This window comes from Streptomyces sp. SCPE 10, from assembly GCF_051980735.1.
Lineage (GTDB): Bacteria > Actinomycetota > Actinomycetes > Streptomycetales > Streptomycetaceae > Streptomyces > Streptomyces misionensis.
In genome coordinates this window covers 7,395,585-7,506,899 of record NZ_CP197069.1, presented here as the reverse complement: position 1 = coordinate 7,506,899, position 111,315 = coordinate 7,395,585, and the positions used below count along the sequence as shown (strand labels likewise).

Annotated in this window: 104 protein-coding genes, 4 pseudogenes and 1 riboswitch (2 of these 109 running past the window's edge); of the genes and pseudogenes, 61 read left to right on the top strand and 47 right to left on the bottom strand. The window is 73.2% G+C overall.

Translation table 11 applies throughout. The features are described 5' to 3' along the window. A protein-coding gene (locus ACSP97_RS34100; RefSeq protein WP_440555786.1) for an IclR family transcriptional regulator crosses the window boundary here: on the top strand, positions 1-477 show its 3' portion. Its footprint begins 312 nt before the window's first position; 477 of the gene's 789 nt are visible here — the last part of the coding sequence; the start codon falls outside the window, past its left edge; the stop codon is at positions 475-477. Positions 478-574: 97 nt separating this feature from the next. On the opposite strand, the gene ACSP97_RS34095 is transcribed toward ACSP97_RS34100, so the two are convergent. Both ACSP97_RS34095 and ACSP97_RS34090 read right to left on the bottom strand, forming a co-directional pair. Continuing rightward, positions 575-1,843 (bottom strand): glucarate dehydratase family protein, encoded by a 1,269-nt coding sequence (locus ACSP97_RS34095; RefSeq protein ID WP_391869258.1) that lies wholly within the window; start codon positions 1,841-1,843, stop codon positions 575-577. Beyond that, positions 1,840-2,760 carry a 5-dehydro-4-deoxyglucarate dehydratase gene (locus ACSP97_RS34090; protein WP_382015294.1) on the bottom strand — a complete coding sequence of 307 codons (921 nt, stop codon included), beginning with the start codon at positions 2,758-2,760 and terminating at the stop codon, positions 1,840-1,842. The genes ACSP97_RS34095 and ACSP97_RS34090 overlap by 4 nt, the downstream gene beginning before the upstream one ends. 129 nt (positions 2,761-2,889) lie before the next feature. Between ACSP97_RS34090 and ACSP97_RS34085 the strand changes: the two genes are divergently transcribed. Both ACSP97_RS34085 and ACSP97_RS34080 read left to right on the top strand, forming a co-directional pair. Beyond that, positions 2,890-3,690, top strand: a complete 801-nt coding sequence (locus ACSP97_RS34085; protein ID WP_355330991.1) for an NAD-dependent epimerase/dehydratase family protein — start codon at positions 2,890-2,892, stop codon at positions 3,688-3,690. A 76-nt stretch (positions 3,691-3,766) separates the two neighbouring features. Next, the gene (locus ACSP97_RS34080; protein ID WP_440555784.1) at positions 3,767-5,272 is read left to right on the top strand and encodes an aldehyde dehydrogenase (NADP(+)); all 1,506 of its coding nucleotides are present in this window, start codon (positions 3,767-3,769) and stop codon (positions 5,270-5,272) included. Between the two features lie 18 nt (positions 5,273-5,290). On the opposite strand, the gene ACSP97_RS34075 is transcribed toward ACSP97_RS34080, so the two are convergent. The 3 genes from ACSP97_RS34075 to ACSP97_RS34065 all read right to left on the bottom strand — a co-directional run bounded on the left by ACSP97_RS34075 (position 5,291) and on the right by ACSP97_RS34065 (position 8,784). Then, the gene (locus tag ACSP97_RS34075; protein ID WP_440555783.1) at positions 5,291-6,058 is read right to left on the bottom strand and encodes an ALF repeat-containing protein; all 768 of its coding nucleotides are present in this window, start codon (positions 6,056-6,058) and stop codon (positions 5,291-5,293) included. Positions 6,059-6,322: 264 nt separating this feature from the next. Continuing rightward, positions 6,323-7,177, bottom strand: coding sequence for a proteasome subunit beta (gene prcB / locus ACSP97_RS34070; protein ID WP_440558514.1), 855 nt, complete (start codon positions 7,175-7,177; stop codon positions 6,323-6,325). 80 nt (positions 7,178-7,257) lie between these two features. Continuing rightward, positions 7,258-8,784 carry a hypothetical protein gene (locus ACSP97_RS34065; RefSeq protein WP_440555782.1) on the bottom strand — a complete coding sequence of 509 codons (1,527 nt, stop codon included), beginning with the start codon at positions 8,782-8,784 and terminating at the stop codon, positions 7,258-7,260. A 156-nt stretch (positions 8,785-8,940) separates the two neighbouring features. Between ACSP97_RS34065 and ACSP97_RS34060 the strand changes: the two genes are divergently transcribed. Then, positions 8,941-9,312, top strand: coding sequence for a BlaI/MecI/CopY family transcriptional regulator (locus ACSP97_RS34060; RefSeq protein WP_355155502.1), 372 nt, complete (start codon positions 8,941-8,943; stop codon positions 9,310-9,312). Positions 9,313-9,363: 51 nt separating this feature from the next. Here ACSP97_RS34060 and ACSP97_RS34055 read toward each other — a convergent pair whose 3' ends face one another. Both ACSP97_RS34055 and ACSP97_RS34050 read right to left on the bottom strand, forming a co-directional pair. Then, entirely contained in the window at positions 9,364-11,718 is a 2,355-nt protein-coding gene (locus ACSP97_RS34055) for a glycoside hydrolase family 65 protein (RefSeq protein WP_355155500.1), read from the bottom strand. Continuing rightward, the gene (locus ACSP97_RS34050) at positions 11,715-12,455 is read right to left on the bottom strand and encodes an HAD family hydrolase (RefSeq protein ID WP_355155499.1); all 741 of its coding nucleotides are present in this window, start codon (positions 12,453-12,455) and stop codon (positions 11,715-11,717) included. The genes ACSP97_RS34055 and ACSP97_RS34050 overlap by 4 nt, the downstream gene beginning before the upstream one ends. A gap of 86 nt (positions 12,456-12,541) precedes the next feature. Between ACSP97_RS34050 and ACSP97_RS34045 the strand changes: the two genes are divergently transcribed. The 5 genes from ACSP97_RS34045 to ACSP97_RS34025 all read left to right on the top strand — a co-directional run bounded on the left by ACSP97_RS34045 (position 12,542) and on the right by ACSP97_RS34025 (position 18,454). Further along, a complete protein-coding gene (locus ACSP97_RS34045; RefSeq protein ID WP_355155497.1) occupies positions 12,542-13,204 on the top strand; it encodes a nucleoside/nucleotide kinase family protein in 663 nt (220 codons plus the stop codon). Between the two features lie 77 nt (positions 13,205-13,281). Beyond that, positions 13,282-14,199, top strand: coding sequence for a MurR/RpiR family transcriptional regulator (locus tag ACSP97_RS34040; RefSeq protein ID WP_355331005.1), 918 nt, complete (start codon positions 13,282-13,284; stop codon positions 14,197-14,199). 342 nt (positions 14,200-14,541) lie between these two features. After that, the gene (locus ACSP97_RS34035) at positions 14,542-14,919 is read left to right on the top strand and encodes a hypothetical protein (protein WP_382015271.1); all 378 of its coding nucleotides are present in this window, start codon (positions 14,542-14,544) and stop codon (positions 14,917-14,919) included. Positions 14,920-15,021: 102 nt separating this feature from the next. After that, on the top strand, positions 15,022-17,433 hold the full coding sequence (locus tag ACSP97_RS34030) for a SpoIIE family protein phosphatase (RefSeq protein WP_440558513.1): 2,412 nt from the start codon (positions 15,022-15,024) through the stop codon (positions 17,431-17,433). 280 nt (positions 17,434-17,713) lie between these two features. Next, on the top strand, positions 17,714-18,454 hold the full coding sequence (locus tag ACSP97_RS34025) for a class I SAM-dependent methyltransferase (RefSeq protein WP_440555779.1): 741 nt from the start codon (positions 17,714-17,716) through the stop codon (positions 18,452-18,454). Between the two features lie 25 nt (positions 18,455-18,479). Here the strand turns inward: ACSP97_RS34025 and ACSP97_RS34020 are convergent, their stop codons facing one another. Next, positions 18,480-18,962, bottom strand: a complete 483-nt coding sequence (locus tag ACSP97_RS34020) for a flavin reductase family protein (protein WP_355152318.1) — start codon at positions 18,960-18,962, stop codon at positions 18,480-18,482. A gap of 251 nt (positions 18,963-19,213) precedes the next feature. Here ACSP97_RS34020 and ACSP97_RS34015 point away from each other — a divergent pair, with 251 nt between their 5' ends. Then, positions 19,214-21,634 (top strand): polysaccharide lyase 8 family protein, encoded by a 2,421-nt coding sequence (locus tag ACSP97_RS34015; RefSeq protein WP_440555778.1) that lies wholly within the window; start codon positions 19,214-19,216, stop codon positions 21,632-21,634. Here the strand turns inward: ACSP97_RS34015 and ACSP97_RS34010 are convergent. Together ACSP97_RS34010 and ACSP97_RS34005 are read right to left on the bottom strand one after the other, a co-directional pair. Continuing rightward, complete coding sequence (locus ACSP97_RS34010) at positions 21,621-22,463, bottom strand: hypothetical protein (RefSeq protein WP_355152316.1); 843 nt, start codon at positions 22,461-22,463, stop codon at positions 21,621-21,623. The genes ACSP97_RS34015 and ACSP97_RS34010 overlap by 14 nt on opposite strands. A gap of 130 nt (positions 22,464-22,593) precedes the next feature. After that, the gene (locus ACSP97_RS34005; RefSeq protein WP_355152315.1) at positions 22,594-23,049 is read right to left on the bottom strand and encodes a MarR family winged helix-turn-helix transcriptional regulator; all 456 of its coding nucleotides are present in this window, start codon (positions 23,047-23,049) and stop codon (positions 22,594-22,596) included. A 219-nt stretch (positions 23,050-23,268) separates the two neighbouring features. On the opposite strand from ACSP97_RS34005, the gene ACSP97_RS34000 reads away from it, so the two are divergent. The 3 genes from ACSP97_RS34000 to ACSP97_RS33990 all read left to right on the top strand — a co-directional run bounded on the left by ACSP97_RS34000 (position 23,269) and on the right by ACSP97_RS33990 (position 26,523). Continuing rightward, positions 23,269-24,606: an MFS transporter gene (locus ACSP97_RS34000; protein WP_440555777.1), complete on the top strand. Its 1,338-nt coding sequence runs from the start codon at positions 23,269-23,271 to the stop codon at positions 24,604-24,606. Next, positions 24,603-25,178: a YbhB/YbcL family Raf kinase inhibitor-like protein gene (locus ACSP97_RS33995; protein WP_358676718.1), complete on the top strand. Its 576-nt coding sequence runs from the start codon at positions 24,603-24,605 to the stop codon at positions 25,176-25,178. The genes ACSP97_RS34000 and ACSP97_RS33995 overlap by 4 nt, the downstream gene beginning before the upstream one ends. Positions 25,179-25,449: 271 nt before the next feature. Next, entirely contained in the window at positions 25,450-26,523 is a 1,074-nt protein-coding gene (locus ACSP97_RS33990; protein WP_440558512.1) for a CaiB/BaiF CoA transferase family protein, read from the top strand. Positions 26,524-26,567: 44 nt separating this feature from the next. Here ACSP97_RS33990 and ACSP97_RS33985 read toward each other — a convergent pair whose 3' ends face one another. Continuing rightward, positions 26,568-27,683, bottom strand: coding sequence for a substrate-binding domain-containing protein (locus ACSP97_RS33985; protein ID WP_355330647.1), 1,116 nt, complete (start codon positions 27,681-27,683; stop codon positions 26,568-26,570). A 182-nt stretch (positions 27,684-27,865) separates the two neighbouring features. Between ACSP97_RS33985 and ACSP97_RS33980 the strand changes: the two genes are divergently transcribed. The 3 genes from ACSP97_RS33980 to ACSP97_RS33970 all read left to right on the top strand — a co-directional run bounded on the left by ACSP97_RS33980 (position 27,866) and on the right by ACSP97_RS33970 (position 32,167). Next, complete coding sequence (locus ACSP97_RS33980; RefSeq protein ID WP_355152309.1) at positions 27,866-28,618, top strand: TetR family transcriptional regulator; 753 nt, start codon at positions 27,866-27,868, stop codon at positions 28,616-28,618. Between the two features lie 168 nt (positions 28,619-28,786). Then, positions 28,787-29,203 carry a Zn-ribbon domain-containing OB-fold protein gene (locus tag ACSP97_RS33975; RefSeq protein WP_358302268.1) on the top strand — a complete coding sequence of 139 codons (417 nt, stop codon included), beginning with the start codon at positions 28,787-28,789 and terminating at the stop codon, positions 29,201-29,203. Between the two features lie 180 nt (positions 29,204-29,383). Then, a complete protein-coding gene (locus tag ACSP97_RS33970; RefSeq protein ID WP_440555776.1) occupies positions 29,384-32,167 on the top strand; it encodes a hypothetical protein in 2,784 nt (927 codons plus the stop codon). A 71-nt stretch (positions 32,168-32,238) separates the two neighbouring features. Here the strand turns inward: ACSP97_RS33970 and ACSP97_RS33965 are convergent, their stop codons facing one another. After that, complete coding sequence (locus ACSP97_RS33965) at positions 32,239-32,628, bottom strand: PPOX class F420-dependent oxidoreductase (RefSeq protein WP_355152306.1); 390 nt, start codon at positions 32,626-32,628, stop codon at positions 32,239-32,241. Between the two features lie 38 nt (positions 32,629-32,666). After that, positions 32,667-33,845: a MalY/PatB family protein gene (locus tag ACSP97_RS33960; RefSeq protein WP_440555775.1), complete on the bottom strand. Its 1,179-nt coding sequence runs from the start codon at positions 33,843-33,845 to the stop codon at positions 32,667-32,669. 178 nt (positions 33,846-34,023) lie between these two features. Here ACSP97_RS33960 and ACSP97_RS33955 point away from each other — a divergent pair, with 178 nt between their 5' ends. Then, positions 34,024-34,854: an SAM-dependent methyltransferase gene (locus ACSP97_RS33955; protein WP_355152304.1), complete on the top strand. Its 831-nt coding sequence runs from the start codon at positions 34,024-34,026 to the stop codon at positions 34,852-34,854. Positions 34,855-34,908: 54 nt separating this feature from the next. Here ACSP97_RS33955 and ACSP97_RS33950 read toward each other — a convergent pair whose 3' ends face one another. The 6 genes from ACSP97_RS33950 to ACSP97_RS33925 form a co-directional block, all read right to left on the bottom strand. Further along, entirely contained in the window at positions 34,909-35,094 is a 186-nt protein-coding gene (locus tag ACSP97_RS33950; RefSeq protein WP_180327955.1) for a hypothetical protein, read from the bottom strand. A gap of 198 nt (positions 35,095-35,292) precedes the next feature. Continuing rightward, positions 35,293-35,994, bottom strand: coding sequence for a L,D-transpeptidase family protein (locus tag ACSP97_RS33945; protein ID WP_355152303.1), 702 nt, complete (start codon positions 35,992-35,994; stop codon positions 35,293-35,295). 435 nt (positions 35,995-36,429) lie between these two features. Beyond that, positions 36,430-37,224, bottom strand: a complete 795-nt coding sequence (locus ACSP97_RS33940) for an SDR family NAD(P)-dependent oxidoreductase (RefSeq protein ID WP_440555774.1) — start codon at positions 37,222-37,224, stop codon at positions 36,430-36,432. Between the two features lie 66 nt (positions 37,225-37,290). Beyond that, a complete protein-coding gene (locus tag ACSP97_RS33935; RefSeq protein ID WP_440555773.1) occupies positions 37,291-38,205 on the bottom strand; it encodes an SDR family oxidoreductase in 915 nt (304 codons plus the stop codon). Positions 38,206-38,348: 143 nt separating this feature from the next. Further along, positions 38,349-38,978, bottom strand: a complete 630-nt coding sequence (locus ACSP97_RS33930; protein WP_355152301.1) for an MBL fold metallo-hydrolase — start codon at positions 38,976-38,978, stop codon at positions 38,349-38,351. Continuing rightward, the gene (locus ACSP97_RS33925) at positions 38,978-40,066 is read right to left on the bottom strand and encodes an S-(hydroxymethyl)mycothiol dehydrogenase (protein ID WP_355152300.1); all 1,089 of its coding nucleotides are present in this window, start codon (positions 40,064-40,066) and stop codon (positions 38,978-38,980) included. Before ACSP97_RS33925 ends, ACSP97_RS33930 begins: the two co-directional genes overlap by 1 nt. 231 nt (positions 40,067-40,297) lie before the next feature. Between ACSP97_RS33925 and ACSP97_RS33920 the strand changes: the two genes are divergently transcribed. Next, on the top strand, positions 40,298-41,071 hold the full coding sequence (locus tag ACSP97_RS33920) for an acyltransferase domain-containing protein (protein ID WP_440555772.1): 774 nt from the start codon (positions 40,298-40,300) through the stop codon (positions 41,069-41,071). Between the two features lie 23 nt (positions 41,072-41,094). Here the strand turns inward: ACSP97_RS33920 and ACSP97_RS33915 are convergent, their stop codons facing one another. Beyond that, entirely contained in the window at positions 41,095-41,397 is a 303-nt protein-coding gene (locus ACSP97_RS33915) for a hypothetical protein (RefSeq protein ID WP_355152298.1), read from the bottom strand. A gap of 173 nt (positions 41,398-41,570) precedes the next feature. On the opposite strand from ACSP97_RS33915, the gene ACSP97_RS33910 reads away from it, so the two are divergent. The 3 genes from ACSP97_RS33910 (at position 41,571) to ACSP97_RS33900 (ending at position 43,126) form a co-directional block, all read left to right on the top strand. Continuing rightward, on the top strand, positions 41,571-41,936 hold the full coding sequence (locus tag ACSP97_RS33910; RefSeq protein ID WP_355152297.1) for a nuclear transport factor 2 family protein: 366 nt from the start codon (positions 41,571-41,573) through the stop codon (positions 41,934-41,936). Then, positions 41,924-42,142 (top strand): hypothetical protein, encoded by a 219-nt coding sequence (locus ACSP97_RS33905; RefSeq protein ID WP_355152296.1) that lies wholly within the window; start codon positions 41,924-41,926, stop codon positions 42,140-42,142. Before ACSP97_RS33910 ends, ACSP97_RS33905 begins: the two co-directional genes overlap by 13 nt. A 17-nt stretch (positions 42,143-42,159) precedes the next feature. Next, a riboswitch (ZMP/ZTP riboswitch) is annotated at positions 42,160-42,240 on the top strand. Between the two features lie 25 nt (positions 42,241-42,265). Further along, positions 42,266-43,126 (top strand): bifunctional 5,10-methylenetetrahydrofolate dehydrogenase/5,10-methenyltetrahydrofolate cyclohydrolase, encoded by an 861-nt coding sequence (locus tag ACSP97_RS33900; protein WP_440555771.1) that lies wholly within the window; start codon positions 42,266-42,268, stop codon positions 43,124-43,126. Between the two features lie 99 nt (positions 43,127-43,225). On the opposite strand, the gene ACSP97_RS33895 is transcribed toward ACSP97_RS33900, so the two are convergent. Further along, positions 43,226-44,251 carry an alcohol dehydrogenase gene (locus ACSP97_RS33895; RefSeq protein ID WP_358273155.1) on the bottom strand — a complete coding sequence of 342 codons (1,026 nt, stop codon included), beginning with the start codon at positions 44,249-44,251 and terminating at the stop codon, positions 43,226-43,228. Positions 44,252-44,520: 269 nt separating this feature from the next. Between ACSP97_RS33895 and ACSP97_RS33890 the strand changes: the two genes are divergently transcribed. Genes ACSP97_RS33890 through ACSP97_RS33865 form a run of 6 tightly spaced genes read left to right on the top strand, consistent with a single transcriptional unit; the run spans position 44,521 to position 51,029 of the window. Continuing rightward, a complete protein-coding gene (locus ACSP97_RS33890; protein ID WP_355524714.1) occupies positions 44,521-45,051 on the top strand; it encodes a (2Fe-2S)-binding protein in 531 nt (176 codons plus the stop codon). Next, positions 45,048-47,423 carry a xanthine dehydrogenase family protein molybdopterin-binding subunit gene (locus ACSP97_RS33885; RefSeq protein WP_440555770.1) on the top strand — a complete coding sequence of 792 codons (2,376 nt, stop codon included), beginning with the start codon at positions 45,048-45,050 and terminating at the stop codon, positions 47,421-47,423. The genes ACSP97_RS33890 and ACSP97_RS33885 overlap by 4 nt, the downstream gene beginning before the upstream one ends. Beyond that, on the top strand, positions 47,420-48,274 hold the full coding sequence (locus ACSP97_RS33880; RefSeq protein ID WP_440555769.1) for an FAD binding domain-containing protein: 855 nt from the start codon (positions 47,420-47,422) through the stop codon (positions 48,272-48,274). The genes ACSP97_RS33885 and ACSP97_RS33880 overlap by 4 nt, the downstream gene beginning before the upstream one ends. A gap of 15 nt (positions 48,275-48,289) precedes the next feature. Beyond that, positions 48,290-49,165, top strand: a complete 876-nt coding sequence (locus ACSP97_RS33875) for an AAA family ATPase (protein WP_355152290.1) — start codon at positions 48,290-48,292, stop codon at positions 49,163-49,165. Between the two features lie 3 nt (positions 49,166-49,168). Beyond that, positions 49,169-50,353: a vWA domain-containing protein gene (locus tag ACSP97_RS33870; protein WP_440555768.1), complete on the top strand. Its 1,185-nt coding sequence runs from the start codon at positions 49,169-49,171 to the stop codon at positions 50,351-50,353. Positions 50,354-50,378: 25 nt separating this feature from the next. Next, entirely contained in the window at positions 50,379-51,029 is a 651-nt protein-coding gene (locus ACSP97_RS33865; protein ID WP_358273150.1) for an SRPBCC family protein, read from the top strand. Between the two features lie 25 nt (positions 51,030-51,054). Here ACSP97_RS33865 and ACSP97_RS33860 read toward each other — a convergent pair whose 3' ends face one another. The 3 genes from ACSP97_RS33860 to ACSP97_RS33850 form a co-directional block, all read right to left on the bottom strand. Then, entirely contained in the window at positions 51,055-51,645 is a 591-nt protein-coding gene (locus ACSP97_RS33860; protein ID WP_355330607.1) for a GNAT family N-acetyltransferase, read from the bottom strand. Positions 51,646-51,668: 23 nt separating this feature from the next. Beyond that, on the bottom strand, positions 51,669-52,169 hold the full coding sequence (locus tag ACSP97_RS33855) for a metallophosphoesterase family protein (RefSeq protein WP_180327974.1): 501 nt from the start codon (positions 52,167-52,169) through the stop codon (positions 51,669-51,671). A 90-nt stretch (positions 52,170-52,259) separates the two neighbouring features. Beyond that, entirely contained in the window at positions 52,260-52,604 is a 345-nt protein-coding gene (locus tag ACSP97_RS33850) for a GNAT family N-acetyltransferase (RefSeq protein ID WP_440555767.1), read from the bottom strand. 273 nt (positions 52,605-52,877) lie between these two features. On the opposite strand from ACSP97_RS33850, the gene ACSP97_RS33845 reads away from it, so the two are divergent. Together ACSP97_RS33845 and ACSP97_RS33840 are read left to right on the top strand one after the other, a co-directional pair. Beyond that, positions 52,878-53,390 (top strand): MarR family winged helix-turn-helix transcriptional regulator, encoded by a 513-nt coding sequence (locus tag ACSP97_RS33845; protein ID WP_440555766.1) that lies wholly within the window; start codon positions 52,878-52,880, stop codon positions 53,388-53,390. Positions 53,391-53,401: 11 nt separating this feature from the next. After that, positions 53,402-54,538: an SDR family NAD(P)-dependent oxidoreductase gene (locus tag ACSP97_RS33840; protein WP_440555765.1), complete on the top strand. Its 1,137-nt coding sequence runs from the start codon at positions 53,402-53,404 to the stop codon at positions 54,536-54,538. 39 nt (positions 54,539-54,577) lie between these two features. Here the strand turns inward: ACSP97_RS33840 and ACSP97_RS33835 are convergent, their stop codons facing one another. The 3 genes from ACSP97_RS33835 to ACSP97_RS33825 form a co-directional block, all read right to left on the bottom strand. Beyond that, positions 54,578-56,002 (bottom strand): aldehyde dehydrogenase (NADP(+)), encoded by a 1,425-nt coding sequence (locus tag ACSP97_RS33835; protein WP_435644381.1) that lies wholly within the window; start codon positions 56,000-56,002, stop codon positions 54,578-54,580. Between the two features lie 19 nt (positions 56,003-56,021). Further along, on the bottom strand, positions 56,022-56,720 hold the full coding sequence (locus tag ACSP97_RS33830) for a GntR family transcriptional regulator (protein WP_355152282.1): 699 nt from the start codon (positions 56,718-56,720) through the stop codon (positions 56,022-56,024). Between the two features lie 82 nt (positions 56,721-56,802). Further along, a complete protein-coding gene (locus tag ACSP97_RS33825) occupies positions 56,803-57,687 on the bottom strand; it encodes a dihydrodipicolinate synthase family protein (RefSeq protein ID WP_355152281.1) in 885 nt (294 codons plus the stop codon). Positions 57,688-57,860: 173 nt separating this feature from the next. On the opposite strand from ACSP97_RS33825, the gene ACSP97_RS33820 reads away from it, so the two are divergent. The 5 genes and pseudogenes from ACSP97_RS33820 (at position 57,861) to ACSP97_RS33800 (ending at position 63,255) form a co-directional block, all read left to right on the top strand. Then, positions 57,861-59,213: an MFS transporter gene (locus ACSP97_RS33820; protein WP_355152280.1), complete on the top strand. Its 1,353-nt coding sequence runs from the start codon at positions 57,861-57,863 to the stop codon at positions 59,211-59,213. Then, complete coding sequence (locus tag ACSP97_RS33815) at positions 59,210-60,217, top strand: dihydroxyacetone kinase subunit DhaK (RefSeq protein ID WP_355524741.1); 1,008 nt, start codon at positions 59,210-59,212, stop codon at positions 60,215-60,217. Before ACSP97_RS33820 ends, ACSP97_RS33815 begins: the two co-directional genes overlap by 4 nt. Continuing rightward, complete coding sequence (locus tag ACSP97_RS33810) at positions 60,214-60,858, top strand: DAK2 domain-containing protein (protein ID WP_355524744.1); 645 nt, start codon at positions 60,214-60,216, stop codon at positions 60,856-60,858. Before ACSP97_RS33815 ends, ACSP97_RS33810 begins: the two co-directional genes overlap by 4 nt. A 23-nt stretch (positions 60,859-60,881) precedes the next feature. Beyond that, positions 60,882-62,135, top strand: a pseudogene (locus ACSP97_RS33805) (ISL3 family transposase); the annotation flags it as partial. A 904-nt stretch (positions 62,136-63,039) separates the two neighbouring features. Next, positions 63,040-63,255 (top strand): hypothetical protein, encoded by a 216-nt coding sequence (locus ACSP97_RS33800; protein WP_440555764.1) that lies wholly within the window; start codon positions 63,040-63,042, stop codon positions 63,253-63,255. 285 nt (positions 63,256-63,540) lie between these two features. On the opposite strand, the gene ACSP97_RS33795 is transcribed toward ACSP97_RS33800, so the two are convergent. Further along, positions 63,541-64,395 carry a tetratricopeptide repeat protein gene (locus ACSP97_RS33795; RefSeq protein WP_440555763.1) on the bottom strand — a complete coding sequence of 285 codons (855 nt, stop codon included), beginning with the start codon at positions 64,393-64,395 and terminating at the stop codon, positions 63,541-63,543. 270 nt (positions 64,396-64,665) lie between these two features. Continuing rightward, the gene (locus tag ACSP97_RS33790) at positions 64,666-64,878 is read right to left on the bottom strand and encodes a hypothetical protein (RefSeq protein WP_440555762.1); all 213 of its coding nucleotides are present in this window, start codon (positions 64,876-64,878) and stop codon (positions 64,666-64,668) included. A gap of 433 nt (positions 64,879-65,311) precedes the next feature. Between ACSP97_RS33790 and ACSP97_RS33785 the strand changes: the two are divergent. Further along, positions 65,312-66,119: pseudogene (locus ACSP97_RS33785) on the top strand (IS5 family transposase). A gap of 18 nt (positions 66,120-66,137) precedes the next feature. On the opposite strand, the gene ACSP97_RS33780 reads toward ACSP97_RS33785, so the two are convergent. Together ACSP97_RS33780 and ACSP97_RS33775 are read right to left on the bottom strand one after the other, a co-directional pair. Then, entirely contained in the window at positions 66,138-66,362 is a 225-nt protein-coding gene (locus tag ACSP97_RS33780) for a hypothetical protein (protein ID WP_440555761.1), read from the bottom strand. A gap of 289 nt (positions 66,363-66,651) precedes the next feature. After that, positions 66,652-67,632: a pirin family protein gene (locus tag ACSP97_RS33775; RefSeq protein ID WP_440555760.1), complete on the bottom strand. Its 981-nt coding sequence runs from the start codon at positions 67,630-67,632 to the stop codon at positions 66,652-66,654. A gap of 115 nt (positions 67,633-67,747) precedes the next feature. Here ACSP97_RS33775 and ACSP97_RS33770 point away from each other — a divergent pair, with 115 nt between their 5' ends. Further along, positions 67,748-68,233, top strand: a complete 486-nt coding sequence (locus tag ACSP97_RS33770; protein WP_391871156.1) for a carboxymuconolactone decarboxylase family protein — start codon at positions 67,748-67,750, stop codon at positions 68,231-68,233. Positions 68,234-68,288: 55 nt separating this feature from the next. On the opposite strand, the gene ACSP97_RS33765 is transcribed toward ACSP97_RS33770, so the two are convergent. After that, on the bottom strand, positions 68,289-68,552 hold the full coding sequence (locus tag ACSP97_RS33765; RefSeq protein ID WP_440555759.1) for a hypothetical protein: 264 nt from the start codon (positions 68,550-68,552) through the stop codon (positions 68,289-68,291). An 89-nt stretch (positions 68,553-68,641) separates the two neighbouring features. Between ACSP97_RS33765 and wrbA the strand changes: the two genes are divergently transcribed. The 3 genes from wrbA (at position 68,642) to ACSP97_RS33750 (ending at position 71,695) form a co-directional block, all read left to right on the top strand. Next, entirely contained in the window at positions 68,642-69,301 is a 660-nt protein-coding gene (gene wrbA, locus ACSP97_RS33760) for an NAD(P)H:quinone oxidoreductase (RefSeq protein ID WP_382015200.1), read from the top strand. Between the two features lie 229 nt (positions 69,302-69,530). Next, entirely contained in the window at positions 69,531-71,114 is a 1,584-nt protein-coding gene (locus tag ACSP97_RS33755; protein ID WP_440555758.1) for an MFS transporter, read from the top strand. Continuing rightward, on the top strand, positions 71,111-71,695 hold the full coding sequence (locus tag ACSP97_RS33750; protein WP_355330268.1) for a TetR family transcriptional regulator: 585 nt from the start codon (positions 71,111-71,113) through the stop codon (positions 71,693-71,695). Before ACSP97_RS33755 ends, ACSP97_RS33750 begins: the two co-directional genes overlap by 4 nt. 38 nt (positions 71,696-71,733) lie before the next feature. Here the strand turns inward: ACSP97_RS33750 and ACSP97_RS33745 are convergent, their stop codons facing one another. Then, complete coding sequence (locus ACSP97_RS33745; RefSeq protein ID WP_355529229.1) at positions 71,734-72,744, bottom strand: SDR family oxidoreductase; 1,011 nt, start codon at positions 72,742-72,744, stop codon at positions 71,734-71,736. A gap of 104 nt (positions 72,745-72,848) precedes the next feature. Then, positions 72,849-75,881 (bottom strand): FAD-linked oxidase C-terminal domain-containing protein, encoded by a 3,033-nt coding sequence (locus ACSP97_RS33740; RefSeq protein ID WP_440555757.1) that lies wholly within the window; start codon positions 75,879-75,881, stop codon positions 72,849-72,851. 116 nt (positions 75,882-75,997) lie between these two features. Here ACSP97_RS33740 and ACSP97_RS33735 point away from each other — a divergent pair, with 116 nt between their 5' ends. Next, entirely contained in the window at positions 75,998-76,435 is a 438-nt protein-coding gene (locus tag ACSP97_RS33735; RefSeq protein WP_070023439.1) for a MarR family winged helix-turn-helix transcriptional regulator, read from the top strand. Positions 76,436-76,516: 81 nt separating this feature from the next. Continuing rightward, positions 76,517-77,101: a hydrolase gene (locus tag ACSP97_RS33730; protein WP_440555756.1), complete on the top strand. Its 585-nt coding sequence runs from the start codon at positions 76,517-76,519 to the stop codon at positions 77,099-77,101. A 64-nt stretch (positions 77,102-77,165) separates the two neighbouring features. On the opposite strand, the gene ACSP97_RS33725 is transcribed toward ACSP97_RS33730, so the two are convergent. The 3 genes from ACSP97_RS33725 to ACSP97_RS33715 form a co-directional block, all read right to left on the bottom strand. Next, positions 77,166-77,339, bottom strand: a complete 174-nt coding sequence (locus ACSP97_RS33725; protein WP_355147119.1) for a hypothetical protein — start codon at positions 77,337-77,339, stop codon at positions 77,166-77,168. 132 nt (positions 77,340-77,471) lie between these two features. After that, positions 77,472-77,840 (bottom strand): DUF6479 family protein, encoded by a 369-nt coding sequence (locus tag ACSP97_RS33720; RefSeq protein ID WP_257585002.1) that lies wholly within the window; start codon positions 77,838-77,840, stop codon positions 77,472-77,474. Between the two features lie 249 nt (positions 77,841-78,089). Next, positions 78,090-78,377, bottom strand: a complete 288-nt coding sequence (locus ACSP97_RS33715; RefSeq protein WP_355147117.1) for a hypothetical protein — start codon at positions 78,375-78,377, stop codon at positions 78,090-78,092. 195 nt (positions 78,378-78,572) lie between these two features. Between ACSP97_RS33715 and lanKC the strand changes: the two genes are divergently transcribed. From lanKC to ACSP97_RS33695, 4 genes are all read left to right on the top strand, one after another. Next, a complete protein-coding gene (gene lanKC / locus ACSP97_RS33710) occupies positions 78,573-81,200 on the top strand; it encodes a class III lanthionine synthetase LanKC (protein WP_440555755.1) in 2,628 nt (875 codons plus the stop codon). A gap of 39 nt (positions 81,201-81,239) precedes the next feature. After that, positions 81,240-81,356, top strand: coding sequence for a SapB/AmfS family lanthipeptide (locus tag ACSP97_RS33705; RefSeq protein WP_074995342.1), 117 nt, complete (start codon positions 81,240-81,242; stop codon positions 81,354-81,356). Between the two features lie 89 nt (positions 81,357-81,445). Next, entirely contained in the window at positions 81,446-83,239 is a 1,794-nt protein-coding gene (locus tag ACSP97_RS33700) for an ABC transporter transmembrane domain-containing protein (protein ID WP_440555754.1), read from the top strand. Further along, a complete protein-coding gene (locus ACSP97_RS33695) occupies positions 83,236-85,173 on the top strand; it encodes an ATP-binding cassette domain-containing protein (RefSeq protein ID WP_440555753.1) in 1,938 nt (645 codons plus the stop codon). The genes ACSP97_RS33700 and ACSP97_RS33695 overlap by 4 nt, the downstream gene beginning before the upstream one ends. Here ACSP97_RS33695 and ACSP97_RS33690 read toward each other — a convergent pair. Beyond that, a pseudogene (locus tag ACSP97_RS33690) lies at positions 85,099-85,287 on the bottom strand (LuxR C-terminal-related transcriptional regulator); the annotation flags it as partial. The gene ACSP97_RS33695 and the pseudogene ACSP97_RS33690 overlap by 75 nt on opposite strands. A 1,011-nt stretch (positions 85,288-86,298) precedes the next feature. Between ACSP97_RS33690 and ACSP97_RS33685 the strand changes: the two are divergent. The 4 genes from ACSP97_RS33685 to ACSP97_RS33670 all read left to right on the top strand — a co-directional run bounded on the left by ACSP97_RS33685 (position 86,299) and on the right by ACSP97_RS33670 (position 92,469). Next, on the top strand, positions 86,299-86,514 hold the full coding sequence (locus ACSP97_RS33685) for a hypothetical protein (RefSeq protein WP_070023312.1): 216 nt from the start codon (positions 86,299-86,301) through the stop codon (positions 86,512-86,514). A 102-nt stretch (positions 86,515-86,616) separates the two neighbouring features. Continuing rightward, a complete protein-coding gene (locus ACSP97_RS33680; protein WP_355147109.1) occupies positions 86,617-87,420 on the top strand; it encodes an HlyD family efflux transporter periplasmic adaptor subunit in 804 nt (267 codons plus the stop codon). A gap of 104 nt (positions 87,421-87,524) precedes the next feature. Further along, complete coding sequence (locus ACSP97_RS33675) at positions 87,525-89,642, top strand: NHLP family bacteriocin export ABC transporter peptidase/permease/ATPase subunit (protein WP_440558511.1); 2,118 nt, start codon at positions 87,525-87,527, stop codon at positions 89,640-89,642. A 1-nt stretch (position 89,643) separates the two neighbouring features. Then, complete coding sequence (locus tag ACSP97_RS33670; RefSeq protein ID WP_440555751.1) at positions 89,644-92,469, top strand: NHLP bacteriocin export ABC transporter permease/ATPase subunit; 2,826 nt, start codon at positions 89,644-89,646, stop codon at positions 92,467-92,469. A gap of 12 nt (positions 92,470-92,481) precedes the next feature. Here ACSP97_RS33670 and ACSP97_RS33665 read toward each other — a convergent pair whose 3' ends face one another. Beyond that, positions 92,482-93,285 carry a ribonuclease BN gene (locus ACSP97_RS33665; RefSeq protein ID WP_355529203.1) on the bottom strand — a complete coding sequence of 268 codons (804 nt, stop codon included), beginning with the start codon at positions 93,283-93,285 and terminating at the stop codon, positions 92,482-92,484. Positions 93,286-93,616: 331 nt separating this feature from the next. On the opposite strand from ACSP97_RS33665, the gene ACSP97_RS33660 reads away from it, so the two are divergent. After that, a complete protein-coding gene (locus ACSP97_RS33660) occupies positions 93,617-94,669 on the top strand; it encodes an MGDG synthase family glycosyltransferase (protein ID WP_440555750.1) in 1,053 nt (350 codons plus the stop codon). A 48-nt stretch (positions 94,670-94,717) separates the two neighbouring features. On the opposite strand, the gene ACSP97_RS33655 is transcribed toward ACSP97_RS33660, so the two are convergent. Genes ACSP97_RS33655 through ACSP97_RS33645 form a run of 3 tightly spaced genes read right to left on the bottom strand, consistent with a single transcriptional unit; the run spans position 94,718 to position 97,248 of the window. Then, on the bottom strand, positions 94,718-95,458 hold the full coding sequence (locus ACSP97_RS33655; RefSeq protein ID WP_440555749.1) for a polysaccharide deacetylase family protein: 741 nt from the start codon (positions 95,456-95,458) through the stop codon (positions 94,718-94,720). Positions 95,459-95,485: 27 nt separating this feature from the next. Further along, complete coding sequence (locus ACSP97_RS33650) at positions 95,486-96,403, bottom strand: DMT family transporter (protein WP_355147097.1); 918 nt, start codon at positions 96,401-96,403, stop codon at positions 95,486-95,488. A gap of 5 nt (positions 96,404-96,408) precedes the next feature. Beyond that, a complete protein-coding gene (locus ACSP97_RS33645) occupies positions 96,409-97,248 on the bottom strand; it encodes an SDR family NAD(P)-dependent oxidoreductase (protein WP_440555748.1) in 840 nt (279 codons plus the stop codon). 415 nt (positions 97,249-97,663) lie between these two features. Between ACSP97_RS33645 and ACSP97_RS33640 the strand changes: the two genes are divergently transcribed. The 4 genes from ACSP97_RS33640 to ACSP97_RS33625 are packed head-to-tail and all read left to right on the top strand — an operon-like array spanning position 97,664 to position 99,758. Then, on the top strand, positions 97,664-97,855 hold the full coding sequence (locus ACSP97_RS33640) for a hypothetical protein (RefSeq protein ID WP_355147093.1): 192 nt from the start codon (positions 97,664-97,666) through the stop codon (positions 97,853-97,855). A gap of 28 nt (positions 97,856-97,883) precedes the next feature. Next, entirely contained in the window at positions 97,884-98,891 is a 1,008-nt protein-coding gene (locus ACSP97_RS33635; RefSeq protein WP_358274986.1) for an iron-containing redox enzyme family protein, read from the top strand. Positions 98,892-98,905: 14 nt separating this feature from the next. Next, entirely contained in the window at positions 98,906-99,580 is a 675-nt protein-coding gene (locus ACSP97_RS33630; protein WP_355529194.1) for a HemK2/MTQ2 family protein methyltransferase, read from the top strand. After that, positions 99,561-99,758: a CDGSH iron-sulfur domain-containing protein gene (locus ACSP97_RS33625; protein ID WP_071828548.1), complete on the top strand. Its 198-nt coding sequence runs from the start codon at positions 99,561-99,563 to the stop codon at positions 99,756-99,758. The genes ACSP97_RS33630 and ACSP97_RS33625 overlap by 20 nt, the downstream gene beginning before the upstream one ends. A gap of 201 nt (positions 99,759-99,959) precedes the next feature. On the opposite strand, the gene ACSP97_RS33620 is transcribed toward ACSP97_RS33625, so the two are convergent. Beyond that, a complete protein-coding gene (locus tag ACSP97_RS33620) occupies positions 99,960-100,394 on the bottom strand; it encodes a subtilase-type protease inhibitor (protein ID WP_355147087.1) in 435 nt (144 codons plus the stop codon). Positions 100,395-100,803: 409 nt separating this feature from the next. Between ACSP97_RS33620 and ACSP97_RS33615 the strand changes: the two genes are divergently transcribed. After that, the gene (locus tag ACSP97_RS33615) at positions 100,804-101,973 is read left to right on the top strand and encodes a lactate 2-monooxygenase (RefSeq protein WP_440555747.1); all 1,170 of its coding nucleotides are present in this window, start codon (positions 100,804-100,806) and stop codon (positions 101,971-101,973) included. Positions 101,974-102,282: 309 nt separating this feature from the next. Here the strand turns inward: ACSP97_RS33615 and ACSP97_RS33610 are convergent, their stop codons facing one another. Both ACSP97_RS33610 and ACSP97_RS33605 read right to left on the bottom strand, forming a co-directional pair. Further along, positions 102,283-102,660 (bottom strand): toxin Doc, encoded by a 378-nt coding sequence (locus ACSP97_RS33610; RefSeq protein WP_355147083.1) that lies wholly within the window; start codon positions 102,658-102,660, stop codon positions 102,283-102,285. Between the two features lie 3 nt (positions 102,661-102,663). Then, the gene (locus tag ACSP97_RS33605; RefSeq protein WP_355147081.1) at positions 102,664-102,906 is read right to left on the bottom strand and encodes a hypothetical protein; all 243 of its coding nucleotides are present in this window, start codon (positions 102,904-102,906) and stop codon (positions 102,664-102,666) included. An 84-nt stretch (positions 102,907-102,990) separates the two neighbouring features. On the opposite strand from ACSP97_RS33605, the pseudogene ACSP97_RS33600 reads away from it, so the two are divergent. Together ACSP97_RS33600 and ACSP97_RS33595 are read left to right on the top strand one after the other, a co-directional pair. Continuing rightward, positions 102,991-103,155, top strand: a pseudogene (locus ACSP97_RS33600) (2OG-Fe(II) oxygenase); the annotation flags it as partial. Between the two features lie 259 nt (positions 103,156-103,414). Continuing rightward, complete coding sequence (locus ACSP97_RS33595; RefSeq protein WP_440555746.1) at positions 103,415-105,796, top strand: SpoIIE family protein phosphatase; 2,382 nt, start codon at positions 103,415-103,417, stop codon at positions 105,794-105,796. 12 nt (positions 105,797-105,808) lie between these two features. Here ACSP97_RS33595 and ACSP97_RS33590 read toward each other — a convergent pair whose 3' ends face one another. Next, positions 105,809-106,357 (bottom strand): RNA polymerase sigma factor, encoded by a 549-nt coding sequence (locus tag ACSP97_RS33590; protein ID WP_355147077.1) that lies wholly within the window; start codon positions 106,355-106,357, stop codon positions 105,809-105,811. A gap of 45 nt (positions 106,358-106,402) precedes the next feature. Between ACSP97_RS33590 and ACSP97_RS33585 the strand changes: the two genes are divergently transcribed. The 4 genes from ACSP97_RS33585 to ACSP97_RS33570 all read left to right on the top strand — a co-directional run bounded on the left by ACSP97_RS33585 (position 106,403) and on the right by ACSP97_RS33570 (position 110,505). Then, positions 106,403-107,788, top strand: coding sequence for a serine/threonine-protein kinase (locus ACSP97_RS33585; RefSeq protein ID WP_440555745.1), 1,386 nt, complete (start codon positions 106,403-106,405; stop codon positions 107,786-107,788). Positions 107,789-107,937: 149 nt separating this feature from the next. Next, positions 107,938-108,660 (top strand): DUF4232 domain-containing protein, encoded by a 723-nt coding sequence (locus tag ACSP97_RS33580; protein WP_382077185.1) that lies wholly within the window; start codon positions 107,938-107,940, stop codon positions 108,658-108,660. Positions 108,661-108,742: 82 nt separating this feature from the next. Further along, the gene (locus ACSP97_RS33575; protein WP_440558510.1) at positions 108,743-109,996 is read left to right on the top strand and encodes an SLC13 family permease; all 1,254 of its coding nucleotides are present in this window, start codon (positions 108,743-108,745) and stop codon (positions 109,994-109,996) included. Positions 109,997-110,010: 14 nt separating this feature from the next. Further along, positions 110,011-110,505: a universal stress protein gene (locus ACSP97_RS33570; protein WP_355147071.1), complete on the top strand. Its 495-nt coding sequence runs from the start codon at positions 110,011-110,013 to the stop codon at positions 110,503-110,505. 26 nt (positions 110,506-110,531) lie between these two features. On the opposite strand, the gene ACSP97_RS33565 is transcribed toward ACSP97_RS33570, so the two are convergent. Next, positions 110,532-111,315, bottom strand: partial view of an aldo/keto reductase gene (locus tag ACSP97_RS33565; RefSeq protein WP_355147069.1) — the 3' portion only. It continues 185 nt past the right edge of the window; the window shows 784 of its 969 coding nt (coding positions 186-969); the start codon falls outside the window, past its right edge; it ends in the stop codon at positions 110,532-110,534.

The window sequence follows — 111,315 nt, the reverse complement described above, 5'->3', positions numbered from 1 at the left end:
GACGTCGGCTACACCACCCACTACGCCCGGCTGGACGGCTCCAACGTCATCTACCTGGCCACCCGTGAGGCCACGGACTCCCGCCGGCTGACCTCCCGGGTGGGCCGGCAGCTCCCGGCGCACGCGACGGCCCTCGGCAAGGCGCTGCTCGCCGAGCTGACCGCGCGGGAGGTGGACGGGCTGCTGCCGGAGCGGCTGGACGCGCTCACCCCGCACACGGTCACCCGGCGCCCGGAGCTGCGGGAGGAACTGGAGCAGACGCGCACCCGTGGCTGGGCGCTGGAGAGCGAGCAGAACACCCCCGGGCTGTGCTGTGTCGCCGCGGCGGTGCCGTACCGCATCCCGGCGACCGACGCGATCAGCTGCTCGATCCCGCTGGACCACGCCACGGACCAGGAGGTCGAGCGGGTGGCCGAGGCGGTGAGCAGGCACGCCGCGGCGCTGGCCCAGACCCTGCGCCGCGACGGCATCCGCTGACGCGCGTCCGCCGGCCGGTGCCCCGCCGGCCGGCGGCGGGGCACCGTCGGTCCCACCGGCGGGGAGCCTTCGTCTCACCGGCCCGGGGCCGGGGCCCTCACCAGCGGGGGACCTTCTTCTCGTACGACGGGTCGATCCGCCGCATGTAACCGGTGTCGTCGCGGTTGCGCAGGCCGCAGGACACGTACTGCTCGTGCAGGCGGGCCAGCGCGTCCCGGTCGAGTTCGATGCCGAGGCCGGGCGCGGTGGGCACGGCGACGGAGCCGTCGCGAAACTCCAGCGCGCCGGGCGCGACGACCTCCTCGGTCTTCCAGGGCCAGTGGGTGTCGCAGGCGTACGTCAGATTCGGTGTGGCCGCCGCCAGGTGGGTCATCGCGGCGAGGCTGATGCCCAGGTGCGAGTTGGAGTGCATGGACAGGCCCAGGTCGAAGGTGTCGCAGATCCCGGCGAGCACCTTCGAGCGCTGCAGACCGCCCCAGTAGTGGTGGTCGGACAGCACCACCTGGACCGCGTCCAGGGCCACCGCGGGCTTGAGTTCGTCGAAGGCGACCACGCACATGTTCGTGGCGAGCGGCATCGGCGCCTCGCGCGCCACCCGGGCCATGCCCTCCTGCCCCGGCGTGGGGTCCTCCAGGTACTCCAGGACGCCGTCCAGTCCGCGGGCCACCCGCAGGGAGGTCTCCACCGTCCAGGCGGCGTTGGGGTCGAGCCGCAGCGGCCGGTCGGGGAAGGCCTCGCGCAGGGCGCGGACCGCCTCCATCTCCTCCTCGGGCCGGAAGACACCGCCCTTGAGCTTGAGGGCCGAGAAGCCGTACTCGTCGATCATGCGGCGGGCCTGCGCGACGATCCCCTCGGGGTCGAGCGCCTCGCCCCACGAGTCGGGCTCGTCACCGGGGTGCCCGGCCCACTTGTAGAACAGGTACGCGCTGAAGGGCACACGGTCCCGCACGGCGCCGCCGAGCAGGTCGGACACCGGTCGTCCGGCCGCCTTGCCCTGGATGTCCAGGCAGGCGACCTCGAAGGGGGAGAAGACCCGGTCCACCGTGCTGCTGGTGGTGATCATGCCGGTGAGGCCGTGCCCGTCGCTGCCCGTGTCCCCGCCGAGCGCGGCGGCGACCACGGCGTGCATCCGGCCGAGCCGGTGGACGTCCAGGCCCACCAGGGCGTCGGCGGCCTGCCGCAGCCGGCGCAGATGCCCCTCGTCGGCGTAGGTTTCGCCGAGTCCGGTGATCCCCTGGTCGGTGTGCACCTCCAGGACGGCGCGCAGCGCGTACGGCTCGTGCACGCCGACGGCGTTGAGCAGGGCGGGGTCGCGGAAGGCGACGGGGGTCACGGTGACGTCGGTGATGCGGATCGCGTCGCTCATCGGGCGATGTCCTCCACGAGGGCCAGGCCCGCGTCGGTGATCCGGCGCAGGGCGTCGAGGTGTTCGGGGGCCGGGTCGACCAGCGGGGCGCGCACCGGGCCTACCTCCAGGCCCCGTTGCCGCACGCCCGCCTTGACCAGCGAGACGGCGTAGCCAGGCACCAGGTCGCGCAGCGCCACGAGCGGGTGGAAGAACTCCCGCTGCAACCGCTCCACCGTGTGCCGGTCGCCCTTCTCGACCGCCTGGTAGAAGGCGTTGGAGATCTCCGGGGCGAAACAGAAGACGGCGGAGGAGTACAGGTCCACGCCGATGCCGCGGTACGCCGGGACGGTCACCTCGGCGGTGGGCATGCCGTTGAAGAACTGGAACGGCTTGCCGGTGCCCGCGAGTTCGTGCCGTACCGCGGTCACGATGCGCGAGAGCCGGTCCAGGTCCCCGACGCCGTCCTTCAGGCCGACCACCTTGTCGTGGCGGGCCAGTTCGGCGGCGGTGGCGGCGTCGAAGCGGGCGTTGGAGCGGTTGTAGACGATGACCGGCAGGTCGCTCGCGTCCGCGACCTGCCGCGCGTAGGCGGCGAGTCCGGCCGCCGGGGCCTCGACCAGGTAGGGCGGGAGCAGGAGCAGGCCGTCGGCGCCCGCGTCCTGGGCGACACGCGAGTACCGGCGGGCCAGCGGCAGCGGGCCGCCGGTGCCGGCGAACACCGGGACGCGGCCGGCCACCGTCTCGACCGCGGTGCGCACGGCCTCGCCGTGCTCCTCGGGGCTCAGGGCGTGGAACTCGCCCGTACCGCAGGCGACGAAGACCCCGCCGGGTCCGGCGGCCAGGCCGCGGCGCAGATGCTCGGCGAGCACCTCCCGGTCGACCTGCCCGGACGCCGTGAAGGGCGTCACCGGAAAGAACAGCACGCCGTCGAACATGGGCACTTGGCACTCCTCCGTCGTCTACATACGTAGACAGCCTCCACATTTGCGAACTTGCCTTCGAACTGTAAGACTCGGTCAGGAGCACGGTCAAGACGGCCCTGAGCCGCCGAAAGGAGATGGCGAGTGACCCAGCACATCGTGATCACCGGAGCCGCGGGAGGGGTCGGCACCCTGCTCCGCCCCCGGCTGGCCCGCAAGGGCCGGATACTGCGGCTGCTCGACGTGGCGCCGGTACCGGACGCGGCCGAGGGCGAGGACGTGGAGTGCGTCCAGGTGTCGGTCACGGACCTGCCGGGAATGCGCGAGGCCCTCACCGGGGCCGACGCGGTCATCCACCTCGGCGGCCTGAGCGTCGAGGGGCCGTGGGACCGCATCCTCGACGTCAACATCAACGGCACCCGCACGGTCCTCGAAGCGGCCCGCCGGGCCGGCGTGCCCCGCGTGATCATCGCGAGCAGCAGCCACGCGGTGGGCTTCCACCCTCGGGGCGAGGGCGAGGCACCGGACTACCTCTTCCCCCGCCCCGACACCTACTACGGCGTGAGCAAGGTGGCCGCCGAGGCCCTGGGCAGCCTCTACCACGACCGCTACGGCCTGGACGTGGTCTGCGTCCGCATCGGCGGCTGCTTCGAAACCCCCATCGCCACCCGCCAGTTGGCCACCTGGCTGTCCCCGGACGACTGCGCGCGCCTGATGGAGGCGCTCATCGCGGCGCCCTCGCCCGGCTTCCGCGTGGTGTGGGGCGTCTCGGACAACACCCGCCGCTGGTTCTCGCTGGACGAGGCACGCGCCCTGGGCTACGAACCCCGGGACGACGCCGAGCGCTTCGCCGGCGAACTCGAGGGCCGGCACGACCCGTTGGACGAGATCTACCTGGGCGGAGCCTTCTGCTCGCCGGAACTCGACGCCGACCCGGACGACTGACACCGCGCACACCACGGCCCGCCACCCCGCGCTTTCCCCGAATCCCGCCGTTCGACCCGGAGGTTCGACCGATCCGATGACCGACACCACGACCGCCCCGCTGCGGGGCATCAGCCCGCGTACCGGTGAGCCCGTCGGCGACCCGGTCCCCGTGTCCACCGCGCGGGACGTCGACGCCGCGGCCCGCGCCGCCGCCCGGGCCTTCCCCGTCTGGTCCGCGCTGCCCGCCGCCGACCGGGCCGCGGCCCTCGACGCCGCCGCCGACGCACTGGACGCGGCCCGCGAGGAACTCGTCGCCGTCGCCGACGCCGAGACCGCGCTCGGCGAGGTGCGGCTGACCGGCGAGGTGGGCCGCACCAGCGGCCAGCTGCGCCTGTTCGCCGAGGTGCTGCGCGACGGTGGTCATGTGCAGGCCGTCCTCACCCCGGCCGACCCGGCCGCCGGGCGTCCCGACGTCCGCCGGATGCGGCAGGCGATCGGGCCGGTGGCCGTGTTCAGCGCCTCCAACTTCCCGTTCGCCTTCTCCGTGGCGGGCGGCGACACCGCATCGGCCCTCGCGGCGGGCTGCCCGGTGGTGGTCAAGGCGCACGAGGGCCATCCGGCGACCTCGGTCGCGGTCGCACGTGTCGTCGCCGGGGCGCTGCGCGACGCCGGCGCCCCCGACGGCGTCCTCGGCCTGGTCGCGGGCTTCGAGGCGGGTGCCGCGCTGGTGCGCCACCCGGCCGTCAAGGCCGTCGGTTTCACCGGCTCGCAGTCCGGCGGCCGGGCCCTGTTCGACCTCGCCGCCGCCCGCCCCGAACCGATCCCCTTCTACGGTGAACTCGGCAGCGTCAACCCGGTGGTGGTCCTGCCGGACGCCGCCGCGCGACGCACCGCGGAGATCGCCGACGGGTACGCCCGGTCCCTCACCCTCGGCACCGGCCAGTTCTGCACCAACCCCGGTCTGCTGTTCGTCCCCGAGGACGGCCCGCTGGCGGACGCCGTCGCCGCCGCGGTCGGCGCCACCGCGACCGGAGCCATGCTGACGGCCGGTATGCGGGACGGCTACCGGGCCCGGGTCGCCGCACTGGACGAGGCCGCCGGCCTCGCCCCGCTGGCCTCCGGAGGCGCGAACGACGACTCCTTCGCGGTGGCGCCGCGCGTGTGGCGGTGTTCCCTGGCGTCCTTCGCCGACCGCCTGGACACCCTGGCCGAGGAATGCTTCGGCCCGGCCGGCCTGGTGGTGACCTACCCGGACCCGGATGCGCTGGCCGAGGTCCTGGCGGCCCTCCCGGGCAGCCTCACCGGCTCGGTGCACGCCACGGCCGGTGACACGGCGGCGGCCGCCCGGGTGGCCGCGGTGCTGCGGCACCGTGTGGGCCGGCTGGTCCACAACGGCTGGCCGACCGGCGTCGCCGTCTGCTGGGCCATGCACCACGGCGGTCCGTGGCCGTCGACGACGGCTCCGCTGCACACCTCGGTGGGTGCCACGGCGATCGACCGCTGGCTGGTCCCGGTCGCCTACCAGGACTGGCCGGACGAACTGCTCCCGCCGGAACTCCAGGACGCCAACCCGCTGGGCATTCCCCGCCGGGTGGGCTGACCTCGGAGCCCCGCTCCGCTACGCGTCCACCTCGTAGCGCCCGTGCTCCAGGAAGTAGCGCAGCGCCTCCGGCGTGCCGTCGTCCAGGGCCTTCTCCGCCGCCGCGCGGAGGGCCGGGCTGGTGGCCGGGTCGGCGAGGATGCGGGCGATCGCGACCCTGTCGTCCTCCGCCTGGGCCTGCCGGTAACCCGTCTCCAGGAACGCACGCAGCGCCTCCGGCGAACCGTCGTCCAACGCCGCGTTGGCCGCCCGGACGACCGCCTTGTCGTTGTTCTGCTGGGCGACGCCGAGGATACGGGCGATCGCGACCCTGTCGTCCTCCGCCTGGGCCTGCCGGTAACCCGTCTCCAGGAACGCACGCAGCGCCTCCGGCGAACCGTCGTCCAACGCCGCGTTGGCCGCCCGGACGACCGCCTTGTCGTTGTTCTGCTGGGCGACGCCGAGGATCCGGGCGATCGCGACCCTGTCGTCCTCCGCCTGGGCCTGCCGGTAACCCGTCTCCAGGAACGCACGCAGCGCCTCCGGCGAACCGTCGTCCAACGCCGCGTTGGCCGCCCGGACGACCGCCTTGTCGTTGTTCTGCTGGGCGACGCCGAGGATGCGGAGGACGGCGACCCGGAGGTCGTCGTCCGACATGTCGCCGACCGGGACGTCGGTCGCCGTCGTCACCGTCGTCGCCACGGCCGTGGTGGTGGCCGTGCCCTCGGCGAAAGCCGGCGCGCTGAGCAGGAGTGCCGGGGTCAGTGCGGTGGCCGCGACGGTCAGGGCGGCGCGGGTCAGTCTCATGCGGGAACGCTCCTTGCTGGCCTGGAAGTGCGGGCGGAGTTCGCACTCGAACATGGTGTCGGCGGACGAGGCGCCGGCTCGGCCCACACCGCCGTCGCCCCGTTGTCGCCAGGAGACGGTGGCATGCGACCCTCCCCCGAGCCGGTACCCCCGTGCCTCATCCGCCGTACGGCAATCTAGACGGCGGCGCCGCTCGCGTTCACTGCCCGGAGCAGGAAGTGTTCGGGGTTTGTTCGTTGCCGTGCGAAGGTCACATCGCTCGGGCTACGGCTCGACGTGCGGACCGTCCGGGCGGCCCGCGCGCTGGCGCACCATCTCCTGGCTCAGCTCCTCGGTCTGCGACTGCGGCAGCCGTTCGAAGCCGTCCTCGGTGATGAACGAAATGATCGGGAAGATACGGCGGTTGAGGTCGGGACCGCCGGTGGCCGAGTCGTCGTCGGCGGCGTCGTACAGCGCGTGGAGCGCGGCGAGGGCGGCCTCGCGGCGCGGCAGGCCCGGCCGGTAGAGCTTCTTCAACGCGCCGCGGGCGTACGGGGATCCGGAGCCCTCGGCGTGGAAGCCGCGCTTCTCGTACAGGCCGCCGACCGCGTCGTAGGCGAAGATGCGGCCGGCCTCCCCCGCGGGCGCGGTCAGGTCGTAGCCCGCGAGCAGCGGGACGACGACGAGGCCCTGCATGGCCTGGGCGAGGTTCTGCCGGATCATGGCCGCGAGACGCGTGGCCTTCGCGGCGAGCGTCATCGGCGTACCCTCGATCTTCTCGAAGTGGGTCAGCTCGACCTGGTAGAGCCGCACCATGTCCAGGGCGAGCCCGACGGTGCCGGCGAAGGCGACGGCGGTGTGCTCGTCGGTCGGGTGGACCTTCTCCAGGTCGCGCTGGGCGATCAGGTTGCCCATGGTGGCCCGGCGGTCCCCGGCGATCAGCACGCCGTCGCGGTAGGTGAGGGCGAGCACCGTGGTGCCGTGCGGGAACCGGCCGGGGGCCGCGCTCGTCCCGGCGGGCAGCGGGGACACGGTGGGCAGCAGGCCGGGCCGGTGCGCGGCCAGGAACTCGGTGAAGGACGAACCCCCCGGCGTGAAGAACGCCTCGTCCGGCAGCCCCGCGGTGTCGTTCCCCGTCATCTGCTTCCCCTCCGTCGGCACGCGATCTCCTCCGTGTCCTACCTCGCCGAACGCCCCGGAAACCCCGTGAGGCCACGCCGTCACACGCCGTTCCCCGGCAGCGTGTAGTACAGCCGCCGCCGGCCCTCGGCGGGGACCCACGCCCAGTCGCGGGCGTAGGCGGGCGGCCGGGCACCCTCGGGAACCAGCGTGGCCGCCGGGATGCGCCGGGCGGCGCGGGCGATGGCGTCGGTGGTCGAGTTGGCGTTGGGTCCGCTGGTCGCGGCCGAGGCGCAGCCGGCGTAGAAGGCGATCGGCAGTGCCTCGTCGCCGGTGACCAGGCAGGGGGCGCGGACGCCGACCCGGTGCAAGGTGGCGGCGGTGCGCGACCAGACGCGGTGGGCGGCGGTGGTGCCGCGCACCGTGTGGGTGAGCACGCTCAGTTGGGCGCCGAGGTGCAGAGCGAGAGCCAGGCCCAGCAGGGTGCGGACGACCGGGCGCCAGGGCCCGCGCGGGGCGGTCGCGAGCCGTGACAGCGCGGCGGCGACCGGGACGGCCAGCAGGGCGTAGGCGGGCAGCAGGAAACGGGGAGCCGCGTAGCCGATGAGGAAGAGGTAGGGGAAGGCGGCCGACGCCGCGCAGGCGAGCGGCAGCGCCGTGACCGCCGGGCGCCGGGCGCGGACCGCGAGAACCAGGGCGAGCAGCGCGAGCAGGGGCAGCGCGCACCACCAGGCGGTGACGAACGGGCTGGGCAGGGCGCCCGCGCACGGCCGGCACAGGGAACGGCCGCCGAGGCTGCGCAGTTGGTCGGTCACGGCGACGTGCCAGCCGAGCCCGCCCTGAATCGCCGAGCCCTCGTGCAGCCGGTGCAAGAGGCCGCCGTAGCTCACGTACGCCTCGACCACCCACTCGGCCACCCCGGCCGCGAGCCCCACGAGCAGCGCGGCCGACCGCTTCCAGGAGCGGCGCGCCGACGCGACGGCGAACAGGGGCAGTACGGTCCAGACCGCGTCCACGGGACGCATCCAGCCCATCAACGCGGTGCCGGCGGCGAGGCCCCACAGCGCGGCCCGGTCACGGCCCGTGGATGACGCGCTCGCGGGTGGCGCCGTCACGGACGGCACGCCCGCGCGCAGGAACAGCCCGGTCGTCGTCGACGCCCCGATGGCGACCCAGTAGTTGGGCATGGCTTGGGGGCCGTAGAAGAGGGTGATCCACAGGGAGGCGAAGAGCGCGCCCGCGAGGGCGAGGACGCGGTCCGGGAAGAGTCCGCGCCAGGCGCGCAGCGCCAGGTGGAGGGCGAGGCCGGACAGGACGGCGAGGTAGCAGCGCAGCAGGGCCGTCGAGGACGACCACGCGGTGACGGGCGCGACGAGCAGGGAGATGCCGCGGGCCCGGGGCGCGCTGAAGTAGGCTGCGGGGGCGTGCGCGCTGACCTGGCTGACGTACACCGTCTCGTCCCAGCCGAGTCCCATGCCGGGCCCCACCAGGAGCAGTTGGGCCAGGGTGAAGGCCGCGGCGACGGCCGCGAGCGGGACGGCGGCCCGTTTGCCGGGACCGTGCCCGGGCAGGTGCCGGGAGCGCTCGGCCCGCGTCCCGGCGAGTGCGGCATCAGCGCTGCCGGTCATCCTCACCCCTTCGCCCCGTGCGGGCAGAACCGGAAGGGCACCACCCCATCACAGAGCCGCCGCGGATCGGGGGCGGACCCGCCCGCTTCCGCCCGGTTGGTCCGGCAGGCGGGGACGGCCCGCGGGCCTGGCCCCTACGCGCTGTAAGGTTGGGGCATGGCTAGGGCGGAACGGCGCAGCGCCGGTGAGCTGGAGAGTGAGGTGCTGGCCGCCCTGTGGGCCACCGATCGGCCGCTCACGCCGGCGGAGATCCAGACCGAGATCGGCGGTCTCGCGTACAACACCGTGCACACCATCCTCAAGCGGCTGTACGACAAGGGGCTGGTGCTGCGGGACGCGGACGGGCGGCGCGGCGCGTACCGCCCGTCGAAGAACGCGGCCGAGCTGACCGCCGAGGCCATGCGCCGGGCCCTGGACCGGGGCCCCGACCCGATCGCCGCCCTCCAGCAGTTCGTGACCGGTCTGAGCCGCGACGAGGAGCGGGCCCTGCGCGAGCTGCTCGCGCGGGGCGGGGGCGAACCCGGCTGAGCGGTGTCACCCCGGGGCGATCAGCGGCCCGGGGTGACACCGCCGGTTCGCTCATCCCCCGTTCGGTGCCCGGTGCCGCGGCTGCCGGGGGGCGGGGCGGCGGATGGCCGGGGGGACGGCCCGGACCGCGGGCTCGCTGGTGGTCACGGTGAGCGGCTCGCCGTGGTGGTGGAGGGTCAGGGGCGGTCCGTCGAGGAGGGCGTACGTGGTCTTGTCGGCGTCGATCTCCACCCGCAGCCGGCGTCCGCGGAACTGCACGTGGAAGGCGAGCCGGGCCAGGCGTTCGGGCAGCCGGGGCGCGAACCGCAGCCGCTCGCCGTCGCGGCGCATGCCGCCGAAGCCCGCCACCAGGGCCATCCAGGTGCCGGCGAGCGAGGCGATGTGCAGCCCGTCGCGGGTGTTGTGCTCCAGGTCGTGCAGGTCCATCAGGGCCGCCTCGGCCGTGTAGTCGTAGGCGAGGTCGAGGTGGCCGGTGCGGGCGGCGACGACGGCCTGGCAGCAGGCGGACAGGGAGGAGTCGCGCACGGTCAGCGGCTCGTAGTAGGCGAAGTCGCGGGCGATCTGCTCCTCGTCGCAGTGTTCGGCGAAGTACCCGTCGCAGGTGTACAGCGCCAGCACCAGGTCGGCCTGTTTGACGACCTGCTTGCGGTAGAGGTCGAAGTACGGGAAGTGCAGCAGCAGCGGGTACTGGTCGGCGCGGGTGCCGTCGAAGTCCCAACGCTGGTAGCGGGTGAACCCGGCATGCTGTTCGTGGACGCCGAGTTCGGCGTTGTACGGGACGTGCATCGCCACGGCGGCGTCCCGCCAGGCCGCGCTCTCCTCCTCGTCCACCCCGAGCCGGGCGGCCTCGCGCGGATGGCGTTCGACGGCGTCGACGGCGGCCAGCAGGTTCTGCCGGGCCATCAGGTTGGTGTAGGTGTTGTCGTCGGCGACCGCGCTGTACTCGTCGGGGCCGGTGACCCCGTCGAGGTGGTAGACGCCGTGCACGTCGTGGTGGCCGAGCGAGCGCCACAACCGGGCGGTCTCCACGAGGAGTTCGACCCCGGCCTCGCGTTCGAAGTCGGTGTCGCCGGTGGCCTCGACGTAGCGGACGACGGCGTCGGCGATGTCGGCGTTCACGTGGAAGGCCGCGGTGCCGGCGGGCCAGTACGCCGAGCCCTCCGGTCCCGCGATGGTCCGCCAGGGGAACGCGGCCCCGGCCAGCCCCAGTTGGGCCGCGCGCTCGCGGGCCTCGTCCAGGGTGCTGTACCGCCAGCGCAGCGCCTCGGCGACGGCGTCGGGCGCGGTGTGGGTGAGCAGGGGCAGCACGAACATCTCGGTGTCCCAGAAGGCGTGCCCGTCGTAGCCGGAGCCCGTCAGCCCCTTCGCGGGGATGGCGCGCCGCTCGGCGCGGGCCCCCGCCTGGAGGACGTGGAACAGGGCGAACCGCACGGCCTGCTGGATCTCCTCGTCCCCGGTCACCTCGACGTCGGCGCGCGCCCAGAAGTCGTCCAGGCAGGCCCGCTGGTCGGCGAGCAGGCCGGGCCAGCCGTCGTGGGCGGCGGCCGCGAGCGCGGCGTCGACCTGGTCGGCCATGGCGGGCAGCGAGCGGGCGGCCGACCAGCCGTGGGCGACCAGCTTCTCCACCCGCAGCGTCTGCCCGGGCTCCAGCACCGAGGTCACGGTCAGCCGGGCCAGATCGGTGCCGCTCTCGCTGCGGGTGGTGGTGCGCTCGGGCCCGTCGACGGCGTGGTCGGCGGCCACCGCGACCCGCAGACCGCTGCGCCGGGTCCGGTGCACCAGGCGCAGCCGCTCGCCCGCGGCGAGGTGGTCCTCCTGTTCCAGGGGCGACTGGAGCGCCACCGCGGCGCGCGGATCGCCGTCGCCGCCGGGCAGGCTTTCGTTGGCGACCAGTTCGGACTGGATCACCACCCGGGTACGGCGGTCGACGGCCTCCACCTCGTAGGCGACGGCGGCCACCGCGCGCTGGGTGAGCGAGACCAGCCGGGTCGAGCGGACCCGGACCGTGGAACCGGCCGGGGAGGTCCACTCGCAGGTCCGCTCCAGCACCCCGCGGCGCAGGTCCAGCACCCGCTCGTGGGCGACGAGCCGGCCGTAGCGCAGATCGAACGGCTCGTCGTCGACCAACAGCCGCAGGATCTTGCCGTTGGTGACGTTGATGACGGTCTGCCCCGACTCCGGATAGCCGTACCCGGCCTCCGCGTAGGGCAGCGGGTGCACCTCGTGGACGCCGTTGAGGTAGGTGCCGGGCAGGCCGTGCGGTTCCCCCTCGTCGAGGTTGCCGCGCCAGCCGACATGGCCGTTGGAGAGTGCGAAGACGGACTCGCTCTGCGCGAGCACGTCGAGGTCGAGGGAGGTCTCCCGGACGGCCCACGGCTCGACGGCGTACGAACCCTGCGTGATCACCGCTCGTCCCCCAGTTCGGCGAGGTCGTCGACGACGACGCTCGCGCCGTGCGCGTAGAGCGCGTCGGTCTGGCCGACCCGGTCGACACCGACGACGTATCCGAAGCCGCCCGCGCGGCCCGCGTCCATCCCGGCCAGCGCGTCCTCGAACACGGCCGCCCGGGACGGTTCCACGCCGAGGTCGCGGGCGGCGGCGAGGAAGGTGTCGGGGTGCGGTTTGCCCGGCAGGTGCCGCTCGGCGGCCACCACGCCGTCGATCCGTACGTCGAAGTAGTGCTCGGCGCCCACCGACCGCAGTACGTCACGGCAGTTGGCGCTGGAGGAGACGATCGCGGTGCGCAGCCCCTCGGTGCGGACCGCCGCCAGATAGCGCAGGGTGCCCTCGTACGCCTCGACGCCGCCGGTGCGGATCTTCGCGAGGAGCAGCTCGTTCTTGCGGTTGCCGAGGCCGTGCACGGTCAGGGCGTCCGGCGGGTCGTCCGGGGTGCCCTCCGGCAGCCGGATGCCGCGGGAGTCGAGGAAGGCGCGCACCCCGTCGGCGCGCGGCCGGCCGTCCACGTACTCGTCGTAGTCGGCGACCGCGTCGAACGGCCGTGCCTGCTCGCCCCCCTGGGAACGCAGGAACGCGTCGAACGTCTCCTTCCACGCGGCCGCGTGCACGACGGCCGTCTTGGTGACGACCCCGTCGAGATCGAAGAGACAGGCCTGGATGTCGTCGGGCAGACCGAGCTGAGTCATACCGAGCACTGTTCCCCGTCAGCGGCCGTCCAGTGAGTGGCGCACGCCACATGTTCCCCCGGTCCGAAGTGACAGACTCTGCTGTTGTGCCACCGACCTTCGACGACCTCCTCGAACGCGCCCGCGCACTCCCCCGGGCGGGCCGGCGCGCCGTGCTCGGCATCGCGGGCGGCCCGGGCGCGGGCAAGTCCACACTGGCCGAGGGGCTGGTGCGCGCCCTGAACGCCGGCGGCCCCCCGTGGGTCGCCCACGTCCCCATGGACGGCTTCCACCTGGCCGACGCCGAACTCGACCGGCTGGGCCGCCGGGACCGCAAGGGCGCCCCGGACACCTTTGACGCGGCCGGGTACGCGGCGCTGCTGCGCCGGCTGCGCGAGGACGGCGACGAGGTGGTGTACGCGCCCGGGTTCGAGCGGGTCCTGGAGCAGCCGCTGGCGGGGGCGATCGCGGTGCCGCCGAGCGCCCGGCTGGTGGTGACCGAGGGCAACTACCTTCTGCTGGAGGAGGGTTCGTGGGCGCGGGTGCGACCGTGCCTGGACGAGGTGTGGTTCTGCGAGCTTCCCGAGCAGGAGCGGGTCCGCCGGCTGGTCGCCCGGCACGAGCGGTTCGGCAAGGACCACGCGGCGGCGCTCGCCTGGGTGCTGGGCACGGACCAGCGCAACGCCGACCTGGTGGCGACGACCCGCGGCCGGGCGGACCTGCTGGTCCCGGCCGGCGTCCTGCCCTCGCCCTCCCCGTCGCCGGGCTGAGACCGCTGGTCAACCCGCTGGTCACGGCCTTGGGTGAGCTATGTTGAGTGCTCGTGGCAGACAAAGGAGACGGACCGGTGCCCTCGCCGCAGCAGGCCCGCGCACAGGCGTCGGCGATCACCTCGGGCAAGACCGCACCACGCGCCGAGGCCGCCCCGACCTCCCAGCTCAGGGAGCTGTTCGACGGCCCCCGGCTGTCCCCCGGGCAGCGCCGGATCGCCCAGTACCTGATCGAGCACATCACCGAGGCCGCGTTCCTGTCCATCACCGAGCTGGCGGACCGGGTCGGGGTCAGCCAGCCGTCCGTCACCCGGTTCGCCGGTGCGGTCGGCTTCAGCGGCTACCCCGCGCTGCGCGAGCGGTTGCAGTCGATCGCGCTGAAGACCCTGGCCGGCGGGCCCGGCGACCCGAACCGCGCCAACGAGCTGCAGGCCGCCGTGGACGCCGAGATCCGGAACCTGGAGAACCTGCGGCGCGACTTCGCGGACCCGGACCGGGTGATCCACGTCGGCCGGGAGCTGTCCCGCTCCACCCCGCTGACCGTGCTGGGGCTGCGCATCTCGGAGTCGCTGGCCGAGTACTTCGGGTACGCGGCGCGCCGTATCCACCCGGATGTACGGCTGGTCACCCGGGGCGGCAGCGTGGCCTACGACGCGCTGCTCCAGTCCCGTGAGGCCGGCGGCAGCTGGGTGCTGGCGTTCGCGATGCCCCGGCACTCACACGAGACCCTCCAGGCCGTCCGGGTGGCGCACGACGCCGGTCTGAAGGTTGCCCTGATCACCGATCTCGCGCTCGGGCCGCTGGCCGACGAGGCCGACGTCACCTTCGCCACCGGCACCGGCTCCCGGCTGGTCTTCGACTCCTACGCCGCGCCCGGCGTGATGGCCGCCGCACTGCTGCAGGCCATGACCGACGCCGACCCGGAACGCACCCAGGCCCGCCTGGAGAAGTACGAGCAGATCTCCGAGCAGCACCAGTTCTTCGTCCGGGACTGAGTGCGCCGCTCCCCCCGGTGCCGCGCCGCCCTTCTCTTCGGCGGCGCGGCACCCATCCGTGAAGATCTTGCGGTCACCGCCCGCCCGCAGCGGGATCTTTCACCCCATATCGCGCATGAATGTTTTCATACGTCTTGCAAAGTGATCGGCATATATAAATACTCACCCGGGGCACCCGCGCGGACACCCCGGAGCCGGCCGTCACCTACCCAAGGCCGGCGAGCGGGATGTCCGGTGGTGCGGCGTCCCTGCGCCGCGCCCGGGGCGGCCCCGGTCATCCCCTGGACCGGGGCCGCCCGCCCTCGTCGGACCACCCTCACGACGCGCAGACCGGAAGTGACCATGACCCTCACCAGCACGCGCCTCAGCCCCGACTGGCCCTGCCAGGTCAAGACCCCGGGTTCGTACGACTGGGAGCGCTCGGCCGCCAGGTGGCTGCGCGAGCTGGTCCCCGCGCGCTACGCGAGCTACCCGGCCCTGATCCGCCACCCGGTGCTGCTCGCCCGGCACGCGCAGATCCAGGTGCAGCAGGAGATCCGGGTGGCCCGCACCGCCCTCCAGACGGCGCGGGCCGAACTCCCGGTGCTCGGGCTGCCCGAGTCGGTCATCGAGCACACGATCAAGCTGTACGCGGCCGAGGTGCTGCAGCTCCAGCACATCGCCCGCAGTGTCCGCGCGGTCACCGAGGCCCTGGCGCGCCGCGGCGGCCACCCTGCCTGAGGCACGAGGACGGGCGCCCCGCCGCCGCGGTCCGCCACACCGGTGATCGAAGGGGGCCGAATGTGCGATGCTCGTCGCGTGACGAGCGAGTCCGTTCCCCCGATGGGCGACCCCGGCACCGGCGGCGACAGTGCCGCGCTGGCCAGGGTCGTGGCCCGGCAGCGTGCGGAGCTGGAGCGGCTGCGTGACCGCGCCGCGACGGCGGCGGTGCTGGAGCGGGCCAAGGGCGCCCTGATGGCGCTCACCGGCTGTAGCCCGGACGCCGCCCACGACGAGCTGCGGCGCCGTGCCCGGGGCAGCGGGCGCACCCTCGTCGAAGAGTGCTGGCTCGCCCTGGGATCGCTCCCGCCGTCCACGCAGGAAGCGGACCCCGCGGCCGCGGCCCCGCCCCCTCGCGAGACCCCGCCCGCCGGTGCCCCCGACCTCGCCGAGGCGCTGGGCCGGATGGGCCGGGACCTGGTGCGCGTCGGTTCCCCGCAGGAACTGGCCGCGCGCCTCCTGGACCAGCTGGCGTCCGAGGTGCGGGCCGACGCCGTACTCCTCTACGAGCGGCAGGCGGAGGGCGGGATCGAACTGATCGGGCACGCGGGCGCCGACCCCCGGTTCGCCGCCCAGTGGCGGCATGTGCCCCCACTGGCCGGGGTGCCCGCCTTCGAGGTCCTGGCCACGGGCGAGCCCCTCTGGCTGGAGGACCTGCCCGCCGACCGCACCCGGTACCTGCTCAGCGGCAGCCAGCCGGAGCGGTGGCCGACCCGGGCCTGGCTGCCGGTGCCGGCCGGGGGCACCGGCCGGGTCGCCCTCGGGGTGCTGCGCCGGCACGACCAGCCCTTCGGACCACGCGAGCGCGAACTGCTGCGCGCCGCCACCCGGTTGTGCGCCGGCCGCCTGCGCGCCCTGGACGCCCCGCGGGAGGCCCCCGGCGAACCCGGTGTCACCCCGCCCGTGCAGGCGGTCCTCGACGCGCTGCCCGGTCCCGCGGTCCTGCTCACCCCGCTGCGCGGCCCCGCGGGCGAGGTGGAGGACTACCGCATCGACGCCGCCGCGCCGCATACCGTCGACGTGTTCGGCCGCACCGGACGCGACATGGTCGGCCGGCGCATCCTGGAGAGCTACCCGTCCGTCGCGGGCGAACCGCTGTGGCGGGGTTATCTGACGGCCCTGGAGACGGGGGTGCCGTTCGAGGGCGAGCCGTTCGCCTACCAGGACGTGTCCGACGGGGTGGCCGTGACCGCCACCTACTCGGTGCGGGCCGCCCCGCTGGGCGAGGGGCTGCTGGTGTCCTGGCTGCGGTACGACCCCACGGAGCGGCAGGAGCAGCGACTGGCCGACGTGCAGCGGCTCGGCAACCTCGGCTGGGCTAACTGGAACCTGGTCACCGGGGAGATCTCCTGGTCCGCGCAGGCCTACGCCGTCCTGCGTCGCGACCCCGCGCGCGGGCCGCTGGAACTGGCGGAACTGCCCGCTCTCGCCCTGCCCCAGGACGCGGACCAGCTGGCCGCCGCGATCACCGGGCTGGTCCGCCGCGGCCGGGCCTTCGACACACCGTTCCGGGTCGAGGCGCCCGAGGGCGTACGGCATCTGCGGCTGGTCGCCGAGGCCGTCACCGAGCCGGACGGCACCCCCGCCGAGGTGCACGGCTTCGTCCAGGACCTCACCGCACAGCGCAGCGCGGAACTCGCCCTGGTCAAGAGCGAGCGCACGATGCTGCTCCAGCGCGGGGTGCTCCAGGCCGAACGGGCGCTGGCCGCACGCCTCCAGCACGCCCTGCTGCCGCTGCCCAGCAAGCCGGTGCGGCTGGCCGGGCTGCGCGTCGAGGTCGCCTACCTGCCCGCACAGGCCGGTATCCACGTCGGCGGCGACTGGTTCAGCGCCATCGAACTGCCCGACAGCGACGCGCTGTTCGTGGTCGGCGACGTGGCGGGCCACGGCATCGACGCGGTGGCCACCATGGCCCAGCTGCGGTTCACCGCCAAGGGGATGGTCAGTACCGGTACCTCGCTCACCGTCGCCCTGGCCCGGCTCAACCAGCTGCTGCTGCACTCCCGGGACGGCCGGCGCACGGCCACCATGATCATGGCCCGCTACGACCCGGACCAGCAGGTGCTGACCTGGGCGCAGGCCGGGCACCCGCCGCCGCTGCTGGTGCGCCACGGCGAGGTGCGCTACCTCGACCGTCCCGTCGGCATGCTGCTCGGGGCCAGTGACCGTCCCGCGTACGAGTCGGCGCAGCTGCGCCTGGCCCCCGGGGACCGGCTGCTGCTGTACACCGACGGCCTCGTCGAGCGGCCCGGCGAGGGCCTGGACGTGGGGCTGGCCCGGCTGGCCGAGGCGGCGCGGGCCCACGGCGACGGCGGCTGGGACTCCCTGGACGCGCTGCTCGCCGCCATGGTCGCGGACGAGCGGCGCGACGACGTGTGCGTGCTGGACATCCGGATGCCGGCGCGCGCCGACGATCACACCGAGGAACCGGTCGACGCGGCGGACACGGGGGACTTGGAGGCCCAGAACGGCTAGGGTCTTTCATTTGGATCAGGCCGGATCAGGGAGCGGGGTCTGGCGCCGTGCGTCGCAAGGCGGAGGAGGGCGACATGGCGGAGCCATGGCAACCGACGACAACGCCGCGAGGCGCGGCGCCAGACCCCGCGAGCCCGGCACGATCCAAACGAGAGGCCCAGGACCTCGCGGTTGGGGCAGGCCGGGCTCGCGGACCGGGTCGGGGCTGGCCGGGGGGCGGGGGCCGGTCAGTGCCCGCATCGTGTTGACCGCCCCCGGCGGACAGTGCTGGAGTCGGCACGTGGACAGCATCCCCGCCAACCGGCGGTTCTGGAACCGGCTCAGCAGCGCCTACCAGCAGGCGCACGACCCTCGCATCGGCGCCGCACCCCGGCTGTGGGGCATGTACTCCATCCCCGACGCGCGCCTGCGCGCCCTGGGCGACGTCACCGGCAAGCGCGTCCTCGAACTCGGCTGCGGCGCCGGCCAGTGGTCCAGGGCGCTCGCCGCCGAGGGCGCCACCGTGGTCGGGTTCGACCTGTCCGAGGCCCAACTCGCCGCCGCGGCGCGCGCGATGGGAGCGGCCCGCTACCCGCTGGTGCAAGGCGCCGCCGAGCAACTCCCCTTCGCCGCCGACAGCTTCGACCTGGTGTTCTGTGACTTCGGTGGGCTCAGCTGGGCACCCCCGCACCTGGCCGTCCCGCAGGCCGCACGCGTCCTGCGCCGAGACGGGCACCTGGTGTTCAACGTCGCCAGTCCATGGTTCGAAGCCTGCTACGACGAAGCCGCCGGCCGCGTGACCACGACACTGCGGCAGGACTACTTCGGGCTGCACACCATCGCCGAAGACGACGGCGCGACCAGCTATCAGCTCACCTACGGCGACTGGGTCAGGGTCCTGCGCGGCGCGGGTCTGGTCATCGACGACCTCATCGAGCCGCGGCCCGAACCCGGAACGCCCAACGGCTACAACGAGACCGACCCACCCGACTGGGCGCACCGCTGGCCTGCGGAACTGCTCTGGGTGACCCACAAACCGTAAGTTCCGCCGCGCCGTCCGGGCGGGCTCAGTCCGCGGGGTGGCCGGCCTCGATGCCGATCGCGTCGGACAGCCGCAGCAGCGGGCCGGCGTGCCCCTCCCCCCACTCCAGGGGGTCGAGGACGAAGCCGACGTGGTCGCCGCCGTCGACACGGTGCAGGATGGTGCCGACGCACCAGGCCGCGGCGTCCGCGAGGACCACGGCGCCGCCGGCCACCGGCACCAGGTCGAGCCCGGTGAACTTGTCGGTGTCATCGCCCGTCCGGCCGCCGAAGAGTTCCGCGAGGGCGCGCTGGTCGCGGGTGAGCAGATGGACGGCGAGGCACTGCGCCGCGCGGGCGACGCGGTAGGTGCGGTTGGCCTTGGACAGCCACACGGCGAGCCGGGGCGGCTGGATGGAGCACTGGGCGGCGAAGCCGACCAGGCAGCCCGCCCGCTCGCCGCCGGCCGCGGCCGTGACCACGCACATGTCGGGGTCGAGCCGCCCAAGGAAAACGTCCGCCCGCGTCATGCCGCTCCGCTCCGTCCACCGCCGCCCGGTCCCCGTACACCGATGTTCCCGCGCACGAGGGTTCCCCGCGCGCCGTCCCCCAATCGCGGGGCGATCGGTCGGCCCACCCCTCCGCTGCCCGACCGACCACCCGGCCACCGGACCGACCGGCCAGCCGGCCGGCAAGCCGCCTCCACAAACAAAACGATCAAACGATCATCTTTGCCGTTTCTATTGATCGTTCAGGAAAGCGCGTGCTAGAAAGCGCCGTCATGACGACTCCTTGGTCACGCCGTGCCTTCCTGGCCGCCTGCTCCGGCGCCGTAGCACTGGGGCTGGGCGCCGCGCCCCCGGCCCTCGCGGCACCGGACGAGTTCGCCGCCCTGCGGGCGAAGTGGCGCACCCTGACCCTCGGCGAAGGCTTCGACCCCGGCGCCGAGCCCTTCGCCTCCCGCCTGGCCGACCTGGGCCGCACGGCACGCCGGTACCTCGCCGCCATGGCTCCCACCACCGGCTCACTGTGGCCGGACCTCCCGTACGCCGACCCCGACCCGGACACCGACCAGGAATCGATCACCTACTCCGGCAACATGAGCACCAGTCACACCCGGCTGAGTACGCTCGCGCAGGCCTACGCCCAGCCGGGCACGGGCCTGACCGGCGACACCGCCCTGCGCGACGCCGTGGTCACCGGCCTCGACCACCTCCACGACGACGTCTACAACGCGGGCCAGCCCCTGTACGGCAACTGGTGGAGCTGGCAGATCGGCGCCCCGCAGGCGCTCCTCGACACATGCGTGCTGATGTACGACGCCCTGTCCGCCGAGCAGATCGCCGGATACACCGCGGCCGTGGACCACTTCGTGCCCGACTCGGCGGTGGCGGACTACACCGGCACCAGCACGGGCGCCAACCGGGTCGACCTGTGCCGGGTGCTGGCGCTGCGCGGGGTGGTCGGAGGCGACGCGGCCAAGGTGGCACTGGCCCGCGACGCCCTCTCACCCGTCTTTCCGTACGTCACCTCCGGCGACGGTCTGCACGCCGACGGTTCGTTCATCCAGCACACCTGGGTGCCGTACACCGGCTCCTACGGCTCGGTGTTCCTGGGCGGGCTCGGGATGCTGTTCGCGCTGCTGGCCGGCTCCAGCTGGGAAGTGACGGACGAGAACCGGCAGATCGTCTTCGACTCGGTCGAGAAGGCCTGGGCGCCGTTCCTGTACAACGGCCTGGTGATGGACGGCGTCGCGGGCCGGGCGATCAGCCGGGGCCTGTCGGCCACGGACCCGCAGGCGATCCAGCAGGACGACCATCTGCGCGGCCACCCCCTCCTCGCCTCCGTGCTGCTGCTCGGGCAGGGCGCGAGCGCGGCGGAGAACGCGCGCTGGCGCGGTCTGGTGAAGGGCTGGATGCGGCGCGACACCTACAGCCCGCCGCTCGCCGACCCGGTGCTGAGCCTGCCCAACCTGGCCCGGCTGGGCGGCGTCGACAAGGACCCGGCGGTGCCCGCGGTGCCGGAGCCGACCGGGCACCGGCTCTTCCCCGCCATGGCGCGGGCCACCCACCGCCGGCCCGGCTGGGCGGCCTCGCTGAGCATGGCCGGCAAGCGGATCGCCTACTACGAGTGCGGCAACGGCGAGAACCTGCGCGGCTGGCACACGGGGGCCGGAATGCTCTACTGGTGGGGCGACACGTTCGCGGGCGGCCAGTACAGCGACGCCTTCTGGCCCACCGTGGACCCGTACCGGCTGCCGGGTACCACCGTCTCCCGGCGGGTGCTGGCGAACGGCGCGGGCGGCGACTGGGGCGCGGCCAGGCCGGACGTGGACTGGGTGGGCGGCGCGACGGACGGGGAGCGGGCCGCGGTCGGGCAGCACCTCAAGGGCCTCCAGTCGACGCTGGTCGCGAAGAAGTCGTGGTTCTTCCTGGACGACACGGTGGTCTGCCTGGGCGCGGGGATCACCTGCACCGACGGCACGGCCGTGGAGACGACGGTCGAGAACCGGAACCTGGGGGCCGCGGGCGGCGCCCCGTTCACGGTGGACGGCAGGGCCGAACCGGTCGCCTACCCCTGGTCGGGCACGCTCACCGACGCCGACTGGGCGCACATCGGCGGGCACGGCGGCTATGTCTTCCCCGGCGGCGCGACGGTGCGGGCGCTGCGCGACGCCCGGGACGGCAGCTGGAGTTCCATCAACACGGGCGGCTCCCCCACCGTCCTGAACCGCGAGTACCTGACGATGTACGTCGATCACGGCACCGACCCGGTGAACGCCTCGTACGCCTATCTGCTCATGCCGGGCGCGGGCGCCGCACGGACACGAGCCCGGGCGGCACAGCGCAACTGGCTGACCGTGCTCGCCAACACCGACGACCAGCAGGGCGTCTCGGTGCGCCCGCTCGGGTTCACCGGGGTGAACTTCTGGCTCGGCGGAACGGTCGGAACGCTCACCGCGAGCGATCCGTGTTCGGTGATGATCAGCGAGAAGGACGACGGCACGGCAGTGATCGCGGTGAGCGATCCGATGCTGATGCGCACGGGTCTGACCCTGACCTGGCGGCGGCCGGTCGCCGCGGTGACCTCCGCGCCGGCCACGGTCGTCTCGGCCGCCACCGGCCGCTCCCTGACCCTCGCCTTCGGCGACCTCAGGGGCACGGCCGGGGTGAGTCAGCGGATCACCGTCAGGCTGGGCTGACCGCTCCCCGTACGAACCGGCTCAGGGACGCCGTGACCGCGCCGACGAAGGCGTCCCTGTCCGCCTCCGGCAGCGCGTCCAGCGACAGATAGGGGTTCAGGTCCTCCAGCTCGACCAGCAGCAGGGCGCCGTCCGGGGCGCGGCAGGCGTCGACGCGCTGGATGCCGTGACCGAGGTCGTTCCAGTCGACGAAGCGCCGGGCGAACTCCAGGTCCGCGGCGGTCGCCGCGTACGGCTTCAGCTCCCAACGGCGGCGCGGGTCGGGGGCGTAGAGGGCGTACTGGAAGTCGTCGTCCACGAAGTAGAAGGAGATCTCGTGGGCGAAGTCGACGTAGGGCTGTATCAGCATGTCGTCCCCGGCGAAGGCGGCGACCCGGCCGGCGGGGACGATCCGCAGGCCGAGGGAGTCCGCGCCGAGCCGGGGCTTGCAGACGTAGCGGTCGGCGGCCGGCAGCCGGTCCAGGTCCGCGGCCCGGCCGACGGTCGGGATCACGGGGAACCCGGCGTCGGTCAGGTCGAGCAGATACTGCTTGCCGGCCATGTCCGCCTTGCCGGTGAGCGGGTTGTACACCGGGGTCCCGCGCTCCAGGGCCCGCGCGCGGAAGGCGTCGTACGCCTGCTGGTGGCCGAGCACGGGCCCGCTGTTGCGCACGACCACCGCGTCGTACCCGTCCATCAGCGCCACCGCGTCCAGCGGATGGCACAGGGCCAGGTCGAAGTGGGCGCGCAGCCGGGAGGTGAGCAGGATGTCCTCGTCGCAGTAGCGGCGCCCGCGGGCCTGGTACGCCAGATCGGTGACGTAGAGAAGGCGGGGGCGGGCGTCGGGCATACGGGTCTCCTCGGGTGTGGTCGGGTGCTGGTGCCAGTAGGCGCAGAAAGGTTACGCCCGCATGATCGGCTTCGACCGGCCGGGGCTCTGCGCTCCGGCGCCGGCCGGGCGGGGTGGTACGACGACGACCTCAGGAGTCGGCGAGTCGGCGCATGATCCGGGAAGCCCGTAGGAGCGTCAGTCGCTCCTCTTCGGACAGTTGAGCAAGCTTCCCCTCCAGCCAGTCCTGGCGTACTGCCAGTGCTTCGCGAGCGACTTCGGTGCCGGACGGGGTGAGGCAGAAGAGGACGCGACGCCCGTCGTTCGGGTCCTTGTGCCGCCTCGCGTGTCCGCCGGAGACGAGCCGGTTGACGGTCTGACTCATGGAGCTCGGTGTCACGCGGGCACGCCGGCTGAGTTCGGTCAGGCTCTGCGGACCGTGCTTGAAGAGCGCGGTGAGCACGATGACGGCCGCCTCGGCCATCTCACCTTCGCCGCGTTCGGAGCGGAAGCGGCTGTAGACCCTGGCCACTGCGACCCGCAACTCGGTGCCGAGGCTCGGGGTGCCCTCGCCCGAGAGGTCTTCGGGCATTGCGTTCGCGCTCACAGCTTCTTAGTATAACGAATGAAGATGTTTCGTAGTAAGAAAGAAACCTCTTCGGTGCGTCCTTCCCGGCGCCCTGGATTCCCCCATGACCGACGAGGTCTCATGTCTCCCTCATCGCCCCTGCGCCCCGACACGTGCCGAAAACCGGCAGCATCCACCAGTAGCGGTTTCGGCCTGCGGTTCACGTTCCCACTGATGTTGGGCACGACGATGAACCCGGTGAACAGTTCCATGATCGCCACCGGTCTCGCCGGGATCGCCGCCGACTTCCACCTGGGCCCCGGCCCGGCCGCGTCCCTGGTGTCCGTGCTGTACCTGTGCAGCGCGGTCATGCAACCCACCATGGGCAAGCTCGCCGCGATCTTCGGCCCCAGGAGGGTCTTCCTCACCGGCGTGGCCATCCTCCTGGCCGGCGGCGCGATAGGCACCCTCGCACCCGGCTTCCGGATCCTGCTGCTCTCGCGCGCACTGATCGGCATCGGCTCCTCGGCCTGCTACCCCGCCGCGATGGCGCTCGTGCGCCGCCGGGCCGAGCGGCTGAAGACCGGCGTGCCCAGCACCGTACTGGGCAACTTCTCCATCGCCTCACAGATCGTGGCCGTGCTCGGCCTACCGCTCGGCGGGGTACTGGCCGGTGCCTTCGGCTGGCGCGCCCTGTTCTTCGTCAACGTGCCCCTGGCCGCCTTCGCCCTGGTCTTCGCCGCCAAGAACGTGGAGAAGGACCCGCCCGCCGAATCCGGCAGCGTCAAGGAGTCGCTCACGGCCGTCGATCCCCTCGGGATCGTCCTGTTCGCCCTGTCCGTGGTGTGCCTGCTGCAGTTCCTCAACGACCTCGATCACCCCGCCTGGCCACTGGGGGCCGTCGCGCTCGTCACGCTCGCCGCGCTCATCCGGTGGGAACGGCGCACCGCCTCACCGCTGATCGACGTCCGATCCCTCGCCCGCAATCCGGCGCTGCGCCGGACCTACGTACGCCAACTGCTGGTGGGCCTGGGGATGTACGCCTCGATGTACTCCCTCACCCAGTGGCTGGAAGGCAGCGGCGGATACTCCTCCTTCCAGACCGGCCTGATCATGCTGCCGATGTCCGTGGTCAGCATGGTCCTGGCCCGCTTCGTCTCCACCCGCGGTTGGGTGCGCCGGCCGCTGCTGACCGGGACTTTCGCGCTGGTCGCGGGCGGACTGCTCATGCTCACAGCGCACGAGGGAAGCCCCCTGGCCCTGATCCTGCTGACGACCGGCGTCCTCGGCTGCCCCAACGGCCTGTGCAACTTCGCCAACCAGACCACCCTGTTCGTCCAGACCTCCGCTGACGAAGTCGGCGTCGCCGCAGGACTGTTCCGCACCTTCGGCTACATCGGCGCGATCTTCTCCTCCAGCGTGATCTCCCTGAGCTTCGGCGACCACGTCACCGACGCCGGCTTCCACCGCATGGGCTGGATCGTCCTCGCCCTGGGAGCCCTCACCCTTCTGGCCACCCTCTTCGACCGCACCATCCCCGCCTCCGTGGCCCAGGACAACGACTCCGGCACCGCAACGGAAGGAACCCGCCGATGAAACCGCTCGCCATCCTCCTGTACCCGCTCGGCCTGCTGCTGCGCCGCAAGCGCGCCGGCACCACGCACAGCCTCCGCAACGCCCCCGAACTGGCCGCCACCCGAACCGGCACGCTCAACCTCACCTCGCCCGCCTTCGCCCACGGCGCAACGATCCCGCTGCGACACGCGACGATGGACCTCGGCCCCAACATCTCCCCGGCTCTGGCCTGGGAAGAGCCGCCCGCGGGCACCCGGCAGATGCTTCTCGTGATGGAAGACACCGACACTCCCACGGCCCGCCCGGGAAGGCACATGGTCGTCTTCTTCGCACCCGAGCCGCCCCGCCTCGCCGAGGGCGAGCTCACCGCGGACAACCGGCGGTTCACCTACCTGCCCGACCACCGGGGCCGTAGCGGCTACCAAGGCCCCCGGCCGCTTCCCGGCCACGGCACGCACCACTACCACTTCCACCTCTACGCACTGGACACGGAGGCCGACTTCTCCAGGGCGAACGACCTTGACGCCCTGCTGCCGCAGCTCGCCGGGCACGTCCTGGCATCAGGCCACCTCGAAGGCGCACTGCGCGGATAGCCGAAAACGACGCTCCACAGCAGACGAGGCTTGACGGACTTCCTTCACACGTCCAACCACCACCGCGCCCGGGAAGTCCAGGACGTGCGGCCGTCGGAGCGCGTACGGTCCGGACCGACAGGGCCGCGCCGCGCGCATTGTCGACGCGCACCACCACCGTGTACCCGCGTGGCTCCGACAGGAGGACATCGTGACCGCTTCCGTCCCGCTGCCGCTGAGCGGCGTCCTCGTCGCCGACTTCGGGCGCGTGCTGGCCGCGCCGTACGCCACCATGCTCCTGGCCGACCTGGGCGCGGACGTCGTCAAGGTCGAGCATCCGCAGACCGGCGACGACACCCGCGCCTGGGGCCCTCCGTACGCGCACGGCGAGGCCACCTACTTCCTCTCCGTCAACCGCAACAAGCGCTCCGTCGCGCTCGATCTGCGCGACGCGGACGACCGGCGTCGTGCCGGTGAACTGGCGCGCCGTGCCGATGTGTTGTTCGAGAACTTCCGGCCGGGGACGCTGGACAGGTACGGGCTCGGCTACGAGGACGTGCGGGCCCGCAACCCCGGGATCGTCTACTGCTCGATCACCGGCTTCGGCTCCGGGCCTGGGGCCGCGCTGCCCGGGTACGACCTGCTGATCCAGGCCGTGGGCGGTCTGATGAGCGTCACCGGGCCGGCGCCCGGGGAGCCGGTGAAGACCGGGGTGGCGCTGGTGGACGTGCTCACCGGGCTGCACGCGGCGGTCGGTGTGCTGGCCGCGCTGCGGCACCGGGACGCGACCGGCGAGGGGCAGCGCATCGAGGTCGATCTGCTCTCCACCCTGCTGTCGAGCCTGGTCAACCAGTCCGCCGGGTACACCCTGGCCGGCCGGGTGCCGGGCATCCTGGGCAACCGGCACCCGTCCATCGCGCCGTACGAGGTCTTCCGGGCCAAGGACCAGCCGCTGGTGATCGCCGTCGGCAACGACCGCCAGTTCGCGGCGCTCTGCCGCGGCGTCGGCGCGCCGGAACTGGCCGCCGATCCGCGCTTCGCCGGCAACGCCGACCGGGTGGGCCATGTGGACGAACTGGCGGACATACTGGGCGAGTTGCTGGCGGCCCGCACGGCGGACGAGTGGTTCGAGCACCTCACTCCGCTCGGTGTCCCCTGCGGCCCGGTCAACGATCTGGGCCAGGCGTTCGCGCTCGCCGAGCGGCTCGGTCTCTCGCCCCGGGTTCCGGTGGACGGCGGCGACGGCGACGCCCTGGACCTCGTCGCCAACCCGATCAAGCTGTCCGGCACCCCGCCCCGTTACGACCGCCGGCCGCCCCGTCTCGGCGAACACACCGGCGAGATCACCGACTGGCTGGACTCCTGAACGCCCTCGGCCGTGTGGGCACGGATCGGTCCCGGTGCCGCCGTTCAGGACGCGTCGGCGGCCGCATCCCGGGCGCCGCAGGAGGTGCGGATCCGCAACTCCGGCAGCAGGTCGAGGTGTTGGCGCGGGCCCGGGGTCTGCCGGGCGGCGCGCTCGGCGATGCGGCGCAGCAGGATGCCGGTGGCGTGTTCGCCCACGGAGCGCTTGGGCGGGGCGACGGCGGTGAGCGGCACGTCGGCGAGCGCGGCGACCTGGTCGTCGTAGCTGATGAGGGCGAGGTCGTCGGGCACGCGCACGCCGTGCGCCTGGAGGCGGGGCACGAGCACGATGGCGTCCTCGTCGCTGTGCACCAGGGCGGCGGTGACCCCGTGGGCGCGGACCGCCTCGACCAGGTAGTCCACGCTGGTGTCGTAGTCGCCGTGTGCGCGCACGGTCGGGGCGCCCTGGTGGACCTCCAGGCCGCGGGCGCGGACAGCCGCCTGGAACCCGGCGCTGATCTGCGCGGCGTGCGGGCCTTCCTGGAGGACGGCGGTGATCCGGCGGTGGCCCAGGTCGGCGAAGTGGCCGACGGCGACGGCGGCGCCGTGGGCGCGGTCGGTGCGCACCCGGTCGAGGTCGGCCGCGGGGTTGCCGGGCGGGGCGGAGCGCTCGACCAGGACGACGGGCACTCCGCATGCGGTGAGCCACTTCTCCTGGCCGTCCGCGGGGACGCCGCCGAACCAGCTGGGCGCCACCAGCAGCCCCTGGGCGCCGCCCGCGATCAGGTGTTCCGCCTGGACCGAGTCCTCGGTGTCGACGTAGCCGGACACCCCGAGCACCAGGCGGCCGCCGTGGGCGGCGACGGCCTCGCGGGCACCGGCGACGATGTCGGTGAAGATGGAGACGGTGGTCGGCACGATCATGCCGATCACCGCGCCCTCGGCACGCTCGGACAGCCGTCCGCCGGCGGCCGGGGCGGTGCCGTCGGCGTGATCGCCCGGCCAGACCACCGCGCCGTGCAGCCGCCGCAGCCGGCCCCCGGCGGCCAGGGTCTCGACGTCGCGCCGCAAGGTGACGGCGGAGACGCCGAGTTCCGCCGCCAGTTCGGCCACGCGGAGGCTGCCGCGCTCACGGACGAGTTCGAGCACCCGCTCATGGCGCTGGTCGACGTGCGGTCGCATGGGCTCCCCCTGGACGAAGATCCGAAGCGCTCACTCTACGCCCACTGCCGTATCGATCGATTCCAATCAATTCGATCGCTCCGGTGTTCGGACGTGCAGCGCGGCAGCACTCAGTTCCCTTGTTCCTTCACACTGGCTGCACTGAGTGTCAAAATTTCCGACCCGGGTGCTACGTTCCCGCCATGAGCTCCAGCAGCACGGCGCCCGCCGCCAAACCGCCGATGCGGGACGCCCTGGTCGCGGCGGCCTTCCGGCTCTTCGTGGAACGCGGCTACGAGCAGACCACGGTGGACGACATCGTTGCCCTGGCCGGGGTCGGCCGGCGTTCCTTCTTCCGGTACTTCCCCTCCAAGGAGGACGTGGTCTTCCCCGACCACGAGCGCTGCCTGGCCGACATGACCGCCTTCCTCGCCGCGAGCGGCCCGGAGCACGAGCCGGTGCGCCGAACGTGCGACGCGGCCCGGCTGGTGCTCCGGATGTACGCGGAGAACCCGGACTTCTCCGTGCAGCGTTACCGGCTCACCCGGAAGGTGCCGGGCCTGCGGGCGTACGAGCTGTCGGTGGTCTGGCGCTACGAGCGCGCGCTGGCCCGGTATCTGCGCGGCCGGTTCGCCGGGCACCCGGACGGGACGCTGCGGGCGGATGTGATCGCGGCCGCGGTGGTCGCCGCGCACAACAACGCGCTGCGCTCCTGGCTGCGTTCGGACGGACAGGGCGACGCGGGTGCCGCCGTGGACCACGCACTGGGGCACGTGCAGCGGAAGTTCGCGCGCCCGCAGGAGGCCGGTCCCACCCGGCCGTCCGCGCGGGTCACCCCGCCGAACGGCGAGCGGGCCGCCTCCCCGGCCGACGACGTGCTGGTCCTCGTCACCCGCCGCGATGCGCCGCTGTGGCGGGTGGTGCAGGAGCTGGAGGCGGTACTGGACCGCGCCTGACGGCCGCGCGGACGGATCCCGGATTCCCCTTTTCGGGGTACCGAGTGCCTTTACGAGTGACACTGAGTGCCATACTCTAGCGGGCGTGCACGGCGGCCGAGCCGTCGGCACACGCGTGCAACGGGACCTGCACGCGGGATTCCGGCCGAGCGCAGGGAGTTGACCAGGATGTTCCACCACTCAGCGAGCGCCCCGTCCATGGCGGCCGGCTCCGCGGCGGGTGTTCTCGATCCCGTCGCCGCGGCCCCCAAGGACGCCCTCCTCTTCCAGCGCTGCACCTGGTGCGGCACCGCGATGTTCCACCGGCTGCTGTGTCCGGTGTGCCGGGGCAGCGAGCTGCGCACCGAGCGCAGCGAGGGCGTCGGCACCGTCCGACACTCCACCGTCGTGCACCGCAACACCCCGGCGGCGCGCAATGTGTCGCTGATCGAGATGGCCGAGGGGTTCGTCGTGCGGGGCCGGGTCATGGGTCCGCCGGTCGGCGTCCACAGCGGCGACCGGGTCCGGCTGTCCACCGCCAAGGACCCGGTGCGCGGCGAGCCGGTCTTCCAGCTGCTGGACGAGCCGTACCGGGCCTGGACCTGACGGCCGCGCACCACCGAGCCCGCTCCCCCGCGCGGCCCGCATCCCCTCCCCGCCCGAGCCGCACATGTGATCCATCGCCGTTCTTTCACAGGCAACCCACAGCCACCGCGTTCCGTCCTCCGGGAACGAGGGGCGCCCTGGACGGCCGGGGCGCCCGAGGTCCGGGGTCGAGGAGGAACAGTGGTCCGTGCCCGGCGCATTTGGGTCGCCGCCGCCGCGTTATGCGCGGTGGCGGGAGCGTCTCCAGGGGTGGCCGCCGCCCGCAGTCAACCGCCGTCGGCCGCGGGGCCGTCGGCCTCCGTGGGCGGCGAGGCGCTGCCACCGGGCTGGCGGCTGACCGGCGGGGGCCCGGCGCCCCGACTTGAGTGGCAGGCCGACCGGCCGGTGCCGATGGGCGACGCGCGGGTGGAATTCCGGTCGGGGAACCGGCTGTTGGGGGTGCCGAAGCCCAGCACCGACGGCCGCACCTTCCGGCTGCCGCTGGACGGACGGCGACCGGCCGCGCTGCGCTCACTCGAAGTCTGGTCCGGCGGGCACCGGTTGGACGTCCGGGCGACCGGAGCGGCCCCCTCGTCGCCGGTCACGCCGCCGCCGAAGCTGCCCGCGAACGGTGTGGACCCGGGCAAGCCGGGCACGTACCGCACCAGGACCGGCGAGTACGCCCTGAAGTCGGTCCGGCTGCCCGGCTTCAAGGCGCCGGTGGAGATGCGCGCGGTGGTCGTCGCCCCCGTCGGCGCCCCGGGTGCGCGGCCGCTCGCGCTCTTCCTGCACGGCCGGCACTACACCTGCCACCGGGGCGACGAGATATCCATCGACTGGCCGTGCACGTCCGGCTACCAGCCGGTGCCGAGCCACCGCGGCTATCTGCGCGACCAGCGACTCCTCGCCTCGCAGGGCTATCTGACGGTGTCGATCTCGGCCAACGGCGTCAACGGCCAGGACGACGAGTCGGCCGAGGACGGCGGCGCCCAGGCCCGCTCCTCCCTGGTCCGGCTCCATCTGGGCCAGTGGGCGCAGTGGGCCCGGCACCCCGCGTCGGCACCCGCGATCGTCCGCGACGCGCCCCGCGCCGACCTGTCCCGCGTACTCCTCGTCGGGCACTCCCGGGGTGGCGAGGGCGTCAACCGGGCGGCCATGGACAGCCTTTACCCGCCGCCCGCCGACCAGGACGGCTACCGCGGCCCGGTGGACTGGACCATCCGCGGCATGGTGCTCATCGGCCCCACCGTCTTCGGCCAGAACCCGGTGCCCGACGTGCCCTCGGTGACGGTCCTGCCCGGCTGCGACGGGGACGTCTCCGATCTCCAGGGCGAGGTGTACGTCGACGGGACGCGGACGGTCGGCACCGGCACCGCGCTGCACAGTGCGGTGTACGTCGTCGGCGCCGACCACAACTTCTTCAACTCCGAGTGGACCCCCGGCACCTCCGCGGCGCCCTCCGAGGACGACTTCTACGACGACCCGGACCGGCCCGACCCGGTGTGCGGCGCGCACGCCGCGACCCGGCTCACCGCCGACCAGCAGCACCGGGCCGGAGCCACGTACATCGCGGCCGCCGCACGGCTGTTCCTGGCCGGGGACGACCGGGTCCGGCCGCTGCTGGACGGCTCCGGCAAGCGGGCGCCGTCCGCCGACCCGGCGCGGGTCCTCAGCCACGCCGTGGGGGCGCGCCGCAACGGCGGGTTGCTGCCGGACGGCAAGGTGTCGGTGACCGGTGGCCGGCTGTGCGACGCCGTCGACCCGAGCCCGGCCAAGGCATGTCTGGGCGAGGACGCCAAGGGGTACTCGCCGCACTTCGCGCAGTGGGTCACCGGCCGGGAGACCGGCCGGCGCGCGGTCGCGCTGCGCTGGACGCACGAGGGCGCCCGCACCCGGCTGGCCCCCGGACGGCCGCTGTCGCTGTCCGGCGCCAAGGAGCTGGCGCTGCGGCTGTTCGTGCCGCCCGACTCCCGTGGCACGCGACTGGACGTGACCCTCACCGACACCAGCGGCCACCGGGCGACGCTGGGCCGGATCCGGGCCGACGGACTGCCCGGCAGCGAGCGGACCGCCTCCTACTGGGCCCGCGAGATCCGCGTACCGCTGACGGCGGCCGCCCGCGCGGGTCTCGACCTGGGGGCCGTCAAGTCCATGGAACTGACCTCGCGTTCGACGTCCGGCCGGGCCTGGCTGATGGACGCCTGGGGCTGGCGCCCGGGAACGCCCGAGGCCCGCGCGGCGGCCCTGCCCCGCGTGGACGTCGGCCGTGAAACGGTCGACGAGGGCGACTCGGGCGTGCGCACCTACCACGTCCCGGTGCGGGTGACGGGCCAGGGCAGCGGTCAGGTCCGGGTCTACGTCCTGGACCCGGCCACCGGTCGCGCCAAGGACCGGCTGGTCACCGTGCACCCGGGCGGCCATGACATCGACGTACCGGTCGAGGTGAAGGGCGACACCCGCTACGGCCCGGACCGGTCGTACGACGTCCTGGTCAAGGCGGTGCACGGCGCGGTCGTCGGCTCCTACCAGGGCGGGATCACCGTGCACGACGACGATCCCGCCCCCACCATGACCGTCACCCCGCTCGCCGACCGGGTCACGGAGGGCCGGTCGCTGCGATGGCGGCTCTCCCTGTCCGAGCCGGTCGACGTGGACATGGGCGCCGTCTTCGGCGTCGCCCCGCCCGCCTCCGGCGCCGAACTCTCCACCAAGGACGTCTCGGCCGCCTGGCTGCGCGACACCACCGGCCAGTCTCCCGACCCTCAGCGCCCGCTGTCCCAGGTGAACGGCCTCTACCTCTGGGTGGACGTCCCGCCGGGCCGAACCAGCACGGACATCACCCTGCCCACCGTCAAGGACAAGGTCGCGGAACCGGCGGAGTCGGTGACCTTCCGCCGGCTCGACGACATGACCGGCGAGCCGCTGCCCGGCGGCCTGGGCTTCTCCGGGACAGTCCTGGACGGACCCGCGGGGCTCCGGCCGTAGTACGGAACCGTCAACCCGCCGGGCGGGGCACCGGGTTCGCGCTCGTGCGCGCCGCCCGGCGGGGCGGACGGTCAGTCCCCGAAGGTCACCCGTACACCGACCGTGCCGTCCAGACCTCGGCGCAGGCGGCTGCCCAGAAGGACGAGACGGCCGACGAGGCCGTACTTGCGGGCGATCAGGGCGCGGTAGCGGGCGGTGGTGGCCGCATCGGTGATCTCGGCGGTGGCCGGGACCTGGTCGCCGGTGGGGTTGCCGCGCAGGTCGCAGGGGCCGACGAGGACGTCGTCGCGGCGCCGGATCCGCTTGACCTTGTGACTGTCGGCGGCCGTCCAGACGCCGAGTCCGTCCCCGTCGCGCACCACCCACACCGGGGTGGCGACCGGGGTGCCGTTCCCGCGGTAGCTGGTGACCAGCAGATACTTCCCGGCACCGAGCCGGGCCGGCAGCGCGTCGTCGTCCATGACGGGGAGTCTAGGCCGGACGGTGGTCCGCCGGTGGGTCACTTCACCGCGGCCGCCATCCGCCGTACCGCCTCGGTGAGGATGTCGGGCGAGGTGGCGAGGTTGAGGCGGGCATGGCCCGCGCCGCCGGTGCCGAACGGCGGGCCGGCGGTGAGGGCGACCCGGCCGCGGTCCAGGAAGACCTGGGCGGGGTCGTCGCCGAGGCCGAGCGCGCGGCAGTCGAGCCAGGCCAGATAGGTGGCCTCGGCGGGATGGACGCGGATCCCCGGCAGCTGCTCGGCCAGCAGGTCGGCGAGCAGGCGCCGGTTGTCGCGGATCCCGGTGAGGAGGGCGTCGAGCCAGCCGGTGGCCTCGCGCAGGGCGGCGGTGTGGGCGATGACGCCGAGATGGCTGGCACCGTGGCCCACCTCCTCGGGCAGGCCGGCCAGTTCGGCGGCGGCGCCGGGACCGGCCAGGGCGAGGGCGGCCTTGAGGCCGGGGAGGTTCCAGCCCTTGGAGGCCGACATCAGGGACAGGCCCCGGTCGGCGCCGGGCACGCTGAGATAGGGCACGAAGGTGACGCCGGGGGCGACGAGCGGGGCGTGGATCTCGTCCGCGACGACCCGCACCCCGTGGCGTTCGGCGAGTTCGGCGACGGCCGCGAGTTCGGCGGCGGTGTGCACCGTACCGGTGGGGTTGTGCGGGCTGCACAGCAGGTAGGCCGCGCGGCCGCCGCTCGCCGTGGCCCGTACGAACGCCTCCTCCAGCGCGGCCAGGTCGAGCCGCAGGTCCGCGCCGAGCGGGACCTCCACCACTCGTCGGTCCATATGGGCGACGAACGTGAAGAACGGCGGGTACACCGGCGGGTTGACGATCACCGGATCGCCCGGCCCGGTGACCAGCCCGAGCATCTCGACCACGCCGAGCATCACATCGGGAACGATCGCCGTACGTTCCACGGCGATCCCGTCCCAGCCCCAGCGCCGGGCGGCGAAGCCGGCCAGGGCCTCGGCGTAGGCGGTGCCGGCCGGATATCCCGTGTCGCCGAGGGCGAGTGCGTCGGTGAGCGCCCGGACGACGGGCGGGGCGAGCGGGACGTCCATCTCGGCCACCCACAGCGGGAGCACGTCCTCGGGGTAGGTGCGCCACTTCATGCTCGTACGACGGCGCAGCCGCTCCGGGTCGAGGGCGCGCAGCGGATCCGGTTCTCCTGCGGTGTCGTGCGGGTTGCTGGTCATGGGGCACAAGATAGGCGGGACGTGCCGTGAGCGGGAACGGGGCGGAAGGGGCGGGCCGCCTGTGCCGGGGACGACGACCGGCTCCTGATTCGTTGGAGCGGCGGCGGGGAGCAAGTCATGGGATTAGATTGCGTATTGAAGGATCTATCCTCCTCCAGGCACCCAGGAGCTGACGCACGTGACCGACAACCCCGCAGCCACCAATGACGTGGCGGTGTCGCTGCGCGCCCGCATCAACACCAGCCAGCCGCACACGGCGCGGATCTGGAACTACTGGCTCGGCGGCAAGGACAACTACGAGGTCGACCGCGCGGCCGGTGACCAGATCCGCCGACTGCACCCGGGCATCGGGGAGTACGCGCGTGCCGACCGGCTGTTCCTGGGCCGGGCGGTGCGGCACCTGGTCGGCGACGTGGGCATCCGCCAGTTCCTGGACGTCGGCACCGGGCTGCCCACCGCCGACAACACGCACGAGGTCGCGCAGCGGATCGCGCCGGAGTCCCGGATCGTGTACGTCGACAACGACCCGCTGGTGCTGGCGCACGCGCGGGCCCTGCTGACCAGCACGCCCGAGGGTCGCACCGACTACCTGGACGAGGATCTGCGCAATGTGGACGCGATCCTCGAACACGCTTCGAAGACCCTGGACTTCAGCGAGCCGGTGGCGCTGATACTGCTCGGCGTGGTCATCTTCATCGGCGACGACGAGGAAGCGTACGGGCTGGTGCGGCGCTTGATGGAGCGGCTGCCCGAGGGCAGCCACCTCGTGCTGTCGCACACCGTCACGCATCCCTCGATGCCGGATGTGGACGAGGCGGTCAAGTTCTGGAACGAGCACGGCACGCCGAAGCTGACCCAGCGCACCCCCGAGGACATCACGCGGTTCTTCGACGGCCTGGAGCTGCTGGAGCCCGGTGTGGTCTCGTGCTCGCGCTGGCGCCCGGAGCACGCTCATGGGGCGGAGCCTGAGGAGGTCGCCATGTTCGGCGGGGTGGCCCGCAAGGGCTGAGAGGGTCGGGTGGCCCGCGACGCCCGTTGGGTGTCGCGGGTGCGTGCCGTGAGGTCAGACGGCCCGGCGCGGCCGTGGGGCCGCGGCGGCCCACTCCATCACGAGGCGCTGGTACTCCTTGCGCTGCTCGGTGGTCAGCGTCCCGCCCGACCGGCGCCACAGGGCCCGGATCTCCTCGTTGACCTCCGCGGCCGATCGCTCGGAGGCGGCTTCAACAGTGGTGGACATGTTGTGAAGCATATGCCGCTCGCCGTGAAGGCGCTGTGAGTAAGTAGCCTCGATACGGATATTTCGGACCGTGTTGCTCATCACGTCGAGTGTCAAGCCACGCAGGGGAGTTCACACCCGCCCCTCACCCGGCGACCGCGAGGAGCGGTGGCCGGGGAGGGTGAGCGACGCCACAGCGCCGCTGGGCCGTCGAGGGGCGAGCGGAACGGCTCAGGTGCCGGGCTTGCGGCCGTAGACGAAGACGTCGTCGCCGTTGCGCAGCAGCGACCAGTACTTCTTGGCGTCCTTGCCGGTCATGTTGACGCAGCCGTGCGAGCCCGGCGGGTTCCACATGCTCAGGCCCACCGAATGGAAGGCCTGGCCGCCGTCGAAGAACTGGCTGTACGGCATGGGCACACCGTTGTACAGCGACGAGACGTGGTCGATGTCACGCCAGTAGATCTTCTTCAGGCCGGTGCGGGTGGCGTACCCCTTACGGCCGGTGCGCACGGGCACCGGGCCGTAGACGAGCTTCTTGCCGTCCTGGATCCAGCTGAGCTGGTGGGTCAGGTCCACGCAGGCGATCCGGCCCTTGTTCACCGGGCACGCGCCGCTCTTGTTGGGGTTCTTGCCCACGGCCCGCTGCTTGGTGATGAGGTCCATCACACCCCAGGTGATGTTCCCGGCGTAACCGATGGTGGGCGTGATGCCGTTCTTGGCCTGGAAGGCCCGGATGGCCTTGCAGTCGGCGGCGGACTGCCGGCCGTCGACCGGGCGGCCGAGGAACTTCTCCACCTGCTTCTGGTGCGGGCCCGTCGCGGTGGTGCAGTAACTCGCGGCCTGGGCCGGGGCCGCGGTGAGAGCCAGCGTGAGCGGCGCCACCATCCCCGCGACGCCCAGCGCGACAACGGCTCGTCTACGTATGTCCCCCATGAGGGATCTTCACCTTCTCCCCAGTTCGCCCAGGGACATCCCCCGGGTGTTTCTGTGCGATTCCCACGATCTCGGACAAGTAGACCCCGGGGGAAATCGTGGGGTTGTGCTTCCGGTCACGCTGTGACGAAACGGTGAACTTCCTCACCCCGCAGCCGGCCGCCGGGGAGCCTGCGGCCACGGGCGGCGAACAGCAGGTCCCGGGCCGCGCCGTGCAGGGGCGCACCGGTGCCGAAGGACCGGTCGAGGCCGTCGGCGCACAGTTAGGACCCCGGTGAGGCCAGGGTCTGGGCGCCTCCCACCGCGCGGGACTCAGCCCCTCGAAAAGATTGGCCGGTTCGCGGCGTTCGGCGGCGATGAGCGTGGCGATGTCGGCGGCTGCTTTCCCCTTGTCGGTCCCGGCGTCGCCGTCCTGGCCGGCCCCGGCCCCGCACGTCAGTCGCGCGGATGCCGCAGTGCCTCGTGGAAGCCGGTGTGCACCGCGGTGAGGCCGCCGTCGACCACCAGGGTGGTGCCCGTGACCCAGGCGGCGTCGCGGGAGGCGAGGAAGGCGACCGCGGCGGCGATGTCCTCCGGCTCGCCGACCCTGCCCAGCGGATACAGCCCGCGGACGGCCGCCACGTCGTCGGCGCGCCCCTCCCACGCCGAGGTGCGCACCGTGCCCGGCGCCACCAGGTTCACCCGGACGCCCCGGGCCGCCGCCTGCCCGGCGAGGGTGCGGGTGAGGGAGCCGAGACCGGCCTTGGCGGCGCTGTAGGCGTGGTTGCCGAAGTCCTGGAGGCCGTTGACGGAGCCGATGCTCACGATGGCGCCGCGTCCGGACGCGGCCAGGTGGGGCAGGGCCGCGCGGCAGCAGCGGTAGGCGCCGGTCAGGGTGACGTCGAGGTCGCGCGCCCATGCGTCGTCCGGGCCGTCCTCGAAGAGCGGGGCGTCCGGGGAGCAGTGGGCGGCGCAGTTGACCAGTACGTCCAGGGAGCCGAAGGCGTCGACGGCACGGGTCACGGCCGCCTCCACGGCGGCGCGGTCGGCCACGTCGCACGCGAACGCCTCGGCCGCGAGCCCCTCTTGGCGCAGCGCGGCCGCGGTCCGCTCGGCCTCGGGCAGGTCCCGGTCGGTGACCAGGATCCGGCCGCCCTCCGCGGCGAGGCGCCGGGCGACGGCGGCGCCGATGCCGCGCGCCGCCCCCGTGACGAGAACTCCGTGTCCCGCGAAGCGGGTCTGATCGCTCATGAGCCGACGGTACGGCCGCACCGCCGGTCTTTCACCGTCCTGGACCGTGAGGATCCCGGCTGCCGTTCACCGGTAGCCCGTCGTGTCCGCCGGTCGGCCCGCGTCCTGGACCTCCGTCAGATATCGCCAGGCGTCGGGGCGGCTGCCGTCGAGGTCGGTGAAGCCGTACTCCCGGGCGAGGCCCCCGCTGGAGAGTGATCGGCCGTTGAAGCGGGCCACGTCGGGGTCGGCGGCCAGGGCGGCGACGGCCCGGCCGGTGAAGCGCGGGGTCTCGGAGATGGCGAAGTGCGGTTCGCGGGCGAGGGCGTCGCGCCAGTTGTCCTCGCGGACGCCGAACTGGTCCAGCATCAGCTCCGAGCGCATCCAGCCGGGGGTGAGGGCGACGGCCGTGGCACCGCGCGGCCCCAGTTCGTGCCCGAGTGCGAAGGCCATGCGCAGGACGGAGGCCTTGGCGAGGTCGTAGAAGAGGTTCACCCGGTAGGTGTCCCGGTTGTAGTCGGCGGTGCCGTCGGTGACCTCCACGACCAGGCCGCCGGGCCGGCGCAGCAGCAGCGGCAGCGCGAAGTGGCTGGTGACGGCGTGCGTCTCGACCGCGAGTCGGAGGAGTCTCAGCCCGTTGTCGAGGTCGTGCTCCCACACCGGGGTGTCCCACTCGAAGAGCTTCTCGCCGCCCCAGATGTCGTTGACGAGGATGTCCAGGCGGCCCTGTTCGTCCGCGATGCGCTCCACCAGGCCGCGCACGGCGGCGTGCCGGAGGTGGTCGACCGCCACGGCGATGCCGGTGCCGCCGGCCGCGCAGACAAGGTCCGCGGTGTCCTCGACGGTCTCGGGGCGGTCGTACTCGGAGCGTTGGGCGCGGGTGCTGCGGCCGGTGACGTAGACGGTGGCGCCGGCCGCGCCGAGTTCCACGGCGATGCCCCGTCCTGCGCCCCGGGTCGCGCCCGCGACCAGCGCGACCTTGCCCTCCAGTGGTTTCGACATGTCCGGCCTCTCGTGTGGTGTGTGCTGACGCGTTCAGCGTCGCCGAGAAGCCGGACATCTTCTGTCGTGTTTCACCGGGCGAGTTCCCGTCGGCCGGACCGCTCGCCGAAGGGGCGCCCGCGGGGGATGCCCACCGCGCGGGCTCAGTGCCCGCGCTTGATCCATTCCTCCAGGTGGGGCGCCTCGTCGCCGATCGTCGTGGAGTCGCCGTGGCCGGTGAGGACCTTGGTCTCGGGCGGCAGGGTGAGCAGCCGCTCGCGGATGGACTCGATGATCGTCGGGAAGTGGGAGTACGACCGCCCGGTGGCGCCGGGGCCGCCCTTGAAGAGGGTGTCGCCGGTGAAGACGGTGCCGAGGCCGGGGTCGTAGAGGCAGACCGCGCCCTGCGCGTGCCCGGGCGTGTGCAGCACGGTCAGGTCGGCGCCGGCCGCCTCGATGACCTGGCCGTCCACGAGGAGCCGGTCGGGGTCGCGGTCGGGATGGGTCATCCTCCACAGCGGCAGGTCGTCCGGGTGCAGCCAGATGACCGCGCCGGTGCGGTCGGCCAGTTCCGGGGCCGCGTCGATGTGGTCGTTGTGGGCGTGGGTGCACACGATGGCGGTGAGCCGGCGGTCGCCGACGGCACGGGCGATGGCGTCGGCGTCGTGGGCGGCGTCGATGACGATCGCCTCGTCGTCGTCACCGACGATCCAGACGTTGTTGTCGACGTCCCAGGTGCCGCCGTCGAGGGTGAACTGGCCGGAGGTGACGAGGTGTTCGATACGGGCGGCCATCACAGCACCACCACGGAACGCAGCACGTCGCCCTCGTGCATCCGCTCGAACGCCTTCTCCACCTCGTCCAGTTGGATGGTCTCGGTGACGAACGCGTCGAGCGGCAGCCGGCCCTGCAGGTGCAGGTCGATCAGCATCGGGAAGTCGCGGGAGGGCAGGCAGTCGCCGTACCAGCTGGACTTGAGGGAGCCGCCGCGGCCGAAGACGTCCAGCAGGGGCAGCTCCAGCTTCATCTCCGGGGTGGGGACACCGACGAGGACGACGGTGCCGGCCAGGTCGCGGGCGTAGAAGGCCTGCTTGTACGTCTCCGGGCGGCCGACCGCCTCGATGACGACGTCGGCGCCGAACCCGCCGGTCAGCTCGCGGACCGCCTCGACCGGGTCGGACTGCCGGGAGTTGACGGTGTGGGTGGCGCCCAGGGTGCGGGCCTTCTCCAGCTTGCGGTCGTCGATGTCCACGGCGATGATCTTCGCCGCGCCGGCCAGGTAGGCGCCCGCGATGGCCGCGTCGCCGACGCCGCCGCAGCCGATGACCGCGACCGAGTCGCCCCGGCCGACGTTGCCCGTGTTGATGGCGGCGCCGATGCCGGCCATCACCCCGCAGCCGAGGAGACCCGCGACCGCCGGGGAGACGGACGGGTCGACCTTGGTGCACTGGCCGGCGGCGACGAGGGTCTTCTCCGCGAACGCGCCGATGCCCAGGGCCGGGGACAGCTCCTGCCCGGTGGACGCGAGGGTCATCTTCTGCTTGGCGTTGTGGGTGTTGAAGCAGTACCAGGGGCGGCCGCGCAGACAGGCCCGGCAGTTGCCGCACACCGCGCGCCAGTTCAGGATGACGAAGTCACCGGGCGCCACCTCGGTGACGCCGTCGCCGACCGACTCCACGACACCCGCGGCCTCGTGGCCGAGGAGGAAGGGGAAGTCGTCGGAGATGCCGCCCTGCTTGTAGTGCAGGTCGGTGTGGCACACGCCGCAGGCCTGGACGCGTACGACGGCCTCGCCCGGCCCCGGATCCGGCACCACGATCGTCTCGACTCGTACGGGCTCGTTCTTGCCCGGTGCGATCACGCCGCGTACTTCCTGCGCCATGGTCCGTTCCTTCCATCGATTGCTTACGGTGCAGACCCTACGCGCGTGCGACCAGGGACGGGACGGGCCACGGCGGTGACCGTTGATCTTTCCACCGGTGGGCCGCCGGGCACGCCGACGGAGCCTGACCGCGACCGCGGCGTCCGGGGACCGACGGTGATGGCAATCTCTTTGCGGGGCGCAGGGAATCGCCTGGTGTGTGCGCCCGTCCGGCCGTGCCTCAATGGAGGCATGCTCGCTGATGGCCACACGGGGCGTACCGCATTCCTGTTCTCGGCCGGTGACTCGCCGCTGCCCGGGACGGGCCGTGAACTGGCGGCGGCGTTCCCGCTGTTCGCGAAGACGCTGGACGAGGTGTGCGGGCGTCTGGACCCGTATCTGCAACTGCCGCTGAAGTCAGTGATGTTCGCGGCCCCCGGCACCCGGGCGTCGGCGCTGCTGGACCGGGTGCCGTTCGCGGGCCCCGCGGTCTTCGCGCTCCAGGTGGCGCAGTACCGGCTGCTGCGCGGCTGGGGTGTGCGGCCCGATGTGCTGTTCGGGCACGCGGCCGGACGGATGGCCGCCGCGTACGCCGCCGGGGTCTTCTCCCTCCCGGACGCGTGCCACGCGGTCGGCACGCTGGCCCGGCTGCTGGACGGCGCGCGCGGCGACGGAGCGCCGGGCGAGCTGCTGGCCGCGTACGGCCGTACGCTCGCCACGCTCCATCCCCGCCCGCCGCGGCTGCCCCTGGTCTCCGACGTCACCGCCCGCCCGGTGGCCGCCGAGACCGCCGATCCGGGGTTCTGGCTGTCCGCGGCGCCGTCCCGGTTCGCGGACGCGGCCGCCCTGCTGCACCGGGAGGGGGTGCGTACCTGGCTGGAGCTGGGCCGGGAGGACGGCCTGACCCGCGCGCTCCCCGGCTGTCTGCCGCCGGGCACCGCCGCCGGCTCGGCCCGTGCCGTGGCGCGGGACTGGGCGGTGCTGGCGGCGGACCGCGACACGCGCCTCGGAAGCGGGCGGGCCTGACGAGGACGGTTCGGGCCGGTGGGTCAGGCCTGTACGGCCGGCAGCAGGCCCGTCACCGGTGCCACGAGGTCGGTGATCTGGTGCAGCTCGCCGAGGCGGTTCAGCTCGCTCACCTGGTTCAGGGACTTGAGCTGCTCGGAGACCTTCGGCATCCGCGCCCGCTGCTCCGCGGGCAGGTCGCCTGCGGTGACCGTGTCGAGCACGGTCATGGGGTTGAGCCGCCCGGGGTGCGCGGCGCTCGCGTCGGCCGCGGCGAGGGGGGCGGCCAGGCCGGTGACCCCGGCGGCGAGGCCGAGGGCGGCGACGATACGGCGTGTTGACTTCATGCCCTCAGCAACGGCGGCGGTCCCCGGCCGGACACGGGCGGCGGCCCCCGCTCACCCGTGAGGCGGAGCCGGCCCCGTGCGCTTGCCGAGGCCGCCGGGCCGGAGGAGTCTCGAAGACGGGGCCCCTGCGGCCCGGCCGCGCGGCGGGCCGTGAGCGTCTTGAGGAGGTCACCATGGGCAGTGCTACGGGTTCCGCCTTCGACACCGAGACACTGCGCCGGGGCATCGAGGGAACCACCGGGAACACCCTGCTGGCCCTGTACGCGGACGACGCGGAGGTCCGCATCGTCGACCACAACGCCCAGCCGAGCCACCCCCGGGTGCTGCACGGCCGCGGCGAGATCGCCGAGATGCTGGACGACATCTACCGCCGCGACATGACGCACAAGCTGGACCAGTGCGTGGTCCAGGGCGATCACGCCGCGTTCACCGAGTCCTGCCAGTACGGGGACGGCACCAAGGTTCTCGCCGAGTCCATGATCACACTGCGGGACGGGAAGATCTCCCGGCAGATCCTGATCCAGGCATGGGACGAGTAGGCAGACGGTTTGCGCGGTTCCAGGTCAGCACCCGGCTGACCTGGTCGTTCTCGGCTCGCGCGGGCCTGGGGCGGGCGCGGCCCCGGCGGCGGGGGCCGGTCTTCGCGGCGAGCCTGCCGATGTCCGCGGCCCTGCTGCGGTCCGCGCTGAGGACGCTGCGCCCGCGGGCTCCGCTGCCGCGCGCCCGGCGCCGGCAGCGCCCGTGAACGCCTCGGTTAGTCTGTACGCGGGCCGTGACTGGCGCTGAGGTGGAGCACCACCGGGGAGCGGCCCGTGGTGGATGCCGCGCGCCTGGGCGAGAGACTCGATCCAGCTCAGGAGTGTGCCGCATGACCCAGGCCCGTCTCATGGACGGAACCGCCCTCGCCCGTCGCATCGTGGAGGACACCGCGCGCCGGGCCGCGGAACTCACGGCGCGCACCGGCGTCGTTCCCTGTCTCGCCACCGTGCTGGTCGGTGAGGACCCGGCGTCCGTCACCTACGTCCGGATGAAGCAGAACCGCTGCCGCAAGGCCGGCATCGCCTCCCGCCACGTGGCCCTGCCCGCCACCACGACCACCGGGGAACTGGTGGGCACGCTGCGGGAGTTGTCGGAGGACCCGGAGGTGCACGGCATCCTGCTCCAGCACCCGGTGGGCGAACACGTCGACGAGCGGGCCGCGTTCGAGGCGATCGCGCCTCAGAAGGACGTCGACGGCGTCACCTTCGCCTCCTTCGCCACCATGAGCTTCGGCCTGCCGGGCTTCGTGTCCTGCATGCCGGGCGGCATCCTGCGGCTGCTCGACGAGTACGGCGTCGACCCGGCCGGGAAGCGGGCCGTGGTGGTGGGCCGCAGCGCGATCCTCGGCAAGCCGGTGGGCATGCTGCTGCTGGCGCGGGACGCGACGGTGACGTACTGCCACTCGCGCACCCGGGATCTGTCGACGGCGGTGCGCGAGGCGGACATCGTCGTCGCGGCGGTCGGCCGGCCGCGGCTGATCCGGGGCCAGGACATCAAGCCGGGGGCGGTCGTGATCGACGCCGGCTACAACCCGGGCAACGTCGGCGACGTCGACTTCGACTCGGCCGTGGAGCGGGCCTCGTTGATCACCCCGGTGCCCGGCGGCGTCGGCCCGATGACCATCGCCACGCTGCTGGAGCAGACGGTCACCGCCGCGGAGACGGCCACCGCCCGCCTCGCGACGGCCTGAGGAACGGACGGCTCGGGGCGCAGGGTGCGGCACCCGGCGCCCCCGGACCGGACCGGTCCGGTCTCCGCCGCCCCGCCCCGAGAAGAGACCCCGACCGCTTCACTCCATGGTGAGCACCATCCGGAACCGCGCCCTCCCGGCCAGCATCTTCTGGAACGCGGCGTCGGCGTCACCGAGCGGGGTCTTCTCCGTCATGGGGCGGATGCCGTGCAGCACGCTGAAGGCCATGGTGTCCTCCACGTCCTTCGAGGTGCCGGACGGGTGGCCGCGGACGACCCGGCCGGCCATGAGGAGCTGGGCCGGGCTGATGTCCAGGGGCGCGGTGTCGGCGCCGATGGCGACCAGCTCCCCGCGGGGGGCGAGGCCGTCCACGGTGGCCGAGATGGCCTCCGAGTTCCCCGCGGTGGCGAGGACGACCTTGGCGCCGCCCAGGGCCTGCAGCGCCTCGGCGACCGGGGTGGCGGAGGTGCTGTCGACGTAGTGGTGGGCGCCGAGCTGACGGGCGAAGTCGGCCTTCTGCGGCCCCCGGGCGATCGCCACGGTCTCGAAGCCCATCGCGACCGCGTACTGCACCCCGAGGTGTCCGAGGCCGCCGAGGCCGAGCACCGCGACCAGGTCTCCCGGTCGGCCGGGGCTGCGGCGCAGCCCGTTGAACGTGGTCACGCCGGCGCAGGCCAGCGGCCCGGCGTCGCTCGCGGCCAGCGCCTCGGGGATCCGGGCCAGGGCGTCGACGGGCGCGATCACCTTCTCGGCGAAACCGCCGTCGTAGGTCCAGCCCGGCACCTTCAGGTTGTCGCACACGATGAAGTCGCCCTCGCGGCAGGGACCGCAGTGGCCGCAGCTGCCGCCGAACCAGCCCACGGCCACCCGGTCGCCGGTCTGCCAGCCGCGTTCACGCACCCCCTCGCCCAGCTCCTCGATCCGCCCGGCGATCTCGTGCCCCGGCACGTCGGGGAACGTCACGCCCGGCAGTCCGCCGCCGACGAAGAGGGCGTCGCTGTGGCAGACGCCGCACGCCTCGACGGCGATCCGCACATGGCCGGGCCCCGGCTGCGGCACCTCGCGCTCGACCAGCTCGAAGGTGCCGTTCGGTGCGGCCACTTGGGCGACTCGATAGCTACTCATGGGTCTCTCCGGAGAAAGGGTGCGCGCAACGGGCACGGGCGAACGGGGCGCGGCACGGGGTACGGCGGCCGCCCCCACCCCAGCAGACCAGTTCCGGCCCCGTCGCGCGCGCCGAACGGGCGTCCCGGACGATCCCGCCGACGGCGATAGGTGAACGCTCAACAAGTCGGAGGCGTAGCACTCGCCGGGCCTCCGGCACGGTCATAGAGTGACCTACATCACGCCGGACCGGCTGATTCCGACTCCTGCCCGCACGGTCTGGAGGGCGCATGACCCACATCAAGGTGAACGTCGACGGCACGACGTACGAGGACGACGTGGAGCCCCGGCTGCTGCTCGCCCACTATCTGCGCGACCGCCTCGGCCTGACCGGCACCCCGATCGGCTGCGACACCTCGAACTGCGGGGCGTGCACCGTGGACCTGGACGGCGCGACCGTCAAGAGCTGCTCGGTGCTGGCCGTCCAGGCGGACGGCTGCGCGGTGACGACCGTGCAGGGTCTGGCACGGGACGGCGAGTTCACGGCGCTGCAACGCGCCTTCCACGAGCAGCACGGCCTCCAGTGCGGCTACTGCACCCCCGGCATGATCATGGCGGCGCGCGATCTGCTCCGGGAGAACCCGCACCCGACGTCCGACGAGGTGCGCCACGCCCTGGAGGGCAACCTCTGCCGCTGCACCGGCTACCAGAACATCGTCCGCGCGGTGCTCGCCGCGTCCGGCCGGCAGGACGGCTCGGAAGCCGCCGACCGTGCGCGGGACGCCTCCGGACAGCAGGTCACCGAGGAGGTCACGGCATGACCGAGCAAGCCGTAGCGGGCGAGGTCGGCAGGGAGGTCGGCCGCGCCCGGCTGCGCAAGGAGGACGCCCGGCTGCTCACCGGCCAGACCACCTGGACCGACAACATCCAGGTCGCGGGCATGCTGCACCTGGCCATTCTGCGCAGTCCCATGGCGCACGCCCGCATCACCCGCGTGGACGTCGCCCCCGCCCTCGAACGCCCCGGCGTCCTCGCGGCGTTCAGCGGCGCGGACCTCGCCGAGGGACTGGGCTCGCTGCCCTGCGCCTGGCCGGTGACCGAGGACATCGTGCTGCCCGACCATCCGCCGATCGCGGTGGAGGAGGTCCGGTACGCGGGCGACCCGGTGGCGGTGGTGGCGGCCCGCGACCGGTACGCGGCGGCCGACGCGCTGGAGGCGATCGAGGTCGACTACGACCCGCTGCCCCCGGTCCTGGACCTGGAGGCCGCGCTGGCCGAGGACGCCCCGCTGGTCCACTCCGACAAGGGCACCAACCGCTGCTACACCTGGCCGCTGGCCACCGGGGAGAGCTTCGCGGCGGTGCGCGAACGCGCCGAGGTCACCGTCAGGCGCCGCTACCACCAGCAGCGGCTGATCCCCAACGCCATGGAGCCGCGCGCGGTCGTCGTCACCCCGCTCGCCGCCTCCGGCGAGTACACCGTCTACTCGGCCACCCAGATCCCGCACATCCTGCGCATCATGCTGGCCACCGTCACCGGGATCCCGGAGCACAAGCTGCGGGTGATCGCCCCGGACGTGGGCGGCGGCTTCGGCTCCAAGCTCCAGGTGTACGGCGAGGAGGCACTCGCCCTCGCGGTGGCCCGCAGGCTGGGGCGGCCGGTGAAGTGGACCGAGTCCCGCTCGGAGGGCTATCTCGCCACCCACCACGGCCGGGGCATGATCCAGGACGTCGAGGTCGCCGCCACCCGCGAGGGCCGGCTGCTCGGCCTCAAGGTGGACCTCCTCGCGGACATGGGCGCCTATCTGATGCTGGTCACGCCCGGTATCCCGATCCTGGGCGCGTTCATGTACCCGGCGATCTACAAGATGGACGCCTACGAGTTCCGGTGCACGGGCGTCTTCACCACCCGCACCCCCACCGACGCCTACCGCGGCGCCGGCCGCCCGGAGGCCACGTTCGCCATCGAGCGGATCATGGACGAGCTGGCGGCGGAGCTGGGCCTGGACCCGGTGGAGGTACGGCGCCGCAACTGGATCCGGCACGAGGAGTTCCCGTACACCACGGTCGCCGGACTGACCTACGACAGCGGCGACTACGAGGCGGCCACCGACAAGGCGCTGGCCCTGTTCGGCTACGACGACCTGCGCGCCGAGCAGCGCGCGCGCAACGAGCGCGGCGACCCGGTACGCCTGGGCATCGGCGTGTCCACGTTCACCGAGATGTGCGGCCTGGCGCCGAGCCGGGTGCTGCGCGACCTGAGGTACGGGGCCGGCGGCTGGGAGGCGGCGAGCATCCGGATGCTGCCCACCGGCAAGGTCGAGGTGGTCACCGGCACCAGCCCGCACGGCCAGGGCCACGAGACCTGCTGGAGCCAGATCGCGGCGGACGTGCTCGGCGTGCCGTTCGAGGACGTCGAGGTGCTGCACGGCGACACCAAGTCGTCCCCGCAGGGCATGGACACCTACGGCTCGCGGTCGCTGGCCGTCGGCGGCGAGGCCGTGCACCGGGCGGCCACCACGGTGGTGGACAAGGCCCGCAAGGTGGCGGCGCACCTGCTGGAGGCGAGCGAGCAGGACCTGGAGTTCCGGGACGGCGTGTTCTCCGTGAAGGGCTCCCCGGAGGCCCGCAGGTCCATCCAGGAGATCGCCTTCGAGGCGTTCACCAACCACGACCTGCCCGACGGCGTGGAGCCGTCCATCAACGCCGAGCACGTGGTCGACCCGGAGAACTTCTCCTTCCCGCACGGCACCCATCTGTGCGCGGTCGAGGTCGACACGCAGACCGGGCAGACGCGGATCAGGTCGTACGTCTGCGTGGACGACGTCGGCCGGGTGGTGAACCCGGTGATCGTGGAGGGGCAGGTGCACGGCGGGCTCGCGCAGGGCATCGCGCAGGCCCTGTACGAGGAGGCCGTCTACGACGACGAGGGCAACCTGGTCTCCGGCAGCATGGCCGACTACCTCGTGCCGTCGGCCGCCGACCTGCCGGACTTCGTGACCGACCGGACCGAGACCCTCGCGACGTCCAACGCCCTCGGGGTCAAGGGCGTCGGCGAGGCCGGGACGATCGCCTCCACGCCCGCCGTGGTCAACGCCGTCGTGGACGCGCTGCGCCCGCTCGGCGTGACCGACGTACGGATGCCCTGCACACCCGAACGGGTGTGGCGCGCGGTGAGGGAGGCGACGGCATGATTCCCCCGGCGTTCGAGTACGCACGCCCGCAGACCGTCGAAGAGGCGGTACGGCTGCTCGGCGAGGCGGGTGACGAGGCGAAGGTGCTGGCCGGCGGGCAGAGCCTGCTGCCGCTGCTGCGGCTGCGGCTCGCCTTCCCCGAACTCGTCGTGGACGTGGGGCGCATTCCCGCGCTGCGCGGGGTGCGCGAGGACGGCGACGCCCTGGTCATCGGCGCGCTCACCACCCACCACGACGTGATCTGCGACCCGCTGGTGCGCCGCCACGCCGGGCTGCTCGCGGCCGCCACCGCCACCGTCGCCGACCCGGCGGTACGGCACCGGGGCACGCTCGGCGGCTCGCTGGCGCACGCCGACCCGGCCGGCGACCTGCCCGCGGTCGTCCTGGCGCTGGACGGCGAGCTGGTCGCGGCCGGTCCGAACGGCCGGCGCACCGTCCCGGCCCGGGAGTTCTTCGTCGACTACCTGCAATCCGCCCTCGACCCGGACGAGTTGCTCATCGAGGTGCGGGTGCCGAAGACGGACGGCTGGGGCTTCCACTACGAGAAGTTCCACCGGGTGGCGCAGGACTGGGCGATCGTCGGGGTCGCCGCGCTGGTGCGACGGGAGAACGGGCGGATCGCCGAGGCACGCGTGGGCCTGACCAACATGGGCGCGACCCCGCTGCGGGCGTCCGCGGCGGAGGCGGCGCTGGCCGGCGCCGACGGGCCGGGCCCGGTGGCGCGGGCGGCCGGGGCCGCGGCCGAGGGCACCCGGCCCGGGCAGGACGCGTCGGCCTCCCCCGAGTACCGGACGCACCTCGCCCGGGTGCTGACCGAGCGGGCGGTGCTGACCGCCGCCGGGATGGGGTGAGCGCCGATCATCCGGATGGAGGACCCGGAGCAGGTGCGGGCCCGCCTGGAGGAAACGGGATACCTCGTGGACGACGGGCTGGCCGTCACCTGTTACCTGGCGCTGAGGCTGCACCGGCCGCTGTTCTGCGAGGGCGACGCGGGCGTCGGCAAGACCGCGCTCGCCTCCGCCCTCGCCGAGGCGCTCGGCGCCCCGCTGATCCGGCTCCAGTGCCACGAGGGCATCGACGCCTCCCAGGCCCTGTACGACTGGGACTTCCCGCGCCAGCTGCTGCATCTGCGGGCGGCGGAGGCGGCGGGCGTCCAGGACGCGGACCGGCTGGAGAGCGAGCTGTACGACCGCCGGTTCCTCATCGCCCGCCCGCTGCTCCAGGCGTTGCAGACCCAGCCGTCGGTCCTGCTGGTGGACGAGATCGACCGCGCGGACGACGAGTTCGAGGCCTTCCTGCTGGAACTCCTGTCCGAGTACGCGGTGACGATCCCCGAACTGGGCACGCTGCGGGCCGAGGTGCCGCCGGTGGTCGTGCTCACCTCCAACCGCACCCGCGAGGTGCACGACGCGCTCAAGCGGCGGTGTCTGTACCACTGGTTCGACCACCCCGGCTTCGCCCGCGAACTCGCCATCGTGCGCCGTCGGCTGCCCGGGGTGTCGGCCCGTCTCGCCGAACAGGTGACGGCCCTCGTACAGGCCCTGCGCGGGGCGGACCTGGTGAAGCCGCCGGGCGTCGCGGAGACCATCGACTGGGCCGAGGCCCTGGCGGCGCTGGGCGCCACCGAGACCGACGCGGAACTCGCCGTCACCACCCTGGGTTCCGTGCTCAAGTACCGCGAGGACATGGACCGGGCCCGGGGCCTGGACCTGACCGCGGTGCTGGCGGCGCGGGGGGTGTGAGGGATGGACACGCCCCCGGCGCCGGCCGCCTGGACCTCCCCGCCGAGTCCGGCGGCGGCCGACGCCGTGTTGCTCGGGTTCGTGCGGGCCCTGCGGGCCTCGGGGGTCGAGGCGAGCGCCGAGCGGGGGTACGCGTTCCTGCGGGCGGTGGCCGTGCTGCGGCCGGGGGTGCGGGCGGATGTGCACGCGGCGGGACGGGCGACGCTGTGCGGCGGCCCGGACGACCTGGAACGCTACGAACGGGTCTTCGCCGCCTACTTCGGGACCGCCGAGGGGCCCGCCGGCCGGTCCGCGCCGCGCACCGCTCCCCCGCCCCGGCCCCGGCTGCGTGTCCGGGACGTGCGCGCCGGCGGCCGCTCCCCCGGCGAGCGCGACCCGCTGGGCCCGCCCACCGCCACCCTCGCCAGCTCCACCGAGGTGCTGCGGCAACGGGACGTCGCCGCCCTGGACGACGCCGAGCGCGCCCAACTCCACCGGCTGCTGGCCGTGTTCGCGCTGCGCGGCGAGACCCGCCGGTCGGCCCGGCGGCGGCCGGCGCGGCGCGGGGACGTCGATCCGCGCCGCACCGTGCGCGAGCTGCTGCGGCGCGGCGGTGAACCGGCCCGGCTGCGCCGGCACGCCCGGGTCGACCGGCCGCGCCGGGTGGTGCTGCTGGTGGACGTGAGCGGTTCGATGGCGCCGTACGCGGACGCGCTGCTGCGGTTCGCGCACGCGGCCGTGCGCGGGGGCCGTACGGAGGTGTTCACGATCGGCACCCGGCTGACCCGGGTGACCCGCGAACTGTCCCACCGCGACCCGGACCTGGCGATGGCGGCGGTCGCGGCGGCCGTGCCCGACTGGCGCGGCGGCACCCGGCTCGGCGAGCTGCTGCGCGAGTTCCTGAACCGCTGGGGGCAGCGGGGCATGGCGCGCGGCGCGGTCGTGGTGCTGCTGTCCGACGGCTGGGAGCGCGGCGATCCCCGGCTGCTCGGCGCCCAGATGCGCCGGCTGCACGCGCTGGCACACCGGGTGGTGTGGGCCAACCCCCGCAAGGAGCGCCCGGGTTACGCGCCGACGGCGGCGGGGATGGCGGCGGCCCTGCCGAGCGTGGACGAGTTCGTGGCGGGGCACAGTCTGGCGGCGCTGGAGCGGCTCGCGGCGGTGGTGCGCGGGGCGCGGACCGGCGCGGTGGCGGGGGTGGAGCGTTGATTCCCGGATGGGCAAGGAGCAAGTGATGGAGCTGCACCACGAGTTCACCGTGCCGGTGCCGGTCGAGGAGGCCTGGCCCGTGCTGCTGGACATCGAGCGGGTCGCGCCGTGTCTGCCGGGCGCGGTCGTGGAGGAGTACGACGGCACGACCGTGACCGGCTCGGTGAAGGTCAAGGTCGGCCCGGTCACGGTGACCTATCGCGGCACGGCGGTCTTCGAGGAGCAGGACGCGGTGGCGCATCGGATGGTGCTGGTGGCGAACGGCCGGGAGACGCGCGGGCAGGGCACGGCCAGGGCGACGGTCACCGGCACGCTGAGCGAGCGGGACGGTGGTACGGCGGTGTCGGTGCGCACCGACCTCACGGTGACCGGGCGTCCGGCGCAGTTCGGGCGCGGGGTGCTGGCGGAGGTGGGCGACCGGCTGGTGGGCCGGTTCGCCGACTGTCTGGCGGCGCGGCTGGCCGAGCGGCCGGAGCCGGCCGAGGAGGCGGCCGCCTCCGAGCCCCCGCGGGCCGAGCCCCGGGCCGCGCAGGAGCCTCCGCCGCTGGATCTCCTGCGCACCGCGGGCGGGCCGGTGGCCAGGCGTGCGGCACCGGTGGTGGCCGCCGTCGCGGCGCTGGTGCTGGTGGTGCTGCGCCTGCGCCGGCGGGGGAAGGGCCGCAAGCGGCGCCGGTGAGTCCGGGCGGGGCCGGCCCGGCGCGCTACTCGGGGTCCCCGGCCACCCGGGCGTGCAGATGCTGGTCGTGCCAGCCGTCCGCGTGCAGCAGGGCGCCGCGCATGGTGCCCTCGAAGGTGAAGCCGGCCTTCTCGGCGACCCGGCAGGAGGCCGGGTTCGCGGTGGAGTGGCACAGCCGGACCCGGTGCAGGCCGAGGTCGCGCAGGGCCCAGTGGGTGAGCCGCCGGGTCGCGGCGACGGCGAGGCCGGCGCCGCGTGCCTCGGGGAGCAGCCAGTAGACGAGTTCGGCGGCGCCGCCCGCGAGGTCGACGCCGTTGAGTCCGATCAGCCCGATCGGGGCGCCGCCGCTTCTGGCGACGGCCCAGACGGCACCGGACTCGGCCCGCCAGCGCTCGCGCATCCGGGCGATCCGCCGCCGGGCGTCGTCCTCGTCGGCCACGGCGAACAGGTTCCACTGCCGGATCGCCGGGTCCTGTGCCGCGGCGAGCAGCGCGGGGGCGTCGGCCGGGCGCCAGGGCCGCAGCCGCACGCCGTCCGCGAGGCCGAGGACGGGCTGGTCGCCGCCGGCCATGCGCCCCGGCGGCACCACGTCGGGTATCCCTGAGCTGGAGATCATCCGGTGATGATCGCACGGTGGTGTCAGCGCGGCGGCAGCCGGTGCAGCGTCACCTCGGTGAGCGTTCCGTCGTGCGCCTCGGCCGTCAGATAGGTGCGGTAGGGCTCGCGGCGGCGGTCGGTCGGGGAGCCCGGGTTGAGCAGCCGCAGCCCACCGGGGGCGGTGCTGTCCCAGGGGATGTGGCTGTGCCCGAAGACCAGCACGTCGAGGTCGGGGAACCGCGCGGCGCAACGGGCCTCGCGCCCCTGGGCGGGCCCGGTCTCGTGCACGACCCCGAAGCGCAGCCCGGCCAGCTCGGCGTACGCCACCTCGGGCAGCCGGGCCCGCAGTTCGGGTCCGTCGTTGTTGCCGTACACCCCGACCAGTCGGCGGCTGCGGCTCTCCAGCAGGTCGAGCGTGGCGGTGTCCACCCAGTCCCCGGCATGGAACACGACGTCGGCGCGCGGGAGTTCGGCCAGCAGTTCACCGGGGAGTTCCTTGGCGCGCTTGGGCAGGTGCGTGTCGGACATCAGCAGCAGGCGCATCCGTTCACCCTAGGACGCCGGACGGCCGCCGTCGGGGGACACCACCGCAGGGCGCACCTCCGTACACCCACGAGGAGCGCTCGGCAGGCCCTACTGTTCGGCCAGCTCGGCCTTGAGCCAGTGGGTGACCTCGCCGGTGACCGGGTCGGCGATGTCGGCGAACTCCTCGTGCTTGCCGAGGAACTTGGCGACGTAGGGGCAGACGGGCACGAAGCGCTTGCCGCTCTCGCGCACATCGGTCAGCGCGTGCTCGACGAGGACGCCGGCCAGCCCCTGACCGGCGTAGGCCTCGCCGATCTCCGTGTGGTAGAAGACGCGCTGCGTCTGGCCCCGGTCGAGGTACTCGGTGAAGCCCGCGAGTTCACCGTCCACCAGGATCTCGTAGCGGTGCCGTTCGTCGGCGCGTTCGACGACGGGGTGGGAAGTCCGGCTCATCGTGTCTTCTCGCTTCCTTCGGGGCGGGAGTGCGGCGGGTTGCCGCGCGGGGTGAGTGAGGCGTTGGGCAGCGGCGGGGCCTTGAGCCGGTCGATGGGACAGCCGTCCACGGCTCCCTCAGCGTTTCCGCACGTCGGCGGCGGGCCGCATACCTGGCGGTCACCCTACAAGATCCGCTACCGCCACCTGCCCCACACGACGTCGCACCGCGGGGATGCGTTGATTGCGCACGCATGCATTGAGAAAGCTTTTCCGATGATCTAATCTCCAAGAGTGTCCGATCCCATCGAGGTACCGCCACCACCCGGCCCCGTCGTCGAGTTCGCCCAGCACGTCGGACGGCTGCACTCGCTGCTGGACAGGGTCGTCGTGTCGGCCGCGGGCAGCACCCACTTGTCGCGCGCGGAGTTCGACGTCCTCGTCGCACTCGCGGCGCAGCCCGACGGCCTTCGCCCACGGCAGCTTTCGGAAGGTCTGCTGCTGACCACAGGGGGCCTCAGCAATATTCTCCGTCGACTACAGCGTGCGGGTTACATCGAACGGCAATATGAGCCCTCGGACCGGCGAGGCCGCATGATCCGCATCACTGGTACGGGAATGGCGTTGGCGCGGGAAGCGACCTTGCGTGTCAATGCGAGTATCGAGCGACTGCTCGCCCCCATTGACCGCACGCACCTGGACCAGGCCAACGCGCACCTTCATCTGATGCTGAGCGATCTCGGCGAGGACGGGCCCGTCCACCGGCTGCAAGGAAAGGCTCGCCCTGCTCAACAGGGAAAGCAGTGAGGGGAAGCAGCGTGCCTGTTTACCAAAAGCGTACGTATCACCTGGCATCGGAGTCCGCCGTACCCGACTACCTGGAACGGTGGGAGGCTCACGTAGCGACGCTGGCCGAGTTCAACGTCGTGACACACGGGTTCTCCCGGGTGCCTGGAAACCCGAAGGCCGTCGTCGCCCTGGTCAGCTTCCAGGACGGAGACGATCCCCGCGCGGTCATCCGCGACTACATGGAAAGCGAAGGCTTCCGGCGCGACATGGCGGGCTTCGACATGTCGCAGATCGAACGGGTGGACACACTCCTCCTCGGTCCCGTGGACACGGTCGAGGAGTCGTCCACAGCAGGCGACGAGAACCGCGGCCGTCCGGCGCCCGGTGGGAGTGCGCGGCTCGCGGGCAAGGTCGCGCTCATCACCGGAGGCGCCCGCGGGCAGGGCGAGGCCGAAGCACGTCGGTTCGCCCGCGAGGGCGCGATCGTCTACCTGTGCGATCTTCTCGCCGAGCAGGGCGAGAAGGTCGCGGAGGAGATCCGCACGGCCGGCGGCAAGGCTCACTTCAAACTGCTGGATGTCACCGACCCCGCGCAATGGAACCGGGTGATCAGTGAGATCGAAGCGGAGACAGGCCGCCTCGACATCCTCGTCAACAATGCCGGGACCAATGTCCGCCATTCACTCACCGCCACGTCCCGCGAGGCGTGGGACACCATCCTCGACGTCAATCTGACGGGACAGTTCCTCGGGATGCGGGCCTGCGCACCGTTGATGGAGCGGACGGGCGGCGGAAGCATCGTCAACATCGGGTCCACGGCAGGAATCATGGGTCATCCCGTCACCGCGTACTCCTCCTCCAAGTGGGGAGTGCGAGGGATGACCAAGTCCGCGGCCATCGACCTCGCCGCGAAGGGGATTCGGGTCAACGCCATGCATCCGGGCGTGGTCGACACCCCGATGATGGATTCGGGAAGCAGCCTGTTCAAGAATCTGGTGAGCATGACTCCCCTCGGCCGTGCGGCAGACGCGGACGAGATGGCTTCGGCCGCGCTTTTCCTCGCCGGCGACGACTCCAGCTTCGTGACCGGAATCGACTTGCCGGTCGACGGAGGTTTCAGCGAACTCGCCGCTTACGGTGAGATCTGGAACAGAATCAACAGCTGACCACCCGGTCCGGCTGCGCGGTCCTCTCCGGCGCCGCCGCTACCGGTCCCGGACGGCGGGTGGGAGGGCCTGCTCGGGGACGTTCTGGAAGGCGACCGGGCGGCGGAAGCGGTGCACGGCCGCCGTGCCGACGGAGGTGGTGGTGGGCGCCGTCGAGGCGGGCCAGGGGCCGCCGTGCTGCTGCGCGTCGCTGACGGTGACCCCGGTGGGCCACTCGTTCCAGATGACGCGCCCGGCGTGCCGGGTGAGGACGTCGAGCATGCGCAGTCCGTCCTCGTCGAGGGCGTGGCCCCCCTGAACGGTGCCGGTCAGCGTGCCCCCGAAATCCCCGAGGGCGCCCTCGACCTCGTCCAGGGTGCCGTACTCGACGAGGAGCGAGGCCGGGCCGAAGACCTCGGTGGAGATGAGCGACGGGTTGGTGCGCACGGCCTCGGTGGTGGTCCGCAGCAGCGCGACGTCGGGGAGCCCGTCGCCGCCCGGGGTGCGCGCGGCGACGCTCACGCCGTCCTGGCCCGCGAGGTCGTCGAGCGCGGTCGCGTAGCCGGTGGCGATGCGCGCGTCGAGCATCGGACCGGCGGCGAGCGGCGGCAGGGCCGCGAGGAAGGCGTCGGCGTCGGGGACGAACACCACGCCGGGCTGGGTGCAGAACTGCCCCGAGCCGAGGGTGAAGGACGCGGCGAACCCGCCGGCGATGTCCGTGCCGCGTTCGGCCCACCCGGCGGGGGTGACCACGACCGGGTTGGTGGAGCCGAGTTCGCCATAGAACGGGATGGGGTCGGGACGGCCGGCGGCCAGCTGGAAGAGGTAGTGCCCGCCGCGCGTGGACCCGGTGAAGCCGACGGCCTTGATCCGGTGGTCGCGTACGGCGTCGGCGCCGTCCCGCTCCCCCTCGATGAGCTGGAGCAGGCCGGGGACGGCGCCCGCGTCGGCCAGGGCCGCCGTCGCGACGGACGCGGTGAGCCGGGACAGCTCGGGGTGCCCGGGGTGGGCCTTGACGACGACGGGGCAGCCCGCGGCGAGCGCGCTGACCGTGTCGCCGCCCAGCACACTGAACGCGAAGGGGAAGTTGCCCGCGGCGAAGACCAGGACGGGGCCGAGCGGCACGGTGGTGCGGCGGATGTCGGGGCGGGCGCCCATCGGCCAGTCGGGGTCGGCGTGGTCGATGCGGACGTCGTCCAGGGCGCCGGAGGCGAGGCGGTCGGCGAACAGCCGGCACTGGAAGGTGGTGCGGGCGAGTTCGCCGGTGAGCCGGGCCTCGGGCAGGTGCGTCTCGCGATGGGCGACGGGGATCAGTCGGCCCGCGGCGGCGTCGAGCGCGTCGGCGAGCACGGTCAGCAGCCGGGCGCGGTCGGCCGGCGAGGAGGTGCGGATCCGTTCGGCCGCGGCCGTCGCCCTGGCCAGTACGGTGTCGAGCGGCGGCGCGGCGGGGGCGGACGCGGGGGTGGCGGGTGGTGCGGAGTTCATATGGGGACCTCGTAAGGGGTCAGGTGACGATGTCGTGGGAGGCCATGTCGGCCAGCGTCCACTCCTCGACCTCGGTCAGATGGAGCGCGGCGGCCTCCTGGGCGGCGGCGATGTCGCGCGCGGCCATGGCGTCCAGGATCTCCAGGTGGCGCCGGGTGGAGCCGGCGAGGCGGTGCGGGCCGGTGGCGCCGAGGACCCGCAGCCAGTAGACGAACGGCTCGACGGACTCGCGGGCGGCGATCAGCCGGCTGTTGTCGGTATGGGCGATGATCTCGTGGTGGATGCGGGTGTCGCTCGCGAAAAACGGTTCGTAGTCGCCCTGTTCGGCGGCGCGCAGCGCGGCGACGGCCTCCTCGCGCAGATCGGCGATCTGCTCCAGGGGCATCGCCTCGGCGGCGACGCCGGTGGCGAGCCACTCCAGGCCCTTGCGCAGCTGGCACACCTCGTGGACGTCCTGGCGGGACGGCCGGGTGACGAAGGTGCCCGAGCGGGGCCGGGTCTCCACGAGCCGGTCGCGCTCCAGGCGCACCAGCGTGTCGCGGACCGGGGTGCGCGACACGCCGAACTCGGTGGCGATGGCCTGGGGGTCGATCCGGGAGCCGGGCGCGTAGACACCGGTGGTGATCCGGTCGCACAGGATCGAGTAGAGCTGTTCGGAGATCGACTCCACGACGAGCGGGGCGGCACCGCCGCGGCTACGAACGGAGGGGGTGGCCATGATCGCCCTTCTTGTCCGGCTTCCAGGGGCCCGCTGGCACCGGCCGACGCGGCACCGGCGCCGGTCGACAGCATCTGATGGATCAGATCAGGTTAGCGGCTTCGAGAGCGGCGCGGATGCGCTCCCGCTCGACGTCCGTGGCGGGCTTGAACGGGCGGCGCGGCAGACCGGGCGAGCGGCCCTGGAGCTCCAGGGCGGCCTTGAGGGTGGCGGGCAGGTTGGGGGCGTCGATGGCCCGCCAGACGGTGAGGATGCGCTCGTGCAGCGCGAGGGCCTTGGCGTGGTCGCCGGCCTGGACCGCGTCCCACAGCTCGACACTGAGGCGTGGCGTGACGGTGGGGATGGCGGCGAGCGCCCCGTGGGCGCCCATGACGAAGGCCGGGTAGTGCAGGTCGTCGAGGGCGGCGAGGACGGTGAACCGGTCGCGCATGCGGTGCAGCAGGTCGGCAAGGAGGTGGATGTCGCCGCCGGACTGCTTGACGGCGACGACCTGCGGGACGTCGCGCAGCAGCTCGATGGTGTCGACCGGGACCAGCGCCCAGGGCACCACGTTGTAGAGCACGATCGGCAGGTCGGTGGCCTCGCCGATCTCGCGGTAGTGGGCGACGGTCTCCTCGGGTGAGGGTGCGAAGACGTAGTGGACCGGGGTGACCTGGAGCGCGTCGACGCCGACTTCCTTGAGCGCGAGCGAGTACCGCTTGGCCTGGGCGGTGGAGTTCTGGATGACGCCGCCGATGACCGGAACCCGACCACCGACCTCGTCGACCACGGTGGCGCAGATCGCCGCGCTCTCCTCCAGGGAGAGGGTCTGGCCCTCGCCGGTGCTGCCGCAGGCGCAGATGGCGGTCACGCCCTGTTCCAGGAGGTACTTGACCTCGCCGCGCAGCAGATCCAGGTCGACCTGGTCGTTTTCGTCGAACGGCGTGACAACGGTGGAAATCATGCCGCCGAGCTGGATGTCCTTCACGCGTGTCTCCCGGGTATTGCCGCGACCTCAGTGCGGATGTAATGTCTGATGCATCAGATGCTAGCACGCGGTTCTGGACATAAGAACCGTCGATTTCCAGACACAGTCCTCCCTGCTCCACTCTGAGGGAGTGCCCACCGCGTCATCCGAGCCGCCATCGCAATGGAGCGAGCATGCCCCAACCGGCCGCCACCCCCGTTTCCCGGGAGTCCTCCCTGCGCAAGGTCGTCACCGCCAGCGCCCTGGGAACCACCGTCGAGTACTACGACTTCACCCTGTACGCCACCACCGCGGCGCTCGTCTTCGACAAGGTGTTCTTCCCCGACGCCTCTCCCCTGGTGGGCACCCTCGCCGCCTTCGCCACCTACTTCGTCGGCTACGCCGCCCGGCCGCTGGGCGGCATCCTCTTCGGACACTTCGGCGACCGCCTCGGGCGCAAGAACGTCCTGATCATCACGATGCTGATGATGGGTCTCGGCACGTTCGCGATCGGCCTGCTGCCCTCCTACGGCAGCATCGGCGTCGCGGCCCCCGTCCTGCTCGTCCTCATCCGGCTGATCCAGGGCCTGGGCATGGGCGGCGAGTACGGCGGCGGCGTCCTGATGGCCCTGGAGTACAGTCCCCGCTCCCGCCAGGGATTCTTCACCTCACTGGTCCACATCGGCACCCCGGCCGGTGTACTGATCCCCGTCGGCCTGGTCACCATCCTCGACGCCACCCTGCCCTCGGGGTCCTACGACTCCTGGGCCTGGCGCATGCCGTTCCTCGCCAGCATCCTGCTGGTCGGCGTCGGCATCTGGATGCGGCTGCACGTCACCGAGAGCCCCGAGTTCGTCAAGATGCGCGAGGACCGCGAGGTGCAGAGCCTGCCCGTCAAGCAGGTCCTCACCCGGCAGCCCGCCACGATCGTCCTCTCCGTCCTGGCCAAGATCGCCGAGAGCGGTCTGTTCAACATCTACTACGTGGTGGCCATCACCTACGTCACCACCGAACTCGACCTGGCCAAGGGGCCCGTCCTCCTCGCCGTCCTCGTCGCCTGTGCCGTCGAGTGCGCCACCCTGCCCTACTTCGGCGCCCTCTCCGACCGCATCGGCCGGCGCAAGGTGTACATCTTCGGCGCCGCCTTCCAGGCCGTCCTCGCGCTGCCGTTCTTCCTGCTGATGGAGACCGGCCAGTTCTGGGGCTACACCGTCGGCATGACCCTGGGACTCGGCGTCGGACACGCCGCGATGTACGGTGCGCAGGGTGCCCTGTTCTCCAACCTCTACCCGGTCAACGTCCGCTACACCGGACTGTCCGTCACCCAGCAGATCGGCGCCACCCTCGGCGGCGGGCTCTCCCCGCTCATCGGCACCGCGCTGCTCTCCGCGGCCGGCGGCCACTGGTCCTGGCTGATCGCCTACTGCGTCGGCGTCGCCGTCCTGTCCGGACTGGCCGCCACCCGGTTGCGCGCCGGCGAGGCCCCCGAGCACGCCGCGCCCGCGACGGACGCCGCACCCCACCGTGAAAGGACCCAGGTCTCGTGAACCGCCTGTTCCTGCCCTCTGATGCCCCCGTCGAGCAGGCCCTGCACGGCCTGGCCGCGGCCCACCCCGGGCTGCTGGACCTGCACGAGGACCCGCTCTACGTCACCGCCCGCGAACGCCACCCCGCCCGGCGCGTCGGCCTTGTCTCCGGCGGCGGCTCCGGCCACGAGCCGCTGCACACCGGCTTCGTCGGCGCCGGGATGCTGGACGCCGCCGTCCCCGGCCGGATCTTCGCCTCTCCGCACAACCGGCAGATCTACGAGGCGTCCAAGGCCGTCGCCGGACCCGAGGGCGTCCTGCACATCGTGAAGAACTACACCGGCGACCGCATCAACTTCGGCATCGCCGCCGAACGCCTGCGGGCCGACGGCATCCCCGTCCGGCGCGTCCTCGTCGACGACGACCTCGCCACCGAGAGCGACGAGACCGCGACCGGGCGGCGCGGCACCGGAGCCACCGTACTGGTGGAGAAGCTCCTCGGCGGCGCCGCCGACACCGGCGCCGGGCTCGACGAACTGGCCGCGCTCGGCGCCGAGTTCGCCGCCGCCTCGCGCAGCGTCGCGGTCGCCGCCCGCGCCCAGACCGCGCCGTCGCGCGGCGGGGAGGCGTTCTCGCTGCCGGACAACACCCTGGAGTACGGGGTCGGCATCCACGGCGAACGCGCCGCCACCACCGTGGAGCACCCCGGCTTCGAGCAGCTCGTCGACCGCATGACCGAGCAGGTTCTCGACGCGCTGCCCGCGACGACGCGCTCCGTCCTCCTGCTCGTCAACGGCCTGGGCGCGACCACCCTCCTGGAGCTGTACGCGATCCACGCCCAGGTGTCCGAGATGCTCGGGAGGCGGGGCCTCGATGTGGCCGGCCGGCTGGTCGGCACGTTCGTCCCCGCCCTCGACATGAGCGGCTTCTCCCTCACCCTCACCGCACTGCGCGACGACTGGGCCGCCCACTGGCACGCCCCCGCCCGCACCCCCGCCTTCCCCGCCCCGGAGTCCGTCCGATGAACACCGACCAGAGCCTGGTGCTGCGCACCTACGCCGACGCCGCGCGCACCGCCCACACCACCCTCACCGCCCTCGACCAGCTCTCCGGCGACGGCGACTTCGGCGACAACCTCCGCGAGGGCCTCGACCGCGTCACCGCCGCCCTGGACGCCCACCCGGACCGGCCCCCCTACGCCGTCGCCGCTTCCGTCTTCCTCGACGAGGTCGGCGGCACGAGCGGCCCGCTCATCGGGCTGCTCTTCCAGGAACTGGCCCGCGCGCACGAGGCCCACTCGGACGAGCGGGACGCCTGGCGTGCCGGGATCGGCGAGGGGCTGGCGGCGATCCAGCGGGTCGGCGAGGCCGAGCCCGGTGACCGCACCATGGTCGACGCCCTCGTTCCCGCCCGGGACGCTCTCGAAGCGGGGTCCGGTCCCCGGGAGGTGGCGGTCGCCGCCCTCGACGGCGCCCACGCCACCGCCGCCCTGCGCGCCCGCCGTGGCCGCGCCTCCTACGTCGGCCAACGCGCCATCGGGTCCCCCGACCCCGGCGCCCTCGGCGTCGCCCTGCTGTTCTGGTCCCACGCACGGGCACAGGAGGAGGCACCGGGCGAACTCACGCAGTACCTGCCGGCCGTGCCGGGAGCGGAGTCGCCGGCCTGACGCTCCCGGACGCGGCGGGCGCTGTGCTGGCCGAGGTCGGTCTCGCCCTCGCCGGTCGCGCTGGTGCCCGGCTGGCCGACGTGTTCGGGGTGAGGGTCAGCCGGAACACGGTCCTGCGGCTGGTCGACGCCCTCCCGGAACCTCAGCGACAGGTCCCCCGTGTGGTCGGCGTCGACGAGTACGCGATACGCAAGGGCCGTGTACACGGGACCGTGCTGGTCGACGTCGAGACCCGCAGGCCGGTGGACCTCCTGCCGGATCGCGAGGCATGCATGGTCGCGGCCTGGCTGGCCGAGCGCCCGGGGATCGAGGTCGTCTGCCGTGACCGTGTCCCGTTCTTCGCCGAGGGCGCCAGGACCGGGGCACCCACCGCGGTCCGTGTCGCAGACCGGTTCCACCTCTGGCGCAACCTCGGCGAAGCAACCGAGCGGTGCGTCTCCCGCCACCGTCCGTGCCTCCGCGCGACCTTCACCGCAGCGGAACCACAGAAGGATCCGGCACCGGCCGAGAGCGGGTCCCCATGGCCCACCGGGCACCGGTTCGCCGACCGCACCCGCGCCAAGCACGAAACCGTCCACAGGCTGCTGGCGGCCGGCCACAGCAGACGCTCAATCCAACGCCAGCTCGGCATGACCTACCGCACCGTCCAACGGCTGGCCGACGCCGCGAGGCCGGAAGACCTGTTCCAGGGGCAGTGGCAGAACCGCAGGACCAAGCTCGACGACGTCAAGGCCCACCTGAACGACCGCTGGGCCGGAGGCTGCACGAACGCATGGACCCTCTGGGAAGAGACCAAGGGACACGGCTACACGGGCGGCTACGGAGCCGTCCGCGCCTACCTCCAGCCGTTCCGCGAATCCCCGACCCCACCGGCCGCCCGTCCGCCGTCCCCGCGCACGGTCACCGGCTGGATCCTGACCCACCCCGACACCCTGCCGGAGAGCGAGCGCCTGAAGCTCAAATCCGTCCTCGCCGGCTGCCCCGGACTGGATGCCCTCAACGGGCACGTCCGCGCGTTCGGGAAGATGTTCACCCAGTTCCAGGGCGACCAGCTCCCACAGTGGATCAAGGAGGTCCGCGCCGACGACCTACCCAGCCTCCATGCCTTCGTCAACGGCCTCGAACGCGATCTCGCCGCCGTCACCGCCGGCCTCACACTGCCGTGGAGCTCCGGCGTCGTCGAAGGCCACGGCAACCGGATCAAAATGATCAAGCGCCAGATGTACGGCCGAGCCGGTTTCAGCCTGCTACGGAAGCGCGTACTGCTGGCCACCTGATCAACCACCCGGCTCTCGGTGATAGGGCTTCCCTCTACCGAAAGATGATGAGAAGGCGACAGCGTGGACGCAGTAGTAGCGATCAGCCTGATCCGCATGGCCGCTGCAGACCTGGCCATGGAACCCTGGCAGCGTCCCTCGGACGCTTACCTGGTCCAGTTGGGCCTGGACACCCTGATGGCCGACATCGAGGCTCCCTCGCTTCCCCTGCTGGCTGGCCTCACGCGTGGTGAGTACCCCCAGGCCCGCGAGCTGTTCGACCTTGTGCTGAAAGAGTTGGGCCTGCTGCCTCTGGTCTCGGAAGATCTTGCCAAGGCGCGATGGACCGCGGCCCAGTGGTGGGCCGGCCAGATCGTGGCGTGCCAACTCGATCCCGGGCACGGAGCGAAGCTGATCCATGAGGAAGCTGCAGCCGAACTCGACTACCCGACGCGCTGCAACCCATCGTCGATCTGGCGAGAGCACTCGACCTGCCGAACGATCAACCTCCGGACCAGCAGCACATACGCGACCGAGTCACTTTCGCGGCGCGAGACTTTCTCGCCACAGAAGCGCGCCAGAACCACAGCCTTTGAGCTACGTCGCATGACCCACCGTGACCGGTTCACGGACAGCGAGCCGGAACCGACGAACGTGAACAAAGCCAGCCCGGAACAGTGCCGTCATCCGCCCTGGAGGGTTCGAAGCCGGAGCGCACCCGCGAGATCCCGGCTCCCCCGCCGAGCCGTGATCCGCCCTGGAGGGTTCGCAACTCGTCAAGCGTGCGGAACGCGAAGGAGCATTTGCGGGTCGTCATCCGCCCTGGAGGGGCCACAACTTCTCCCCGTTCAGCATGCATTCGCGGATCACGCCGGCCGTCGTCCGCCCTCGCTCTCCGCAAGGTCAAGGCGCTCGTCACAGGAAGGTGCTCGACGCCGAGACCATCGACTGGCATCACCTGCGGATGGTCTGGATCGCACCCAGCTTCTCCCACCACGACCGCGTGGCCGTGCAGCGGCTGCCCAGGCGGATTGACGTGATGCGCTACCGCGTCTTCGAGGGGGACCGGCTGAGCCTGCTGCTCGCAAAGACTCCTCATCCGCCTCGGCGAACGCCGCTTCGTCCCGGCAGACCCAGTTGACGACGCGCCGCCACTCCGCGGCCTCGTCGTCATCAGGGTCGGTGACCCGAACGCGGCCCGCGGCGGCGAGCCGCACGATCAGCTCGTGAGCCTCCTCCCGCCGCGCTCGCGTGACGGGCCTCTCGCCGTAGGGCCTCCGAGGGCTGGCGGGTAATGCCAGCTCACTGCCGACAGCGACCACAGAGTCGCCGTCGATCATCAGGACCCACCCCACGCCCCCGGGTCCTCCGATCTTACGAATGACCAGGTAGGACAGCCTTTAGCATGTTGTTTCTCTACGAGCCCTTAGCGCCTCCGCAGAAGCAGCTCAGCCTCATCGGCATGACCGGAAAGTTGGCCAGCCTCTCGAACTTGCTCAACCGTCATTGAACTGGCCAATTCAAGGGCATCATGGATACCGTCTCCGTTTCCACGATCGAGCGGGGACAAGAACCATCGAACCGCCTGTACCAGATCAACGGGCGTCCCAATTCCATCTCGATAGCACCGGGCCGCTGCGAGCATCGCAGGAACATGCGACGACTTAGCTGCTCTGAGATACCACTGTAGAGAGTCAGCAGCACGGCCCTTCTTCGCAACTTGGTCCCCCAGCACCGCGCACGCCTCAGGAATTCCAAGATTTGCGGCGATCTGCAACCACTTCGTGAATTCTCGGAAGTTCTTCCCGGTGCCATGCCCGCGGAAGAAGTTGACTGCCAAGTTGAATGCAGCGTAGCCATCCCCTGCCTCAGCAGCAGCGCGATAGAGCTCGTTAGCCCTGCCCGGGTCGGGAGCTATACCAATACCGCTAGCGAGGACAAACCCGAGTTCTCGCATGCCTTCGACTGCAGCTCCCTCGGCAGCGGCCTCCAACAGCGAAGCAGCGTGAGATAGCCGCTCGCCACGCTCCAGAAGCAAGCCGGCCACCAAGACCTTCGCGTCGATATCTCCCTGGCCAGCCAAAGCCTCAAGCTGAGATTCAAGACCCCGGGCCTTGTCCCGACCCTCCACGGAGCCTCTGCGCTTGGCATGGAAATACCAGTTGCCGGCGGAGACCAGATCCCCAGCCGTCACAGCTTGGTCTCCACGTTCCAGGAGTAGCCGGACGGGCACCCCTTCCGGGAAGATGCGCCAGCTGGGCATCATTTCACCCACGCCCACGGAAAACTCCTCATACTCAGCACCATGGCGGCCCGCCAGCCGATGGAGGCGATCCTATCGCACGGACCAGCCCCACCAGCTTGCCAGTCATCCAAACTCGCCCATCCAAGATGGATAGTCATATGCCATCCATGACCCATCTGGCGCGAGGACATTTATCGACGTCGGATCAGACACATAGAGATGGATACCTAGCTGGGAAGCTCTACTCTGCCACCAGCCGATGCAGTTTTCACACATATCTCGGCTAACCGAAATGGAAATGCCCGGTCATAGCGTTGACGCCTGCTTCTCGGCATGGAATAGATAATATGCACCATCCCCTCCTGAATCATCAAAGAAGAACGGTGTCCGATCAGTCGGCATGGCCACATGAACGTGGTCGGGCATCGCCCGGTCATAGCCAGCTGGGATATCTGTGGCAAAACCGCTAACCGCCTGGATATCTCCTGCCTCCGCAGCAGTCTTGCTGGCCAGATCCACCGACGGGGCAAATGAGACATTGGAAGGGTGAGGAGCAACCTGAAGGGCGGCTACCGTCGGACATCCCGTGTTATGAACAAGAACCGGAATACCGCCAGCCAGCACATAGTACGTGTGCAGTGCTGGACAGCGAGATTCCAGCGGTCCGCCGTGTCAGGTGTGATCCGGGTCGTGATCACGTACACGCCGAGGCACCCCGGATGGCATAACACCCCGGGGGACGACGGTGGTCCCTGCGCCGAACACGGTGGCCGCTCTGCGACCGCCGGCGCGGCCATGGCTGCGACTTCCCCAAGCCGAGCCGACCAATCGACCACTGCCGCATGCGCCCGGCTCAGGTCAAGTCAGCTTTTTTCGAACGGGCTTCCCCCGCGGCCTGCTCATCTGCGCTAAGACGCCGTTTCTGATGGTGTGATCGCTCGTTGAGCCGTGCATGACGGATCTGGTGGGGCGGTTACTGTCGGACGAGTTGTGGACGCTGTTTCGGCGGGTGGTCCCGCCGAAGGGTGTCATACGCCCGCAGGGTGGCGGTCGTCGGCGGGCCGGTGACCGTGAATGCCTGGCGGCGATCATCTTTGTGGCCACTTCGGGCTGTACCTGGCGGCAGTTGCCGCTGGTGTTCGGAGCGGCCTGGCCCACCGTCTACCGGCGCTTCGCCCAGTGGAGCCGGGAGCGGGCGTGGGCCAAGCTGCACCGGATGATCCTCGACGAACTCGGCGCCCTGGGCGAACTGGACTGGTCGCGGTGCGCGATCGGCTCCGTTAACGTCCGGGCCGCAAAAGGGGGCCACTGACCGGACCGAATCCGACCGATCGCGGCAAGCCGGGATCGAATATCCACCTGATTACCGACCGGAACGGCGTGCCGCTGTCGCTGGGGATCTCCGACGCCAACATGCACGACAGCCTCGGCCTGGAACCGCTGGTGCGCGGGATCCCGCCCATCCGTTCCCGCTGCGGGGCCGCCGCCGGCGTCCGGCCAAGCTCCATGCCGACAAGGGCTACGACTACGACCATCTACGGAAATGGTTTCGCGAGTGTCGCATCCGCCACCGCATCGTCCGCAAGAGCGTCGAGTCCTCCACGCGGCTCGGCCGACACCGCTGGGTCGTCGAGAGAACGGTCTCCTGGCTGGCCGGATGCCGAAGGCTGCACCGCCGTTACGAGCGAAAGGCCGAGCACTTCCTCGCCTTCGTCGGCATCGCCGCAGCCCTCATCAGCTACCGCCGGCTGAGCAGGTGAGGGGAACCTGCGAGGAAGTCAGGCGAGGAGCGCACAGCCGACGATGGCTTCCAACTGCGAGAGGAGACCTGGCGTTAGATCGTCAAGACCGCGGTCTTGGTCCGGCACCACGATCGCGGCTCCAGGCCCCACACTGACCTCGCAAGTGCGAGCAGGCAAGAACTCCAGCAGCCAGAACTTGATCTTCGACACCTGTTCCTCACTGAGCTCAAGGGTGTCGTCCTGCGCGATTAGTCGGATCACCCCGACACGGTAGAACGACAGTGGGGCACGCAGTCGAGGGACTGCTGCACCTTCAGGTCAAGACACTCTCGGCTCTCATCCTGCGCACGGGGCACTCCCTGCCACTCCGGCACGCCAAAGGAAACGCCGTCTAAAGCTGCCCGCAGATGCCCATACCTTGGAATCCGCAGGCAGCTTCAGAGTCGCGTATGCGACTGATTTCGAACGCAGGCGCCGTGAGATTCCCACGACATCCGGCAGGCGCAGACGCGATCACGGTTTCTTGGTGTACGGCCCCTGATCTCGCAGGTCAGTGCTTGTTTCCTCGCGGTTTCAAAGGCGCGTTCGGCAGCTCCGGTGCGGGCAGCGGAGCGCCGTCGTAGCCCTGGACCTCGCCGAAACGGGTGCCCTTCATCCAGTCGTCGCGAGCCTGCACGATCTCGTCGTGCGACCGTCCGATGAAGTTCCACCACATCACGATCTGTTCGCCGAACGGCGTGCCGCCGAGCAGCACCGTGCGGGCCGGGGTGTCCCCCGTGTTCACGAGGCGCAGCGTGTCGGGTCCGGGTGCCAGGTAACCGAGTTCGGCCCGACGCAGGGGCGTCTCCTCCATGCGCACCTCCCCCTGGTCGACGAGCAGTCCGTGTTCGAAGCGGGGGTCGATCTCCAGGGTGACGTCCGCGTGCGCGTCGACGGTGATCTCGGCGCCGAGGAGCGGGCTGAAGGTGGGGACGGGCGAGGTGTCGCCGGCGAGGGTGCCGAGGAACACCCTGGCCTCCGCGCCGTCCAGGGCGACGGGCCGCGGGACGTGGTGCTGGAAGTCCCGGGGGGCGTCGCGGTGTTCGGCGGGCAGCGCCACCCACAGTTGCACGCCGTGCAGGACCGATGTCCGCGCGGTGGAGACCTCCGAGTGGCTGATACCGTGGCCGCCGGTCATCAGGTTCAACTCGCCCGGCCGGACCAGCGCGTGGGTGCCGAGGCTGTCGCGGTGCTCGATCTCGCCGCTGAACAGCCAGCTGACGGTCTGCAGTCCGGTGTGCGGGTGCGGGGGGACCACCATGCCGCCGGAGACGGCGACGTCGTCGGGCCCGTAATGGTCGGCGAAGCACCAGGCGCCGATCAGTGTCCGGCCGCGCTGGGGCAGCGTCCGCCGCACCGTCATCGCCCGCGGGCCCCCCAGGGGGACGTCCCTCGCGGAGAGGACCTCCACCCGCCGCTCGCCCGGCTCGGGGGCCGCGTCCGACGGCGTTCCGCAGCGCAGCTCGGGAGGCCGGGTCTCGATGTTGCTCACAACGCCACCCCTCGGTGATTGTTTCTATTTCAACTATCATGCCACAGCCGAGCCCGTACGGTCGTCGAACGCCGTGCGTACGGCCCCGGCGGCGACCCCTTCGCGAGGAGACGACATGACCGAAGCACCGCCCGTGACCGCTCGTCCGCGTGTCTACATAGACAAACGGACCCCCCGGGCCTACCGCGCCCTGGTGTCGGCCGCCGAGGCGGTGCGCACGGCCGCCGCCGAGTGCGGGCTGGACCGGAGGCTGGTGGAACTGGTGAACCTGCGCGTGTCACAGGTCAACGGTTGCGCCTACTGCCTCAAAGTGCACACGGCGGCGGCGCTGCGGGCCGGGGAGTCCGTGCAGCGGCTGGGCGTGCTCGCCGCGTGGCGGGACACCGAGGTCTTCGCCCCGAGGGAACGGGCGGCGCTCGCGCTCGCGGAGGCGGTCACCCACCCCGCGGACGCCGCCGCGCAGGAGGACGCCTACGCCCTGGCCCGCGAGACGCTGGACGACGACGAGATCTCCGCGGTGATCTGGGTGGCCATCACCATCAACTCCTTCAACCGCGTGTCCATCCTGAGCAAGCACCCGGTGCGCGACGACCCGAGCTGACCCGGGACGACCGGGGCCGCGGCCGACCCGAGCGGTGGGCGCCGCGGCCGCCCGGTCAGCGCGCGCCCACGTGGTCCAGGTCGTACAGCAGCCTCCCCACGTCCGTCATGAGCGAGCCGTAGACGTGCCAGGCTCCGGGCCTGGTGAGGGTGCCGCGGCCGATCAGGCCGGGGAGCCGCCCGTCGGCCGTACGACGGCTGCCCACCAGGACCGTGAGCAGGGCGATGACCGCGATAGCGCCAGCCGACGAACCCAGCAGCCGGACGGTCAGCAGCGCGAGGACCAGACCATTCCCACCTGTTGAATGTTGTACCAACACACAAGATGGTTTAGCGTTCAACCATGCGCCGTCCGCGCACGTCCCGCGCCCCCGTGGGACGCACTGCCGAACGAAAGCCACCCAGCACCATGGGCTTTTTCCGTCGCAACAACGAATCGGAGACCTCTCCCGTGACTTCCCCCGTCAAGCTCGCGGTCATCTACTACTCCTCGACCGGCTTCAGCGCCGAGATCGCGAAGGAGATCAGCAGCGCCGCGGAGAAGGCGGGCGCAGAGGTGCGCCTGCTGAAGGCCGCCGAACTGGCGCCCGAGGCCGCCATCGCCTCCAACGACGCGTGGGCGGCCCACGCCGCGGCCAGCGCCGGCATCCCGGTCGCCTCCCCCGCCGATGTCGAGTGGGCGGACGCCGTGATCTTCGGCTCGCCGACCCGCTTCGGCAACATCTCCTCGCAGCTCAAGCAGTTCATCGACACGCTCGGCGGCCTGTGGGCGCAGGGCAAGCTCGCCAACAAGGTCTACAGCGGCTTCGCCACCAGCGCCACCGCGCACGGCGGCCAGGAGTCCACGATCCTCGCGCTGTACAACTCCATCCACCACTTCGGCGGCATCATCGTCTCCCCGGGCTACACCGACCCGGTCAAGTTCGTCGACGGCAACCCCTACGGCACCTCCCACGTCGACGCCCAGGGCAACAACCCCGTCGGCGAGGAGACCCGCAACTCCGCTCGCCACCAGGCCGAGCGCGTGGTGCAGATCGCCGCCGCGCTCAAGGCCGGCCTCGCCGCCTGACCCGCACACCGCGCCGGACCCCGGCCGGGCCGCAGAAGGACTCGTTCCCGCGCGGCCCGGCCGGGGTCGTCTTCATCTCGGCCCTGCTTCCCGCGGTCGCCCCGGCCCCGCCCTTCGCGTCGCGCCGCCCCCACCGGCCGAGCCGTCGCCGCTCCCGGCCCCGGCCCCGGCCCCGGGGATATTCTTGTCATCGTTTGATGACATCAGCCGATGACAAGATTGGCCGCCCATGCCCTCGCCCTCCCACGCCGCCCCCTCCCCCGGACGGCAGAGCGCCCTGACACCCGTACTGCTCTCGCTCGCGATGCTCGTGGCGATCATCAGCAGCCTCGGCGCCCCGCTGATCCCCACGATCGCGGAGGTGGACGGCGTCTCCGTGGCCGGCGCCCAGTGGTCGCTCACGGTCACGATGTTGGTCGGCGCGGTGGCCACCCCGGCCATGGGGCGACTCGGTGACGGGCCGCACCGGCGCAGGGTGATCCTGGTCGGGCTGGCCGTCGTCCTCGTCGGCAGCGTCCTCGCCGCCCTGCCGCTGGGCTTCGCATGGCTGATCGTCGGCCGGGCGCTCCAGGGCGCCGGCATCGGGCTCACCCCGCTGGCCATGGCGACCGTGCGGGACGCCCTGCCGGCCGAGAAGGCGCGGCCCGCGATAGCCACCCTGTCGCTGACCTCCGCCGTGGGCGTGGGCCTCGGCTACCCGGTGACCGGACTGTTCGCCACCTATCTCGGCCTGCACTCCGGTTTCTGGTTCGCGGCGGTCGCCGCCGCGGCGGTCCTGGTCGCCTGCGCGCTCGTCCTGCCCCCGTCGCCGGCGCGCCCGTCCCACCGCCTGGACACGCCGGGCGCGCTGCTGCTCGGGCTCGGCCTCGGCGGTCTGCTGTTCGCGCTCAGCCAGGCCGAGCGCTGGGGCTGGACCTCGCCGCGGCTGCTGGCCGTCGGCCTGCTGGCGATCGCGCTCCTGGTGTGGTGGGTGCTGCACGAACTGCGCACCGCCCACCCGCTGGTGGACGTACGGCTGGTCAAGGAGCGGACGATTCTCGCCACCGACCTCACGGCCGTACTCTCCGGGGTCGGCCTGTACGTGATGATGTCGGTGGTCACCCGCTACGTGCAGACCCCGCCGTCGGCCGGTTACGGATTCGGCGCGACGGTCGTCGTCACCGGTCTGACCCTGGTGCCGTTCTCGCTGGCGAGCCTCGTCTCCGGGCGCGTCGTGCGGGTGCTGGTCCGCCGGGTGCCGCTGGCCTCGCTGCTGCCGCTGGGCTGCGTGGTCTCCCTCCTCGGTACGATCGTCTTCGTGTTCGCGAGGAACAGCCTGTGGGAGATGTTCGTCCTCATGGGCGTGATCGGACTCGGCGTCGGCTTCACGATATCCGTCATGCCGGCGCTGATCGTGAGCGCGGTCCCCGCGCACGAGACCGGCAGCGCCACCAGCTTCAACCAGGTGGTGAAGTACATCGGTTACTCCACCGGCAGCGCGCTCAGCGCGGTGGTGGTGACCTCGGCGGCCGGCTCCTCGTCCGTGCCGCCGAACCGCGACTACGGCGTGGTGGGCGTGCTGGACTGCGGGGTCTGGATCCTCACGGCCCTGGTCGCCTGGCTGCTGGTCCGCTCGCACCGGTCGGGCGGCCGTACGGTGCCCGCCGCGCGGGGCGGACAGGCCCGGGAAGCGGCGGTCGTCGCGGCGGAGCCCGTACAGGCGGCCGAGACCGACACCGCCGAGCCGGCGCCCCCGGCCCGTGAACTCCTCCCCGAAGCCGCGCGGCGCACCGCCCGGCAGGACGCCCCCGGGCGCCCGGGAGCCGACCGGTGACCGCGCGGACGCCCGGCACCGCGGGCCGGCGGCGCGACGCGGGGCGTACCCGCGAGGCGCTGCTGCGGGCCGCGACCGACCTCTTCTCCGAGCGCGGCTTCGACCGGACCACCATCCGGGACATCGGCGAGCGGGCCGGTGTGGACCCCGCGCTGATCGCCCGCTACTTCGGCAGCAAGACCCGGCTCTACCTCGCCGCCCTGGAGGAGGAGCGCGGCGACGTGGTGCGTGACGTGCTGGACCCCGAGCGCCTGCTCGACATCGTGGACCGCGTGGAGCGCCGCGGTCTGGTGCCGCTGCTCCAGGTGGCCGTCGAGCCGCTGCGGGACGAGGCGGCGAAGGACGCCGCCAAGGCCGCGCTGCACACCCGCCTGGTGGAACCCCTGGTCAGGCGCTTCACCCGCGAGGGGGTGGACCGGCCCCGGCTGCGGGCCGAACTGGTCGTGGCCGCCGTGGTCGGTGTCGTCCTCGGACACCGCTCCGGTGCCTTCGACGAGCTCGGCGAGGCCGACGCGGCGGACGTGGCCGGTCTGCTGCTGGACACCCTGTCCGGGCGGTCCGGATCGCCCGGCACCGACTGAGCGGACGGCTCCGGGGTGCGGCCGGATTCGAGCACCGGTCAGGCGGCGGCCCGCGTCACACGGCGGACGGCCGTGACGGCGGCGAGGGCGGCGGTGCCCGCGCCGAGGGCCGTGGCGGTGGGGTGCCGCAGCAGGGCCTCCTGCCAGGAGTGGGCGTGGGCGGTGTCGTCGAAGGCGCCGTGGGCACCGTGGTCCGCGGTGGCCGTGCGGTCGACGGGGGTGAAGAGGTTGTCCTGGCCGGTGGGCGGGACGCCGTCGGTCTGCTGGGAGTCGTAGCCGGTGCGGGCCAGGTAGCGGTCGAGCAGGGCCGGGAAGAGCCGGTTGGCCCAGATGGTGGCGACGGTGGAGGCGCCGACGTAGTACTGCTTGCGGTGCGGGTGGTCGGCGGCGTACACCACGCCCCGGGCGGCCACCTCGGGCTGGTAGATCGGCGGCACCGGCATGGGGTGCCGGGGCAGCCGGGACCGCACCCAGTCGAACTGGGGGGTGTTGACGGCGGGCATCTGGGCGACCGTGACACGGACGCCGCTGCCGCGGTGCAGGAGTTCGGTGCGCAGGGACGAGGTGAAGCCGTTGATGGCGTGCTTCGCCCCGCAGTACGCCGACTGGAGCGGGATCGAGCGTTCGCCGAGCGCCGAGCCCACCTGCACGATCGTGCCGCGGTCGCGCGGCAGCATCCGGGTGAGGGCGGCGCGGGTGCCGTTGACGAAGCCCAGATAGGTGACCTCGGTGATGCGCCGGTACTCGTCCGGGGTGATCTGCTCGAAGGGCGCGAACACCGAGGCGAAGGCGCAGTTGATCCACACGTCGATGGGCCCGAACTCCCGCTCGGCGGCCTCGGCGACCGCCTCCGCCTGTGCCGCGTCGGCCATGTCGGCGGGCTGTACCAGGGGATGGCCGCCGAGCGCCGTCACCTCGTCGGCGGCCGCGTCGAGGCCGCCCTTGCCGCGCGCGACGAGGACCACGTTCGCCCCGCGCCGGCCGTAGCGGCGGGCGGTGGCGCGGCCGATTCCGGCACTGGCCCCGGTGATGACGACGGTCTCGGGCATGGTCGACTCCCTTTTCCTCTCGGTGACTTCACTCCCCGCGGTACGGCGCCGCCCGCTGCGTCGCGAGCTTGCGGCCCGGGCCGGGCACCGTGACGGAGGACGCCTCAGGCGCGGCGGCGCAGCAGCCACAGGCCGAGCGCGGCGCCCGCGGGCAGGGCGGCGGCCGTCGCCCAGCGGGCCGTGCGGGACGGTTCGGACGGGCGGTCGGCCAGGCGTTCGGGGTGTTCGCTCGGCAGATTGCCGTCGAGGGCGAACGCCAGGGCCTCGGCCAGGTGCACGGCGCGGCGGCCGGTGCCGCCCTCCTCGATCTGGGTGCGGCAGCTGAAGCCGTCGGCGAGGACCAGGCTGTCGGGGGCGGCGCCCCGGACGGCGGGCAGGACGCCCTGTTCGGCGACGGCCATGGAGACCTCGTGGTGGCCGCGTTCGAAGCCGAAGTTCCCGGCCAGACCGCAGCATCCCTCGTCCAGGACGTCGGCGTCGAGGTGGGCGCGGCGCATCAGTTCGCGGTCGGCGTCGAACGCGAGCACGGCGTGCTGGTGGCAGTGGGTCTGCACGGTGGCCTGCCGGGCGAGCCGGGGTGGCTGCCAGTCGTCGGGGGCGTGGTGGACGAGCTGTTCGGCCAGGGTGCGCACCTGTCCGGCCAGCCGGGCGACGTCCTGGTCCCCGGGGAGGAGTTCGGGGGCGTCGGAGCGGAAGACGGCGGTGCAGGACGGTTCCAGTCCGATCACCGGGGTGCCCGCCGCGAGCCAGGGCGCGAGCACATCGAGGGTGCGCCGCAACACCCGTTTGGCCGCGTCGAGTTGGCCGGTGGAGATCCAGGTGAGGCCGCAGCACACCGGCTCGGTGGGGACGGCGACCCGGAAACCGGCGTCCTCCAGGACGCGCACGGCCGAGCGGCCGATCGCCGGGTGGAAGTAGGTGGTGAAGGTGTCCGGCCACAGCAGTACGGTGCGCGGGTCGGCCGGGTCCGCGGGCTCGCGGTCCTGGGCCCGCCACCACTGGACGAAGGACTCCTCGGCGAACACGGGCGCCGAGCGGGCCTGGTCCACGCCCGCCAGCAGTTTGCCCGCGCGGGCCAGACCGGGCGCGTGCAGCGCGGAGTTGACCAGCGCGGGGGCGAGCCGGGACAGCCGGGCCCACAGCGGGAGCCGGCCCAGGGCGTAGTGGGCGGCGGGGCGGGGGCGGCCCGCGTAGTGCTGGGAGAGGAACTCCGCCTTGAGGGTGGCCATGTCGACTCCGGTGGGGCAGTCGGACTTGCAGCCCTTACAGGCCAGGCACAGGTCCAGGGCGTCGCGTACGGCGGTGGAGCGCCAGCCGTCCTGGATCGCGGAGTCGGCGTGCCCGTTCAGCATCTCGAACAGCAGCCGGGCCCGGCCCCGGGTGGAGTGCTCCTCCTCGCGGGTGGCCCGGTAGGAGGGGCACATCACCCCGCCGGAGTGGCTGCGGCAGTTGCCGATGCCGACGCAGCGCATCACCGCGCGGTGGAAGGAGTGGTCGTCCTCGGGGAAGCCGAAGTGGGTGGCCGGGGTGTCGGGCCGCCAGGCGGAGCCGAGGCGCAGCTGCCCGTCCACCGGGTGCGGGCGGACGATCTTTCCGGGGTTCATCCGGTCGTCCGGGTCGAACAGGTCCTTCAGCTCGCCGAAGGCGGTGACCAGGCGCTCGCCGAACATCCGGGTGAGCAGCTCGCCGCGGGCCTGGCCGTCGCCGTGCTCGCCGGAGAGCGAGCCGCCGTAGGAGGAGACGAGGTCGGCCGCGCGTTCCAGGAAGCGGCGGAAGTCCGCGATGCCCTCGGCGGTCCTGAGGGCGAAGGGGATGCGGGTGTGGACACAGCCCTGCCCGAAGTGGCCGTACAGGGAGGGGTGGTCGTAGTCGAACTCCTCGAACAGGGCTTTGAGGTCGCGCAGGTAGTCGCCGAGCCGCTCGGGCGGTACGGCGGAGTCCTCCCAGCCCTCCCAGGTCTCCCGGTCGTCCGGCGGGCGGGCGGTGACGCCGAGCCCGGCCTCGCGGGCCTTGAGCATCCTCTGCTCGCGCTCGGGGTCGTCGGAGAAGGCGACCCTCGGGCTCTTCTCGTCGATGTCGAGGGCACGCAGCAGGGCGTGCGCCTGCTCGTCGACGGCCTCCTGGCTGTCACCGCTGTACTGCACCATCAGCCAGCTGTCGCCCTCCGGAAGGACGTCGAGGGAGTCGAGGTAGGCGCCCTCCTCGCGCATCAGCTGGGCCATGCGCCCGTCCAGCGCCTCCAGTTGGGTGGGCGAGCAGTGCTCCAGGAGGCGGGGCACGTCGTCGGCGGCGGCGCAGATGTCGTCGTAGCCGAGGACGAGCAGCGACTGGTACGCCGGTACGGGCACGAGGTCGAGTTCGGCCCGCAGCACGGTGACCAGGGTGCCCTCGCTGCCGACGAGCGCCTTGGCCACGTCGAAGCCGTTCTCGGGCAGCAGCGAGTCGAGGTTGTAGCCGGAGACGCGGCGCGGGATCTTCGGGTAGCCGTGGCGGATGTCGGCCAGGTACTCGGTGGCGATGCGGTCGAGGCCGGCGTAGAGCGCGGCGAGCCGGCCGCCGCCGGAGATGATCCGGGCCCGTTCCTCCGGCGGGGTGGGGCCGACCCAGGCGCGCTGTCCGTCGTAGGTGAGGATCTCCAGGCGGCGGACGTTGTCGACGGTCTTGCCGTAGGCCTGGGCGGAGGCCCCGCAGGAGTTGTTGCCGATCATGCCGCCGAGGGCGCAGTGGCTGTGGGTGGACGGCTTCGGCCCGAACTGGAGCCGGTGCCGGGCGAGTTCGCGGTTGAGCGCGTCCAGGACGATGCCGGGCTCGACCACGCAGGTGCGCCGTTCGGGGTCCACGCTGATCAGGGCGTCGCAGTACTTGGTCCAGTCGATCACCACGGCGGTGTTGGTGCACTGCCCCGCCAGGCTGGTGCCGCCGCCCCGGGACAGGACGGGCGCGCCGAAGCGCGCGCACACCGACACCGCCCGGGCGCCGTCCTCGACCGTGCGGGGGACGACGACACCGAGGGGCACCTGCCGGTAGTTGGAGCCGTCCGTGGCATAGGCGCCACGGCTGCCCGCGTCGAAACGGATCTCGCCGTCCACCTCGGCACGCAGCGCCGCCGCAAGGCCGGCCGTGTCCCCAGAGCTCATCCGCACTCCTCGCGTTCCACCGGGTTGGTCCGGGCGCCGAGTACCCGAGAGTTGTTCAGGTAAAGCTGAACAGTCTCAGCTGGACAGTTCTGCCTGGCGGACCTAGGGTGACCGGCATGGATCACATCTCCGACACGGCCGTCCGGGCGGCGCGTGACCTGCGGGTGGTGTTCAGCCGGCTGCGGCGGCGCATCCGCGAGGTCGCCCAGGACGCCGACCTGACACCGTCGCAGGAGTCCGCGCTGAGCCTGGTGGGCAAGCACGGCGCGGCCACCGCGAGCGCGCTGGCCGCCGCCGAGGGGGTGCGCCCGCAGTCCATGGCCACCACGCTGGCCGCACTCGAACAGCACGGGCTGATCCGCCGTGCCCCCGACCCGGACGACGGCCGCCGCCAGCTGGTCACCCTGACCGACGCCGGCCGGGCCCGGATCGAGGGCAACAGGCAGGTGCGCGAGGAGTGGCTGGCGCGCGCCTTCCAGGACCGGTACACGGACGAGGAGCGGCAGACGGTCCTCGCGGCCCTGGAGCTGCTGCAGCGGCTGTCCCAGCACTGACGCCGGGCCCCGCCGATCGGTCCACGCGACCGGCTCCCGGCACACCCACGAAGAACACCCCTCGAAAGGCCTGACCGACTCATGTCGCTCACCACGCTCGACCCCCGTACCGCGCTCGTCGTCATCGACCTCCAGCGCGGCATCGTGGGCTCCCCCACCCAGCCGCACTCCGGTGCCGACGTGCTCGCCCGCTCGGTGCGGCTCGCCGACGCGTTCCGCGCCCGCGACCTGCCCGTCGTCCTCGTCCGGGTGTCCTTCGCCGCCGACTTCGCCGACGCCATGCCCGGCCGCACCGAGCAGCAGGGCGGCGGCGCGGCCTTCCCGGAGGGCTGGGACGTCCTCGTCGACGAACTGACCGGCCACGACGGCGACATCCAGGTCACCAAGCACAACTGGAGCGCCCTGTTCGGCACGGACCTGGACGTGCAGCTGCGCCGCCGCGGTGTCACCCAGATCGTGCTGACCGGCATCGCCACCAGCATCGGCGTCGAGTCCACCGCCCGCGACGCCTACGCCATGGGCTACAACGTCACCCTCGCCACGGACGCGATGGCCGACCGTGACTCGCAGACGCACGCGCACAGCGTCGAGAAGATCTTCCCGCGGCTCGGCGAGACCGGCACGACCGACGAGATCCTGGAGCTGCTCGCCAAGACCCACGGCTGAACCGCACGCGGGCCCGGCCCCGCACCGCCTCGTCGCGGTGCGGGGCCGGGCCCGCGCGTGCCGGTCAGTCCTCGCCGCGCACGATGGTGTCCTCGGCGTTCTCCCCCGGCCGCCGGTCGGCGCGGTCCAGGACCGCGGGGAGACACGTGCGCACTCCCCGGTCCCGCCGGCCGCGCGCCTGCGCCCAGCCCGTCTCGCCCTCCGGCACGTCCGGCTTCCGTGTGGTCCGCACGATCACGTCGCGTCATCTTCCCTCTGCGTGCTGCGGCCGACGGGACCGGAACGCCGGCCCCGCGCGGGCCTGGTGTCCGCTGTCGGGGACGGGTCCCACGCGTGGCGGACCGCAAACCCCGGCCAGGCCGGGCGGCCGTCAGGTGCGGCCGCCGCCACCGCCGCCGAAGGACCCGCTGGAACCGGGCGACCAGCGCGGACGCCGCTGGTCGTCGGCGCGCCGGGAGCGCACGTTGGTGAGCTGGTGGGGGGTCAGCCGCTCGTTCCCGTCGGCGGCCTTCGGCACGTCCTCGGGCTCCCGCATCTCATGACTCTCGCGCACCGGCCCCGTCGTCGGCAGCTTCGGCTGCTCCTCGGGACGCGGCGGGGCGGGTTCGCGCTGCCGCACCTTGAAGCCCAGCCGGAACGCCCAGATCAGCCCGCCGACACAGGCGGCGCCGACGACCAGGATGAGGACGTATCCGAAGACCTGTGAGCGGGTGGCCGCTTCGTACATGGCAGTGTTCATGGACGCCGGGTACCCGGGCCGCGCGAGCGAATACCCGCAGGCGACGACGAGCGATATGGGGGCGGCGCCGGCGCGTCGCCCGACGCAGGGGACGCCGGAAGGCGCGGGCGCGTTGCCCGGGAGCGCGAGGGCGGGGGCGGCGCGTTGCCCGGGGACGGAGGCACGGGGGCGGCGCCGGCCGGCACAGGATGTGGGTCCCGCGGGTCACAGGTCGGTCGTGGCGGTGCCCGGTCCTCCGGCTCGGCCGCCTCAGCCGGCCGGTGGGCGCTGGGACTGGTCGGCGGCGGCGCGTTCCACCTCGGCCTCGATGTCGGCGCGCGGCCGGCCCGTCTCCTTCGCGTACTCGCTCAGCGCGGCCTGCACGTCCCGGGCGAGGTCGCGCCAGGCGCGCAGCGCGGTCTCGTAGGTGCCCGACTGGGCGCCGGTCATGCCCCGCTCGGCCGGGGGTCCGTAGGTCTCCCGCAGGTCCTCGACCGTGGCGTGGGCCGCGTCGGCCGCCCGCTGCTTCTGCACCAGTTCTTCGAAGGTGTGTGCCACCCCATCGAATCTAGGCGGGGTCCGGTCGGCGCGCCTGTCGAACCCACCGCCAGCGCCGCCGGTCATTCGAAAGCCGCCGAACACAACTTGACCCGTGCGTTCCTCATGGTGTTCTCGTGACAGACGTGACTGTCCGCGACCGGTCGACTCCTGCGAGTGTCTAGCCGTCACCCAGGAGAGGGGCGGAGCAGGCGCATGGACAAGCGGTACGAGGTGTACGCGCTGGCCGACGGGCACTTCTACGACACGCCCGACCGGCTGTCGGCGGACGACGGCACGGCCGCGCCGCTGTTCCCGACGGCGCGTCGCACCGTCCCCGACGGCTGGCGCGCCGCGCGCAGCGGTGACTGGCTGACACTGACCCCACTCGGCGCCGGCGGCACGCCGCAGCCCGCACCGGCCCAGGGCTGGAAGATCCACTCCTCGGCCACCGCGGACAACGCGGAGGAGATCGCCGGCATCGTGTGGGACTACTGCGTGCCGCGCCGCATCCCCTTCAAGTTCGTGCCCGGCCCGCATCTGCTGCATCTGCGCAACGCCAAGTACGCGGGCCGCGACACCAGCGGCAAGTTCGTCACCGTCTACCCGGACGGCGAGGAGCAACTTCAGCTGATCCTGGAGGAGTTGGGCGCCCTGCTGGAGGGTTTCCAGGGGCCGTACATCCTCACCGACCTGCGCTGGGGCGAGGGCCCGCTGTACGTCCGCTACGGCGCCTTCGCACGCCGGTACGTGGTGGACGAGCGCGGCACGCTGGTCCTGGCCGTCGAGGACGGCACGGGCCGCCTGGTGCCGGACCGGCGGGCGCCGTCCTTCCAGGTGCCGGAGTGGGTGACGCTGCCGGAGTTCCTGCGCCCCCATCTCGCGGCACGCAACACCACGACGGTGGGCGAGCTGCCGTACCGCATCGAGAAGGCGATGCACTTCTCCAACGGCGGTGGGGTGTACGCCGGTACGGACACCCGGGACGGACGCCGGGTGGTGCTGAAGGAGGCCCGGCCGCACGCGGGGCTGGCCGCCGACGGCGCGGACGCGGTGGCCCGGCTGGAGCGGGAGAAGGCGGCGCTGGAGCGGGTCGCCGGGACCGGGGTGGTGCCCGAGGTACGGGACTGGTTCACGCTCGGCGACCACCGGTTCCTGGTCATGGACTTCCTGGACGGCCGCCCCCTCAACTCCTTCTTCGCCGAACGGCATCCGCTGCTCACCGCCGACCCCGACCCGGCGCAGGTGGCCGCGTACACGGCGTGGGCACTGCGCATCCACGCGGCGGTGGAGCGCGCGGTGGCGGCGGTGCACGCGCGCGGACTGGTCTTCAACGACCTGCACGTCTTCAACATCATGGTGGCGCCGGACGAGGAGTCGGTGTTCCTCATCGACTTCGAGGCCGCCGCCCCGGCCACGGACAACGCCCGGCAGACGGTGGCCAATCCGGGGTTCTTCGCGCCGCCGGACCGCCGCGGCCCGGACGTCGACCGCTATGCCCTCGCCTGTCTGCGGCTCGCCCTCTTCCTGCCGGTGACCACCCTGTTCGTGGTGGACCGGGGCAAGGCGGCGCACCTGGCGGAGGTGATCGCCGGGGAGTTCCCTCACGTGCCGCGCGCCTTCCTGGACGAGGCGGTCGCCGAGATCACCCGGGAGCCCGGGGCACGCGCGGCGCGGCGCGGCCGGCCCGCGCCGCCGGTGGTGCCGGGCGACTGGCCCTACAGCAGGGACTCGATGGTGAAGGCGGTGCTCGCCTCCGCCACGCCCGAGCGCGACGACCGGCTGTTCCCCGGCGACATCGCCCAGTTCTCCGACGGCGGCGGCCTCGGACTCGCGCACGGCGCGGCCGGGGTGCTGTACGCCCTGCGCGCCGCCGGGGCCGCCCGCTACGAGGAGGGCGAGCGCTGGCTGCTGGACCACACCGCGCCGCCACCGCCCGGCACCCCGCTCGGCCTGTACGACGGACTCGCGGGCGTGGCCCTCTTCCTCGACGAACTCGGGCACCGGCAACGGGCGCTGGACCTGGTGGAGGGCGTCCTGCGGGAGAACTGGCGCGGGCTGTCCGCCGAACTGCACGGCGGCCTCGCCGGGCTGGGCCTGGTCCTGGACCACCTCGCGCACACCACCGGCGAGTCCGAACTGGGGGCGCATGCCGAGGAGGCCGCCGAGATCCTCGTACGACGTCTCGCCGAGCCGGTGCCGGACACGCCGCGCCGCCGGGCCGGGCTGCTGCGCGGCGCGACCGGACCCGCGCTGTTCCTGCTCCGGCGGTACGAACGGACCGGAGACAAGAGCCTGTTGGAGTGCGCGGCCGAGGCGCTGCGACGGGACCTGGCCAGGTGCGTCCACCAGGAGGTGACCGGCGGCCTCGAAGTCGACGAGGGCTGGCGGACACTGCCGTACCTCGGCGACGGCAGCGCCGGCATCGGCATGGTCCTGGACGACCTGCTGGCGGCCGGAGTGCCCGATCCGGGCGGCGAGTTCGCACGCGCCCGGGACGGCATCCTCACCTCGGCCACGTCCCGCTTCTACGCCCAGCCCGGCCTGTTCCAGGGCCGCGCCGGGATGATCCTGCACCTCGCCCGCAGCGGCGCGCCGGGGGCCACCCCGGAGCGGCTGACGCGGCAGATCGAGGCGCTGGGCTGGTCCGCCATGAGCTACCAGGGCCAACTGGCCTTCCCCGGGCACCAGATGATGCGCCTGTCCATGGACCTCGCCACCGGGACCGCGGGCTGTCTGCTCGCCCTCTCGTCGGCGCTGGACGACGGGCGCGCCGCACACCTGCCCTTCCTCCCGCCGCCACCGGCGGCCCCGATACGCGGCTCCGCACCGACGGAGTCGTGACACATCCCCGTCCCCTCATCAAGGGAAAGGACAACGATCATGGCACTTCTCGATCTGCAGGCCCTGGAGTCCGACGAGCACAACGGCGGCGGCGGCGCCAGCACGCTGAGCCTGCTCTCCTGTGTCTCCGCGGTGAGCACGCTGCTCTGCCTCTGACCGGGCGGTGAACGGCTCCGGGCGGCCCGCGAGGGGCGCCCGGAGCCTTCGCGCGCCATTCCGGCACGACCCGAGTGAGGCGGCAGCAGATGACCACCCCCGACGACACTCCCGGCCGTCTGCCGCACGCGGTGCTGCGGCACAGTGGTGCCCGCGCCGCCGCGCTGTGCGCGGCGAACACCGCGGCGACGGCCGCCGGCCTGCTGCTGCCGGCCGCGCTCGGCCACACCCTGGACCTGCTGCTCGCGCACGCCCCGGCCGCCCGCTGGCTGGTGTGCTGTGCGGCCCTGGTCCTGCTGGCCACCGTGCTGGAGGCGGCCACGGAGGTGCTGGGCGGCACGCTCGGCGCACGGTCCACGGCCTGGCTGCGCCGCCGGATGACGGACCACGTGCTGGCGCTGGGGCCGCGCGCCACGGGCCGGTTCGGCGCCGGGGACCTGGTGGCACGGCTGGTCGGCGGGAGTGCGCAGGCCGGAACGGCGCCGGGCGCGCTCGCCGCGCTGCTCGCCGCGCTCGCGGGGCCGGTCGGGGGCGTGGTGGCACTCGGGCTCATCGATCCATGGCTCGCGGCCGTACTGCTGGCCGGCGCCCCGGTGCTGGCCCTGCTGCTGCGCGCCTTCGCCCGGGACACCTCGGCCTGCGCGGCCGACTACCAGCGGGAGCAGGGCACCCTCGCGACCGGACTCGCGGAGGCGGTCGGCGGGTACCGCACGATCCGCGCCGCGGGCGCCGAGGACCGCGAGGCCGCGCGTGTCCTCGCCCCGCTGCCCCGGCTCTCCGCCTCGGGGCACCGGATGTGGCGGGTGCAGGGGCGGGCGGCCGCCCAGGCGGTCACCGTGGCACCGCTGCTGAACCTGGGGGTGCTGGCGGTGGCCGGCCTCCGTCTGTCCCAACATCAGGTGTCCGTCGGCGAGTTGCTGGCCGCGTCGCGGTACGCGGTGCTCGCCACGGGCATCGGCGTCCTGGTCGGCCAGCTGGCCGCGCTCGGCCGGGCGCGCGCCGCGACCGCGCGGCTCGCCGAGGTGCTGGCCGAGGCCGCACCGGCGCACGGCACCGGGAGCCTGCCGCCGGGACCCGGCCGCCTGGAACTGCGGGGCGTGCGGGCCGGACGCGGTGGGCGCACCGTGCTGGACGGGGTGGACCTGGTCGTGCCGGGCGGCACGGTGCTGGCCGTGGTCGGCCGCTCCGGCACCGGGAAGTCCCTGCTCGCGGAGGTGGCCGGGCGGCTCACCGACCCGGACGCGGGCGAGGTGGTCCTCGACGGCGTACCGCTGCGCGACCTTCGCCACGCCGAGCTGCGCGGCGCGGTCGGCTACGCCTTCGAACGGCCCGCACTGCTCGGTACGACGATCGAGGACACCCTCCGCTTCGGCCTCGCCGCCCCCTCCCCGGCCGCCGTCCGCGCGGCCGCCCGCCGGGCCTGCGCGGACGACTTCGTGCGCCGGCTGCCGCACGGCTACGCGACCCGCCTCGCCGACGCCCCGCGCTCCGGCGGCGAGTCCCAACGGCTGGGCCTCGCACGGGCGTTCGCGCACGGCGGCCGTCTGCTGATCCTCGACGACGCCCTGTCCAGCCTGGACACGATCACCGAACGCCACATCACCCGCTCCCTCCTGGACGCCGGTCCGGGTCCGACCCGGCTGCTGATCGCCCACCGCGCGGCGACGGCGGCGCGCGCGGACGCGGTGGCCTGGCTGGACGGGGGGCGGGTGCGGGCGGTGGGGCCGCACCGGGAGCTGTGGCGGCAGGCGGAGTACCGGGCGGTGTTCGAGGTCGCGGAAGAAGCCGAGGAACAGGCTGCGGAAGGGGCCCCGGAAGAAGCCGCGGAAGAGGGGTCCGGAGCCGGGTGGGACCCGCGGGACGAGACGGAGGCACGGGCATGACGGACGTACCGGAGGAACGGGCGGTGCGCGTGTCGTGGTGGACGGCCCTCGCCGCGCGGTGGCCGGCGGTGCTGCGGACCGGGTGGCCGGTTCTCGCCCGGCTGGCCGGCTGGTCGCTGCTGGAGGCCGGGCAGACCTTCCTCCTCGGGTACGCCCTGGCGCGGGCGCTGGACGGCGGGTTCCTGGCCGGGGACACGCGGGCGGGACTGCTGTGGCTCGGGGCCGCGGGGCTCGCCGTGGTGGCGGGGGCGTACGGCACCGGGCGGGTGTACGGCGCCGTCGCCGCGCTGGTGGAACCGGTCCGCGACCGGCTGGTGCGGGGCGTGGTGGCCCGGGGGATCCGGGAGGGCGACGCCGGGGCGCTGTCCGGGCTGACCCAGCAGGTGGAGCTGGCCCGTGACGCCCTCGCCGGTGTGGTGCTGGTCTCCCGCTCGTTCCTGTTCACCTCCGTCGGCGCGCTGATCGGCCTGTGCTCGCTGGATCCGTTGCTGCTGGCGGTGGTGGTGCCCCCGCTGCTGGCCGGAACCGCCCTGTTCGCGGCGACGCTGCGCCCGCTGGCCCGCCGTCAGGAGGCCTTCCTGGCCGCCGACGAGGCGCTGGCGGAGGATCTGGGCACGGTGTGCCCGGGGCTGCGCGACGTGACGGCGGCCGGGGCGGAGGCACGGGTCGCCGAGGCCACCGGGGAGCTGATCGGCGCGGAGCGGCGGGCGGCGTACGCGCTGGCCCGCTGGGGGGTGACCAGGGTGGCGGCGCTGGCCGTGGGCGGGCAGTTGCCGGTGGTGCTGCTGCTCGTCGCCGCGCCCTGGCTGCTGGGCCACGGCGTCACCCCGGGCGCCCTGGTCGGTGCGCTCGCCTATGTCACCCAGTCCCTGCTGCCCGCCCTCCAGAACCTCGTGCACGGCCTGGGCACCAGCGGCTCCCGCCTGACGGTGATCCTGCGCCGCCTGACGGCACAAGCACCGGCACAAGCGCAGGTACAGACTCCGGCACAAGCGCAGGCACCGGCACCGGCATCCGTGGCGCGGCGGCCGAGTGGCCGACACGCCGAGGACGCCGCCGGCCGCGCCCGGCGTCCGGCCCAGCCCCCCGCCCTCTCCCTCACCGACGTCACCTTCTCCTACGGCCCCACGAGCACCCCCGTCCTCGACGGCCTCCACCTCGACCTGCCCGCGGGCGGCCACCTGGCCGTGGTGGGTCCCAGCGGCATCGGCAAGTCGACGCTCGCCGCGCTGGTCGCGGGGCTGCTGCGGCCGGACAGGGGGTCGCTACGGGTGTTCGGGCGGCCCGTCGAGCAGGCGGCCGACTCGCGGGTGCTGGTGCCGCAGGAGGCGTACGTGCACAGCGGGACCCTCGCCGAGAACCTGGCCCTGTACCGGGAGGGCCCGGTGCCCGAGGCGGAGTTGCTGGCGGCGGCCGAGGCGGTCGGGCTGACGCCCTTGCTGCGGACGCTGGGCGGCCCCGGCGCGCCGGTCGATCCGGCGGCGCTGTCGGCCGGCGAGCGGCAGCTGATCGCGCTGGCCCGGGCCTATCTCTCCCCCGCCCCGCTCGCCCTGCTCGACGAGGCGACCTGCCATCTCGACCCGGCGGCCGAGGCGCGGGCCGAACGGGCCTTCGCCCGCCGGCCGGGCGGCACCCTGGTCGTCGTGGCGCACCGGATCAGCTCGGCGCGCCGCGCCGACCGGATCCTGGTCATGGACGGCGCCCGCACCGTCTGCGGCGGGCACGAGGAGTTGCTGCGCGCCTGCGCGCTCTACCGGGAGCTGGTCGGCGGCTGGTCAGACCCAGCCCTCTCCCCGGGATATGCGGATGGCGTCGACGCGGTTGCGGGCGCCGGTCTTGCGGGTGATCGAGGCCATGTAGTTGCGGACCGTGCCGTGGGACAGATGCAGACTGCCGGCGATCTCGGCGATGGAGGCTCCGCCCGCCGCGAGTGACAGCACGCTCAACTCCCGTCGGGTGAGCGGGATCTGCGCCGCTCTGAGGAAGCCGAAGCCCAGCGAGGCATCGACGAAACGTTCCCTCTCGGCGACCGACCGGATGGCCCGCACCAACCGGTCCGGTGAGCCCCCCTTGTCCACGAAGCCGAGCGCGCCCGCCTCCGCGGCCCGCTTCAGCAGGCCCGGCCGGCTGGCGTGGGCGAGCACCACCAGCGCCGGGGGCCTGCCGCCGGTGCCGGGCGGACAGAGTTCGGCGAGCGGCGGCACCCCGTTGCCCTCGGCACAGTCGAGGTCGGCCGCGCAGACGTCGGGACATAAGGAGCGCACCCGGGCTCCGGCGCCGCGCCACGGCGTGTCCTCCACGTCCAGGCCGGGTTCCCGGCGCAGCCATTCCGCCAGGACCGATCGCACCAGACACGCATCGTGCACCAGCAAAACCCGGATCACTGTCCGCCCCCTCGGCTCGCCGCACTTGGTCGTGAAGATCCTGTGCTCGATTTCGGCTCGTTACGCGCGTGCCCCATTGTTGGCGGCCGTCACGCCCGGCGGGCGCGGAGAACCGGCCATCGAGTTGCGCGGGGGCGCATACGAGGCGCTCGTACGCCGTGGTGCGCAACCGTTGGGGTGGCATGGGGCAGACCTGTCCGGGTACCTGATCGCGTCCCGATCCAACACCCTATGGAATCGTTCAGTAACGTTCAGTGTCGGTCGCATACCGGAACCGCTGCTTCAGCGAATCTGCACATTGAATGCTCAACGAAGGCACCGCGGTCAGCGGTTCTGCACATCCGCGCGCCCCCGGGCCGTCCGGAACGCACGACATGCCCGACACGCCGCGCCGAGGCAAGGCCGCGGCCGCGCCAATGCGGCGCGGCATGTGAAAAAGTCGCCGACAAGCCGTGTCCGCGCCTGCACGGATGAACCCCGTAATGGATCAAGTTCCCAGGTGAGAGCCCTGGTTGATTGGAAGCGCGCGCCGCGTGCGTGCTTTGATCCATCGCACCGCGGGGGCCGACGGGCCCCGGTGACGGCGCCCGCCGCCCGCGGTCGCGGCAGTCCCTCTGTACCCAACAGAGCGCCGCTTCCCCCCTTGTGAATATCCATATGAAGGGAAGTTCCACCATGAACTCCACCCCCCAGGTCCAGACCGCCGAGATCGCCGACGCCGAGCTGGACGCCGTCTCCGGCGGTCTCCAGGTGAACGCCCTCAACACCGTGACCGGTGCCGTCAACGGCATCGCCCCGGTTTCCGAGCTGGCCGGCACGGCCATCGGCACCGTCGAGGGTGTCACCGGCCTGAACGTGGCCCCGGTCACCAACCTGGTCGCCGGTCTCTGACCGCACCTCGCACCCCCCGAGGGTCCCGGAGCCGTCCCCCGGCTCCGGGGCTCTCGGATGCCCTGGCACACCCGCGTCCGTCCCCCAGGTGAGGGAAGTTCCGTGCAGTTCCGCCAACAGGCCCTCGCCAAGCTCCAGTCGCCCCAGGAGCTGGACCTCCCGGTGCGGCTCGCCCGCCCGCAGGGCTGGCTGGCGCTCGGCGTCACCGTCGTCGTCATGGCCGCGGCCTCCGTGTGGGCGATGACCGGTTCCGTCGCCTCCACCGTGAGCGCACCGGCCATTCTCACCCACGGGCAGGGCAGTTACGTGCTCCAGAGCCCCGTGGCCGGCCAGGTGACGGCCGTGCTGGCCCGGCAGGGCGAACGCCTGCCCGCGTCCGCACCGGTGCTCAAGGTCCGCACCTCGCAAGGGAACTCGGTGGTCCGCACGGTCGCCGCGGGCCGCGTCACCACACTCGCCGCCACCATCGGGCAGATCGTGCAGACCGGCACCGACGTGGCCGCCGTCGAGAAGGTCGGCCACGCGGACGACCCGCTGTACGCGACCGTGTACGTCCCCGCCCAGAACGCCGCCGCCATCCCCGCGCACGCCGCCGTCGACCTCACCGTCTCCTCGGTGCCCGCCCAGCGCTACGGCGTGCTGCGCGGCCAGGTGCGCTCGGTGGACCGCGCCGCGCAGTCCGACCGCTCGATCGCCGCGTTCCTCGGCGACGACCAGCTCGGCCGGCAGTTCACCCGAAACGGCCGTCCGGTCGCCGTCACCGTACAACTGACCGCGTCGCACACCACGAGCGGCTACCGGTGGTCCACCAGCGACGGGCCACCGTTCCGGCTGGACTCCATGACCCTCGCCACCGCCTCGATCAGGCTGGCCGACCAGCACCCCGTCGATTGGCTGCTCCCGTGACGCCCACCCCGCAGGAAACCCGTGGCCGCAGACGCGCGGCCCCCGCCCGGCGTCCGGCCCCCAAACCCCGTACCGGCGGCGTCCGCACCCCGACGGTCCTCCAGATGGAGGCCGTCGAGTGCGGTGCCGCCTCCCTCGCGATGGTCCTCGGCCACTACGGGCGGCACGTCCCGCTGGAGGAGCTGCGCATCGCCTGCGGCGTCTCCCGGGACGGCTCGCGCGCCAGCAACCTGCTGAAGGCGGCCCGCAGTTACGGCCTGACCGCCAAGGGCATGCAGATGGACCTGGCCGCCCTCACCGAGGTGCGCGCCCCGGCCATCCTGTTCTGGGAGTTCAACCACTACGTCGTCTACGACGGCATGGGCCGCCGGCTCGGCCGGCGCGGCGTCCACATCAACGACCCCGCCAAGGGCCGCCGTTTCGTGCCCCTGGAGGAGTTCGACGGCAGCTTCACCGGCGTCGTCCTGGTGCTGGAGCCCGGCGAGGGCTTCACCCGCGGCGGACGCCGGCCGGGCGTGCTCGGCGCCATGCCCGCCCGGCTGCGCGGCACCGCCGGCACCCTGCCCGCCGCGGTGCTGGCCAGCCTGCTCCTCGTCGCGGTCGGGGCGGCCGTCCCGGCGCTCAGCCGCACGTACATCGACATGTTCCTGATAGGCGGCCAGACCTCGCTGCTGGGCGTGCTGTTCGCCGCCATGGCCGCCTGTGTGCTGCTCACCCTGGTGCTGACCTGGCTCCAGCAGGCCAATCTGCTGCACGGCCGGATCATCTCCTCGACCCTGAGCAGCGCCCGCTTCCTGCGCCATCTGCTGCGGCTGCCGGTGACGTTCTTCGCCCAGCGCTCCCCCGCCGACCTGGTACAGCGGCTCCAGTCCAACGACCAGGTGGCGGAGACGCTGGCCCGCGACCTCGCGGCGGCCGGCGTGGACGCGATCGTGGTGGTGCTGTACGCGGTGCTGCTCTACACCTACGACCCCCAGCTGACGTTCCTCGGCATCGGCGTCGCCCTGCTGAACATCGTCGCCATGCGGCTGGTCGTACGGCTGCGCGCCACCCGCACCGCCAAGCTGCGCGCCGACACCGCCCGGCTGACCAACACCGCCTACACCGGGCTCCAGCTGATCGAGACGATGAAGGCGACCGGCGGTGAGGACGGCTACTTCCGCAAGTGGGCCGGACAGCACGCCACCACACTGGAGGAACAGCAGCGGCTCGGGGTGCCGAGCGCCTGGCTCGGGGTGGTCGCGCCGACCCTCGCCACGTTCAACAGCGCGCTGATCCTGTGGATCGGCGGTCTGCGCGCGGTCGAGGGGCACATCTCGGTGGGCCTGCTGGTGGCCTTCCAGGCGCTGGTCACCCGCTTCACCGCGCCGCTGACCCGGCTCAACTCGGTCGCGGGCCGCATCCAGGACTTCGCGGCCGACGTGGCCCGGCTCAAGGACGTGGAGAACTTCCAGGCCGACCCGCTCTACGGCCGCCCCGGCACGGGCGAGTCCACGCGCCGGCTGCACGGCCATGTCGAGCTGGAGAACGTCACCTTCGGCTACAGCCCCCTGGACAAGCCGCTGCTGACCGGCTTCGACCTGACCGTGGGCCCCGGTCAGCAGGTGGCCCTGGTCGGCGGCTCGGGCAGCGGCAAGTCCACGGTGTCCCGGCTCATCTCGGGCCTGTACGCCCCCTGGGACGGGGTGATCCGCATCGACGGCCGGCGCCTGGAGGACATCCCGCGCGGCGCGCTCGCCGCCTCCGTCTCCTTCGTGGACCAGGAGGTGTTCCTCTTCGAGGGCTCGGTCCGCGACAACGTCGCCCTGTGGGACCCGTCCATCCCCGACGAGGCCGTGGTCGAGGCGCTGAAGGACGCGGCGCTCTACGACGTGGTGGCACGCCGCCCCGGCGGCATCCACGGCAAGGTCGAGCAGGACGGCCGCAACTTCTCCGGCGGACAGCGCCAACGCCTGGAGATCGCACGCGCGTTGGTGCGCCGGCCGAGCATCCTCGTGCTCGACGAGGTGACCAGCGCACTGGACGCGGAGACCGAGCTGGTGGTGATGGACAACCTGCGCCGCCGCGGCTGCGCCTGCGTGGTGATCGCGCACCGGCTGAGCACGGTCCGCGACAGCGACGAGATCGTGGTGCTCCAGCACGGCACGGTGGTCGAGCGCGGACGGCACGAGGAGCTGGTGGCACGCGGCGGCGCGTACGCGGCGCTGGTCAGGGAGCGGTGAGATGACGACGGTTCAGGAGGGCTACGGCGGCGATCTGGTGCTCGGCGCGCTGGGCGCGCTCGGCACCCGGGTGGACTGCGCCGGGCTCACCCGCCTCGATCTGGAGGGCCCGCAGGTGCTGTGGCTGGTGGCGGCCGGCGCCCTGGACCTGTTCGCGGTGGACGCCGCCGAACAGGGCCACTGGCACCATCTGGGCCGCCTGGAGGCGGGCGCCCTGCTGCTCGGCCCGGTCGCGGGCCCCCGGCACACCCTGGTGGCCCGCCCGGTGCGCGACTGCGTGCTGCACCGGGTGGGCCTGCGCGAGCTGTACCAGCCGGCGGGCACCGAGACCTGGTCGTACGACGAGTACGGCACCCCGCAGTACGTGCCGCCCGCCTCCAGCCCGCTGGAGTACGCCCTCGCGCTGGGCGTCGGCCGCGGCCTGTCCGTCCTCTTCCAGGCGCCGCTCGCCGAGGACCGCTCCCAGGCGCCCACGGACGACGACGTGTTCTGGATGCAGGTGCCGCCCGGCAGCGTCCAGTACGGCTCCCTGTACGGCGCGGAGGCCGCCGCCGATCTGCTGATGGACCCGGCGCTGTGGCAGTCGTTGGTCGACCAGCAGTACCGGCTGCTGACCGCGCTGGACCGCTGGATCGAACAGCTGGAGCGCAGCCACGAGACCCGGACGGCCGCCGGGATCAGGGCCGGCGAGGCGGCCGGCGCCCAGGCCGACCGGACCCTGCTGGCCTCCATCGGCCGGCGCTCGGGCCGCCGTACCACGGCCGCCGACGCCGACGCCACGTACGCGGCCTGCGCGTTGGTCGCCGAGGCGGCCGGGATCCGGCTGGCCGACCCGGCGCGGGGCGGCGCCGAGAGCGAACGCCTCGATCCGGTGGAACGGGTGGCGCTGGCCTCCGGGGTGCGCACCCGGGCGGTACGGCTCCAGGGCCGCTGGTGGCGGGAGAACGTGGGCCCGCTGGTGGGACAGCGGGCGCTGTCCGGGGCGCCGGTGGCCCTGCTGTGGCGGCGCGGCGGATACGCGGCCGTGCATCCCGGCACCGGCCGGGAGACCCCCGTCGGGAAGGCGAACGCGCAGGAGTTCGAGCCCCGTGCGGTGATGTTCTACCGGCCGCTGCCGGACAAGCCGCTGTCGCTCCTCGGCCTGGTCCGGTTCACCCTGCGCGGCGCCCGCGGCGATCTGCTGGCCCTGCTGCTCGCCGGGCTGGTGACGGTGGCGATCGGCGCGCTGGTGCCCGTCGCGACCGGCAAGGTGCTCGGCGAGTACGTGCCGCGGGCGCAGGAGGGCCTGATCGTCCAGGTGTGCGTCGCGGTGATGGTGAGCGGCGTGGTGTCGGCGGCGTTCACGCTGCTGGAGAACCTGTCCATCCTGCGGCTGGAGGGGCGGATCGAGGCGGCGTTGCAGCCGGCCGTCTGGGACCGGCTGCTGCGGCTGCCGACCCGGTTCTTCACCCGGCGCTCGACGGGCGAGCTGGCCAGTGCCGCGATGGGGATCAGCGCGATGCGCCGGATGCTGGCGGGTGTCGGGCCGGTGGTCGCGCAGTCCGTGACGGTCGGCGTGATGAACCTCGGGCTGCTGCTGTGGTACAGCGTGCCGATGGCGCTCGCGGCGATCGGCATGCTGGTCGTGATCGCGGCCGTGTTCCTGGGGCTCGGGCTGTGGCAGGTGCGCTGGCAGCGGCGTCTGGTGGTGCTCGGCAACCGGCTGAACAACCAGGCGTTCCAGACCCTGCGCGGGCTGCCCAAGCTGCGGGTGGCGGCCGCCGAGAACTACGCGTACGCCGCCTGGGCGCGGGAGTTCGCGCGCGGCCGGGAGCTCCAGCAGAAGGCGGGGCGGATCAAGAACCTCACCACGGTGCTCGGCGCGGTGTATCTGCCGGTGTGCTCGCTGCTGATGTTCATGCTGCTGGCGGGTCCGGCGAAGGGCACGCTGTCGGCGGCCGACTTCCTCACCTTCAACACCTCGGTGACGATGGTGCTCACCTCGGTCACCCAGCTGACCGGCTCGCTGGTGTCCGCGGTGGCGGCGCTGCCGCTGTTCGAGGAGATCCGGCCGGTGCTGGACGCCGCCCCGGAGGTCCCGGCGACGAGCACCCGGCCGGGCCCGCTCTCGGGCGCGCTGGAGGCCCGCCGGCTGTCGTTCCGCTACACCGACGACGGCCCGCTGGTCCTGGACGACGTCTCCTTCGCGGTGCGGCCGGGCGAGTTCGTCGCGATCGTCGGCCCGAGCGGCTGCGGCAAGTCCACCCTGCTGCGGCTGCTGATCGGCTTCGACCGGCCGGTCTCCGGCAGCGTCCTGTACGACGGCCAGGACCTCGCGGCGCTGGACCAGTCGGCGGTGCGCCGCCAGTGCGGGGTGGTGCTCCAGCACGCCCAGCCGTTCACCGGCTCCCTGCTGGACGTCATCTGCGGGACCGAGCCGTACACGCCCGAGGAGGCGATGGCGGCGGCCGAGATGGCGGGGCTCGCGGAGGACATCAAGCGGATGCCGATGGGCCTGCACACCATCGTCTCCGGCAGCGGGTCGGTCTCCGGCGGCCAGCGCCAGCGCCTGATGATCGCCCAGGCCCTGATCCGCCGTCCCCGCATCCTCTTCTTCGACGAGGCGACCAGCGCCCTCGACAACGACACCCAGCGCATCGTCATCGACAGCACCCGCAAGCTGAACGCCACCCGGATCGTGATCGCCCACCGCCTGTCCACGGTGCTGGACGCGGACCGGGTGCTGGTGATGGAGGCCGGGAAGGTGGTCCAGCAGGGCAGTCCCGCGGAGCTGCTGGCGGACACGACGGGGCGCCTGCACGAACTGGTGCGGCGGCAGCTGGCGTAGGGACGGCCCCGCCTACTCCTCGTCCTCGTGGTGGTGGACCGGCATCCAGTGGTGCTCGCAGAACCAGCGGCCGAAGAGGGCACCGCCGTAGATGACGAAGCCGACGCCGATCAGCCAGGACTCGATGACGAGCACGGTGCCGACCGCGCCGTAGCTCAGGGCGTTGTCGACGATGAGGGGCGTGAAGACGAGGTAGGAGAAGGCCCGCAGACCGGCGAGGCCGATGACGGTGGCCAGCGCACCCGGCAGCAGCTGCCGCGGCCGGACCTGGCGGCCCAGCAGGAACCACTGCCCCCACCAAAAGAACAGCACACCGCTCACCCCGGACAGCAGGATCCGCTGCCCCCCGTGCAGCGCCGACTTGGTCGCCACCTCCTGGTAGAGGTAGGCCGTCAGCACGATCAGCCAGGTGGCCTGCCGCCACACCCGGTGCCAGGGCCCGGCGGCGAGCCCCCAGATCCGCTCGTAGGCGTTCTGCACACTGCCGCCGAAGGACACGCCGAAGACGGCGAGCAGGACCGCGCTCCACGCGCTGGTGGTGCCGATGACGTTGTGCGGCGGGCTGATGACGTCGGTGACCACCCGCGCCGACGGGCCGGACAGGCCCATGCCGTCGGTCAGCCAGGAGGCGAACCCGCCCCGTACCAGCGGGTCCGCGGCGGCGACCACGATCAGCAGCGGCGCCAGCGTCACCAGCGCCAGCGTGGCGAAGCCCATGGCCCGGTGCATCAGCTCCAGCTCCCGGCCGTGCTGGAACAGGGCCTGGACGCGCAGCCACTGCCAAGCGCGGTGCAGGCCGCGCCGCCACCGCCTCACGGCACCTCCCGTGCTCGCCACCGCACGCGCGCACCCACCGGGGCCGACGGCGCCCCGTACGGGACCGACATGAACGCGCACCTCCGCTTCACTCTGGCACGCTCCGGGCGCCGCGCCACCGAGGAGGCGGCCACTCGGGTCGGCCGGCTCGGTCCTCGCCCCCGCTGCCGGGCGGTCCCGCCCGCGTGCCCGGCCACGACACGGCCCGGTTGGCCGGTTTGCCCGGCGGCGGCCCGGAGAATCGGACCCCGTGTGTGCTTCTGCCGAGGTGTCCCGAGGGGAACGGTCCGCGCCCGTCCGCCGGCGCCGGACGCTGATCGTCAGCGCGAGCATGGGGGCCGGTCACGACACGGTCGCCGCCGAGCTGGCCCGGCGTGCCGAGCGCTACGGCCACGAGGCGTACGTCGTCGACGTCCTGACGCTGCTGCCTGCCGGCCTCGGGACCGGTCTGCGTGCCTGGTACCAGGCGGTCGTCCGGCACGCCCCCTGGGTGTACGCCGGCGTCTACGGCGCGTTCCTGCGCGGTGGTCCCGGCCGCCGCCCCAGCGGGGTGCCGCTGGCCCGGCTCGCCGGGGACCGGTTGCTCGGGCTCGTGGACCGGCTGGGCGCCGACGCGGTGGTGTCCGTCTTCCATCTGGCCGCCCAGCTGACCGGCCACCTCAGGGCGCGGGGGCGGCTGCGGGTGCCGAGCGCGGTCTGTCTCGTCGACTTCGCCGTGCACCGGCAGTGGCTGCACCCGGGCAACGACCGCTATCTGTGTCTGACGGAGGCGGCGGCTCACGAGGTGCGACGGAGCCTGGACACGGCCGCGGTGGCCACCGGGCCGGTCGTCGCGCCGGAGTTCCTGGCACCGGCGCCGGGCGGCGACCGCTGGCGGGAGCGGTTCGCCCGGCACGCGCCCGGCCGGCCGCCGGTGCTGCTGTCCGCGGGTGCCTGGGGTGCGGCGTCCCGGCCGGACGGCACCGCCGCGCTGCTCGCCGGTGCCGGATATCTGCCGGTAGTGCTGTGCGGCCGTAACCACCGGCTGCTCCAACGCGTCCGCGGGGTGCCCGGGGCGCTCGCCCTGGACTGGGTCGAGGACATGCCCGGCCTGCTGTCGGCGGCCCACGCCCTGCTGGACAACGCGGCCGGCCAGACCGCCGTGCAGGCGCTCGCCGCCGGGCTGCCGGTGATCGGTTACCGTCCGCTGCCCGGACACGGCCTGGAAGGGGTGCGGCGGATGGCCGAGCTCGGCCTGACGGAATTCGCCCCCGACCCGGCCGCCCTGCTGAGGTCCCTCGCCGGCCTCCCCGCCTCCGCCCCGGCCCGCGCCGACCGCGCCCGCGCCCTCTTCCGGGCCGACCCCATGGCGGAAGTGGCCGAACTCGCCGACCCGGCCGCCTGACCCGGCGCCCGCCCGCCATCGGCGGCCAGCCCCGGCCGCCCGTCCCTCTCACGCCCGCTCGTGCTCCCCCGGCTCGTGCTCCCGCAGCGTGCCCACCGCCAGCCCCGCCTCCCGGCAGTCCCGGACGATCGCCGGGAGCGCGGCGAGCGTGGAGCGCCAGCAGCCCGGGGCGGCGAGCCGGTCGGAGTCGTGGAGCAGGATCGTGCCGCCGCCGCGCAGGTCGGCGGAGATCAGCGCGCGCACCGACTCCGGCGTGGCGTCCGCGCGCCAGTCCTTGCCCCAGGCGGACCACAGCACCGGCCGCAGCCCGGCCCGCCGCGCGGCCAGCCAGCGGGCGGAGGTGAGGATGCCGTAGGGCGGCCGGTACCACCGGGGCCGCCGGCCGGTGATGTCCCGCACGGCGCGGGCGGTCCGGAGCAGGCCCGTGGTCTCGCGGCCGACGGCCGGGAACCAGGGCCGGTCGTGGGTCCAGCCGTGCACCGCGATCTCGTGTCCGCGCCGGGCGGTCTCCGCGACGAGGGCGGGGTGGCGGGCCGCGTGCTCGCCGAGCACGAAGAAGGTGGCGCGTGCGCCGAGCTCGTCCAGGACGTCCAGGAAGCGCGGGGTGGCGACCGGGTCGGGTCCGTCGTCGAAGGTCAGGGCGACGTGGTGGCGCGGCCCGGTGCCGGCCAGCCGGGGGAAGAACGGCAGCCGTACGCCCGGCAGCCAGGTGGCGGCCGGGCCGATGTGGGCCCCGGCGAGCCCGATGGGCAGCAGTACGGCCGCCGTACGAAGGACGCGGGATGACATGGTGACCTTCCTGAAGGGGTTGCGCGTTCAGTTGTGCCGCATCGGGAGCGGGGTGTCCGGCGGGTGGCCCTGCGTGGGGGTGTCCCAGCCCCGGCCGACGGAGGGGGCGTTCGCCAGCCCGATGCTGCCCGCGCCGATCAGCACGATGCCGATGGCCTCGGGGACCATCCGCGGCCCGAGCTGGACGGACTCCTCGAACAGGGCCCAGCCGAGGGCGACGCTGGTGAGCGCGTCGCCGAGGGTGAGCGCAGGCTGGGACGCGGCCAGCGAGCCGGCGCCCAGCGCGCTCTGCAGGAGCAGGAAGGCGACGAGTCCGACGGCGGCGGTGGCGTACGGCGACCAGTGGGCGAACATCGCGCCGGGCCCGAGCCGCAGCCGTCCGACGGTCTCCTTGAGCAGCGCGGCGGTGGTCGCGAAGGACACGGCGGACGCGAGGCCCAGCAGCGCCGCGCGGGCCGCGCCCCGTACCGTGCGGGCGACCAGCACCAGCAGCACCACGACACAGCAGGCCACTCCCCCGGCCATCAGCCAGGCGCGGGAGGTCGCGTCGGTGCGGCCCGGCGCCGGCGCGGCCGACAGCAGGAACACCGCCAGCCCCACGGCGAGCGCGACGAACGCCAGCCAGGTGCGGCGGTCCGGGCGGCGCCGGAACACCAGGCCGCCCACGATCAGCGTGAACAGCAGTTCCGTGGCGAGCAGCGGCTGCACCAGGGACAGGCTGCCCACGGCCAGGGCCCAGGCCTGGAGCAGGGCGGACAGCATCAGCAGGGCGACGCCGCCCAGCCAGTCGGGGCGGTGCAGCAGCCGCCGCAGCCCGCGCAGGAACGCCCCGGTCCCGGCGGGCGCCTCCGGGGTGTCCATGGCGGCGGCCCGGCGCTGGAGCACCGAGGACGCGGCGTTCGCCAGGGCCGCGCACAGCGCGAGGACGACCGGCAGCGCGAGCACGCCGCTCACCCGAATTGGGCGGCGAGCCGCCGGTACAGGCCCGGCGCGGCCCCGCGCACCCGGGCGGGCAGCCGCAGCCAGCCGGGGACGTACACCTCGTCCTTGCCGCGTCGTACGGCGGTGAGCACCGCGTCCGCCACACGTTCGGGCGGCACCGGCCGCGGCCAGGAGCGCCGGTAGGGGGCGCCGCGCCGGTCGAAGAAGGGGGTGTCGACCACTCCAGGGACCACATGGGTGACGCCGACGCCGGTGCCGCGCAGTTCGTAGCGCAGGGCGTCGGCGAACGTGGCCACGGCGGCCTTGACCGCGGAGTACACCGCCTCGCCGCGCACACCCACACTGCCCGCGACGGAGCCGAGCAGCACGACGCGCCCGGAGCCGGCGGCGACCATGTGGGGCAGCAGTCCGCGCACCAGGTGCAGGGTGGCCAGCAGATCCGTGCCGACCAGTTCCTCGATGCGGGCGCGGGGCATGCCGGTGAAGTCGCCCGCCCAGCCGACACCGGCGCCCGCCACCACGAGGTCCACCCGGCCCAGGTGGTCCAGGGCGGCCTCGGCCACCCGGCGGTCGGCGCCGGGGCGGGTGAGGTCCGCGGCGACGGCCAAGGCCGAGATGTCGGCGGCCACATGCTCCAGACGGGTGGGGTCGCGGCCGTTGAGCACCAGCCGCCAGCCGCCCTCGGCGGCCAGTCGGCGGGCCACGGCCGCGCCGATGCCGGAGGAGGCGCCGGTGACCAGGGCCGTGCCAGGGCGGGCCAGCACGCCGGCCGGCGCGGTGCCCGTGCCGGGCTCCGTCACCGGCCGCGTGCGGTTCGACGGTCCTGCGGGCGACGGTGCATGGGACATGGTGGCGACCTCACTGCGACGGCGTACACGTCTCGCGAACTCCAGGGCCGAACCCTCGCGGTGTATCCAGGGCGCCACACCCTGAAACAACGCGCATGTGGAGACGGCGCGGACGGGGGTGGGTCATGGCCGGTCCAGGCCGGGTACCGGGGCGTCCGGCGTCGGGAAGGAGGCAGCTGCCGGTGAGAGCGGCGGACATGGCACCTCGGTCTTCCGGGGGCGGGGTCCCTGGAGTGGTTCCCCGTCCGCCGGGAAACCTCGGCCGGCACCCCCCGAACGGGCGTGGTCCGCCCGGCACACCCGCCCGGTCACCCGCACGGCCCGGTCGGGGGGCGCGCCGCCGCCGTCCAGGCTTGAGACCGCCGTTGCGGGCAACCCGGGAACGATCAGACGACACCGACGGAAGGGAGACGTCATGTCCGGTGGGGACGAGCGCCAGGAGCGGCCCGGGACGGCACTGGGCGAGGTGCTGCACGAGGTGGAGGAGGCCGAGCGGCACGGCGAGAAGGACCGCGGCAACGGCGAGGCGGGCGACGCCATCACCCCGAACACGGGGGCCCAGGACCAGGCGAAGGGCGACCGCAGGACACCGGGACGGCACCACTGAGCTGCCCGGACGCGGGTACCCGGGTGCCATGACCCACCCTGTGCGAGGACCCGAGCTGCCGGACGCCCGCGGACCGCTGTCCGCCGCGATCGCCGCGTACCTGCGGGGCGCCGGCCCCCTGCCGGACCCCGTGGACGCCGAGGACACGGACCCCTACGGCGACGATCCGCAGCTCGCCCTGTACCTGTGTTACGAACTGCACTACCGGGGCTTCGCGGGTGTGCCCGCCGAGGCCGAGTGGGACCCGGACCTGCTGCGGGTGCGGGCCGCGCTGGAGCGCCGGTTCCTGGCCGCCCTGCGCGCCGACACCCCGGTCCACGACAGCCTGGACGACGCGCTCGGTGCCCTCCTGGTGGAACCGGCCGAGGGCACCGGCGTCAGCCATTTCCTGTGCGCCGAGGGCGAGTTGTGGCACCTGCGCGAGTACGCGGCGCAGCGTTCCCTGTACCACCTGAAGGAGGCCGACCCGCACGCCTGGGTGCTGCCCCGGCTGTGGGGCCGGGCGAAGGCGGCGATGGCGGCGGTCGAGTACGACGAGTTCGGCGGCGGCCGCGCCGAGCGGGTCCACGCGCGCCTGTTCGCCGACCTGATGCGGGACCTGGGGCTGGACACCGGGTACGGGCGGTTCCTGGACGCGGCCCCCGCCGAGATGCTCGCCGTCGTCAACCTGATGTCCCTGTTCGGCCTGCACCGCGCCCTGCGGGGAGCGCTGGTGGGCCACTTCGCCGACGTGGAGATCACCTCCTCCCCCGGCTCCCGGCGGCTCGCCGAGGCGCTGCGCCGCACCGGAGCGGGGCCGGCCGCGCAGTTCTTCTACGACGAGCACGTGGAGGCGGACGCGGTGCACGAGCAGGTGGTCCGGCACGAGGTGATCGGCGGGCTCCTGGAGGAGGAGCCGGAGCTGGCGGCGGACGTCGCCTTCGGCATCGACGCCACCGAGTACCTGGAGGGCCGGCTGGCCCGGCGGCTGCTGACCGACTGGCGCGCGGGGCGGTCGTCGCTCCGGGTGCCCCTGGGAGAGCCGAGCACGGTGTGACCCATACATCCGGCATGCACGGGTACTCGCGGTCCGTGATCGCATTGCTGATTCCGGGCGTCTACGCCCCGCAGGACGACACCGCGTTGCTGGCCGAGGCGCTGCGCGAGGAAGTGGTGCCGCCCGGGGCACGGGTTCTCGACGTGGGCACCGGAAGCGGCGCACTGGCGCTGACGGCGGCCCGGATGGGCGCCGAGGTGACCGCGGTGGACGTGTCCCGGCGGGCGGTGTGGACGGCCCGGCTGAACGCCTGGCTGACGCGGCTGCCGGTCCGGATCCGGCGCGGCGACCTCTTCGCTCCGGTGCGCGGGCGCACGTACGACATGATTCTCGCGAACCCGCCCTACGTCCCCGCGCCGCACACCGGCGACGGTCCGCGCGGCCGGTCGCGGGCCTGGGACGCGGGCCACGACGGGCGGCTGCTGCTGGACCGCATCTGCCGCGGCGCGCCCGCGCTGCTGGCACCCGGGGGCGTGGTGCTGATCGTGCAGTCCGCGCTGAGCGATCCCGACCGGACCGTGGACCTGCTGCGGGGTGCGGGACTGAAGGCCGCGGTGGTGCGGCGGCACTGGATCGCACTCGGGCCGGTGCTGCGGTCCCGACTGGACTGGCTGCGCCGGCGCGGACTGCTGGCGCCGCACGAGACGAGGGAAGAGCTGGTGGTGATCCGTGCCGAACGAACCTGCTGAGCGCGCCCGGCGGATCACGGTGCAACGGCGTGGGCCGCTGCTCGTGGAGGGGCCGGTGGAAGTCGAGCTGGAGGACGGTACGACGGTGTCCTCGGACCGGTTCCGTGTCGCTCTGTGCACGTGCCGGCGCAGCCGTCGCTACCCCTGGTGCGACACCAGTCACCGGCGCAAGGCCTGAGCACCGTTCGTTTTTGGCCGCTCCCCGGCAGGACCCCCACGGACCTGACCGGGGAGCGGCTTCGGTGCCGGGCAGGCGGCGGGCGACCCCACTTCGCCCAACGGCCCGGCGCGAGACCGCGGGTTCCCCGCTTCACAGGCCGCACTCCCCAGTCACGGTCCTGATCGGTGTCCACGCGGGGGCACCTGCGATCCCGGTCCACTAGAACGCGAAGAGGCTGCCGCCCGTCGCGTCCCGCTCACAGGTGTTGCCGAAGGTGCGCTCGTACGAGACACGCCGGCCCTGCCACACGCCCTGGACGGTGATGACCACGGGGTCGTACAGCTTGTTGCACCACACGTCCCCGCGCGCCTTGAGCGCGTTGAGGTCGCCACCGGCTCCGCGCAGTTCCGCGCAGGCCTCGGCGGCGGCCGGGTGGGTGCCGGAGGCGCCCGGGGCGCAGCTGAGGGTGACGGCACGCTCGGGGGCCGCCGTGGCCGCGTCGCCGCCGTGGCCGGTGGTCAGCACCAGCGCCGAGGGGGCGTAGAGCGAGGCGGGGGCGGCGTCCGGTGCGGCGACGGCGGCCCCGGTCAGGGGTCCGCAGACGGCGACGGCCGTGAGGCCGAAGGCCGCTGCCCAGCGCGCGGTGTTCCGCATTGTGTGCATCCTTCCGCTCGAACAGACGGGGTGCCGGCTCCGTTTCCGGTGGGACGTCGGAGCGGCGAGCGCCACTCTGCCGAGTCCCCCGCGGAAACACACATCGACCCCACGGCTTTCGGTAACCTTTCGTGTTGAATCAGTGGCGTGAAGTCACAGAATTCGAACGGCAGGACCCGGTAACCGCGCGGCAGTTGCCGTCAAGAAGCCGTCAATTGGCTGAAAATCAGCGGTTATTTAATCGTCCGGAAACATTCCGACACCGCCGTCCACGGCCCCCTTCATGACTCCCTGTGTTCACGAGACGATCACCGGAGGCGGGGGCTCCGCCCGGGGGCCGACTCCCCCGCTACCGGCCAGTATTGTCGGCGCCGCACGCGAACTCGGCCCGGGAAGACGGGAGCAGCGGATGGCCAGGCACTGGGCGGACTTCCAGTACGAGATCTATCTGAACGGGATGTCGGGTGCCGTGCCCCGGCTCCCGACCGACCTGACCCGGCTGGAGGAACTCGCCGAACACCGGCTCGGGCCGGGCCCGGTGGGTTATGTGGCGGGCAACGCGGGCGACGGCAGCACCGCCCGCGCCAACCGCGCGGCGCTCGCCCGGCACCGGATCGTGCCGCGCATGCTGCGGGACGTACGGGAGCGCGATCTGTCGGTCGAGGTGCTCGGACGGACCCTGCCGGCGCCGCTCGCCCTGGCGCCCGTGGGGGTGCTGTCGATCATGCACCCGGACGCCGAGACCGCCGCCGCGCGGGCCGCGGCGGCGCAGGGTGTGCCGTACGTCCTGTCGTCCGCCTCCAGCACGCCGATGGAGCAGGTGGCGGAGGCGATGGGGGACGCCGAGCGCTGGTTCCAGTTGTACTGGGGCAAGGACCGCGAGGTGACCCGGAGTTTCCTCGGGCGCGCGAGGGCCGCCGGGTTCTCGGTGCTGGTGGTCACCCTGGACACCCCGCTGCTGTCCTGGCGGCCGCGCGATCTGGACCAGGCCTATCTGCCGTTCCTGCACGGGGTGGGCACCGCCAACTACTTCACCGACCCGGCCTTCCGGGCGGGCCTGGCCAAGCCGGTGCACGAGGACCCCGATGCGGCGGTGCTGCACTTCCTCGGTCTGTTCGGGGATCCCGGTCACACCTGGCCGGACCTGGAGTTCCTGCGCGCGCACTGGGACGGACCGATCGTCCTCAAGGGCGTGCTGCACCCGGACGACGCCCGGCTCGCGGCGGACGCGGGGATGGACGGCGTGGTGGTCTCCAACCACGGCGGCCGGCAGGTCGCCGGGTCCGTCGCGGCGGCCGACGCGCTGCCCCGGGTCGCGGCGGCGGCCGGTGACCGGCTGACGGTGCTGTTCGACAGCGGGATCCGTACCGGCGACGACGTGTTCAAGGCGCTCGCCCTCGGCGCGGAGGCGGTTCTGCTGGGCCGGCCGTACGTCTACGGCCTGGGTCTGGACGGCGAGGCGGGCGTGACCCACGTCATCCGCTGCCTGCTCGCCGAACTCGACCTGACGCTCGCCCTCTCGGGCCACACCACCCCGACCGCCCTCACCCCGGCCGACCTGGCCGAGGACCCGGCCTGACGGGGCGTCCGGCCTGACCGGGACTCGGCCTGAGGGGGGCCGGGTCCGTGCGCGCGCACCCCGTGTGAACCCCGCGCACCCGTCACGCGGGCGCACACCGTACCGCCGCGCCCGCCCCGGTGGTGGACTGGGCTCGGCCTCCCGGAAGGCCCCGCACGGGACGGCGGTCTCCCGTGCGGGACCGGCGGTCGGCCCGTTCTGCCCGCCCCGGCCGGCGGCCCCGGCGCCTTCCCCCTCCGGCCGGGCGGGCACGGACGGCTCCGCCGCCGGCCCGGCCAGGCGTCCGCCGGGCCGGCGGCCCGGTACGGCTCAGATCTGCCAGGAGCGCAGCCGGTCGGCGGCGCCGTAGACGTCGGTCTTGCCGGAGAGCAGGTCGCGGGCGAGGTCGACGAGGGCGCCGTAGGGCGGATCGATGCCGACGCCGCTGACGAACATGTAGGCCACGGCGGTGGCGCAGGCGAAGCGGGCGTTGGCGGTGGGCAGCGGCTTGAGCAGGGTGAGGGTGTGCAGCAGGGCGGCGGCCCGCCAGGCGGGGTCGGAGTCCACGCCGAGCCGGGGCGGATCGACCCGGTGCCGGGCGACGGCGGCGACCAGCGCGGAGAAATCGTCGACCGCGGGCTGGTCGGGCAGCACTTCCTCGTGCCGCTGGAGCAGCCACGGGACATCGATGTGGATGACGGGAGGCATCACTCAGGCGGCCTCGCCCCGCGCGGCGGGAGGTTCATCCTCGGGGAAGGCGGCCGCGAATTCCTCGGCGTGCGCGGTGAAGAAGCTGCGGAACGCCTCGGCCCCCTCCTGGAGCGCCCGGTGCCGGGCGATGTCGGCGGCGGCGGCCTCGCGGACGAGGGCCTTCATCGACGTACCGCGCTCCTTGGCGATCTGCCGCAGGTCCTCTAGTTCCCGTTCGCTGAACTCCACGTTGAGAGCTGGCATGGACCAAACGGTACCGCTCGGGTACTCACCCGTAAATATCCGCAGGTCATCTCACACCTGATGCGGTACCGGCCTGGCCTCCGCACGGCGACCGTGCTGCCGCGGGGCCACGGCCTGGTGTTCACCACCCGCGACCGCCCCGTGCGCGTCCGGCGCGGCTGGTCGGCCGGTGCGGTGCGGCACGGGGTGAGCACCGTGCGGTCCGGGCGGCGGCGCGCTCTCGGGCAGGTGTTCCACGACGCCGCGTGACCAAATGTTCGTGTGCCGCCGCCCAACCCACAAGCGCACACGACCGGTCTCGAACAAACAGATTCCGACCACCCGTCGCAACGGAACCGCAAAAATACGCAAGCGCCTTGTGACCTGCGGAGATCGGCGATCTTGACCGGGTTCGGCCGGCCGGTCGTCCGCCCGGGTGCCGACGTTCACCGGCGGGCGGGAGCCACTAGTCTGGACTCACGAGTAGTGCCACCTGTTCACTGTGAGTGTGCGCTTGGGAGCGGCGACGATGAGCCGGGTCTATCCGTTCGACGAGGCGGCGACGGCCCGGGCTGTCCTCGATGACGACGGGACGCTGGTGGAGTGGAACGAGGGCGCACGGCGTCTGCTCGGCCACCCCGCCGACGCCGTCGTGGGCCGCCCCGCCGCCCGTCTGCTCGCCGGACCGGCCCCCAGGCTGCCCGCGGGCGCCCGTCGCTGGCACGGCACGCTCGGGCTGCGCCACCGGGACGGCCGCAGCCTTGAGGTCTGGCTGCTCGCCCAGCGGCTGCCGGGCCCCGACGGCGCCGGGGACCGCTGGGTCCTCGTCACCCCCCTGACCGGCACAGAGCCGCCCGCCGAGGACGATCCGCTGGGCGAGGCGGGTCTGGTCCAGTCGCCGTGCGCGCTCGCCGTGTACGACGAGGACCTGCGGCTGCGCCGGATGAACGACGCCATGGCCGCGCTCTGCGGGCTGCCCGATGACGGCCGGACGCGGGGGCTGCACTTCACGGAGGTGGTCGGCGAGCCGCAGGGCGAGGAACTGGCCCGCGGCATCCACGAGGTGCTGGAGAGCGGCCTGCCACGGGACGTGCGGACCTTCATGCGGGTCGGCGGCGCGCAGCGGCCGCAGGCGTGGCTCGTGCGGATGACCCCGGTGAAGGACCGGGCCGGCCGGGTGCGCGGGGTGTGCCTGGCCGTGCACGACGTCAGCGAGAACCACCGGGCCCGCCAGCGCCTGCAGCTGGTGAACGAGGCGAGCGTGCGCATCGGCACCACCCTCGACGTGACGCGTACCGCGCAGGAGCTGGCCGACATGTGCGTGCCCGCGCTGGCCGACTTCGTCACCGTCGACCTGCTGGACCCCGAGGAGTACGGCGGGGAGCCCCCGGCCCGGGTCACCACGCCGGTCACCCTGCGCCGCGCCGCCCATCTGTCGGTCCTCGACGGCGTGCCGGAGGCGGTGCTGAAGCCGGGGCAGAACGAGCGCTATCCGGCCGGTTCCCCGCAGGCGGACGCGCTGACCGCGGGCCGGACGATCACCGCCTCGATGGCCGCCGGCGACATCAACCCCTGGCTGAACTGGAACAGCGCCCGCGCCCGGCAGGTGCGGTCCTTCGGCATCCACTCCACCATGGCGGTCCCGGTGCGCGCCCGCGGACTCACCCTGGGGGTCGCGGTGTTCACCCGGCACCGGCGCCCGGAGGGCTTCGCCCCGGACGACCGGCTGCTGGCGGAGGAGATCACCAACCGGGCCGCGGTCTGCATCGACAACGCCCGGCGCTACTCGCGCGAACGCGAGACCGCTCTCGCCCTGCAACGCAGCCTGCTGCCCCGCACCCTGCCGCGCACGGCCGCCCTGGAGGCCTCCTCCCGATACCTGCCGGCCGCGCGGGCCGGGGTGGGGGGCGACTGGTTCGACGTGATCCCGCTGTCCGGGCTGCGGGTCGCGATGGTCGTCGGCGACGTGGTCGGGCACGGCATCCAGGCCTCGGCCACCATGGGCCGGCTGCGCACCGCCGTACGCACCCTCGCCGACATCGACCTGGCCCCCGACGAGCTGCTCACGCATCTGGACGATCTGGTGGTGCGGCTGGCGGAGGAGGCCGGCGACGGCAGCACCGGCGAGGTCGGCGCGACCTGTCTGTACGCGGTCTACGACCCGGTGTCGCGCTGCTGCACGCTGGCCCGGGCCGGGCATCCGCCGCCCGTGCTGCTGCCGCCGGGCGGCCGTCCGCACCAGCTGGAGGTGCCCGCGGGTCCCCCGCTGGGCCTGGGCGGACTGCCCTTCGAGTCCACCGAGGTGGAGCTGGCGGAGGGCACCGTGCTCGCCCTGTACACGGACGGTCTGGTGAAGTGCCGGGCACGGGACGCGGACGCCGGGCGCGGGCTGCTGTGCCGGGCGCTGGAGGCGTACGCCGGTTCACTGGACGCCTGCTGCGACCGCATCCTGCACGCCCTGCTGCCCTCCGGCAATGTCTCCGACGACGCGGCGCTGCTGCTGGCCCGCACCCAGGGCCTGCCCGCGTCCCAGGTGGCGACCTGGGACATCCCCGCGGATCCGGCGCTGGTGGCGCCGATCCGCAAGCAGGTGGTGGAGCAACTCGACGCCTGGGGGCTGAGCGAGGCCGCGTTCACGACGGAGCTGGTGGTCAGCGAGCTGGTCACCAACGCCATCCGGTACGGGGCCCATCCGATCCGGCTGCGGCTGATCCATGACGCGGCCACCCTGATCTGCGAGGTCTCCGACAACAACCCCACCGCCCCGCATCTGCGCCGGGCCAAGACCTTCGACGAGGGCGGCCGGGGGCTGCTGCTGGTCGCCCAGCTCACCCAGCGCTGGGGCAGCCGGCACGGCTCGAACGGCAAGACGATCTGGGCGGAGCTGCCGCTGTACGAGGAGGAGCGGTAGCCCGGGCGGCCGTCAGGAACCGGTGAGCCAGGGCCGTACCCGTCTGCGGGCCTCGTGCAGACGGGACTTGAGGGTCCCGAGCGCGATGCCGGCACGTTCGGCGGCCTCTGCGTAGTCCAGCTGGCAGATGTCCCGGTAGACCAACGGCGCGACCAGGTGCGGGTGTTCGCGCTCCAGCCGCTCCAGGGCCTCCAGCAGGTCGACCCGGGAACCCGCGATGACGCTGGTGGTGCGCGGGTCGACGGCGTGCGCCGGCTCGATGACGACGGGCTGCTCGGCGGCCCGCCGCTTCAGCTCGCGGTACTTCTGCCGGCAGCAGTTGGCGACCACGGTGTACAGCCAGGTACCGAAACGGCTGCGGCCCTCGAAGGTACCGATGCGGCGGGCCACTTGGAGCAGCACGTCCTGGGCGGCCTCCTCGGCGTCCTCCCGGCACGGCAGGAACCGCCCGCAGCGGCGCAGCACCTCGGGCCGCAGCTCGGTCAGCAGCCGGTCCAGGGCCGCCGTGTCCCCGGCGGCGGCACGCCGGGCGAGTTCCTCCACCGGCGCCTCGTCCTGCACGTCGGGCCCTCCTTCGGTCGATCTCGGGGCAGGCATGATAGTCGCATGCACTCCCTGGAGCGGATCGGCCGCTACCGCCTCGAACGGCCGCTGGGCACCGGTGCCTTCGCCACCGTGTGGCTCGCCCACGACCCGGAGCTCAAGGCCCCGGTGGCGGTGAAGGTCCTCGCCGAGAACTGGTCGCACCGGCTGGATGTCAGGGACCGCTTCCTGTCCGAGGCGCGGCTGCTGCGCCGGGCCGGCTCCAGCCGGGTGGTGCAGGTCTACGACATCGGCGAACTCCCGGACGGCAGGCCGTACTTCGTGATGGAGTACGCCGACGGCGGCACCCTCGCCGAGCTGCTGGCGGACGGTCCGCTGCCGGTGCCCGACGCGCTGCTGCTGACGGCGGAGGCCGCGCGGGCCGCCGCCGCGCTGCACGAGGCGGGGATCGTGCACCGCGACATCAAGCCGACCAACCTGCTGCTGCACACCGCGCCCGACGGCACCCGGCGGGTGCTGCTGGCCGATCTGGGGCTCGCCAAGAGTCTGGCGCAGGCCTCGGTGCTGACGCTCGCGGCGGGCTCGGCGGGATACCGGCCGCCCGAGCAGGCCGAGCCCGGCGGAAGCATCGACGAGCGGGCCGACGTCTACAGCCTGGGCGCGGTCGGCTACGAGCTGGTCACCGGGAGCGTGCCGGGGCCGCCGGGGAAGGTGGTGCCGCCCGGGCGGCTGCGGCCGGACCTCGGGGACGACGTGGCGCGGGCGCTGCTGCGCGCGCTGGAGCCGGACCGGACCCGGCGCTGGCCGGCCGCGCGGGAGTTCGCGGCCGAGCTGGACCGGCTGGCGGCGGGACCCGGCGGCCCCGCGCGGCGGCGGGACCGGGTCCGCGGGCGGCTCGGCGCGGTGACGCTGACGGTCGCCGCGCTCGCCGCCGCCGCGGTGACGGCGGCCACGGTGACCGTGGTCCTGCACCACGGCGGCACGGCACGGCAGGCCCGGGTGGCGGACGCGCACGGGCGGGTGAGCGTGCGGGTGCCGGCCGGCTGGGACCGCCAGCTGCGCGACTCCGGCTGGGACCCGCGGGCGCTGGGCCTCGGCGCGGGCCACGAGCCGGGTCTGGTGGTGGCCGACGACCTCGCCCACTGGCCCGAACTGGACACCCCCGTGGACGGGGTGTTCGTCGGGGTCGGCGAACACGGTGACGTCACCGCCCGGGTGAAGGCGCTCACCCATCCCGGCTGCCACTACTCCAGCAGCCGCGCTTTCACCGACGCCGACTGGCACGGCCTGGTGCGGGCCTGGAGCGGCTGCCCGGACGGCGGCTCCATCACCGAGTCCGCGCTGGTCCCGGCGAGCGGCGCCGGCACGCCCCAGGTGTACGTGCAGCTACGCCAGCGGGGTGACGGGGACGCCACCGATGGCGTACTGCGCTCGCTGCGGGTGAGCTGAGGAGTCGGCCGAGCGCCGAAGTGGGGAAAAGAACCCCTGTGTTCCGAACTTTTCCCACGGTCCGTGCATCGGAGTGGGGTGACGGCGCACTCGGCACCGTAGGCACGCGTCCGCACGCGTGCCCCGACCCTCCAGGAGTGTTGAGCGACATGGTGTACACCCCTCGGTCCGCGCGGCGCGGAGCCCTGCTCGCGGGCTCGATGGCCGTGCTGGGCCTGCTGACCGCCTGTGGCAACGGACAGACCGTGCACAGCGATCCGCCCATCACGGCCTCCGGTACGGCCGCACCCGCGACCGATGCCTCGACACCCGTGACCGATGCCTCGACGCCGTCGGCGCCCGGCAGCCCGGCCGCGCCCTCCGCCGGGTCCCCCACACCCACGCGCGCCGCCTCGACGGCGGTGTCCCGGGCGACCGGGACCTCGGGCAGCGCGGGAGCCACCGCGGCGACGGGCACCCGCTGCCACACCTCCGAACTGCGCGCCTCGGTGGGCCGCAACGATCCCGGCGCCGGGCAGGAGAACTTCCCCCTGGTCCTCACCAACGCCTCCCACCGGACCTGCACCCTGCGCGGCTTCCCGGGCGCGGCCTTCGTGAGCGCGGGCGGCGCCCAGCTCGGCCCCGACCCCCGGCGCGAGTCGGGCTCGGCGACGACCGTCACCCTGCGCCCCGGGCAGAGCGCCTGGGCCGGGCTGACCTTCTCCAACCCGGAGGTCAGCGGTGCCAGGACGGCGAAGCCGGCCGCGCTGCTGATCACCCCACCGGACGAGCGGGACCATCTGAAGGTGGCCTGGACGGGCGGCGCGGTGCCCGTCTCCGGGAACTCCTCGTCGGTCTTCCTGACCGTGTTCAGCCCCGGCTCCGCGCCCTGATCCGCCGTGCCGACGGCGAGCACACCGGGGGGCGTCTGTTTTCATGGGCGGGAATGCCTGATCGATTCCGGAAGGACCTGCCCTGAACAGCCCGCTCGCCGAAGCACTCTCCGTCGTACTGCTCCTCGCGGTACTGGCCTTCGCCGTCGTACGGCCCTTCGGCTGGCCGGAGGCGGTCATGGCCGTCCCGGCCGCCGGGATCGCGATCGCCACCGGCGCCATCTCCCTCGACCACGCCCGGGCCGAGGCCGAGCAACTGGGGCCGGTGGTCGGTTTCCTCGCGGCGGTCCTGGTGCTCGCCCACTTCTGCGACGTGGAGGGGCTGTTCCGGGCGTGCGGGGCATGGATGGCCCGGTGGGCGGCGGGCCGTCCGGTGCGGCTGCTGACGGCGGTCTTCGCGCTCGCCTCCGCGATCACCGCCGTGCTCAGTCTGGACGCCACGATCGTGCTGCTCACCCCGGTGGTGTTCGCCACCGCCGCACGTACCGGCGTACGCCCCAAGCCGCATGTGTACGCCTGCACACATCTGTCGAACACGGCGTCACTGCTGCTGCCCGTGTCCAATCTGACGAACCTGCTGGCGTTCGCGGCCAGCGGGCTGAGCTTCACCCGGTTCGCGGCGCTGATGGCGCTGCCGTGGCTGGCGGCGATCGGCACCGAGTACCTGGTGTTCCGGCGGTTCTTCGCCGGTGACCTCGCGGCGGCGGCACCCGCGGCCCCGGACACCGGCGACCAGCCCCCCTTCCCCCGGTTCGCACTGGTGACCGTCGCCTGCACGCTGGCCGGTTTCGTGGTGGCCTCGCTGTTCGGCGTCGAACCCGCCTGGGTGGCGGCGGCCGGGGCGCTGGTGCTGGCCGGGCGCGCGCTGCTGCGGGGCCGGGCGACCCCGCTGAGCGTGGTGCGGGCGGCGGCCCCGGCGTTCCTCGCGTTCGTGCTGGCGCTGGGCATCGTGGTCCGGGCGGTGGTCGACAACGGGCTCGCCGACGTGCTCGGGCGGGTGGTGCCGGGCGGCACCGGACTGCCCGCGCTGCTGGGGATCGCCGCGCTGGCCGCCGTACTGGCGAACATCGTCAACAACCTGCCCGCGGTGCTGGTCCTGCTGCCGCTGGCGGCGCCGGCCGGTCCGGGCGCGGTGCTCGCGGTGCTGCTCGGGGTGAACATCGGCCCGAACCTGACCTATGCCGGGTCGCTGGCCACCCTGCTGTGGCGGCGGATCGTGCACCAGCACGAGCACGGGGTGAACCTCGGGGAGTTCACCCGGCTGGGTCTGCTCGCCGTGCCGTCCTCCCTCGCCGTCGCGGTGGTGGCACTGTGGGGGTCGCTGCACGTCTTCTGAGGGAGGCCGACCGTATGCGTGTGATCGCCTGGCTGGTGGAAGGGACCTGGCCCGCCTGTGTGGACGCCGTGCGCACCCATGCGCCGGAGGACGCCGAGGTGGTGCTGCTGCACGTCAGCGGGCCGGACGTGCCCGGGGTCGCGCACGGCGCGTTCGCCGGACTGCTGGGCCGGGGGCACCCGGAGCGCGATCCGGGTGCCCTGCTGGAGCGGCTCGGCGACACATCGGCGGCCCAGCTCCTCTCGGCCGCGGCCGAGCGGCTGGGCCGGCCCTGTGAGCGCGAGGCGCGCTCGGGCCGGGTCGAGCGGGAGGTGGTGGCCGCCGCCGAGGGGGCGGACCTGCTGGTGCTGGCGCGGGACGGCGACCGCTCCCGGCTGGGCCCGCACAGCCTCGGCCCGGCGGGCCGGTTCACCGTCGACCACGCCCCCTGCCCGGTCCTCCTGGTCTGGCCGGAACCGGCCCCCGGCCTGGCGACCATCCCTCCCCCGCCGCCGCACCACCACCCCTGACCCGGGCCACCCGGCCCGGCGCTCGCTCAGTGGCCGCTGATGGCGTGCGGGGTGTAGGGCCGCTCCAGCTCCTCGATCTCCTTGTCGGACAGGGTGAGTTCGACGGCCGCGACCGCGTCCTCGAGGTGCCGCGGCTTGCCGGCGCCGACGATCGGCGCGGTCACGGTGGACTGGTGCAGCAGCCAGGCCAGCGCCACCTGGGCACGCGGCACGCCCCGTTCCCCCGCGATCCGGGTGACCGCCTCCACGATCGAGCGGTCGCTGTCCGAGTAGAGCCGGCTCCCGAAGGCGTCGTGCTCGCTGCGGTCGGTGACCGCGCCCCAGTCACGGGTGAGCCGGCCCCGGGCGAGCGGGCTCCACGGCAGCACGCCGACGCCCTGGTCCGCGCAGAGCGGCAGCATCTCCCGCTCCTCCTCGCGGTAGAGCAGGTTGTAGTGGTTCTGCATGGAGACGAACTTCGTCCAGCCGTGCCGCTCGGCCGTGTACTGCGCCTTGGAGAACTCCCACGCGTACATCGAACTGGCCCCGATGTAGCGGGCCTTGCCCGCCTTGACCACGTCGTGCAGCGCCTCCATCGTCTCCTCGATCGGCGTCTCGTGGTCGTAGCGGTGGATCTGGTAGAGGTCGACGTAGTCGGTGCCGAGCCGGCGCAGGCTGTGGTCGATCTCGGTCATGATCGCCTTGCGGGACAGCCCACCGCCGTTGGGGCCCGGCCGCATCCGGCCGTGCACCTTGGTGGCCAGCACGATCTCGTCGCGGTTCGCGAAGTCCCTCAGGGCCTTGCCGACGATCTCCTCGCTGGTGCCGTCC

Bases quoted from the DNA above. Each gene is read 5' to 3' on its own strand.
- ACSP97_RS34090 (WP_382015294.1), bottom strand. From the start codon at position 2,760: ATGTTCGACGGCGTGCTGTTCTTTCCGGTGACGCCCTTCACGGCGTCC.
- ACSP97_RS33830 (WP_355152282.1), bottom strand. From the start codon at position 56,720: ATGGCCACCCCCTCCGTTCGTAGCCGCGGCGGTGCCGCCCCGCTCGTC.
- ACSP97_RS33905 (WP_355152296.1), top strand. From the start codon at position 41,924: ATGGGACGAGTAGGCAGACGGTTTGCGCGGTTCCAGGTCAGCACCCGG.
- ACSP97_RS33990 (WP_440558512.1), top strand. From the start codon at position 25,450: ATGCTCCTGGCCGACCTGGGCGCGGACGTCGTCAAGGTCGAGCATCCG.
- ACSP97_RS33655 (WP_440555749.1), bottom strand. From the start codon at position 95,458: ATGTCATCCCGCGTCCTTCGTACGGCGGCCGTACTGCTGCCCATCGGG.
- ACSP97_RS34015 (WP_440555778.1), top strand. From the start codon at position 19,214: ATGACGACTCCTTGGTCACGCCGTGCCTTCCTGGCCGCCTGCTCCGGC.
- ACSP97_RS33745 (WP_355529229.1), bottom strand. From the start codon at position 72,744: ATGCCCGAGACCGTCGTCATCACCGGGGCCAGTGCCGGAATCGGCCGC.
- ACSP97_RS33865 (WP_358273150.1), top strand. From the start codon at position 50,379: ATGGAGCTGCACCACGAGTTCACCGTGCCGGTGCCGGTCGAGGAGGCC.
- ACSP97_RS33670 (WP_440555751.1), top strand. From the start codon at position 89,644: ATGACGACGGTTCAGGAGGGCTACGGCGGCGATCTGGTGCTCGGCGCG.
- ACSP97_RS34080 (WP_440555784.1), top strand. From the start codon at position 3,767: ATGACCGACACCACGACCGCCCCGCTGCGGGGCATCAGCCCGCGTACC.
- ACSP97_RS33895 (WP_358273155.1), bottom strand. From the start codon at position 44,251: ATGAGTAGCTATCGAGTCGCCCAAGTGGCCGCACCGAACGGCACCTTC.
- ACSP97_RS33925 (WP_355152300.1), bottom strand. From the start codon at position 40,066: ATGGCGCAGGAAGTACGCGGCGTGATCGCACCGGGCAAGAACGAGCCC.
- ACSP97_RS33570 (WP_355147071.1), top strand. From the start codon at position 110,011: ATGCGTGTGATCGCCTGGCTGGTGGAAGGGACCTGGCCCGCCTGTGTG.
- ACSP97_RS34035 (WP_382015271.1), top strand. From the start codon at position 14,542: ATGACCCTCACCAGCACGCGCCTCAGCCCCGACTGGCCCTGCCAGGTC.
- ACSP97_RS33640 (WP_355147093.1), top strand. From the start codon at position 97,664: ATGTCCGGTGGGGACGAGCGCCAGGAGCGGCCCGGGACGGCACTGGGC.
- ACSP97_RS33770 (WP_391871156.1), top strand. From the start codon at position 67,748: ATGACCGAAGCACCGCCCGTGACCGCTCGTCCGCGTGTCTACATAGAC.
- ACSP97_RS33740 (WP_440555757.1), bottom strand. From the start codon at position 75,881: ATGAGCTCTGGGGACACGGCCGGCCTTGCGGCGGCGCTGCGTGCCGAG.
- ACSP97_RS33995 (WP_358676718.1), top strand. From the start codon at position 24,603: ATGAAACCGCTCGCCATCCTCCTGTACCCGCTCGGCCTGCTGCTGCGC.
- ACSP97_RS33930 (WP_355152301.1), bottom strand. From the start codon at position 38,978: ATGGCCGCCCGTATCGAACACCTCGTCACCTCCGGCCAGTTCACCCTC.
- ACSP97_RS33720 (WP_257585002.1), bottom strand. From the start codon at position 77,840: ATGAACACTGCCATGTACGAAGCGGCCACCCGCTCACAGGTCTTCGGA.
- ACSP97_RS34095 (WP_391869258.1), bottom strand. From the start codon at position 1,843: ATGAGCGACGCGATCCGCATCACCGACGTCACCGTGACCCCCGTCGCC.
- ACSP97_RS34030 (WP_440558513.1), top strand. From the start codon at position 15,022: ATGGGCGACCCCGGCACCGGCGGCGACAGTGCCGCGCTGGCCAGGGTC.
- ACSP97_RS33940 (WP_440555774.1), bottom strand. From the start codon at position 37,224: ATGAGCGATCAGACCCGCTTCGCGGGACACGGAGTTCTCGTCACGGGG.
- ACSP97_RS33835 (WP_435644381.1), bottom strand. From the start codon at position 56,002: ATGAACTCCGCACCACCCGCCACCCCCGCGTCCGCCCCCGCCGCGCCG.
- ACSP97_RS33675 (WP_440558511.1), top strand. From the start codon at position 87,525: ATGGAGGCCGTCGAGTGCGGTGCCGCCTCCCTCGCGATGGTCCTCGGC.
- ACSP97_RS33660 (WP_440555750.1), top strand. From the start codon at position 93,617: ATGGGGGCCGGTCACGACACGGTCGCCGCCGAGCTGGCCCGGCGTGCC.
- ACSP97_RS33610 (WP_355147083.1), bottom strand. From the start codon at position 102,660: ATGCCTCCCGTCATCCACATCGATGTCCCGTGGCTGCTCCAGCGGCAC.
- ACSP97_RS34010 (WP_355152316.1), bottom strand. From the start codon at position 22,463: ATGCCCGACGCCCGCCCCCGCCTTCTCTACGTCACCGATCTGGCGTAC.
- ACSP97_RS33755 (WP_440555758.1), top strand. From the start codon at position 69,531: ATGCCCTCGCCCTCCCACGCCGCCCCCTCCCCCGGACGGCAGAGCGCC.
- ACSP97_RS33885 (WP_440555770.1), top strand. From the start codon at position 45,048: ATGACCGAGCAAGCCGTAGCGGGCGAGGTCGGCAGGGAGGTCGGCCGC.
- ACSP97_RS33945 (WP_355152303.1), bottom strand. From the start codon at position 35,994: ATGGGGGACATACGTAGACGAGCCGTTGTCGCGCTGGGCGTCGCGGGG.
- ACSP97_RS33875 (WP_355152290.1), top strand. From the start codon at position 48,290: ATGGAGGACCCGGAGCAGGTGCGGGCCCGCCTGGAGGAAACGGGATAC.
- ACSP97_RS33635 (WP_358274986.1), top strand. From the start codon at position 97,884: ATGACCCACCCTGTGCGAGGACCCGAGCTGCCGGACGCCCGCGGACCG.
- ACSP97_RS34020 (WP_355152318.1), bottom strand. From the start codon at position 18,962: ATGACGCGGGCGGACGTTTTCCTTGGGCGGCTCGACCCCGACATGTGC.
- ACSP97_RS33985 (WP_355330647.1), bottom strand. From the start codon at position 27,683: ATGCGACCGCACGTCGACCAGCGCCATGAGCGGGTGCTCGAACTCGTC.
- ACSP97_RS34050 (WP_355155499.1), bottom strand. From the start codon at position 12,455: ATGACTCAGCTCGGTCTGCCCGACGACATCCAGGCCTGTCTCTTCGAT.
- prcB (WP_440558514.1), bottom strand. From the start codon at position 7,177: ATGACGGGGAACGACACCGCGGGGCTGCCGGACGAGGCGTTCTTCACG.
- ACSP97_RS33900 (WP_440555771.1), top strand. From the start codon at position 42,266: ATGACCCAGGCCCGTCTCATGGACGGAACCGCCCTCGCCCGTCGCATC.
- ACSP97_RS33700 (WP_440555754.1), top strand. From the start codon at position 81,446: ATGACCACCCCCGACGACACTCCCGGCCGTCTGCCGCACGCGGTGCTG.
- ACSP97_RS33630 (WP_355529194.1), top strand. From the start codon at position 98,906: ATGCACGGGTACTCGCGGTCCGTGATCGCATTGCTGATTCCGGGCGTC.
- ACSP97_RS33935 (WP_440555773.1), bottom strand. From the start codon at position 38,205: ATGTCGAAACCACTGGAGGGCAAGGTCGCGCTGGTCGCGGGCGCGACC.
- ACSP97_RS34075 (WP_440555783.1), bottom strand. From the start codon at position 6,058: ATGAGACTGACCCGCGCCGCCCTGACCGTCGCGGCCACCGCACTGACC.
- ACSP97_RS33580 (WP_382077185.1), top strand. From the start codon at position 107,938: ATGGTGTACACCCCTCGGTCCGCGCGGCGCGGAGCCCTGCTCGCGGGC.
- ACSP97_RS33870 (WP_440555768.1), top strand. From the start codon at position 49,169: ATGGACACGCCCCCGGCGCCGGCCGCCTGGACCTCCCCGCCGAGTCCG.
- ACSP97_RS33975 (WP_358302268.1), top strand. From the start codon at position 28,787: ATGTTCCACCACTCAGCGAGCGCCCCGTCCATGGCGGCCGGCTCCGCG.
- ACSP97_RS33965 (WP_355152306.1), bottom strand. From the start codon at position 32,628: ATGGACGACGACGCGCTGCCGGCCCGGCTCGGTGCCGGGAAGTATCTG.
- ACSP97_RS33860 (WP_355330607.1), bottom strand. From the start codon at position 51,645: ATGATCTCCAGCTCAGGGATACCCGACGTGGTGCCGCCGGGGCGCATG.
- ACSP97_RS33735 (WP_070023439.1), top strand. From the start codon at position 75,998: ATGGATCACATCTCCGACACGGCCGTCCGGGCGGCGCGTGACCTGCGG.
- ACSP97_RS34065 (WP_440555782.1), bottom strand. From the start codon at position 8,784: ATGACCGGCAGCGCTGATGCCGCACTCGCCGGGACGCGGGCCGAGCGC.
- ACSP97_RS33585 (WP_440555745.1), top strand. From the start codon at position 106,403: ATGCACTCCCTGGAGCGGATCGGCCGCTACCGCCTCGAACGGCCGCTG.
- wrbA (WP_382015200.1), top strand. From the start codon at position 68,642: ATGGGCTTTTTCCGTCGCAACAACGAATCGGAGACCTCTCCCGTGACT.
- ACSP97_RS33950 (WP_180327955.1), bottom strand. From the start codon at position 35,094: ATGCTTCACAACATGTCCACCACTGTTGAAGCCGCCTCCGAGCGATCG.
- ACSP97_RS33920 (WP_440555772.1), top strand. From the start codon at position 40,298: ATGCTCGCTGATGGCCACACGGGGCGTACCGCATTCCTGTTCTCGGCC.
- ACSP97_RS33880 (WP_440555769.1), top strand. From the start codon at position 47,420: ATGATTCCCCCGGCGTTCGAGTACGCACGCCCGCAGACCGTCGAAGAG.
- ACSP97_RS33645 (WP_440555748.1), bottom strand. From the start codon at position 97,248: ATGTCCCATGCACCGTCGCCCGCAGGACCGTCGAACCGCACGCGGCCG.
- ACSP97_RS33695 (WP_440555753.1), top strand. From the start codon at position 83,236: ATGACGGACGTACCGGAGGAACGGGCGGTGCGCGTGTCGTGGTGGACG.
- ACSP97_RS33890 (WP_355524714.1), top strand. From the start codon at position 44,521: ATGACCCACATCAAGGTGAACGTCGACGGCACGACGTACGAGGACGAC.
- ACSP97_RS33910 (WP_355152297.1), top strand. From the start codon at position 41,571: ATGGGCAGTGCTACGGGTTCCGCCTTCGACACCGAGACACTGCGCCGG.
- ACSP97_RS33820 (WP_355152280.1), top strand. From the start codon at position 57,861: ATGCCCCAACCGGCCGCCACCCCCGTTTCCCGGGAGTCCTCCCTGCGC.
- ACSP97_RS33595 (WP_440555746.1), top strand. From the start codon at position 103,415: ATGAGCCGGGTCTATCCGTTCGACGAGGCGGCGACGGCCCGGGCTGTC.
- ACSP97_RS33615 (WP_440555747.1), top strand. From the start codon at position 100,804: ATGGCCAGGCACTGGGCGGACTTCCAGTACGAGATCTATCTGAACGGG.
- ACSP97_RS33685 (WP_070023312.1), top strand. From the start codon at position 86,299: ATGAACTCCACCCCCCAGGTCCAGACCGCCGAGATCGCCGACGCCGAG.
- ACSP97_RS33620 (WP_355147087.1), bottom strand. From the start codon at position 100,394: ATGCGGAACACCGCGCGCTGGGCAGCGGCCTTCGGCCTCACGGCCGTC.
- ACSP97_RS33960 (WP_440555775.1), bottom strand. From the start codon at position 33,845: ATGACCAGCAACCCGCACGACACCGCAGGAGAACCGGATCCGCTGCGC.
- ACSP97_RS33850 (WP_440555767.1), bottom strand. From the start codon at position 52,604: ATGAGCCGGACTTCCCACCCCGTCGTCGAACGCGCCGACGAACGGCAC.
- ACSP97_RS33730 (WP_440555756.1), top strand. From the start codon at position 76,517: ATGTCGCTCACCACGCTCGACCCCCGTACCGCGCTCGTCGTCATCGAC.
- ACSP97_RS33810 (WP_355524744.1), top strand. From the start codon at position 60,214: ATGAACACCGACCAGAGCCTGGTGCTGCGCACCTACGCCGACGCCGCG.
- ACSP97_RS33705 (WP_074995342.1), top strand. From the start codon at position 81,240: ATGGCACTTCTCGATCTGCAGGCCCTGGAGTCCGACGAGCACAACGGC.
- ACSP97_RS33605 (WP_355147081.1), bottom strand. From the start codon at position 102,906: ATGCCAGCTCTCAACGTGGAGTTCAGCGAACGGGAACTAGAGGACCTG.
- ACSP97_RS33980 (WP_355152309.1), top strand. From the start codon at position 27,866: ATGAGCTCCAGCAGCACGGCGCCCGCCGCCAAACCGCCGATGCGGGAC.
- ACSP97_RS33855 (WP_180327974.1), bottom strand. From the start codon at position 52,169: ATGCGCCTGCTGCTGATGTCCGACACGCACCTGCCCAAGCGCGCCAAG.
- lanKC (WP_440555755.1), top strand. From the start codon at position 78,573: ATGGACAAGCGGTACGAGGTGTACGCGCTGGCCGACGGGCACTTCTAC.
- ACSP97_RS33915 (WP_355152298.1), bottom strand. From the start codon at position 41,397: ATGAAGTCAACACGCCGTATCGTCGCCGCCCTCGGCCTCGCCGCCGGG.
- ACSP97_RS34060 (WP_355155502.1), top strand. From the start codon at position 8,941: ATGGCTAGGGCGGAACGGCGCAGCGCCGGTGAGCTGGAGAGTGAGGTG.